This is a genomic window from Comamonas testosteroni (assembly GCF_000761245.1).
In the GTDB taxonomy this organism is placed as follows: Bacteria; Pseudomonadota; Gammaproteobacteria; order Burkholderiales; family Burkholderiaceae_C; genus Comamonas; species Comamonas testosteroni_C.
This window is the reverse complement of record NZ_AWOR01000089.1, coordinates 172339-259131: the sequence shown is the minus strand read 5'-3', so window position 1 is coordinate 259131 and position 86793 is coordinate 172339. Positions and strand designations below refer to the sequence as shown.

Annotated in this window: 76 protein-coding genes and 2 tRNA genes (1 of these 78 only partly in view); 34 read left to right on the top strand and 44 right to left on the bottom strand. The window is 61.3% G+C overall.

What is annotated here, in order from left to right; genetic code table 11:
* Positions 1–94: 94 nt before the first annotated feature.
* The 6 genes from gltX to folC all read right to left on the bottom strand — a co-directional run bounded on the left by gltX (position 95) and on the right by folC (position 7743).
* Positions 95–1504, bottom strand: a complete 1410-nt coding sequence (gene gltX, locus P353_RS25260; protein WP_034375750.1) for a glutamate--tRNA ligase — start codon at positions 1502–1504, stop codon at positions 95–97.
* Between the two features lie 150 nt (positions 1505–1654).
* Positions 1655–2866 carry an O-succinylhomoserine sulfhydrylase gene (locus tag P353_RS25255; protein WP_034375790.1) on the bottom strand — a complete coding sequence of 404 codons (1212 nt, stop codon included), beginning with the start codon at positions 2864–2866 and terminating at the stop codon, positions 1655–1657.
* Between the two features lie 300 nt (positions 2867–3166).
* A complete protein-coding gene (gene purF / locus P353_RS25250; RefSeq protein WP_003061095.1) occupies positions 3167–4675 on the bottom strand; it encodes an amidophosphoribosyltransferase in 1509 nt (502 codons plus the stop codon).
* Positions 4676–4871: 196 nt separating this feature from the next.
* The gene (locus P353_RS25245; RefSeq protein WP_034375749.1) at positions 4872–5369 is read right to left on the bottom strand and encodes a CvpA family protein; all 498 of its coding nucleotides are present in this window, start codon (positions 5367–5369) and stop codon (positions 4872–4874) included.
* Between the two features lie 27 nt (positions 5370–5396).
* Entirely contained in the window at positions 5397–6359 is a 963-nt protein-coding gene (locus P353_RS25240; RefSeq protein ID WP_034375748.1) for an SPOR domain-containing protein, read from the bottom strand.
* A 58-nt stretch (positions 6360–6417) separates the two neighbouring features.
* Complete coding sequence (gene folC / locus P353_RS25235; protein WP_034375746.1) at positions 6418–7743, bottom strand: bifunctional tetrahydrofolate synthase/dihydrofolate synthase; 1326 nt, start codon at positions 7741–7743, stop codon at positions 6418–6420.
* Positions 7744–7843: 100 nt separating this feature from the next.
* On the opposite strand from folC, the gene P353_RS25230 reads away from it, so the two are divergent.
* The 4 genes from P353_RS25230 to argG all read left to right on the top strand — a co-directional run bounded on the left by P353_RS25230 (position 7844) and on the right by argG (position 10998).
* A complete protein-coding gene (locus P353_RS25230; RefSeq protein ID WP_034375744.1) occupies positions 7844–8206 on the top strand; it encodes an ArsC family reductase in 363 nt (120 codons plus the stop codon).
* Positions 8207–8331: 125 nt separating this feature from the next.
* Positions 8332–9087: a glycine zipper 2TM domain-containing protein gene (locus P353_RS25225; protein WP_034375742.1), complete on the top strand. Its 756-nt coding sequence runs from the start codon at positions 8332–8334 to the stop codon at positions 9085–9087.
* A 149-nt stretch (positions 9088–9236) separates the two neighbouring features.
* The gene (locus P353_RS25220) at positions 9237–9554 is read left to right on the top strand and encodes a pyrimidine/purine nucleoside phosphorylase (protein WP_003057202.1); all 318 of its coding nucleotides are present in this window, start codon (positions 9237–9239) and stop codon (positions 9552–9554) included.
* 106 nt (positions 9555–9660) lie between these two features.
* Complete coding sequence (argG, locus tag P353_RS25215) at positions 9661–10998, top strand: argininosuccinate synthase (RefSeq protein WP_034375741.1); 1338 nt, start codon at positions 9661–9663, stop codon at positions 10996–10998.
* Between the two features lie 106 nt (positions 10999–11104).
* Here the strand turns inward: argG and P353_RS25210 are convergent, their stop codons facing one another.
* Positions 11105–11560 (bottom strand): hypothetical protein, encoded by a 456-nt coding sequence (locus P353_RS25210; protein WP_034375740.1) that lies wholly within the window; start codon positions 11558–11560, stop codon positions 11105–11107.
* Between the two features lie 141 nt (positions 11561–11701).
* Positions 11702–13696, bottom strand: coding sequence for an acetate--CoA ligase (gene acs, locus P353_RS25205; RefSeq protein ID WP_034375739.1), 1995 nt, complete (start codon positions 13694–13696; stop codon positions 11702–11704).
* 358 nt (positions 13697–14054) lie between these two features.
* On the opposite strand from acs, the gene P353_RS25200 reads away from it, so the two are divergent.
* The 6 genes from P353_RS25200 to proX (P353_RS25175) all read left to right on the top strand — a co-directional run bounded on the left by P353_RS25200 (position 14055) and on the right by proX (P353_RS25175) (position 21460).
* On the top strand, positions 14055–14693 hold the full coding sequence (locus P353_RS25200) for a YqhA family protein (protein ID WP_034375737.1): 639 nt from the start codon (positions 14055–14057) through the stop codon (positions 14691–14693).
* Between the two features lie 716 nt (positions 14694–15409).
* On the top strand, positions 15410–16705 hold the full coding sequence (gene proV / locus P353_RS25195) for a glycine betaine/L-proline ABC transporter ATP-binding protein ProV (RefSeq protein ID WP_155500106.1): 1296 nt from the start codon (positions 15410–15412) through the stop codon (positions 16703–16705).
* Between the two features lie 15 nt (positions 16706–16720).
* Positions 16721–17983, top strand: a complete 1263-nt coding sequence (gene proW, locus P353_RS25190) for a glycine betaine/L-proline ABC transporter permease ProW (RefSeq protein WP_080750679.1) — start codon at positions 16721–16723, stop codon at positions 17981–17983.
* Between the two features lie 20 nt (positions 17984–18003).
* A complete protein-coding gene (proX, locus tag P353_RS25185) occupies positions 18004–19059 on the top strand; it encodes a glycine betaine/L-proline ABC transporter substrate-binding protein ProX (RefSeq protein WP_034375735.1) in 1056 nt (351 codons plus the stop codon).
* Between the two features lie 175 nt (positions 19060–19234).
* A complete protein-coding gene (gene proX / locus P353_RS25180; protein ID WP_034375734.1) occupies positions 19235–20305 on the top strand; it encodes a glycine betaine/L-proline ABC transporter substrate-binding protein ProX in 1071 nt (356 codons plus the stop codon).
* Between the two features lie 108 nt (positions 20306–20413).
* On the top strand, positions 20414–21460 hold the full coding sequence (proX, locus tag P353_RS25175) for a glycine betaine/L-proline ABC transporter substrate-binding protein ProX (protein WP_080750678.1): 1047 nt from the start codon (positions 20414–20416) through the stop codon (positions 21458–21460).
* A 76-nt stretch (positions 21461–21536) separates the two neighbouring features.
* On the opposite strand, the gene P353_RS25170 is transcribed toward proX (P353_RS25175), so the two are convergent.
* Positions 21537–22049, bottom strand: a complete 513-nt coding sequence (locus tag P353_RS25170; RefSeq protein WP_034375733.1) for a hypothetical protein — start codon at positions 22047–22049, stop codon at positions 21537–21539.
* Between the two features lie 126 nt (positions 22050–22175).
* On the opposite strand from P353_RS25170, the gene P353_RS25165 reads away from it, so the two are divergent.
* The 5 genes from P353_RS25165 to P353_RS25145 all read left to right on the top strand — a co-directional run bounded on the left by P353_RS25165 (position 22176) and on the right by P353_RS25145 (position 26096).
* Entirely contained in the window at positions 22176–22862 is a 687-nt protein-coding gene (locus P353_RS25165) for a DUF3334 family protein (RefSeq protein ID WP_034375732.1), read from the top strand.
* Between the two features lie 62 nt (positions 22863–22924).
* Complete coding sequence (locus P353_RS30095; protein WP_232776902.1) at positions 22925–23263, top strand: hypothetical protein; 339 nt, start codon at positions 22925–22927, stop codon at positions 23261–23263.
* A 457-nt stretch (positions 23264–23720) separates the two neighbouring features.
* Positions 23721–24203 (top strand): MarR family winged helix-turn-helix transcriptional regulator, encoded by a 483-nt coding sequence (locus P353_RS25155; RefSeq protein WP_034375731.1) that lies wholly within the window; start codon positions 23721–23723, stop codon positions 24201–24203.
* Between the two features lie 52 nt (positions 24204–24255).
* The gene (locus P353_RS25150) at positions 24256–25464 is read left to right on the top strand and encodes a multidrug effflux MFS transporter (RefSeq protein WP_034375730.1); all 1209 of its coding nucleotides are present in this window, start codon (positions 24256–24258) and stop codon (positions 25462–25464) included.
* Positions 25465–25517: 53 nt separating this feature from the next.
* Positions 25518–26096, top strand: a complete 579-nt coding sequence (locus P353_RS25145) for an SMI1/KNR4 family protein (RefSeq protein ID WP_034375729.1) — start codon at positions 25518–25520, stop codon at positions 26094–26096.
* On the opposite strand, the gene P353_RS25140 is transcribed toward P353_RS25145, so the two are convergent.
* The 3 genes from P353_RS25140 to fumC all read right to left on the bottom strand — a co-directional run bounded on the left by P353_RS25140 (position 26051) and on the right by fumC (position 29856).
* Complete coding sequence (locus P353_RS25140) at positions 26051–27718, bottom strand: SulP family inorganic anion transporter (RefSeq protein ID WP_034375728.1); 1668 nt, start codon at positions 27716–27718, stop codon at positions 26051–26053. The two genes, P353_RS25145 and P353_RS25140, sit on opposite strands and share 46 nt — an antisense overlap.
* A complete protein-coding gene (locus tag P353_RS25135) occupies positions 27715–28359 on the bottom strand; it encodes a ParB-like protein (protein WP_034375726.1) in 645 nt (214 codons plus the stop codon). The genes P353_RS25140 and P353_RS25135 overlap by 4 nt, the downstream gene beginning before the upstream one ends.
* A gap of 105 nt (positions 28360–28464) precedes the next feature.
* Positions 28465–29856 carry a class II fumarate hydratase gene (gene fumC, locus P353_RS25130; protein ID WP_034375724.1) on the bottom strand — a complete coding sequence of 464 codons (1392 nt, stop codon included), beginning with the start codon at positions 29854–29856 and terminating at the stop codon, positions 28465–28467.
* A 245-nt stretch (positions 29857–30101) separates the two neighbouring features.
* Between fumC and P353_RS25125 the strand changes: the two genes are divergently transcribed.
* The 7 genes from P353_RS25125 (at position 30102) to P353_RS25095 (ending at position 37654) form a co-directional block, all read left to right on the top strand.
* Positions 30102–32288 carry a putative bifunctional diguanylate cyclase/phosphodiesterase gene (locus P353_RS25125; RefSeq protein WP_230847663.1) on the top strand — a complete coding sequence of 729 codons (2187 nt, stop codon included), beginning with the start codon at positions 30102–30104 and terminating at the stop codon, positions 32286–32288.
* Positions 32289–32423: 135 nt separating this feature from the next.
* On the top strand, positions 32424–33977 hold the full coding sequence (locus P353_RS25120; RefSeq protein ID WP_034375722.1) for a fumarate hydratase: 1554 nt from the start codon (positions 32424–32426) through the stop codon (positions 33975–33977).
* 135 nt (positions 33978–34112) lie between these two features.
* Positions 34113–34613, top strand: a complete 501-nt coding sequence (locus P353_RS25115; RefSeq protein ID WP_034375720.1) for a GNAT family N-acetyltransferase — start codon at positions 34113–34115, stop codon at positions 34611–34613.
* A gap of 301 nt (positions 34614–34914) precedes the next feature.
* A complete protein-coding gene (locus P353_RS25110; RefSeq protein WP_034375782.1) occupies positions 34915–35634 on the top strand; it encodes a hypothetical protein in 720 nt (239 codons plus the stop codon).
* 190 nt (positions 35635–35824) lie between these two features.
* On the top strand, positions 35825–36409 hold the full coding sequence (locus tag P353_RS25105) for a hypothetical protein (RefSeq protein ID WP_034375718.1): 585 nt from the start codon (positions 35825–35827) through the stop codon (positions 36407–36409).
* A gap of 79 nt (positions 36410–36488) precedes the next feature.
* A complete protein-coding gene (locus P353_RS25100; RefSeq protein WP_034375716.1) occupies positions 36489–37121 on the top strand; it encodes a DUF938 domain-containing protein in 633 nt (210 codons plus the stop codon).
* Positions 37122–37132: 11 nt separating this feature from the next.
* Positions 37133–37654 carry a DUF2199 domain-containing protein gene (locus P353_RS25095; protein WP_034375714.1) on the top strand — a complete coding sequence of 174 codons (522 nt, stop codon included), beginning with the start codon at positions 37133–37135 and terminating at the stop codon, positions 37652–37654.
* 122 nt (positions 37655–37776) lie between these two features.
* Here the strand turns inward: P353_RS25095 and P353_RS25090 are convergent, their stop codons facing one another.
* The 8 genes from P353_RS25090 to P353_RS25055 all read right to left on the bottom strand — a co-directional run bounded on the left by P353_RS25090 (position 37777) and on the right by P353_RS25055 (position 45670).
* Positions 37777–38655, bottom strand: coding sequence for a TIGR00730 family Rossman fold protein (locus P353_RS25090; protein ID WP_003078213.1), 879 nt, complete (start codon positions 38653–38655; stop codon positions 37777–37779).
* Positions 38656–38872: 217 nt separating this feature from the next.
* Complete coding sequence (gene crcB, locus P353_RS25085; RefSeq protein WP_034375712.1) at positions 38873–39250, bottom strand: fluoride efflux transporter CrcB; 378 nt, start codon at positions 39248–39250, stop codon at positions 38873–38875.
* A 53-nt stretch (positions 39251–39303) separates the two neighbouring features.
* On the bottom strand, positions 39304–39732 hold the full coding sequence (gene mnhG / locus P353_RS25080) for a monovalent cation/H(+) antiporter subunit G (protein WP_034360435.1): 429 nt from the start codon (positions 39730–39732) through the stop codon (positions 39304–39306).
* Complete coding sequence (locus P353_RS25075) at positions 39729–40007, bottom strand: K+/H+ antiporter subunit F (protein WP_003057255.1); 279 nt, start codon at positions 40005–40007, stop codon at positions 39729–39731. The genes mnhG and P353_RS25075 overlap by 4 nt, the downstream gene beginning before the upstream one ends.
* Positions 40004–40504, bottom strand: a complete 501-nt coding sequence (locus P353_RS25070) for a Na+/H+ antiporter subunit E (RefSeq protein ID WP_034375710.1) — start codon at positions 40502–40504, stop codon at positions 40004–40006. Before P353_RS25070 ends, P353_RS25075 begins: the two co-directional genes overlap by 4 nt.
* Complete coding sequence (locus P353_RS25065; protein WP_034375709.1) at positions 40501–42333, bottom strand: monovalent cation/H+ antiporter subunit D; 1833 nt, start codon at positions 42331–42333, stop codon at positions 40501–40503. Before P353_RS25065 ends, P353_RS25070 begins: the two co-directional genes overlap by 4 nt.
* Entirely contained in the window at positions 42330–42695 is a 366-nt protein-coding gene (locus P353_RS25060; RefSeq protein ID WP_003057261.1) for a Na+/H+ antiporter subunit C, read from the bottom strand. Before P353_RS25060 ends, P353_RS25065 begins: the two co-directional genes overlap by 4 nt.
* A complete protein-coding gene (locus P353_RS25055) occupies positions 42695–45670 on the bottom strand; it encodes a monovalent cation/H+ antiporter subunit A (RefSeq protein ID WP_034375707.1) in 2976 nt (991 codons plus the stop codon). Before P353_RS25055 ends, P353_RS25060 begins: the two co-directional genes overlap by 1 nt.
* 224 nt (positions 45671–45894) lie before the next feature.
* Between P353_RS25055 and P353_RS25050 the strand changes: the two genes are divergently transcribed.
* The 4 genes from P353_RS25050 (at position 45895) to murI (ending at position 48614) form a co-directional block, all read left to right on the top strand.
* Positions 45895–46359 (top strand): GNAT family N-acetyltransferase, encoded by a 465-nt coding sequence (locus P353_RS25050; protein WP_034375705.1) that lies wholly within the window; start codon positions 45895–45897, stop codon positions 46357–46359.
* Between the two features lie 50 nt (positions 46360–46409).
* Positions 46410–47000, top strand: a complete 591-nt coding sequence (locus tag P353_RS25045) for a hypothetical protein (RefSeq protein ID WP_034375703.1) — start codon at positions 46410–46412, stop codon at positions 46998–47000.
* 239 nt (positions 47001–47239) lie between these two features.
* Complete coding sequence (locus P353_RS25040; protein ID WP_232776899.1) at positions 47240–47632, top strand: hypothetical protein; 393 nt, start codon at positions 47240–47242, stop codon at positions 47630–47632.
* 85 nt (positions 47633–47717) lie between these two features.
* Positions 47718–48614, top strand: a complete 897-nt coding sequence (gene murI, locus P353_RS25035; protein ID WP_034375700.1) for a glutamate racemase — start codon at positions 47718–47720, stop codon at positions 48612–48614.
* A gap of 9 nt (positions 48615–48623) precedes the next feature.
* On the opposite strand, the gene P353_RS25030 is transcribed toward murI, so the two are convergent.
* The 9 genes from P353_RS25030 to P353_RS24990 all read right to left on the bottom strand — a co-directional run bounded on the left by P353_RS25030 (position 48624) and on the right by P353_RS24990 (position 58085).
* On the bottom strand, positions 48624–49241 hold the full coding sequence (locus P353_RS25030; protein WP_034375781.1) for a M48 family metallopeptidase: 618 nt from the start codon (positions 49239–49241) through the stop codon (positions 48624–48626).
* Positions 49242–49314: 73 nt separating this feature from the next.
* Entirely contained in the window at positions 49315–49944 is a 630-nt protein-coding gene (locus P353_RS25025; protein ID WP_003057277.1) for a DUF6806 family protein, read from the bottom strand.
* Between the two features lie 226 nt (positions 49945–50170).
* Positions 50171–50259, bottom strand: a tRNA-Leu gene (locus tag P353_RS25020).
* Between the two features lie 99 nt (positions 50260–50358).
* Positions 50359–50434, bottom strand: a tRNA-Gly gene (locus P353_RS25015).
* Positions 50435–50533: 99 nt separating this feature from the next.
* Positions 50534–52156 (bottom strand): FadD3 family acyl-CoA ligase, encoded by a 1623-nt coding sequence (locus P353_RS25010; RefSeq protein WP_034375698.1) that lies wholly within the window; start codon positions 52154–52156, stop codon positions 50534–50536.
* A gap of 3 nt (positions 52157–52159) precedes the next feature.
* A complete protein-coding gene (locus P353_RS25005) occupies positions 52160–53227 on the bottom strand; it encodes a ferredoxin--NADP reductase (RefSeq protein WP_034375696.1) in 1068 nt (355 codons plus the stop codon).
* Between the two features lie 83 nt (positions 53228–53310).
* Positions 53311–55047 (bottom strand): FAD-binding protein, encoded by a 1737-nt coding sequence (locus tag P353_RS25000; protein WP_034375695.1) that lies wholly within the window; start codon positions 55045–55047, stop codon positions 53311–53313.
* A 15-nt stretch (positions 55048–55062) separates the two neighbouring features.
* A complete protein-coding gene (locus P353_RS24995; protein WP_034375693.1) occupies positions 55063–56793 on the bottom strand; it encodes an FAD-dependent oxidoreductase in 1731 nt (576 codons plus the stop codon).
* Positions 56794–56897: 104 nt separating this feature from the next.
* Positions 56898–58085 carry an acyl-CoA dehydrogenase family protein gene (locus tag P353_RS24990; protein ID WP_052085014.1) on the bottom strand — a complete coding sequence of 396 codons (1188 nt, stop codon included), beginning with the start codon at positions 58083–58085 and terminating at the stop codon, positions 56898–56900.
* 288 nt (positions 58086–58373) lie between these two features.
* On the opposite strand from P353_RS24990, the gene P353_RS24985 reads away from it, so the two are divergent.
* The 5 genes from P353_RS24985 to tesG all read left to right on the top strand — a co-directional run bounded on the left by P353_RS24985 (position 58374) and on the right by tesG (position 63051).
* Positions 58374–59351 carry a flavin reductase gene (locus P353_RS24985; protein ID WP_034375689.1) on the top strand — a complete coding sequence of 326 codons (978 nt, stop codon included), beginning with the start codon at positions 58374–58376 and terminating at the stop codon, positions 59349–59351.
* 79 nt (positions 59352–59430) lie between these two features.
* A complete protein-coding gene (locus P353_RS24980) occupies positions 59431–60270 on the top strand; it encodes an alpha/beta fold hydrolase (RefSeq protein WP_034375688.1) in 840 nt (279 codons plus the stop codon).
* 4 nt (positions 60271–60274) lie between these two features.
* Complete coding sequence (gene tesE / locus P353_RS24975; RefSeq protein WP_034375686.1) at positions 60275–61069, top strand: 2-hydroxyhexa-2,4-dienoate hydratase TesE; 795 nt, start codon at positions 60275–60277, stop codon at positions 61067–61069.
* Positions 61070–61075: 6 nt separating this feature from the next.
* On the top strand, positions 61076–61999 hold the full coding sequence (gene tesF, locus P353_RS24970; RefSeq protein WP_034375685.1) for an acetaldehyde dehydrogenase TesF: 924 nt from the start codon (positions 61076–61078) through the stop codon (positions 61997–61999).
* Between the two features lie 14 nt (positions 62000–62013).
* A complete protein-coding gene (tesG, locus tag P353_RS24965; protein WP_034375683.1) occupies positions 62014–63051 on the top strand; it encodes a 4-hydroxy-2-oxovalerate aldolase TesG in 1038 nt (345 codons plus the stop codon).
* A gap of 178 nt (positions 63052–63229) precedes the next feature.
* Here tesG and P353_RS24960 read toward each other — a convergent pair whose 3' ends face one another.
* From P353_RS24960 to P353_RS24945, 4 genes are all read right to left on the bottom strand, one after another.
* On the bottom strand, positions 63230–65317 hold the full coding sequence (locus P353_RS24960) for a TonB-dependent receptor (protein ID WP_034375682.1): 2088 nt from the start codon (positions 65315–65317) through the stop codon (positions 63230–63232).
* 213 nt (positions 65318–65530) lie between these two features.
* The gene (locus P353_RS24955; protein WP_034375779.1) at positions 65531–65734 is read right to left on the bottom strand and encodes a hypothetical protein; all 204 of its coding nucleotides are present in this window, start codon (positions 65732–65734) and stop codon (positions 65531–65533) included.
* Between the two features lie 352 nt (positions 65735–66086).
* Complete coding sequence (locus P353_RS24950; RefSeq protein WP_034375680.1) at positions 66087–67025, bottom strand: OB-fold domain-containing protein; 939 nt, start codon at positions 67023–67025, stop codon at positions 66087–66089.
* A gap of 4 nt (positions 67026–67029) precedes the next feature.
* Positions 67030–68244, bottom strand: a complete 1215-nt coding sequence (locus tag P353_RS24945) for a thiolase family protein (protein WP_034360356.1) — start codon at positions 68242–68244, stop codon at positions 67030–67032.
* Positions 68245–68454: 210 nt separating this feature from the next.
* Here P353_RS24945 and P353_RS24940 point away from each other — a divergent pair, with 210 nt between their 5' ends.
* Genes P353_RS24940 through P353_RS24930 form a run of 3 tightly spaced genes read left to right on the top strand, consistent with a single transcriptional unit; the run spans position 68455 to position 72400 of the window.
* Positions 68455–69462, top strand: a complete 1008-nt coding sequence (locus P353_RS24940; protein ID WP_034375679.1) for a WD40/YVTN/BNR-like repeat-containing protein — start codon at positions 68455–68457, stop codon at positions 69460–69462.
* Positions 69459–71942, top strand: coding sequence for an efflux RND transporter permease subunit (locus P353_RS24935; protein ID WP_034375677.1), 2484 nt, complete (start codon positions 69459–69461; stop codon positions 71940–71942). Before P353_RS24940 ends, P353_RS24935 begins: the two co-directional genes overlap by 4 nt.
* Positions 71942–72400 carry a nuclear transport factor 2 family protein gene (locus tag P353_RS24930; RefSeq protein ID WP_034375676.1) on the top strand — a complete coding sequence of 153 codons (459 nt, stop codon included), beginning with the start codon at positions 71942–71944 and terminating at the stop codon, positions 72398–72400. The genes P353_RS24935 and P353_RS24930 overlap by 1 nt, the downstream gene beginning before the upstream one ends.
* Positions 72401–72568: 168 nt before the next feature.
* Here the strand turns inward: P353_RS24930 and P353_RS24925 are convergent, their stop codons facing one another.
* The 11 genes from P353_RS24925 to P353_RS24875 form a co-directional block, all read right to left on the bottom strand.
* Positions 72569–73672 (bottom strand): dienelactone hydrolase family protein, encoded by a 1104-nt coding sequence (locus P353_RS24925; protein ID WP_052085013.1) that lies wholly within the window; start codon positions 73670–73672, stop codon positions 72569–72571.
* 71 nt (positions 73673–73743) lie between these two features.
* Positions 73744–75255 carry a DUF1302 domain-containing protein gene (locus P353_RS24920; RefSeq protein WP_232776896.1) on the bottom strand — a complete coding sequence of 504 codons (1512 nt, stop codon included), beginning with the start codon at positions 75253–75255 and terminating at the stop codon, positions 73744–73746.
* A gap of 35 nt (positions 75256–75290) precedes the next feature.
* Complete coding sequence (locus P353_RS24915; protein WP_034375674.1) at positions 75291–76670, bottom strand: DUF1329 domain-containing protein; 1380 nt, start codon at positions 76668–76670, stop codon at positions 75291–75293.
* A 395-nt stretch (positions 76671–77065) separates the two neighbouring features.
* Positions 77066–77629 (bottom strand): nuclear transport factor 2 family protein, encoded by a 564-nt coding sequence (locus tag P353_RS24910; protein WP_034375673.1) that lies wholly within the window; start codon positions 77627–77629, stop codon positions 77066–77068.
* 223 nt (positions 77630–77852) lie between these two features.
* Positions 77853–79580, bottom strand: coding sequence for an N-acyl-D-amino-acid deacylase family protein (locus P353_RS24905; RefSeq protein ID WP_034375672.1), 1728 nt, complete (start codon positions 79578–79580; stop codon positions 77853–77855).
* Positions 79581–79595: 15 nt separating this feature from the next.
* Positions 79596–80975, bottom strand: coding sequence for a DUF1329 domain-containing protein (locus P353_RS24900; RefSeq protein ID WP_034375670.1), 1380 nt, complete (start codon positions 80973–80975; stop codon positions 79596–79598).
* Between the two features lie 395 nt (positions 80976–81370).
* A complete protein-coding gene (locus P353_RS24895; RefSeq protein ID WP_034375668.1) occupies positions 81371–83077 on the bottom strand; it encodes a class I adenylate-forming enzyme family protein in 1707 nt (568 codons plus the stop codon).
* 1 nt (position 83078) lies between these two features.
* Positions 83079–84206, bottom strand: coding sequence for an acyl-CoA dehydrogenase family protein (locus P353_RS24890; protein WP_034375666.1), 1128 nt, complete (start codon positions 84204–84206; stop codon positions 83079–83081).
* A 157-nt stretch (positions 84207–84363) separates the two neighbouring features.
* On the bottom strand, positions 84364–85560 hold the full coding sequence (locus P353_RS24885; RefSeq protein ID WP_034375665.1) for an acyl-CoA dehydrogenase family protein: 1197 nt from the start codon (positions 85558–85560) through the stop codon (positions 84364–84366).
* Positions 85561–85572: 12 nt separating this feature from the next.
* Positions 85573–86640: an MBL fold metallo-hydrolase gene (locus P353_RS24880; protein ID WP_034375664.1), complete on the bottom strand. Its 1068-nt coding sequence runs from the start codon at positions 86638–86640 to the stop codon at positions 85573–85575.
* Positions 86633–86793: the 3' portion of a long-chain-acyl-CoA synthetase gene (locus tag P353_RS24875; RefSeq protein ID WP_034375663.1), read on the bottom strand. The gene runs 1651 nt beyond the window's last position; the window shows 161 of its 1812 coding nt (coding positions 1652–1812); the start codon falls outside the window, past its right edge; the stop codon is at positions 86633–86635. Before P353_RS24875 ends, P353_RS24880 begins: the two co-directional genes overlap by 8 nt.

Here is an 86793-nt window from a genome sequence, read left to right as displayed (position 1 = left end):
GCGCTCTCCCAGCTGAGCTATACCCCCAAAACTCCCTGCAAGACAACCTTTTAATCAGTCGCGTTTTGCAGAGACTCGAATTATAGACAGGTTTTTAGCGATTTTTCAAACGCGCGATAACTTTTTCACGTCCAAGCAATTCCAGCACCGCGTCGACCGAGGGCGTATGGGCTGTGCCCACCGTCAGAACACGTACTGGCATGGCCAGCACAGGCATCTTCACGCCCTGCGCCTTGAGCAACTCCTTGATCGCAGCCGCAATGGCTTCCTTGGTCCATTCCACGCTTTCCACCACGGCCGCAAATGCATCCAGCACGGGGTTGGCCGCCTCGCTCACATGCTTGGCGTAGTCTTCTGCATTGCGCTCCACGCTGTCCACATAGAAGACCTTTGCCCAGTTGGCCAGATCCACCAAGGTCTCGCAACGATCCTTGAACAAGGCCGCAATGCGCACCAGACGGTCGTCGGCATCGATCAGGTTCTCGGCCACACCCGCCTTGATGACAAAGGGCTTGACCAGTTGGGCCAGAACGGCGTCATCCATGGCCTTCAGGTGCTGGGCATTGACCCAGCGCAGCTTGGCTTCGTCAAACTGACCGGCGCTGCGACCCAGATGATCCAGGTTGAACCATTCCAGGAACTGGGCACGACTGAAGATTTCGTCGTCACCGTGGCTCCAGCCCAGGCGGGCCAGATAGTTCACCATGGCATCGGGCAGATAGCCCTCATCACGGTACTGGGTCACGGCCTTGGCACCGTTGCGCTTGCTCATCTTTTCGCCTTGCTCGTTGAGCACGGTGGGCAGGTGAGCAAAGGTAGGCACGACAGCACCCAGCGCTTCAAAAATGTGGATCTGACGCGGTGTGTTGTTCACATGGTCGTCGCCACGAATGACATGGGTGATGTTCATGTCCATGTCGTCCACGCAGACGCAGAAGTTGTAGGTGGGCGTGCCGTCGGGGCGGGCAATCACCAGATCGTCGAGCTCGGAGTTCTGGAACTCGATACGCCCCTTGCACTTGTCGTCCCAGCCCACCACGCCGGTTTGCGGAGTCTTGAAGCGCAGCACGGGCTTCACGCCTTCGGGAATGTGGGGCAGGACCTTGCCTTCCTCGGGGCGCCATGTGCCGTCATAGCGGGGCTTTTCCTTGGCCGCCATCTGCTTTTCACGCAGTGCGTCCAGTTCCTCCATGCTCATGTAGCAGGGGTAGACATAGCCCTTTTCCTGCAGCGTGGCCAGCACCTGCTTGTAGCGATCCATGCGCTGCATCTGGTAGAAAGGACCTTCGTCGTGGTCAAGCTGCAGCCATTCCATGCCTTCCAGGATCACATCCACAGACGCCTGGGTGGAACGCTCCAGATCGGTGTCTTCAATGCGCAGCACGAAGTCGCCGCCATTGGCGCGCGCAAAAGCCCAAGGGTAGAGGGCCGAACGAATATTGCCCAGATGGATGAAGCCTGTGGGCGAAGGGGCAAAGCGGGTGCGAATTTTGTTGGTTGTCATATCAAAAATCCTTGTACGACATTCCCCGTGTCAAGGCTGCGGCGCTTGATACGCACGCAGTCTCGGCCAGAGATGCCGAGCAAGAGCCGCCTCGCAGCGCAGGCATCGTCCTCCTTGAGGGGGAAGGCGCGAAGCGACTCAGGGGGTGTTTCACAGCGTATCCAGCCCGCGAGCCAGATCGACCTTGAGATCCTCCAGATGCTCAAGACCCACGGAAATACGAATCAGACCCTGGCCCACGCCGGCAGCCTGACGCTGGTCTTCGGTCAGACGACCATGCGAGGTGCTGGCCGGATGAGTGATGGTGGTCTTCACATCACCGAGGTTGGCCGTAATCGAGCACAGACGCGTGCTGTCCACCACATGGAAGGCATTGGTACGCAGTTGCTCCGCACCCTCACCCACCACGTCGAACGCCAGCACGGCGCCGCCCATGCCGTTTTGCTGACGCATGGCCAGCTCGTGCTGAGGATGGCTCTTGAGGCCCGGGTAGTAGACACGCGCCACCTTGGGATGGGCTTGCAGCCAGGTGGCAAACTCCAGCGCCGCAGCGCTTTGCGCCTTGACGCGCAAAGCCAGGGTTTCCAGGCCCTTCATCACCGTCCAGGCGTTGTAGGGAGCGATGTTCAGGCCACCGCTGCGCAAGAAAGTGCCCATGACCTTGTCTACGAGGGCAATGGTGCCGCAAACCGCACCGGCCATGACACGGCCCTGGCCGTCGAGGAACTTGGTGCCCGAATGCACGACGAGGTCGGCGCCGAACTTCACGGGCTGCTGCAGCACCGGAGTGGCGAAGCTGTTGTCCACGGCCAGCAACGCGTTGTGAGCGTGCGCCAGCTCGGCCAGTGCGGCGATATCGCAGAGATCGGTCAGCGGGTTGGTGGGCGTCTCGGCAAACAGCATGCGCGTGTTGGGCTTGATGGCCGCCCTCCAGGCTTCAATATCGGTCTGCGAGACAAATGTGGTTTCCACGCCGAAACGTGCCATCTCGGTGCCCAGCAGCTTGATGGTGGAGCCGAACATGGACTGCGAGCAGATCACATGATCGCCTGTCTTGAGCGCCGTCAGCGCCACCAGCAAGATGGCCGACATGCCGGTGGAAGTCGCGACCGCACACTCCGTACCTTCCATGGCCGCCAGACGCTTTTCAAAGCTGGTGACCGTGGGGTTGCCGGTGCGGCTATAGGTGAAGCCCGGCTCTTCATTGGCAAAGCGTCGCGCTGCGGTCGCTGCATCGGGCTGCACAAAGCTGCTGGTCATGTACAGGGCTTCGCAATGCTCGCCCCACTGGCTGCGCTCGACCGCTTCGCGCACGGCCAGAGTTTCAGGATGCAAACCTTCGGGTAATGTCTTGTTGGTCACAATCGTCAAATCCAGATGGTTGGTACTGGTCACGAGTTCACTGCAGACCGCCAATCAGGCCTGCAGGCTTGCTGCTCCACCAGCTCGACCGGCGCGGCACACGCCATGCCGGTCTTTGAATATGCTTTGCTCGCACATCATGGAATTCGAGTCAAATCAACCTCAATCCCTTGATGCGCATATGTCACTAGCTCACTTTTAAAGAGCATACCGACCGCACAGCTCTGCCATTGTCCTCCCGAATGAAAAGGGTTGCCTAAGCAACCCTTTCCGACTCGGTCATTCGCTGCGCTTTAACGCTCAGCTTTCCTGAGCATTCGGCAGGGACAGGCGCGAAGTGTCTTCGCTCTCCTCTTCGCTGCCGCGGTTGCGCCCCTCGTTGAGCGCCGTCACCTCTTCATCGGAAATGTCGCCGGTGATATAGATGCCGTCGAAACAGGAAGCCTCGAAGCCGCTCACTTGGGCATTGATCTTGCCCACGGCCTGCTTCATGGCTTCCACGTCCTGGTAGATCAGCGCGTCGCAGCCGATGACCTGGCGAATTTCCTCGACCGTGCGGCCGTGAGCCACCAGCTCGGAGCGCGTGGGCATGTCAATGCCATACACGTTGGGGTGACGCACTGGGGGCGCAGCGGACGCCAGATACACCTTGTTGGCACCGGCATCGCGCGCCATCTGCACGATTTCCTTGGAGGTGGTTCCGCGCACGATGGAGTCATCGACCAGCAGCACATTGCGGCCCTTGAACTCGCTGCTGATGGCGTTGAGCTTCTGGCGCACCGACTTCTTGCGCGCCCCTTGGCCGGGCATGATGAAGGTACGGCCCACATAGCGGTTCTTCACAAAACCTTCGCGATAGGGCTTGCCCAGCAACTGTGCCAGTTGCATGGCACTGGGGCGGCTCGACTCGGGGATGGGAATCACCGCATCGATTTCATTGGGCGGCACCATGGAGATCACGCGCTTGGCCAGCGTTTCACCCATGTTCAGGCGAGCCTGATAGACCGAGATGCCGTCCATGGTGGAGTCGGGACGTGCCAGATACACATACTCGAACACGCAGGGATTGAGCTGGGTCTTTTCAGCGCATTGCTGGCTTTCGACGCGGCCGTCGTTGTGCACAAAGATCGCTTCGCCGGGAGCGATGTCGCGCTCGAACTGATGGGTCGTACCTTCCAGCGCCACGGACTCGCTGGCCAGCATGATGGTGCCATCATTGCCGCGCCCCATGCACAGCGGACGAATACCGAAGGGATCGCGGAAGGCCAGCAGGCCGTAGCCAGCGATCAGCGCGATCACGGCATAAGAGCCCTTGATACGCTTGTGCACCGCACGCACGGCCTTGAAGATTTCCTCGCTCTGAAGCGGCGCGCCGCTGGAGGCGCGACCGATCTCGTGCGCCAGCACGTTGAGCAGGACTTCGGAGTCGCTTTCGGTGTTGGTGTGGCGATGATCGGTATCCGCCAGTTCGCGGCGCAACTGCTTGGCATTGGTGAGATTGCCGTTGTGCACCATGACGATACCGAAGGGCGCATTCACGTAGAAGGGCTGAGCCTCTTCCTCGCTGGAAGCATTGCCCGCCGTAGGATAACGCACCTGACCCAGGCCCACATCACCGGGCAGAGCACGCATATTGCGGGTGCGGAACACATCCTTCACCATGCCCTTGGCCTTGTGCATGAAGAACTTGCGTTCTTGCTGGGTCACGATGCCGGCTGCATCCTGCCCACGGTGCTGCAACAGCAGCAAAGCGTCATAAATCAGCTGATTCACGGGTGTGGTGCTCACCACACCAACGATTCCACACATAGTTGCGTTCCATCTGTTCGCGAAAGTCGCCCTTCGCCACACTCGCCTGCTTCGCCACCCATTGGCTAGCCTGCGCTTTGATATCCGGCATGGCGGATCACGCCAACACCAAACTCTCGTCGACACTCACTGCGTTTTACAGCAAGCGCCTTAGCCACTTTCAACCCTGAGGTAAATCGCGGCAAAAAACTTCGCGTCAAGAGGCGGCCTTGGGCAGATACTGCCCCCACTCCTGAGGCAGTGCCGGCAGCGCCCAGCCCAGCACCTCGCTCAACCAGGGCGCCAGAGCCGAGTCCTGCCACCACAAGGCCTTGTGCAGCGGCGTGTACTGGATCACCAGAGCCAGCACCAGCAGCAGCAGGCCGCCGCGCAGGACACCGAACAAGGCACCCAAGGTGCGATCCACAGGCCTCAGCCCCACGGCTTCAATCAACTGCTTGGACAGCCAGGAGATCACTCCCCAGGCAAACATGGCCCCCACCAGCAGCAGCACAAAGCCCGCCGCATAACGCAGCTGCATGTCCCAGCCGTCCAGCGGCAGCCATACCGCCACTTCTTGCGCCCAGCTGCGTGCGACCACAAAGCCCACCACCCAGCCCAGCAGAGACAGGACTTCGTAGACCAGACCGCGCCAGGCCCCAAGCAACAAGGAGCCCAGCACAACGGCCACAAACATCCAGTCCAGCGTGCTCATCAATCCAACTGTTGCCAAAACCCTGGATCAAGCCTTGAACACCGATGCCGGCAGGCCCAGGGCCTTGGCCCTGGCAGCGGCCTTGTCGGCTTCTTCGCGGCTCTTGAAAGGCCCCATGCGAACCCGTGTGCGCTTGCCGTCCTTGGTATCCACGGTCTGGGTAAAGGCTCCGGCACCCAGCTTGCCCTTGATTTCATTGGCCTTGCCGACTTCGGCAAAGGCACCGATCTGAACGATGAAGCGCTCGTTGGAGGCTGCAGCCTCCTTGGGCGCGGCAGGCTCCGAGGTGCTACGCCCCTCCAGCAGTGCACGGGCACGAGCGGCCTCGTCCACTTTGGGCGCCTCCGGCTTGTGCTTGGGCTCGGGTTTGGCTTCCGGCTTCTTAACCTCGGGTTTGGGCTCGGGCTTGGCTTCCGCCTTGGGCTTTTCGGGCTTGGGCTCCGGCTTGCGCTCAGGCTTTACCTCGGGCTTGGGCTCAGGTTTGGGTTGAGGTTTGACTTCTGGTTTGGGCTCGGCCTTGACCTGAGACGCCACTGCAGCGGCTGTGCCGACGGCAGCCGCAGTGACCGCAGCCCCGACCACAGGAGCAGCAGGTGCCACAGTCGCCGTCGCTGGAGTTGCAGGCCTGGCCGAGGGCGCAAGCACTTCCTCGCCATCATCCAAAGAAGCATTGGCAGCAACACGCCCTGACGGCGCGGCCGTCTGGCTCGCCACATGGGTGCCAGGCACGACCTCGGGAGCCGAATTGGCCTGATCGGGAATTTCAATCGGGATATTGACCGGAATGGGACGTGGCTGCGTATCGAACAGCAGCGGGAAGCCCACCACACCGATCAGCACCAGCACGGCCGCCCCGATGAGGCGATGACGTGCGCGGCGGCGCATGGCTTCCACGCTTTCGCCCTGGGCCAGGCGACTGGGGCGCTTGGCTCCGGCCACGGACTCGGCTTCGTCTTTTTTGCCAGGCCAACGGAAATTGAAAAATGCCATGAGTGAGGACTTGTTGAGGCCTGCCACCCGGCAAAAGCCGGAGCGACAGGCCGCTGACTCAGTGAGTCAGGTGTTTGGCGTTCAGACGAGGCGTGCCGTTTTGCAACACTCCGCCCACAGTGAAGAACGATCCAAAGACCACGATTCTATCAGCCGCCTCCGAGGCCGCGACTGCGGCATCCAGAGCCTGCTGGGGATTGGCAAAGGTCTGCATGCTCACATCTTTGCGGATCACGCCCTGGGCCTGCAACTGCTGAAGCTTGGCCTTGAGGTTTTCTGCAGAATCCGCACGCGGCGTGGGCAGATCGGTGAAATACCAGCGATCGACCAGCGGCCCCACCCTGGTGAGCATGGGCTCCCAGTCCTTGTCTGCCATGGCACCGAATATGGCATGCGTGGTCGGGAAGTAGCCCATGGCATCGAGGTTCGCGGTGAGCGCAGCCACCGAATGCGGGTTGTGCGCCACATCCAGCACCAGCGTGGGCTGGCCGGGAACGATCTGGAAGCGGCCGGGAAGCTCCACCATGGACAAGCCCGTGCGCACGGCCTGCGCCGTCACCGGCAGCTTGGCCCGTATGGCCTCATACGCGGCCAGCACGCCGGAGGCGTTCATCAGCTGATTGGCACCGCGCAGCGCCGGATAGGCCAGTCCCGCATAGCGGCGGCCACGGCCGGCCCAGCCCCATTGCTGCTTGTCGCCGTCGTAATTGAAGTCCTTGCCGAAGCGCCAGAGGTCTGCACCGATTTCGGCCGCATGATCGATCACGCTTTGCGGCGGCACCGGGTCGCTGACGATGACGGGACGACCAGCGCGCATGATGCCGGCTTTTTCGCGGCCAATGCTTTCGCGGTCCGGACCCAGCAGCTCCATGTGATCGAGATCGATGCTGGTGATGATGGCGCAGTCGGCATCGATGATGTTGGTGGCATCGAGCCGGCCTCCCAGACCCACCTCCAGAATCGCCACATCCAGTCTGGACAGACTCATGAGGCGCAATATCGCCAGCGTGGTGAACTCGAAGTAAGTGAGTGCAACCTCTTTGCCGTCCTTGACCCTGGCCTGCTCCACTGCCTCGAAATGCGGGATCAGTTCCTCGGCCTTGACGATCTCGCCGCCCACACGGCAGCGCTCTTCAAAGTGAACCAGATGCGGCGAGGTATAGACACCGGGGCGAAAGCCGGACTGCAATGCCACGGCTTCCAGCATGGCGCAGGTCGAACCCTTGCCATTGGTGCCGGCCACTGTGATGACGGGGCAGTCGAATTGCAGGCCCATGCGCTGTGCGACTTCACGCACGCGATCCAGACCCAGGGCAATGTTCTGGGGATGCAGGCGCTCGCAATAAGCCAGCCAAGCATCCAAGGTGGGAAATATGGTGTGCATACTGGGCGCTATTGTCGCCCACTGTCAGAGGCCCTATGGCTGCCGGCACTTGGCAAATGCGTTACATCTGACTCCAACCGTTTCACCGCTAGCGAACACCATGAGCAAGACCACCACCGTCTACGGCATCCCCAATTGCGACACCGTCAAGAAAGCACGCAGCTGGCTCAGTGAGCAAGGCATTACTTACGAATTTCACGACTTCAAGAAGCAAGGCGTTCCCGCCGAGCGCCTGCCACAGTGGATGCAGGCCGTGGGCTGGGAAAAGCTGCTCAACCGCCAGGGAACGACCTGGCGCAAGCTCGATGACGCGACCAAGGCCTCTGCCGTGGATGCGCCCAGTGCCGCCGCCGTGATGCAGGAGCACGCCAGCACCATCAAGCGACCCGTGGTGGAATGGGCCGACGGGAAAATCACCGTCGGCTTCAAGGCCGATGAATGGGATACGATGCAAAATACATAAGCAACCACTCACATTTACACATGGCTTTACCTAGTTTTACGGAGCCGAGCGCTGGTATTTACGCAGATCCCCTAAACTTTTTGGTGATCTGATGCGTTAAAGCTTCAGAGACAGGAGAGATGTAGATGAAAACTCTGGCAGTTTTGACTTTGACCGCCGTGGCAGCCACCGGGGCCTATGCCCAGGAGCGTGGCCGCGTGCTGTCCTCGACCCCCATCACCCAGCAAGTCGCCGTGCCGCAGCAGGTCTGCAGCGACCAGCCGGTGGCGGTCGCTCCTCGCCCCACCGGTGCAGGTGCCGTGGTCGGAGCCATTGCCGGCGGCCTGATCGGCAATGCCATCGGTGGCGGCGGCGGCCGTGCAGCAGCCACGGCCGCCGGCCTGGTCGGCGGTGCCATGCTGGGCAATCAGGCCGAGGCCTCGGGCCCCGTGCAGTACCAGAACATGCGCCAGTGCAGCACGCAGACCTTCTATCAAAACCGTACCGTGGGCTACAACGTGACCTATGAGTACAACGGTCGCAGCTACACCACACAGACCGCCAACCCGCCCGGCCAATGGATTGCGCTGAATGTGCAGCCCGTGGCCAACGACCCGGTCTACAGCAACGACGGCTACTACAGCACCCAGACGCCTCCTCAGGGTGCCTACAGCACCAGCTACCCACAGAACTACGACAGCGGCTATTACGCCCCTCAGCCCGTGGCGCCCACCTACTCGGTAGGCTCGACCTATTCGGCGTCTGACTATGTGGCACCGCTGCTGATCGGCGCCGCCATCGGTGCAGGCGCCTACTACGCCACCCGCCCCAGCCACTACTACCGACCCGGCTACCGTCCGGGCTGGCACGGCGGTCATGGCGGCCACGGCTGGCGCCGCTGATCCGAGTCCATCCGGCCTTGCAGGCCGCCCAGGAGCCCCGTCACGGGGCTCTTGTTTTTCCTGCCTTTGCCAAGCATTCGCGCAGGTGCAAATCCCGTGGCCTAAAATCAATGCTTTTGATCTTCGACCACGCACAGCGTACTTCTTCCATGACCACCGAAACCATCGCAGGCGTCAGCCTCACCACCAAGGCCAATGTTTACTTTGACGGCAAGTGCGTCAGCCACAGTTTCACCCTGGCCGACGGCACCAAGAAGTCGGTGGGCGTGGTGCTGCCTGCAACGCTGACCTTTGGCACCGCAGCCGCAGAAATCATGGAATGCGTGGGCGGCTCCTGCGAATACAAACTCGACGGTAGCGACGAGTGGAAGAAGTCCTCGGCCGGAGAGAGCTTTCAGATCCCCGCGAACTCCAAGTTCGACATTCGCGTGACAGAGGCTTATCACTACATCTGCCATTACGCCTGATCCGCGCCTGGCCCGGCTCCGGGTCAGACCCGAGAATTTCAAGCCTTTTCAGCCCCAATCGCTTACCCATAAAGCGCTTGCAGCTATCATTTTTAAGAGAAATCTCATGGAAACCATTCTGCAACATGTTCCCGTCGGCCAAAAGGTCGGCATCGCCTTCTCCGGCGGCCTGGACACCTCTGCCGCTCTGCGCTGGATGAAGAACAAGGGTGCCCTGCCCTACGCCTACACGGCCAACCTGGGCCAGCCCGACGAAGCCGATTACGACGAAATTCCCCGCAAGGCGATGGAATATGGCGCAGAAAAGGCCCGCCTGATCGACTGCCGCCCCCAGCTGGCCAACGAAGGCATTGCCGCTATCCAGTCCGGCGCCTTCCACATTTCCACCGGCGGCATCACCTACTTCAACACCACCCCCCTGGGCCGTGCCGTGACCGGCACCATGCTGGTGGCGGCCATGAAGGAAGACGACGTCAACATCTGGGGCGACGGTTCGACCTTCAAGGGCAACGACATCGAGCGCTTCTACCGCTACGGCCTGCTCACCAATCCGGCGCTCAAGATCTACAAGCCCTGGCTGGACAGCAACTTCATCGACGAGCTGGGCGGCCGCGCAGAAATGTCGGCCTTCATGACCAAGGAAGGTTTCGGCTACAAGATGTCGGCCGAGAAGGCCTACTCCACCGACTCCAACATGCTGGGCGCCACCCACGAAGCCAAGGATCTGGAATTCCTGAACTCCGGCATCCGCATCGTGAACCCCATCATGGGCGTGGCTTTCTGGAAGCCCGAAGTCGAAGTCAAGGCGGAGGAAGTCTCCATCACCTTCGAAGAAGGCCGCCCCGTGGCCATCAACGGCAAGGAATACACCGATGCCGTGGAAGTCTTCCTGGAGCTGAACCGCATCGGCGGCCGCCACGGCCTGGGCATGAGCGACCAGATCGAAAACCGCATCATCGAAGCCAAGAGCCGCGGCATCTACGAAGCCCCCGGCATGGCCCTGCTGCACATTGCCTATGAGCGCCTGGTGACCGGCATCCACAACGAAGACACCATCGAGCAGTACCGCATCAACGGCCTGCGCCTGGGCCGTCTGCTGTACCAGGGCCGCTGGTTCGACCCCCAGGCCATCATGCTGCGCGAAGCCTCGCAGCGCTGGGTGGCCCGTGCCGTGACCGGCACCGTGACGCTGGAACTGCGCCGCGGCAACGACTACTCCATCCTGAACACCGAGTCGCCCAACCTGACCTACGCTCCCGAGCGCCTGTCCATGGAAAAGGTCGAAGACGCGCCTTTCAGCCCCATCGACCGCATCGGTCAGCTGACCATGCGCAACCTGGACCTGATCGACACCCGCGCCAAGCTGGCCATCTACTCGCAAGCCGGCCTGCTGAGCGTGAGCAGCGCCAACGCTCTGCCACAGCTGGGCAACGACAAGAAGTAATTCGGTCCGCTTGCGCGAAAAGCCGCTGCAGTGCAGCGGCTTTTTTCATACTGTATATGCCTTAATCTCTTTTATATAAAGCGATTGCAGCTATCAATATTTCATTTCAGCGATTGATCTGATGCACTTGCTGCTCCAGTTGCCCCACATAGGCGGCCGTGCTGTTGTCCGACTCCTGGGCGCGCTGCACCAGATGAGCCTCCAGCACATCGAGCCGGGCCATCACCTCTTCCTTGTCCCTGGCGTGCAAGGCTTCCAGCACGCTGCGCAGCTCGGTAAAGCGCGAAGCCTCGGCCTTGTCGGCCAGATCGCGCTGAGCCTGCATCTCCTTGGCGTGGCGACGCGCCTCCAGCAGCACCGAGCCCTGCATCCACAGCACATAGGCGATGAAGAACACGCTCAGCAAGATCGTCAGTGCCAGCATGAGCACGCCCAGCGGCGCCTGGATTTCGGTCACGCCCAGCGAAACTGCAGCAGGCGTGGACAGCGCTGTCCAGTTGAAGGCGGCCAACACGGCAATCAGGGCCACGATGATGGCAATGCAGATGGTGCGAAAGTTCATGCTCTTCTCCTTGTACTCCGAAATGCCTTGTTTTAACCCAAGATCGCATCGGCTTGCGTCAGCAAGCGCCAGAAATGACAAGGCCGCTGTTTCCAGCGGCCTTGTCATCATCATGCGGTCAGATCAGCGGCATTCGCCGGCTCAATTGGTCTCCGACAATTGCTCCAGGATCGCGGGATTCTCCAGGGTGCTGGTGTCCTGGGTAATCGCCTCGCCCTTTGCCAGCGAGCGCAGCAGGCGGCGCATGATCTTGCCGCTGCGGGTCTTGGGCAGGTTGTCGCCGAAGCGAATGTCCTTGGGCTTGGCAATCGGGCCGATCTCCTTGGCCACCCAGTTGCGCAGCTCGGCCGCAATCTGCCTGGCTTCTTCGCCCGTAGGCTTGCCGCGCTTGAGCACCACGAAGGCGCAGATGGCTTCGCCGGTCAGGTCGTCGGGACGGCCGACCACGGCGGCTTCGGCCACCAGATCGGTCTTGGACACCAGGGCTGACTCGATTTCCATGGTGCCCATGCGGTGGCCCGAGACATTGAGCACATCGTCGATACGGCCCGTGATGCGGAAGTAGCCCCGGTCCTCGCTGCGCACGGCTCCGTCGCCGGCCAGGTAGTAGCCCTTGAGCTCGTCGGGGAAGTAGCTCTTCTTGAAGCGCTCGGGGTCGCCCCAGATGGTGCGAATCATCGAAGGCCAGGGCTTTTTCACCACCAGGATGCCGCCTGCGCCATTGGGGATCTCATTGCCGGCCTCGTCGACGATGGCCGCCGTGATTCCGGGCAAAGGCAGGGTGCAGGAGCCGGGCACCAGGGGCGTGGCACCGGGCAGCGGCGTGATCATGTGGCCGCCGTTCTCGGTCTGCCAGAAGGTGTCCACGATGGGGCAGCGCTCGCCGCCCACATGCTTGTGATACCACATCCAGGCCTCGGGGTTGATGGGCTCGCCCACCGAGCCCAGCAGACGCAGGCTGGACAGATTCCAGTTCTTCGGGTGGACGGTGGGGTCGGAGTCCGCGGCCTTGATCAGCGAGCGGATGGCAGTGGGCGCCGTGTAGAAGATGCTGCACTGGTGACGTTCGATCATCTGCCAGAAGCGGCCAGCATTGGGGAAGGTCGGCACGCCTTCGAACACGATCTGCGTGGCACCGGCCGCCAGCGGACCATAGGCCACATAGCTGTGTCCGGTGATCCAGCCGATATCGGCCGTGCACCAGAAGACATCGCTGTCCCTGACATCAAAGGTCCACTCGAAAGTCTGCTTGGCCCACAGCACATAGCCGCCGGTGGCATGCTGCACGCCCTTGGGCTTGCCGGTGGAGCCGCTGGTGTAGAGGATGAAGAGCGGATGCTCGGCATTGACGGGCACGGCCTCGCACTCGGTGGACTGGCCAGCCAGCGCATCGGTAAAGCTGATATCGCGGCCAGCGACCATATTGCAGGCGGTGGCCGTGCGCTCGTAGACCAGCACGCTCTTGACGGCTTCGCAGCCGCCCAGTGCAATCGCGTCATCGACGATGGCCTTGAGCGGCAGCTCCTTGCCTCCGCGCATCTGGTAGTTGGAGGTGACGACCAGGCTGGCACCCACGTCCACAATGCGCTCCTGCACGGCCTTGGCCGAGAAGCCGCCGAACACCACGGAATGCGTGGCGCCGATACGTGCGCAGGCCTGCATGGCCACCACGCCCTCTATGGTCATGGGCATGTAGATCAGCACGCGATCGCCCTTTTGCACGCCACGCGACTTCAGCGCATTGGCGAACTGGCTGACGCGGGCGAGCAACTCTTTGTAAGTGACCTTGGTGACCTCGCCGCCGTCGGCTTCAAAGATGATGGCCGTCTTGTTCTCCACGGGCGTGCCCATGTGCTTGTCCAGGCAGTTGGCGCTGGCGTTGAGTTCGCCATCTGCAAACCACTTGTAGAAAGGCGGGTTGCTCTGATCCAGCACCTGGGTGAAGGGCTTGGTCCACTTCACGTTCTCGCGCGCCAGACGCGCCCAATAGCCTTCATAGTCGCGTTCGGCTTCGTCGCACAAGGCCTGGTACTGCGCCATGCCCGAGATGCGGGCCTTGGCGGCGAAATCCGCTGGGGGCGGGAACACACGGTTTTCCACCAGCACGGATTCGATGGTTGATGTCGAGGCGCTCATCGTTTTGTCTCCTGATGCATAAGCAATGAAATAATTGTGGGTGTACTGTCAAGGCTCGGTCTTACACCCCACTGACTGAAATTGAGAAGCGGCTTTTGCACGCCGTCAAGCCCGTCATTCGCTCCCATTTTTGCAGCAGAAGGCGCCTGCTTGGTGTTGATTTGCTTGCACTTTTCTCAAAACACCTCGGAACAAACCCTTAGAATCGCGCACCTGCTGCTGCAGAGGCCGGGGCCCACGTGGCGGCCTGCTCTCGAAGGCGCAGGCAGTCCGGGATGCGGCCCCAGCAAAACCAGTCTTACAAGATGGCGGCATCCCGTTGCCCACCATCGCATCCAGTCCGCCCCGCATACACATCATGAGCCGCATCCCTTCCGACGAAGCAGGCAACTCCACCCACCACACGCCGCATGGCGGCTACCAGCCCTCTGGCGCATTGCGCCCCTTGCCCTCGCTGATCTTTGCCAGCCGCTGGCTGCAGTTGCCGCTGTACTTAGGTCTGATTGCCGCCCAGGGTGTCTATGTCTGGCACTTTCTGCTGGAACTCTGGCATCTGGTGGAGGCGGTCTTCGGCAATCAGGAAGCCCTGCATGCCCTGATCACCAATATTGGCTACAAAAGCGATGTCCAGATCACCCATCTGAACGAAACCATCATCATGCTGGTGGTACTGGCCCTGATCGATGTGGTCATGATCTCCAACCTGCTGATCATGGTCATCGTGGGCGGCTACGAAACCTTTGTCAGCCGTATGGGTCTGGAATCCCACCCCGACCAGCCCGAGTGGCTGAGCCATGTGAATGCCTCGGTGCTCAAGGTCAAGCTGGCGCTGTCCATCATCGGCATCAGCTCCATCCACCTGCTCAAGAGCTTCATCAATGCCGGCAGCTATGAAGTCCAGGTGCTGATGTGGCAAACCATCATCCATGTGGTCTTCCTGCTCAGCGCCCTGGCCATCGCGCTGACGGACAAGCTCACCCAAAGCGCTCACCACTGAAGCCGCAATCCCCCAAAAAAGCCCCGCATGGTCATCCATGAAGGGGCTTTTTTCATGCCTGCAACGCGCGCAAAGCTCGTCAAAAGCTGACAACCGCCAAAAACAATTCGCCAATCCGGCTTAAGTCCTTATCTATCAAGGACTTGTGCCAACTATTTTTACGTATGCGAATGTTTCAGACGCGCCATTTCCGGCGGATGCGGGCGGCAAAGCTTACAGCTCGATTTGACGCATAAAACCCAATTCGATATATTAAAAAGTCATTTACAACCTGCCGCGCAGGTCGTCACCGCATTGTTGAGATGCGGTTGACTCACTTCCCGGCGGATCGTTGTGTCAATTCAAGAGCGCTTGCCGCTCTTTGGCGCAGCCCCGTCAACCGGGCCGAAACACGGCCCTGATGTAGGGGGCTCTCCCCGGCCGATGTGCCGGGGTTGGCCTGACAAGAAGCCGTGCAGATGCGTGCCAGTCGGTACCTGCTCTGCCAGCCAGCTGCTTCTTCCAATTTGCCAGCTCTTGCGCACACCTGGCTGTGCCATCCGGGCTGAAAACTCGGCGCCATCGCTGCGTCATCTGCATTGCACAGTCCTGTTCACCAGACCGGGCTGGGCTGCGGCATCAGGGCTTTTATTTTGGCTTGTGCGCCAGCGCCCACCGGCATTACCGGTCGTGGGCGCTGGACTGTGTTCCATCCCATCAAAAAGGAGAACGCCACAGTGGCCAAGCAAATCGCTATCGATCATGTCTTCAAGGTCTTCGGCAACGATCCGAAAACCGCGCTCAACCTTGTGAAACAGGGCCGGAGCAAGCAGGAGATCCTCGCCCAGACCGGGCAATCCATCGGCGTGTTCGACGCCGACTTCACCATCGAAGCCGGAGAAATCTTCGTGGTCATGGGCCTGTCGGGCTCGGGCAAGTCCACCCTGGTGCGCATGCTCAATCGCCTGATTGAGCCCACCAGCGGCCGCATTCTGGTCGACGGCCAGGACATCAATGCGCTCAATGACAAGGAACTGCGCGCACTGCGCCGCAAGGACATCTCCATGGTGTTCCAGTCCTTTGCCCTCATGCCCCACCTCACGGTGCTGGACAACACGGCTTTTGGTCTGGAGCTGGCGGGCGTGGACCGCGCCACGCGCCAGCAACAGGCGCAGGATGCCCTGGAGCAGGTGGGCCTGGGTGCCTGGGGCGCCAGCTACCCGGACGAGCTCTCCGGCGGCATGCAGCAGCGCGTAGGCTTGGCCCGCGCGCTGGCGTCCGACCCCTCCATCCTGCTGATGGACGAGGCCTTCTCGGCGCTGGACCCCATCATCCGCACCGAAATGCAGTCCGAGCTCCTGCGCCTGCAGGAAATCAAGCGCCGCACCATCGTCTTCATCTCCCACGATCTGGACGAAGCCATGCGCATTGGCGACCGCATCGCCATCATGAAGGACGGCATGGTCCAGCAGGTCGGCACGCCCGACGAGATTCTGCGCAACCCGGCCAACGACTATGTGCGCACCTTCATTCAGGGCGTGGATGCGGCAGCCGTGTTCAAGGCCTCCGACATCGCCCGGCAGGCGCTGACCGTGATTTCAGAGCACAGCGACCGCGGCTGCCGCGCCGCGCTTCGCCTGCTGGAGGACTCCGACCGCGATTACGCCTATGTGCTCAATGCACGCAAACGCTTTCTGGGCGTGGTCTCGTCGCAGTCGCTGCGCGATGCGCTGCACGGCCACGAGGGAATGCTGGGCCTCAAGCACGCCTTCATCTCCGATGTGCAGCCTATCGCCAGCAGCACGCCGGTGGCCGAGCTGTTCGGCACCGTGGCCACTCCGGCTTACCCGCTGCCTGTAGTGGATGAAGAAGGCAAATACCTGGGCGTTATCAGTCGCACCACCATGCTCAAGTTCCTGGATCGCGCCACCCCACCGGTGCCGCCACCCCAGAAGGAAATTCCGCCCATCAAGCTGGATCAGCACTTCCAGCCCAAGCCCAATACGCAAGCTGCCCAGCACGCAGCGCATTAAAAGAAGGGAGCCGATTTGAACGATAACGCACTGAACAATCCCAACACAGAAACCACCAGCGCGGCTTTTGACGACCCGTGGGCCGCAGCCTCTGCGCCCGCCACCGAGCCGGCCAGCGCCAATGTCACTAGCTCGGCGGCAGATGCCGATCCCTGGGCTGCCTCCTATGCCGATGCGGATGCCGGCTCAAGTACCGATGCCTGGAGCAGCGGAGATGCTGCTAGCCAGGCCAGCAGCACCGACTGGCTCAGCGCCCCCTCGCCCACCGATGTGCCCGAGCATGACGGCGGCATAGGCCAGCTCTGGCACCAGATCACCACCGAAGGCCTGCCCGTGCAGGACTCGATCAACAACGGCCTGACCTGGGTGGTCGATCATTTCCGCCCCTTCTTCCAGGCCGTGCGCACGCCTATCGACGCCACGCTCAACGGCGTGACCGATGTGCTGCAGACCATTCCCATGCCAGCGCTGGTGCTGCTCATCGCCCTGCTGGCCTGGCAGTTTGCTGGCCGCAAGCTGGCCATTGGCTCGGCAGTTTCGCTGCTGATTGTGGCCCTGCTGGGCATCTGGTCCGAAGCCATGGTCACGCTGGCCCTGGTTCTGACCTCGCTGTTCTTCTGCATCGTGATCGGCCTGCCCGTCGGCATCTTGCTGGCCAGCAGCGACCGAGCCCAGCGCTGGACGCGCCCGCTGCTGGACGCCATGCAGACCACGCCGGCCTTCGTCTATCTGGTGCCTGTGGTCATGCTGTTCGGTATCGGCAACGTGCCCGGAGTGATCGTGACGATTGTGTTTGCGCTGCCGCCGCTGATCCGACTGACCAATCTGGGCATCCGCCAGGTACGCCCCGACCTGATCGAGGCCAGCCGTGCCTACGGTGCATCGCCCGCCCAACTGCTGTGGAAGGTGCAGCTGCCGCTGTCCATGCCTTCCATCATGGCGGGCATCAACCAGGCGCTGATGCTGTCGCTGTCCATGGTGGTGATCGCTTCCATGATCGCCGTGGGCGGTCTGGGCCAGATGGTGCTGCGGGGTATCGGCCGTCTGGACATGGGTCTGGCCACCGTCGGCGGCCTGGGCATTGTGCTGTTGGCCATCGTGCTGGACCGCATCACCCAAGCCATGGGCGAGCCCAAGCGCGGCAGTGCCCGCGGGTGGGCCACGGGCCCGGCCGGTCTGGTCATGCGCATGCTGGACAGCAAACGCATTGCGCCGTCCCCCAAGCCTGCGCCGGCCCCCAAGCCCGGCAACGAGGCCGCCAAGCCCGCGACGATCTGAATCAAGAACAAGGAGAACGCATGAATACAGTCAACCACACTGTCAGCATCCGCCATGGACTGGGCCACTGGCTGCTTGCCAGCACGGCGGCAGCCTCCATGGCCTTGTCCATGGTCAGCACCGGCGCCTTTGCCGCCGACGAACTGCCGGGCAAGGGCGTCAAGGTACAGCCGCTCAAGAGCTCAATTGCCGAGGAAAGCTTCCAGACCCAGCTCGTCATGAAGGCTCTGGAAAAGCTGGGCTACGAGGTCCAGCCCATGAAGGAAGTGGAATATCCCACGGCCCATATTGCCCTGGCCAACGGCGACGCCACCTTCATGGCCAATCACTGGAACCCGCTGCACGCGGACTACTACAAGAATGCAGGCGGCGACGCCAAGCTCTACCGCAAGGGCGTGTTCTCGGCCAATGCCGCTCAGGGCTATCTGATCGACAAGAAGACGGCCGATGCGCACAAGATCACGAATCTGGGCCAGCTCAAGAACCCCGAGATCGCCAAGCTCTTCGACACCGACGGTGATGGCAAGGCCGACCTGACGGGCTGCACGCCCGGCTGGGGCTGCGAGGCCATGATCGAGCACCAGCTCGGTGCCTATAAGCTGCGCGACACGGTCACCCACAAGCAGGGCACCTATTCGGCGCTGATGGCCGACACCATCACACGCTACAAGGCGGGCAAGCCGATTCTCTACTACACCTGGACGCCCTACTGGGTGAGCAATGTGCTCAAGCCCGGCAAGGATGTGGTGTGGCTGGAGGTTCCGTTCTCCGCGCTGCCCGGCGAGCAGTCCGGCACTGACACCAAGCTGGCCAACGGCAAGAACTACGGCTTCATTGCCAACAACCAGCAAATCGTGGCCAACAAGGCCTGGGCCGAGCACAACCCTGCGGCAGCCAAGCTGTTTGAAATCATCAAGCTGCCCGTGGGCGACATCAACGCCCAGAACTACATGATGAGCCAGGGCCAGAACAAGGCCTCCGACATCGAGCGTCACACCGACGGCTGGATCAAGGCCCATCAGAAGACTTTCGACAGCTGGATCAGCCAGGCGCTGGCGGCTGCCAAGAAGTCCTGATCCCCATCCCCGAATCACGGCGACCGCTTGCGCGGCCGCCGTTTTTTTATCACCGGGCCACCCCAGGATAAAAACGCCCCTCCTGGAGGGGCAGCGAACCACACGCAGTGGGAAGCGTGGGGTGTCAATTTCAATCGGGCCGCAAGCCCACCCACACCAAGGAGAGACAAGAACAATGAGCAAGTCTGTGCAAACGCCGACCACAACCCGACACACCAGGCGCCAGTTGCTGCTGGGCACGGCCGGCGCCGCAGCGCTGAGTCTGGGTCATACATCGAGCTGGGCGGGCGGGCAGAATGTGCCTGGCGATGCGCTTCCGGGCAAAGGTATCACCGTGCTGCCTGTCAAAAGCGCTCTGGCCGAGGAGAACTTCCAAACGCTGCTGGTGATGAAGGCGCTGCAGCAACTGGGCTACACCGTCAAGCCTTGGGAAGAGCTGGACTACCCGCTGATCCACGTGGCCGTGGCCAATGGCGATGCCAGCTTCATGGCCAACCACTGGAACCCCCACCACGCCGAGTTCTATCAGCAGGCCGGCGGCGACGCCAAGCTCTCGCGCAAGGGCGTGTATGCAGCCGGTGCCGCGCAGGGCTACATGATCGACAAGAAGACGGCCGACAAACACAAGATCACCCATCTCGACCAACTCAAAGATCCCGCACTGGCGGCCCTGTTCGATATCGACGGCGACGGCAAGGCCAATCTGATCGGCCCCAACGCCGGCTGGGGTGGCGAGGCCGTGGTGGCTCACCAGATCAAGGCTTTTGGTCTGGAAAACACCGTCAGCTACACCCAGGGCAACTATCCGGCCCTGATTGCCGACACGCTGGCGCGCTTCAAGGCCGGCAAGCCCGTGCTGTACTACGCGTGGACGCCCTACTGGCTCAGCAATGTGCTGCGCCCCGGCCAGGAAGTGGTGTGGCTGCAGGTGTCGCGCTCCTCCATGCCGGGCGTGCAGGCCGGCACCGACACCAAGCTGCCCAATGGCCGCAACTACGGCTTTCCGCTCAACAACGAGTACATCGTGGCCAACAAGCTCTGGGTCGAGCAGAACCCGGCTGCCGGCAAGCTGTTCGAGATCATGCAGATTCCCATCAACGACATCAGCCGCCAGAACCAGCTGCTGCGCGAAGGGGAGAGCAAGCCCGCCGATATCCACCGTCATGTGGACGCGTGGATCAAGGCCCACCAGAAGACTTTTGGCGCCTGGATTGTCCAGGCCAAGGCTGCGGCCCTGAAATCCTGATTCGACAACGGCGCGCCGAACCGGCTTCGGGCGCCGTTTCCTTCATCAACCCTCTCGCTTTTTTTCATGCCGATTTCGGGGTAGGCACCCAGCACCCAAGGAGTATTCATGCACAGCAAAACGCCCGCACATTCCCCTCTCCCCCCCCTACAGCACCAATACCGCTGTCTGGCTGTCATCGCCTTGCTGAGCTTTGGCGCCGCTGCCGTACAAGCGCAAACGAACTCTCGCGAACTGCCCGGCAAAGGCGTCTCGGTGCAACCGCTCAAGGGTACGGTGGATGAGGAAATGTTCCAGACCCTGCTGGTTGCGCGCGCTCTGGAGAAGCTGGGCTACCGGGTACAGCCCGTCAAGAGTCTGGAAAACGGCACCCAGCATGTGGCCGTGGCCCAGGGCGACGCCACCTTTACCGCCACTCACTGGATGCCACTGCACCGCGCCTTTTATGAGAACAATGGCGCAGACAAGGCCTTCTATCGCGCCGGCACCTATTCGCGCAATGCGGTGCAAGGCTATCTGATCGACAAGGCCACGGCCGAGAAGTACCAAATCACCAGCATCACACAGCTCAAGGACCCCAAGCTGGCAGCGCTGTTCGACACCGATGGCGACGGCAAGGCCGACCTGACGGGCTGCAACCCTGGCTGGGGCTGCGAGCTGGCCATCAACAAACATCTCAAGGGACTGGATCTGGAGTCCAGCATCACCCACAGGCAAGGCAACTACCAGGCCTTGATTGCCGACACCATCACCCGCTACAAAAGCGGCAAGCCCATTCTGTATTACGTCTGGACCCCGTTCTGGGTGAACACCGTGCTGCGCCCGGGCAAGGAGGTCAGCTGGCTGGAGGTACCCAATGTCCCCGGTGCCCAGGGCGAAGACCAGACCCAGCTGCCCAATGGCAAGAACTACGGCTTCAAGCTCAATCAGCAATACATCCTGGCCAACAAGGCCTGGGCCGAGAAAAATCCGGCCGCTGCCAAGCTCTTCGCCGTGATGCAGCTGCCCATCGAGGACATCAACGCCCAGAACATGCGCATGCGCCAGGGCGAGAGCAGCGAGGCCGATGTCGGCCGCCATGTGGACGGCTGGATCAAGGCCCATCAACAGATTTTTGACGGCTGGCTGGAGCAGGCGCTCGCCGCTGCCAAATAAGTATCAAAAACGGCTCCAGCGCTTGATGGCAAAGCGCTGGAAGCTATCAAAAGTTCTTTGAACAGCGGGCCGCTGCCTACCAGTTGGCCTTGGCATTGCGGCAAGCCGCCTGGCTGGACAGGGCGACAAAGCGCTCCACACTCAGCGCCAGCATCTTGCGCCCCTGCCGGGCCAGCACCGGATCGGCCACGGCTCGCTCCACCACCCTGCCCTGCACCTCGGCCAGCATGGCGATGGTGGCGCTGCTGCGAGTGTTCAGATAAGCCTGCTCCAGCAGCACGCTGTCGCCCTCGGGCAGCACGCTGATGATCTGGCCGCTTTCGCACTCCTGAAACCGGGCCGTCTCGCCGTCCAGGCTGTACAGGCCCTGCCAGCGCCCGCTTTCCTGGCTGGGCTTGAGGCCCTCGGATACCGGGCCGGCCTGCTTGACCGCGGTCTGGGTCTGGACCTGCTTCTTGCCCGTGAGACCGGTCCAGGTCTTGTCCCAGGTCTGGGAAACCTTGTCCGTCATGCCGGACAAGCTCGAACAGGCGGTCAAACCCGTCACCACAATGACACTGGCCGCCAGGCGCCACAGCTTGCTCTGCATGAATACCTCTGATTTTCCAAAAGCAGGCACGTTAACAGACAGCGGCATCCTGCAATTGCTGCGGATATCTCGATGCAACAAAGTGTTGCATACATAATCTCGACCATCTCTTGAACCAATGCAGCCATGAGCCAACCCAACGCCCCCATCGTCCACGGCACCGAAGATGTGCTGATTGCCCTGTGCAACTCCGTCTCGCGCGTGCTGCAAGTGGCCACCCAGTGCCCGATCCAGTACTCGGGCATGGTGCAACGCATCACCAAGACCAGTCTCAAACCCGATATCGGCTGCTTTGTGTTGATCGATGGCAGCTTTTCTGCGCTCATCATCATCAACTTCTCGGCCGATGCGGCCATGGAGCTCTACCGCAGCTATCTGCTGTCCATGGGCATGGCCGAGAGCGATCTGGCCAGCTCCTATACCTCGGACGATGTGAGCAACGTCATGGGCGAACTGATGAACCAGGTCGTTGGCGACTTCACCAGCAAAGTGCAGCGCGAGCTGCAGACCCATATCGCGCAAAGCCAGCCCAAGATGATCCGCCTGAACAAGCAAGTCAATCTGAGCGTGGATGCCAACCTCGATGCCCCCGAAGCCCGCCGCGTGACCTTCTACACGGGCAACAACAACATCTTCTATCTGGAAATGGCGGTGGATCACATGGAATTCATCAAGATCAAGGACTTCGAAGCCCAGGAGAAGCCGGACCCCGATCTGGTCATGGCCCAGACCCGTGAAGCCCAGTCGGTTCAGCAGCCGGCGGCCCCAGCCTCCAGCGACACCGACGATCTGCTCAAGTCCCTGGGACTGTAATACAGCGGAGTACCGCGTAGGGCACCATGGCCCAGCATGCTGCCTCCGCCAGAAGAAACACCATGCGCACTTTCGCCTCTGCATTCATGTTCTGCAGTCTGCTGCTGACTGCGCAGGCAACGCTCGCTCAAAAAGCCCGCTGCGTCGATGCCAACGGCACAGGCTATGCCTGCAAAGGCAATGAAGCCATCATGCATGGCCAAAGCATGCACTCCGGCCAGCAGCCGAAGCGCCAGAAGCTCAATCTCGATTCCGCCAGCCCCGGCGAAGAAGGGCGCCATATGTTTGCGCGGCCTTCACGCGGCGGCAGCACGCATGAAAGCATGCAGCAGCGCCTGGAGCAGATGGACGCCGCAGCAGCCGCCGCCCGCTCGGGCCCCGGAGCTGGACCGCGTCCCTAGGCTTTCCATCCGCTTGCAGCAAGCCTGCAGCCTGCGCATCGGCCAACGCGCAGGCTGTCGCCGGCTGACCACAGCCCGGCGAGATCAGCCCTCGCCGGCCTTGGCATCGGCGTCGGGACCCGCCCCCTCCTGCCCCGCCTGCCCTCTCAAAGCCGGTACGACCGGGGCCGCCAGGCACACCAGCACCACTTGCCGCGATCGAATGTCCGCAAGACCGGGCCGAAGCGGCGAGCCTGTCCAGTCTCAGCCGGCTGCCTGCCGACCCCATGCGGGTCGCCCCCTTCCCGGGCCTGGCCGGGCCGAGCCAGGCCGCAACCTATAGGGCAATGCCCTGCGCAACAGGCAAGCAAGCCTCTTCGCCAACCAAAGGCGGCAGCGTGAAGTAAGAAAACCCTGTTCACAGGATAAATACTGTTTGCGCAATAATTTGAATACCAACTATTTGAATGCATCCGCAATGTCCAGCACCGCCTCAGTGTCCAGCCGCCAGCGTCAGCTCATCTTCGTCATGGCCCAGGTCAACAAGCAATGGAGGCGCACGCTGGACAAGGTCCTGGCTCCGCTGGGTCTGACCCAGGCGCTGTGGCTGCCTCTGGTCCATCTGGAGCGCAGCGCGGGAGCCATGCGACAAAAGGATCTGGCCCAGGCGCTGGCGCTGGACAGCTCTTCTGTCGTGCGCCTAATCGACGGTCTGGAGGCCCAGGGCTGGGTGGAGCGCATCGATGATGCAGATCGGCGCGTCAAGCGCATACAGCTCACAGCGGCCGGGCTACTTCAGGTCGAGACCGTCAAAACCATCGTGGCGGATGTCCGCAGCGAAGTCATGCAGGAGCTGGCCCCCGATCTGCTGGATGCCACACTGGATGCACTGGAAACCATGCTGGAAAAGATGGCTGCTCTGGAAGCAAGCGCCAGTGCGGGCTCCCAGCCCGAGAGCTGAACTAGCGCCACACGCAACAGAACCCTCACAGCTAGTTTCGGATTTCACTTGTATGCAAAGTCCCGTCACCCCTGTACGTAAAGCGCCGCTCTGGTTGCTGGTAATGGTCACCATTGCTGGCACCATGGCCATGCATATGTTCATCCCGGCTCTGCCCGATGCAGCTCGCCACTTCGGCGCCAGCAGCGGACAGATGCAGCAAACCATCACCGTCTACATCCTCGGCCTGGCACTGGGTCAGCTGATCTACGGCCCCATGTCGGATGCACTGGGCCGCCGGCCCCTGTTGCTTGTCGGCCTGTGTCTCTACACCGTCGCCAGCCTTGCGGCCTTTCTGGCCCCCAGCGCGAATATGCTGATTGGCGCGCGCCTGATTCAGGCTCTGGGCGGCTGCGCCGGCCTGGCACTGGGCCGCGCCATTGCCCGCGACACTGCGACACCCGAAACCGCCGTAGGCAGTCTGGCCTTGCTCAATCTCATGATGATGATTGGCCCGGGCATCGCCCCCTCCATAGGCTCAGGGCTGGATGCACTGTTCGGCTGGCGCATCATTTTTGCGGTGCTGGCGCTCATGGGGGCGTTAACGGCCATCGGAGTCTGGCGCCTGCTTCCTGAGACCGGTCACCCCACTGGCAAGCTGAACTGGCGCACCGTGCGCAATGACTATAGAACCTTGCTGGGTTCACCCCAGTTTCTGGGCTTCGCCATAGGCGGCGGTAGCGCCACCACATCCATGTACGCCTTTATTGCTGCAGCGCCGTTCATCTTCATCGAGCAGTTGCACACCAGCAAGGCACAGCTTGGCATCTACCTGGGAGTGCTGATGGCCGGCATGGCAGCAGGCAATGCGCTGGCACGCCAACTCATCAAACGCTGGCCCCTGGAGCGACTGATACTGGGCGGTAATATGCTGAGCCTGGGCAGCGCGGCGGCCCTGGTAGTCCTGACACTGCTGCAGCTGATCAACGTACCTGCTGTAGTGACATTGATGCTGCTGTTTACCTTGGGCTCAGGCATGACCAGCCCCGCCGCACTCTCCAAGGCTTTGGGCGTACACAGCGATTTGACGGGGTCAGCCGCCGGAGTCTATGGCTTCACGCAAATGGCCGTGGGCGGTCTGTGCACCTTTGGCGCCAGCCTGGGCGCCAGCCTGGGCGGCAGCCCGGCTCTATCGGCTTTTACAGTGCTGCTGATTGCCTGCATCGTGGGTCAGCTGGGCTTTCGCAGCGCGCTCAAGATGAAACCGGCCTCTAGCGCCTGATGGAGAATCGTAAACAGCTATATATTCAGTAGCAAACAGATTCAAGGAGCACCATGTCATCCATCGCCCAAAGCTGGCAGCGCATCAGCGCCTGGTATGCCCAGAACACACCCAAAGACACTCTGGTCTTGGCCGATGGCGCCAGCGAGGCAGAAATTGCCGAGCTGGAAGCCGCCCTGGGTCAGCGGCTACCGGACGATGTGCGTGAGTCACTGGCCCTGCACAACGGCGCGGCCAATGAGGCCTATCTGCTGTACTTTGGCGAGCTGCTGTCCACACAGCGCATGCTGGAGGTCTGGCAGATGTATGCGGACATGCAAAAGAGCGAAGGCTGGGGGCTTGGCCCGGACTACAACCCTGACTATCTGCAAGGCCCCCTGCGCGCCGTGTACTGGGATGCACTGCGTATTCCACTGACCGACAACTGCGGCGATGGCGCCATGCTGGACCTTGCGCCAGCGGCTGGTGGCCATGCGGGCCAGATCATCGAGTTTGATCACGAGGCAGGCCCCAAGGGCGTGTTTGCACCCAGCTTCTCGGCCTGGCTGGCGCTGCTGGCCGACGAGCTGGAGCAAGGCAAGCATGTCTATATCGAAGACGCAGGCTGCGTGGCACCGCCGGGCACCTGGTGAAAATCGGCGGTCAAGGCCTGCACGGCATCGTCCACGCTCCAGGCTGAATAGCAGTCGGGGTTGAGCCCCGGCATCTGCACGCGCTGCAGCAGCTCGCGCAGACTGTCCTTGACGCGGGCCAGCCGCAGCAGCACCCCGGCTTGCTGCAGCTGACGCGCCAGCTCGCCCAGTGCCTCAATGCCGGTGCTGTCCAGATCAGGGCTTTCCTCCAGACTCAGCACCACGGCATGCACATCTGCAGCTTGCGCCACGCGCGCGCGGATATCGCTCATCACGGCCTCGGCATTGCCAAAGAACAGGCTTTCCTCGGGCCGCAGAATCAGCAGACCCGGCACAGGTTGCGCTTCTGGGTGGCGCTGGCGGTCCACAAAATCATGGCTGCCCACCAGCCGCCCCAGCTCGCTGACATGGGACTGGGCCATGCGCTTGAGCAGCATCACAATGCTGACCACCATAGCCAGCAGCAGGCCATCAAGCACACCCAGCACAATCACGGCAGCAAAAGCTGTGAGCGCCACGGCGCGATCACGCTGCCAGATGAAATAAGGCTGCAGCGTGCGCCAGTTGAGCGAATGCGCCACCGCATGAATGACGATGGCGGCCAGCAAGGGCTCAGGGATTCGCTCCATCCAGGGCAGCAACTGCCACACCAGCACGGCCACCACGGCGCAGGCAATCAGGCCTGCGGCCTTGGTCTGCGCCCCAGCCACCTCATTGGCCGAGCTGGCCGAAAACCCCGCACCCACAGGCAGGCCCTGAAGCAGGGCTGAGGCCATATTGGCGCCACCCAGCGCCAGTAGATCGCGGTTGCTGTTCACCCCATCGCCATGGTGCAGCGCCAGCGAGCGGATGGAGCTGTATGACTCGGCATACAGAATCAAGGCCAGCGCCACAGCCAGCTGCCCCACGCGCAGCCAGTCGGCCCAGTCCAGCTCAGGCAGGGCCAGATGCGCAGCACCCAGTTGCAGCGAACCCACAGGCGCTATGCCCCAGCTCCTGCAAAAGCCCAGTGCATCGAGCGCAATGCCCGCCGCAATCACCAGCAAAGCACCGGGCACGGCCTTCCACCGCGCCAGAAGCCGCAGCGCCAGCAAGGCCACAAGCAGCATGGTCAGGCCATACCAGTTCCAGCGCGGTAGCAGCGCGATCAAGTCCTGGCTGAAATGCAGAAAGTCGCTGTGCGCGGGATGCACGCCCACAGCCAGTGGCAGTTGCTTGACCACAATGGTCAGCGCCAGACCAATGGCAAAGCCGCGCAGCACGGGCTTGGCAATGAATTGCGAGATGCCGCCCAGCCGCAGCAGGCCCGCCAGCACAAACATCACCCCAGCCACCAGCACCATGGCCACACCCATGAGCGCGCGATGATCGGCCGAGACATGCAGCACCGAGCCCGTGGCCGCCAGCAGCACAGCCGCTGAGGATGAGGTCGACGACACAATCGCAAAGCGGCTGGTACCGAGCAGCCCATAGACCAGCAAGCCCGCAAACAGCGCAATCACCCCGGCCTGGGGAGGCGCACCGGCAATGCCAGAATAGGCCACGGCCTCGGGCAGCAGCAGCCCCGCGATAGACAGGCCCGCAATCCAGTCCGCGCCGGCAAGCATCCAGCGCGCAGTCATATAGGCTTGTGCAGATTGCTGGTCACACCTGACCAGCCGGGCAAAAACTGCGCCTTGGGGTTGCGCGCCAGTGCCACAGCCTCGGTCACCAGCGATTCAGGCAGGCCTTGCCCGCCGCTGCTGCGCAGATCGCTTTTGCGAAACAGCGGGCGAAAGAAATCGGCCCAGAGAAATTCGGCATAGGGCGCGGCCTCTTTGGCATAACCACCGGCCTTGCGCACCTCTCCGGCCAGGCTGCGATAGGGGTCGTCCTTGAGTCGTTCAAGCTGCTTGGGAATGGCCGAGAACTCGCAGCGCTCGCCCTTGTAGTTGTACGGATGGGCCCACTGGTGAAACTCCATGAGCCGCCAGAACATACCCATCTCCATGGCGCTGAAGTCCGCCAGCTGCATGACCCAGACCGATGTCACCTGCTCCTGCCACAACGCTTGCCCCAGATGGTGGTGGTCGACGATGTAGTGCAGCCCCTTGGGGCCTTTGACCGCCGGAAACCAGTGGCTGAGCAGCAGCTTGCCCCGCGCCTTGGATTTGAGCCTGGCCCACTCGGCGCGCTTGAGCGCCACCTCCGCCGCGCCCACCGTCATCTGCGTAGGGCGCAGATCGGAAAGCGAAACCTGCTCCAGGTGCTGCTGTGCGCTCATGCCGACTCCCTTGATTGAGATCAGCCATTGTGGGCAGACGCATGGCAAAAGAAAAGAGCCCGGCTTGCGGGCTCTTTTTCAACAACAGTCAGCACTCACCAAACTTCAGAGATTACCCACCATATTCGCAGGCACCACCCACTGGTCAAACTGCTCTGCCGTCACATGGCCGCTGGCAATGGCCGCGTCACGCAGGCTGCTGCCCTCCTTGTGCGCCTTCTTGGCGATATAGGCAGCCTTGTCGTAGCCGATATGTGTGTTGAGCGCCGTCACCAGCATCAGCGAACGACCCACCAGCTCTTCGATGCGCGTGCGGTTGGGCTCAATGCCCACGGCACAGTGATCGTTGAAACTGACCATGCCATCGGCCAGCAGGCGCACGCTTTGCAGAAAGTTGTGCGCCACCATTGGGCGAAACACGTTCAGCTCGAAATTGCCCGAGGCTCCGCCGAAATTGATGGCCACATCGTTGCCGAACACCTGGGCGCAAAGCATGGTCACGGCTTCGGACTGCGTGGGGTTGACCTTGCCCGGCATGATGGACGAACCCGGCTCGTTCTCCGGGATCGAAATTTCGCCCAGGCCGCTGCGTGGCCCGGATGCCAGCCAGCGCACGTCGTTGGCGATTTTCATCAGGCTTGCAGCCAGCGTCTTGAGAGCACCATGCGCATAAACCAAGCCGTCGCAGCTCGCCAGAGACTCGAACTTGTTGGGCGAGGTGACGAACGGGGAGCCCGTCAGTCTGGCCAGTTCCGCCGCCACGCCTTCGGCGTAGCCCTTGGGGGCATTCAGCCCCGTACCCACGGCCGTCCCCCCCAGGGCCAGCTCATACAGATGCGGCAATGCGGCGCGCACATGGGCTTCGCCATGGGCCAGCTGGGCCACCCAGCCGGATATTTCCTGGCCCAGCGTCAGCGGCGTGGCATCCTGCAAATGCGTGCGACCGATCTTGACGATGTCGGCAAAGGCTTCGCTCTTGGCCAGCAGCGTGACACGCAGCTTGGCGATGGCAGGCAGCAGCTTGCGCTCGATGGACGTCACCGCCGCCACATGCATGGCCGTGGGATAGACATCGTTGCTGGACTGGCTTTTGTTCACATCGTCATTCGGGTGCACCAGACGGGCTTCACCGCGCTCGCCGCCCATCAGCTCGCTGGCCCGGTTGGCCAGCACCTCGTTGACGTTCATATTGGTCTGCGTGCCGGAGCCGGTCTGCCAGACCACCAGGGGGAACTCATCGGTGTGCTTGCCCGCGAGCACCTCATCGGCGGCCGAATTGATGGCTCTGGATTTTCTCTCGTCCAGCAGACCCAGCGCCTGGTTGACGCTGGCAGAGGCCTTTTTGACCTGCGCCAGCGCAGCAATGATTTCACGCGGTTGCTGCTCGCCGCTGATGTCAAAATTCTGCAGCGAGCGCTGCGTCTGCGCCCCCCAGAGCTTGTCGGCGGGTACATCGATCAGGCCAAAAGTGTCTTTTTCCTGGCGGGTGACTGTCATGGAATCGCTCCTTGCAATACAACTCGGCGCAGCTGGCTGAAGAAATCTGGCTGCCGTTGGCCGCAAACGGAAGTCGACCCACCGCCAGGCAGGCCACTTCCACAACCGGTCCATGCTAGCTCAGCCCGGCAGGCGGCAAGCACAATCGAGGCAACACCCCTGCGCCGGCAAGGCCAGAAATACATAGTTACATTAAATCAATGTCGGACAAAGAATCCGACCGGCCCTGCAGGCCCGCCACATCAATGTTCACTGATCTTTCCACCCCCATCGCCACCACCGTCATGACATCGAGTTACAGCACGATGATGGTGTGTGTCTCCATCGTCATCGCGGTATTTGCCTCTTTTGTGACGCTGGGTCTGGCCCGTCGCATGCGCATGGCCTCAGGCAGAATCGGACGCATCTGGTGGGCCATCGGCGCCATGGTGATGGGCACGGGGGTCTGGGCCATGCACTTCATCGGCATGCAGGCGTTTGAGCTGCCCATCACCCTGGGCTACAGCGGTGCTCTGACGCTGGCCTCCTGGGTCGCGGCAGTCGCGGCATCGGCACTGGCCTTTGGAGTGGCAACCAGGGTCGAATACCGCTGGCCTCATTTCCTGGGCGCCTCGCTGCTCATGGGCGGCGGCATCTGCGCCATGCACTACCTGGGCATGCTCGCCATCGAGATGTCCATCCCGATTGCCTGGGACTGGCCGCTGGTGGCGACCTCCGCCCTGATCGCAGTACTGGCCTCGGCCACGGCGCTGAATCTGTTTCGCGCGCTGTTTTCGCTCTCCGGCAAGCGGCTGTGGCTGTTCCAGACATTGGCGGCACTGATCATGGGCTTTGCCATCTGCGGCATGCACTACACCGGGATGTCGGCGGCCAGCTTTGCCAGTGGCTCGGTCTGCCTGAGTGCGGAAGCCCTGAGCGGTCCCGAGCTCACCACCATCATCATCATCACCACGGTCATGCTGCTGATCGCGGCGATGTTCAGCACCTTGCTCGATGCGCGCCTGCAAAGCACTGCCTTCAAGCTCAATCAATCGCTGCAGGAAACCAATGCCAAGCTACAGCTGGCCAATACCGAGTTGCGCCAGCGCGCCTTTGCCGACCCGCTGACCAACCTGCCCAACCGCCTGCTGTTTGAAGATCGTCTCATCCACGCCCTGCTGCGCCTGGAGCGCGCCAACCGCTCACGAATCAAGGAGCGGCTGGGAATCTTGTTTGTGGATCTGGACGGATTCAAGCCCATCAATGACTCCTTTGGCCACGCCGCAGGCGATCAGATCCTCATCAGCGCCGCCGAGCGGCTGACTGCGGAAGCCCGCAGCAGCGATACCGTGGCCCGCGTGGGCGGGGATGAATTCCTGGTGCTGCTGGAAGACACCCAGGACGTGGCCGCCTGCATGGCGGTGGCCAACCGAATTCTCAAGGCGCTTAGCCAGCCCTTTCGGCTAGGCAACAAGGAGCTGCAGATCACCTGCTCCATCGGCATCGTGGCATTTCCCGACCATGGTGACCGCGACCACCTGATCGCCAACGCCGATGCCGCCATGTACGCAGCCAAACGCAATGGCGGCAACGGTTTTGCAGTGTTCGAGCCGCATATGGGCAGCGATGCATCCGAGCAACTGGAACTTCAAAACGACCTGCGCCACGCCATTCAGCGCGGTCAGATGGAGCTGCATTACCAGCCCAAGATCGACAGCGAGCGCGGCAACATCATCGGGGTAGAGGCACTGCTGCGCTGGGCCCACCCGGAGCGCGGCATGATTGCGCCCGATATCTTCATCCCCCTGGCCGAGCGCTTCGGCATCATCAACAGCCTGGGCAACTGGGTGATCGAAGAAGCCTGCCGCCAGCTGGCCCTGTGGCGCAACATGGGACTGCAGATGCGGGTGGCGATCAATCTCTCCGTGCACCAGCTGCGCGAAAGCGGCCTGGCAGATCGCATCACCCAGACGCTGCTGCGCCACGATGTACAGGCCAGCCAGCTGCTGTGCGAGATCACCGAATCCGTGGCCATGGAAGACACCCAGGCCACGCAGCGCGCAATCGAGGAATTGCGCGACATCGGCATCTTTCTCTCGATCGACGACTTCGGCACTGGCTACTCCAGCCTCAACTATCTGCGTCAGCTTCCCGCCCAGCAGTTGAAGATCGACCGCAGCTTCATCCGCGACCTGGAAACCGAGGAAGATGCCCGCGCCGTGGTCCACGCCGTCGTGCGCCTAGCCCATGCCCTGGGCCTGCGCGTGGTGGCCGAGGGTGTGGAAACTGCGGGTCAGCGGGACATTCTGATCGACATGCAATGTGACGAGCTTCAGGGCTACTTCTACGCGCGCCCCATGCCGGCGGACAGCCTTCTGGCCTGGGCCAGAGACGATCGCCGAGGCGGCCAGGCCGATTTCTCGGCCTCCATCCTCGGCGCACTGACCGGCTGAACGCCGCACAGCACCCACCAGTCATATATAAGACTGGTGGGTTATGGCTGCAAGAATTGTCGTCTGGGCCGATAATCGATGGGTTTACCGTGCGCGCCCCACGCGTACAGATTGCAACCCCCGAGAAGCTTCACGATGACCACCTCCATCCGCCAGCAGGACCTGATCGATTCGATCGCAGGCGCCCTCCAGTACATCAGTTACTACCACACGCCGGATTTCATCCAGCATCTGGCCCGCGCCTATGAGCGCGAGCAAAGCCCTGCGGCCAAGGATGCGATGGCGCAGATCCTCACAAACTCCAAGATGGCGGCCACCGGCCAGCGCCCCATCTGCCAGGACACCGGCATCGTCAACGTGTTCCTGAAAGTGGGCATGGACGTCAAGTGGGAAGGCTTCACCATGGGGCTGGAAGACGCCATCAACGAAGGCGTACGCCGTGGCTACAACCACCCCGACAACACGCTGCGCGCCTCGGTCGTGGCCGACCCCCACTTCAAGCGCAAGAACACCAAGGACAACACCCCCGCCGTGATCAATGTGCAGATCGTGCCCGGCGACAAGGTGGACGTGACCGTGGCTGCTAAGGGCGGCGGCTCCGAGAACAAGTCCAAGATGATCATGATGAACCCCAGCGACGACCTGGTGGACTGGGTTCTGAAGACCGTCCCCACCATGGGCGCAGGCTGGTGCCCTCCCGGCATGCTGGGCATCGGTATCGGCGGCACGGCTGAAAAGGCTGTTCTGCTGGCCAAGGAAAGCCTGATGGAAGACCTCAACATGTACGAGCTGCAGCAAAAAGCTGCCAGCGGTGCAGAGCTCGACGACGTGGAAAAGCTGCGTCTGGAGCTGTTCGAGAAGATCAATGCCCTGGGCATCGGCGCCCAGGGCCTGGGCGGCCTGACCACGGTGCTGGACGTCAAGATCAACATGTACCCCACGCATGCGGCCTCCAAGCCCGTGGCCATGATTCCCAACTGCGCCGCCACCCGCCACGCCCACTTCGTGATGGACGGCTCCGGCCCCGTGCACCTGGATGCCCCTTCTCTGGACACCTGGCCCAAGATCGACTGGCACCCCGACTACAACAAGTCCAAGAAGGTCGATTTGAACAATCTGACCAAGGAAGAAGTGGCCAGCTGGAAGCCCGGCGACACCCTGCTGCTCAACGGCAAGATGCTGACCGGCCGTGATGCTGCCCACAAGCGCATCCAGGACATGCTGGCCAAGGGCGAAAAGCTGCCCGTGGACTTCACCAACCGCGTGATCTACTACGTCGGCCCCGTGGACCCCGTTCGCGATGAAGTGGTTGGCCCTGCAGGCCCCACCACGGCCACCCGCATGGACAAGTTCACCGACATGATGCTGTCGCAGACCGGCCTGATCTCCATGATCGGCAAGTCCGAGCGCGGCCCTGTCGCCATCGAGGCCATCAAGAAGCACAAGAGCGCTTACCTGATGGCCGTGGGCGGCGCCGCCTACCTGGTCTCCAAGGCCATCAAGCAAGCCAAGGTGGTGGGCTTTGAAGACCTGGGCATGGAAGCCATCTATGAATTCGACGTGGTCGACATGCCTGTCACGGTGGCAGTGGATGCCGGGGGCACCAGCGCCCATATCACCGGCCCCGCCGTCTGGAAGGAAAAGATCGCGACCGGGGAATTCAAGGGCATTGAAGTGGCTGGTGTGTAATCACCCAGCAGGCCCCGCCATAAAAAACCGCCTTCGGGCGGTTTTTTTGTTCCGCAGCTTCGAGAATGAAGTTGCAGTAGGCTGATGGGCCGAATTGGCCTTTTCCCGGGATTTTTCTAGAACCCAATCCAACCCATGCATATCCGAGCAGAACTGCCCACCGATGCCAAGGCCATCGAGCAGGTGACGATCCAGGCCTTCAAGGACGCACCGCATACCGATCACACCGAGCAATTCATCGTGCGCGAGTTGCGCGCAGCCGGGGCTCTTGCCCTGTCCCTTGTCGCAGAGATTGACGAGCAAATCGTCGGGCATGTCGCCATCTCACCCGTCACCATCAGCGACGGCAGCCAGCACTGGTTTGGCCTGGGCCCCATCTCCGTCATTCCCCAAAAACAGCGACAGGGTATTGGCAGTGCGCTAATGCAGGCAGCCATCAGCGCTCTGCAAGCCCAGTCTGCGCAGGGGTGCGTGCTGCTTGGCGAGCCTGACTACTACCGGCGCTTTGGTTTCCGCGCGGTACAGGGCCTGGTGCTGCCCGGAGTGCCTGCCGAGTACTTTCAAGCCCTGTCTTTCGAAGGCCCGCCGCCACAAGGCGAGGTGAGTTACCACAGGGCATTCAACGCCCGGGACTGAGCCTGCCGCAGTTTGACAGTCTGTCGGCTCGGCGGCGAGGCTGCATCGGCTCCCTGCCATTGGCGCAGCAGCGATGGCAAAGCCGATGCGCCGGCTAGAGCGGCCTTGGACATATCGCCCCCATCAGCAAGCACAGCTTTTGGGCTTTACGGCAACGCGATACCTCGTCTTCATTGAAATCAGGGCTTCTTGGTAAATACGAGACACAGATACCAAGCATGCTATTTAAGATATGCGACAGAGTGGGTATTCGTCTGACACCGTCCAGAATGATTTGCATCGCAAGCACAAGGAGTTCAGCATGAGCCATGTCGCAGCAAAGATGGTGACCGGTGCGCTGGTGGCGCTCTGGGGCTTTGCTTCCGCACAGACTCAGCAGCCACCGGCTGCGCCCAAGCCACTGACTTCCCCTGCGACTCAGGTATTGATCCCCCAGGGAGTCTATGCGCAGATCGACACCAGACTGGGGCAGGAAGCTCTTCGCTTGCTGTCGCAGGGTACGCCTCAGCAGCAGCAAGCTGTGCTCGAGCGCGTACGTGCCGCGCCCGAGCGCTTTCAACCGCCCGTGTTCTATGTGCTGTCGCAAACACTGTTCAAGGCAGGTCTGCGGGACGAGGCCGCCTTCTGGTTCTACGCCGGCCAGCTGCGTGCCCGCTTCGACGCCAATCGCTGTGCCGACGTCACTGCCAGGCAAGCGGTCGATGTGATGAATCAGAGTTATGGAGCCCCCATCAATCGCCATCTGTTCCAGGATCTGGACAAGGCTCAGGAGTTGATCGCCAGGGTCGTGGACTGGGATCGCCGCACGCCCCACGCCTACGACCCGCACTGGATCAATCTCCACGGCATGCAGGCGGTTCAGGCCTCCCGGGACCCGCAACTGGCCGCCAGGCTGACGATGGAATCGCTGAGCCTGCCAGCCGCGCAATGGCCTACCCTGGCCGAGCAGACTCGCACCAAGTATCTACAGGGCTTTCAGGAAGCCATCAGCCAGCTCAAAGCCGAGTCAAAATCCAAGTGAAAGATCGCTACCGCCCCTGGTCTCTGTGCCTTATGTAGAAACCGCTTTCGTTTACTCTTTTTGAATACTCTTTCGGCAAGACTCCGCGCAGCCTTGATGGCAGCCCCTATTGGCACATGCCCTGTTTGCTCTACGATGACTCAGACCTCTGCACCCTGAGCCACTGCAATGCCACTCAAAAGGAGTCCTCATGCACAAGCTCTTTGCGCTGTTGACGACCACTGCCCTCGTCGCCTTGCTGACCGCCTGCCTGGTACCCGAGCGCTTCTCCGCCAGCGTGGAAGTGCAAGCCGATGGCAGCTACAGCTACCACTTTGATGGCACGGTGGTCAATGCCATGGCAGTGATGAAGCTCAGAAAACAAGGCGTGCTGAGCGAGAAAGACCATCAGGAGCTGGCGGCGCAAGCGCAGCAACTGAGCCGCGAACCCGAGGTCAGGAAAGCCGTCTACAAAGGCAATGCGCGCTATGCGCTGGAAATTGCCGGCCAGCGAAAGCCCGGTGAAGGCCTGCGATTGCTGGACATGTTCACCGTGCAGACGGACAGAAACGGCGTGATGACGATTGCCGCCAAACCGCTCAAGGACAAGGAAAAGAGAGACTTCGCGCAACTGGGCATCACCATGAACGGCAGCCTGAAGGTCAGCCTGCCCGGCAATGCCGAGGTTCTCTCGCAAAACGCCAGCTCCACGCCCACGCTGGGCCTGGGCGCGTACAGCTGGAAAATCGGCAGCCTGAACGTGCGACCCGAGATCAGGCTGCGCTTCAAGCCATGAAGGCCGTCGCAGTGCTCGGACTTGGCATTTCGGGCGAAGATGCCTGCACAATTTTCTGCGTCTGCCCGCCAAGTCCCTTATGAGCCCAAACCTTCCATCGACAGCCCCGCAACTGCCTTTCTCCCAGGCCTGCGAAAACAACCAGGCCGCTATTTTCGAGGTGCTGAAGTCTGCTTTTCAGCACAGCCGGCATGTGCTGGAGATAGGCTCCGGCACCGGCCAGCACAGCGTGTACTTCGCACCGCGCCTGCCGCAGCTGATCTGGCAGACCAGCGACTTGGCCGGCAGTCATGCAGGTATCCAGGCTTGGCAGGCCGCCCACGAAGCGCCCAATCTGCGTGCTCCGCTGGAGTTCGATCTGGCGACCGATGCCTGGCCCTCAACTACGGATCCATCAGGCTTTGATGCCGTTTTTACCAGCAATACCTGTCATATCGTGGCCTGGCCGCTGGTGCAGCGCATGTTCGAGCTGGTGGGCTCGCACTTGCCCGAAGGCGGCGTGTTTGCCATCTATGGCCCGTTCAACTATGGCGGCCATTTCACCAGCGACAGCAACCGCGCCTTCGACGCCTGGCTGCGCCAGCGTGATGCGCGCAGCGGCCTGCGCGACTTTGAAGCCATCGTGGCCCTGGCCGGTCAGCACGGCCTGCAGCTTGAACTCGATCAGGCCATGCCGGCCAATAACCGCACGCTGGTATTTCACAAACGCTGAACTCTTACACCATGGCCGCCATCTTTGCCTACCAATGCAGCAAATGCGATGAGATTCACGAAGGATCGCCAAGCTTTGCTTTCGATGCCCCTGCCCCCTACAGACGCCTGAGCGAGCAAGAACGCGAGGCATGGGCCGAGCTGAGCGACGAGCTCTGCGTCATCGCCCATCCCGAAGGCACGCAATACTATGTGCGCGCCATTCTGGAAGTGCCGATCCATGGCCTGGACGAGCCCTTTCTCTGGGGCATCTGGGTGTCGGCCAGCGAAGCCAGTTTTCAGCGCTATCTGGACTCCTTCGACAAACCGCCCGAAGACCCTATCTTCTTTGGCTGGCTGTCCAATCTGATTGCGGTCTACCCCACGCAGAAGTCACGCCCGGCCGATGTGCATATCCAGACCGACGGCACACGCCCTCGCGTGGTGCTGCACCGCAGCGATGAGCAAAGCGATGCGCTGGTCGTCGATCAGCATGAAGGCATTTCAATCGCGCGTGCCCAGCAACTGGCCGAGCAATCGCTGCATGGCATTTAAGCCAAGCTAGGCCCAGGCACTGGCTCATCAAGAGCTATCGCTATGCATTGATGAGCAACAAAAAACCGCCAGAGGAAAATCTTCTGGCGGCTTCTGGTCTTTTTTGGATCAGGCGTGAGCGCTTATCCGTTATTCCAGCCGGTCTGGTAGAACTGCTGAATGAAGGACCAGGCCTCGGCCGGATCGTCGGTGTAGCGGAACAGGTTCAGATCCTTGGCTGAAATGGTGCCCTCTTCCACCAGCACATCGAAGTTCAGCACTCGCTTCCAGAACTCCGTGCCGAACAGGATCACGGGCACGGGCTTGCTCTTGTGGGTCTGCACCAGCGTCAGCACCTCAAACAGCTCGTCCATGGTGCCGAAGCCGCCCGGGAAGGCTACCAGCGCCTTGGCACGCATCATGAAATGCATTTTGCGCAGCGCGAAATAGTGGAACTTGAAGCTCAGCCCCGGCGTGATGTAAGGGTTGCCATGCTGTTCATGCGGCAGATAGATGTTCAGCCCCACATTGGGAGCACCTGCATCATGCGCGCCGCGGTTGGCCGCCTCCATGATGCCGGGACCACCGCCCGTGCAGATGTAGAAGCGCTCGCTGGGCGCCTGCTTCATGCCTTCGGTCGCCACGATGCGCGCAAAAGCGCGTGCCGCCTCATAGCGCTCGGCATTGCGCATGCCCCGCTCGGCCAGCGCCATGCGCTGGGTATCGCCGCTGGCCTTGGCTTGCGCAAGCTGCTCGCGCGCCTGCTCCATATCCACAAAGCGTGCGCTGCCGTAGACAACCACCGTGTGCTCGATGCCGCGCTCGATCTGGGTCAGATCTGGCTTGAGCATTTCCAGCTGCATGCGGATGCCACGGGTTTCGCGGCGGAACATGAACTCCGGATCGGCGAATGCAAGGCGGTTGGATTGAGGCTCCAGCTCTTTGCCGTTATGGGCCTGGTTGTGCAGCTCGGCCCAGGCATTGGCCAGATCGGTATCGGACAGGGGTGAAGAAATTTGCATGGACCCTCGGTTCTTAGAATGCTGAGCAGCACGGACTACAGCCATCTCTAAAGATTTCGTAGCGCTGACCGCCCATCCGTCAAGTACTTCAAGCTCAAATGCACCTGTAGTGCAGATGATGCTTGCACTATACGCTCACAAAGCTATAGCCCATGAGAGTATTTCGCCTCTAAACGCTGAAGCAGTTTGCATCAATAGTGGCAAATGGTCTGCCAGCTTAACGGCTGAACCCGATGCTCCAGCTGAGCATACCCATGTAGGTCATGAACAGAGAGCCGACCAGGTGCACGCAGGTCCAGCCCATGGCTGCGATCAGACGCTGCTGCTGCAGCAGGCCGATGACCTCGGCCGAGTAGCTGGAAAACGTGGTCAGAGCACCAAGAAAGCCAGTGATGATGGCCAGTTTCCAGGCCGGATCCAGCTGGGGCATGGCCTGAAACAGCGCGATGAAGACGCCGATCAGATAGCCGCCGATCAGATTGGCGGCAAGAGTGCCCCAGGGCATGCTGGCTCCGGCGCTCAGCCACAGTCCCAACCCCCAGCGCGACAGGGCGCCCAGGCAGGCACCGATGCAGATGGCAACAATATTGAGCATGGCTGCCAATCTAGCGCAAGACGGCGGCCCTGAAAGGCTTGGGCGGCAGGATTTCAGGCTTTATGCGCCACAGGCTTCTCATCGGCCTCGGCGGCCTCTTCTTCGTCCAGGGGTTCGTTGCGCACCAGGTTGCTGAGCGTGGGCGGCACGCTCTCTCCTGCTCGGCGCGAGCGAAACAGCGCCGCGCGCATGAGGAAGATGGTGGTGATGGGCACGGTCACGGCAATGAAGATGGCAATCAGCACCGAGTGCATGACAAAGCCCTGGCCGCTGACGGAAAAGTAGATCCAGGTGGCATGCATGATGAGCCAGCAGCCCATGGTGGCGATGATGGAGGGCGCGTGCACGCGCTCGAAATAGCTTTTGAGCCGCAGCAAGCCCACGGAGCCCATGAGAGCAATCAACGAGCCGCCGAACACCAGGGCCGCCACCAGAATCTGGGCCCACAGCGGCAGATCCACGCCAATGACCTCGGTACTCATTCGATCACCTCGCCGCGCAGCAGGAACTTGGCCATGGCCGTGGAGCCGACGCAGCCGAATAGGGCCACCAGCAAGGCTGCCTCGAAATAGTTGGTGCTGTCATACAGAATGCCCATGACCAGCATGGCCAGCATGCCGTTGAGGTACATGCAGTCCAGCGCCAGCACGCGGTCTTGCGCATGCGGCCCCTTGAGCAGGCGCAACACCGAGCAGCCCATGGCCGCCAGCAGCATGACCAGAGATGCCATCAGCACCCAATAAAACCAGGGGTTCATTCAAAAATCTCCATCAGCAGGCTTTCGTAGCGGGACTTCACAAAGTCGGCCAGCTTCTTGGCATCCTCCACCTCCAGCGCATGCAGCAGCAGCATGGAGCGGTCACGCGAAATCTCGGCCCAGGAAGTGCCAGGCGTCAGGCAGACAATCATGGCCAGCACCGCCAGCCCGTTGGGGTCGCGCAGATCGAGCGGAATATGGACAAAGGCCGCCGGATGCTTGCGCATGCGCGGCAACAACAGAAAACGCACCACGTTGAAGTTGGAGACCGAGGTATCGCAGACCACTCGGAATGCCAGCTTGAGAATGCTCAGCGGATGGCTGACTCGCACCGGCAAGGGGCGCAGGCCGCGCAGCAGCACGGGAATCAACAGGCCCAGGATCAGGCCCAGCAAGATCTGGCCGGCACTGACCGATCGGTTGAGCAGCAGCCACAGCACCAGCAGCGCTATCGACAGCAGCGGTGCCGGGAAGATGGATTTCATGACGGTCTTCATGGGCGGCCCTCCTCTTTCTGAGCCGAGGCTGCGGTCTGAGTAGCGGCATCCTGCGCAGCTTCGCTTTCATCACCAATACCGGGGACGGGCTCTGCCTGCATTTCCAGTGCTGCAGCACGTGCCGCCGCCTCGGGACTCGCGGCCTCCTGAGCCTTCTTTTCCTTGGGCGCAGGTACCGGGGCAAGACCCAAGACGGTACGCACATAGACATCGGGCGAATGCAGTGCATTGGCCGCTCGCTGGGTATAGCGCATCACGTCATCGGCTTTGACCGTCAGCACCATGCAGCACAGCAGCAGCGCAGCGATGGGCAGGCCTTCCGCCACCTTCAGTGATGGCGCGCTTTGCTCCGGATTGGCCCAGAAATGTCGGATGCCGGCGCGCGTGAGAGCCACCAACGCCATCAAGCCGGTGATGATGAGCAAGGCCACCATGCTCCAGCCCAGCGCACCGGCCTCCACGCCACTGGATGTACCCATGCCCAGCGGATTGAGCAAACTGGTCAGCATGGCGAATTTGCCGAGAAAGCCGGACAGTGGCGGCAGGCCCGAGATCAGCAAGGTGCAGGCCATGAAGCTCAGGCCCAGAAAAGCCGCCGCAGCCGGGAAAGCCCGGCCGGTCATGAGCTCTTCATCATCGTCGAGATTGAAGCCTTCGGTGGGCAACAGCTCTGCATTGAGGAACGGCGCTTCATCGTCCTCATAGGGCTCGCCCGCATCGTCATCCACACGCCAGCGGTCCACCACATCGGCAATCAGGAACAGCGCCGCCACGGCCAGCGTGGAGCCCGGCAGGTAATACAGCAGCCCGGCCGTCAGCAGGTTCTGCCCGAAGCCCGTTGCGGCCAGCAGGGTGCCGGACGAAAGAATGGCGGCGAAGCCCGCCAGATGGGTCAGCCGTTGCGAGCCCAGCATGCCTATCGCACCAAAGGCCATGGTCAGCATGCCGCCCACGATCAGCCAGGTGCTTCCAAACAGGGCCGATGCCCCGGCTTCCGAGCTGAACAGCAAGGTCCACAGGCGCAAGATGACATAGACCCCCACCTTGGTCATGAGCGCAAACAAGGCTCCCACCGGCGCAGTCGCCGCGCTGTAGCCTGGCACCAGCCAGAAGTTCAGCGGCCATAGCGCCGCCTTGATCAGAAAGGCCGTTCCCAGCACGCCCGCTGCCGCATGCAGCAGGCCGCGGTCGGCGTCCTGCACCTGCGGAATGGCGCGGGCCAGATCGGCCATATTGAGCGTTCCGGTAATGCCGTAGAGCATGGACACGCCGATCAGGAACAGCGAAGACGCTGCCAGATTGATGGCGATATAGTGAAGACCGGCCTGAATGCGCGTGCTGCCGGAGCCATGCAGCAGCAAACCGTAAGAGGCTGCCAGCATGATCTCGAAGAACACAAACAGATTGAACAGGTCTGCCGTGATGAAGGCACCGCTGAGCCCCATCAACTGCAGCTGGAACAAGGGGTGGAAGTGCACTCCGGCCTTGTGCCAGCGCGCAGCGGAAAACACCAGCGCGGCCAGTGCCACCACATAGGTGACCAGCAGCATCAGGGCAGTCAGCCTGTCCAGCGCCAGCGCGATGCCAAAGGGCGCCGGCCAGTTGCCGGGCATATAGACCGACATGGTGACGGCAGAGCCCGCCTGGTTGGTCCAGCCCAGCAGCAGGACCACGATCACCAGGCTGATCGTGGTGGACAGGATGTTCATGCCCAGCTTCAGGCGCTGGCGCTCCTCGCGCAAAAACAGCATCAGCGCTGCCGTCAGCATGGGCAGCATGATGGGGGCCAGCATCAGGTGCGGCATCAGACGCTCAATCCACCCGCTCATAGCATTTCCTGTTCGGTTCGCGAGTGCGCGCCATCTACATGGTCATTGCCGGAAGCGCCGCGCGATGCCAGCAGCACGACCAGGAACAGCGCCGTCATGGCAAAGCCGATGACGATGGCGGTCAGCACCAGGGCCTGCGGCATGGGGTCTGCATAGTGCGACAAATCGGTGGGCACACCGTTTTGCAGCACCGGCACCTTGTTGATCGACAGGCCCTGACGCCCCATCGAGAAGATGAACAAATTGACGGCATAGGACAGCAGCGCCAGCCCCATGATGACCTGGTAGCTACGCGGGCGCAGCAGCAGCCAGACGCCCGAGCCGGTGAGCACACCGATGGCAATGGCCAGAACGATTTCCATTACATACCTCCCCTTGCCAGTGCTGCAGCTGTGGCAGCCTGCACCTCAGCCTCGGCCTTCTTGGCCTCTTGTTCCTGCTCTTCCAGCAAGCGCGCATGGAAGCGATGTCCGCGCACCGATTGGTGAGCGATCGCTGTCAGGATCAGCATGGTGGATCCCACCACCAGCGCAAACACGCCAATATCGAAGAAGGTGGCACTGGCTAAATGCACATGCCCCACCAACGGCAGCGAAAAGTCAAAGCTGTGGCTGGTCAGGAAAGGGTAGCCAACGGCCACCGAGCCCAGGCCCGTGCCCAGCGCAAACAGCAGACCCGCGGCAATCCAGCGACGTGGATACAGCGGCAGATGCGCCTCCACCCAATGCGTGCCCGAGATGATGTATTGCATCAGCAAGGCGACCGAAAACACCAGCCCCGCCACAAACCCGCCGCCAGGCTGGTTATGGCCGCGCACAAAGATATAGGCAGCCACCAGCGTCGCAAACGGCAGCAGCAGCCGCACCAGCACGGCCGGCACCATCAGGTAGCCCACGGCTGTATCGCTGGCATTGCGCGGGTTGAGCAGGTCGGTCTGCAAATCGCCAGGCACATAACGCTGCTGCTCCGGGATGTCCATGGCCTCACGTGCGGGACGGAAGCGGCGCAGCAACGCATAGATGACGATGGCCACAATGCCCAGCACCACGATTTCGCCAAAGGTGTCAAAGCCGCGGAAGTCCACCAGCATCACATTGACCACATTGGTGCCGCCACCGCCGCCCAGCGCGTTTTCGAGGAAAAAGGTGGAGGTGCTTTCATAGAAAGGCCGGCTCATCATGGCAAACGCCAGCCAGGCCATGCCACCGCCGGCAATCAGCGACAGCACCAGATCGCGCAGGCGGCGTGCCTTGGCCCTGGCATCGGCGCTATCGGCCGTACGCATATTCTTGTCCCGTTTGGGCAGCCAGCGCAGCCCCAGCAGGATCAGCACCGTGGTGGCGACTTCGACCACCAGTTGGGTCAAAGCCAGGTCGGGAGCCGAGAACCAGAGGAAGGTCAGCACCGTGCACAGGCCCGTGCCGCCGAGCATGATCAATGCGGTCATCCGGTGGTACTTGGCTTTCCAGGCCGTGCCCAGCGCACACAGGCAGCCGATTGCCCAGAGCAGGACAAAAGCCGAAGACACGGGCAAAGTGCCGCGATTGCCCAGCTTCATGCCCCATAGCCACATCGGCAATGCTGCAGCCACCAAAGCAACGCAGACCAGCCACAGCATCTGCCACTGCAGGCGGCGCGTGGACAGACTGCGGCGCCCAGCCCGGCCCAGCCAGGTGATGCGGGCCAGTAAATTCTCGAAGATCCTGCGACCGCTGACACGGCCCAGCACGGGCGTGGTGTCGAAGTGCCCGACCGTGCGCTGCCAGCGCAGCATGGTGTAGAGCACGATACCGCCGGCCAGTGCCACCAGGCTCATGATGAGCGGCATATTCCAGCCATGCCAGATGGCCAGACTGTACTGCGGCAAGTCGCCGCCCACGACTGGAGTTGCAGCGACAGCGAGAAAACCGCCCACCGCCCAGGCCGGGAAGATGCCGACGATCAGGCAGGCCAGCACAAGCAATTCCACCGGTACACGCATCCAGTGCGGCGGCTCGTGCGGCTCGTGAGGGAGATCGTTTGCCTTGGGCCCAAAGAAGACATCGAACGTAAAGCGCAGCGAATAGGCCACGCTGAACATTCCCGCCACGGTCGCAACCACGGGCAGCACAGTCTTGACCCAGGGCGCTGCATCCAGGTAGACGGTCTCGGCAAAGAACATTTCCTTGGAAATGAATCCATTGAGCAGCGGCACACCAGCCATGGCAGCACTGGCCACACAGGCCAGCGTGGCCGTGATCGGCATCATGAAGCGCAGACCCGACAGGCGCCGGATGTCACGCGTGCCGCTTTCGTGGTCCACAATGCCCGCCGCCATGAACAGCGAAGCCTTGAAGGTCGCATGGTTCATGATGTGAAAAACTGCGGCCACGGCGGCCAGCTTGCTGTTCAGGCCCAGCAGCAAGGTAATCAGACCCAGGTGCGAGATCGTCGAATACGCGAGCAAACCCTTGAGATCATGCTGGAACATCGCGCAATAGCCGCCAATCAGCAGCGTCATGGCACCGGCGCCGCCGACCATCCAAAACCAGGCATCCGTGTCTGCCAGCACCGGCCACAGCCGCGCCAGCAGAAACACGCCGGCCTTGACCATGGTGGCCGAGTGCAGATAGGCCGACACGGGCGTAGGCGCTGCCATGGCATTGGGCAGCCAGAACTGGAAGGGAAATTGAGCGCTTTTTGTGAGTGCGCCAAGCAAGATCAGCACCAATGCCAGCAGATAAAGGTGGCTGTCGCGAATCTGCTGCCCTGCAGCCAGCACATTGTCGAGGTCATAGCTGCCCACGATATGACCCAGCACCAGCATGCCCACCAGCATGGCCAGCCCGCCCGTGCCCGTGACCGTCAACGCCATGCGCGCGCCCCGGCGTGCATCCTTGCGGTGATACCAGTAGCCGATCAGCAGGAATGAGAAAAGACTGGTGAGCTCCCAGAAAAACACCAGCTGAATGATGTTTCCCGAGAGCACAACCCCCGCCATCGCCCCCATAAAGGCCAGAAAAAACGAGAAAAAGCGCGGTACAGGATCAGTGGGCGACATGTAGTAGCGCGCGTACAGCACCACCAGCGCACCAATGCCGAAAACCAGCATGGAGAACAGCCAGGCAAACCCGTCCATGCGGATCACCAGATTCAGCCCCAGCGCCGGTAGCCAGGAAATCTCCTGCCTGAGCACCGCTCCATCGGCCATTTCCGGGAACAGCATCCCTACCTGAATTGCGCATATCAGCGCAATGACACCCGCGAGTGTTGATTCCGTATTGCGCGCATTCGCAGGCAATAAAGCAGCCAAAAGGCTGCCTGCAAAAGGTAGGAGGATGAGGTATATCAAGGGCATGGGCGGATCATTCTAGAGGTTGGCGTTATTTTTTCCGCTATAAAAACCTGAGCATTTCACAGACTTTAGACCACCGTTCACCTTCAGTTGATGACAGAAAATTCATCAAAACAGCGGGTTGCATGCAGATAAAGAAGTGCTTCCACAACCGCCCTTGCGCGCTGCATCGATGTCATACATCTGCTGCAAACCATTTTTGCCAAACTCAATCAATCTGCCAACCCATGCATGTACGCAGCTATCGTCCCGGAGATGAAATCGCGTTGTGGCAAGTGTTCCACGATGCGGTGCACCAGCTGGCTGCGAACCACTACAGCCAGGAGCAACTGGACGCCTGGGCGCCGCAGCGACCGGACTGGACACAGTGGCGTCAGCGCATTCAGGCGCTCCAGCCCTTTGTCGCCGTTTGCGACAATGATCAAGCCATGGCCTATGCAGATCTGCAAGCCAATGGCTATATCGATCACTTTTTTGTGGCCCCGCAACATGCTCGCCAGGGCGTGGGCCGACGGCTGCTCGCGCATATCGAGCAGACGGCGCGGCAAAACGGCCTGCATGAGCTGAGCGCAGATGTCAGTCTCAATGCCCAGGCTTTCTTCGCACATTTCGGCTTTGAGCTACAGCGCCGGCAAACCCCCGTCATACGTGGCATTGCCCTCAAAAACGCGCGTATGCGAAAAACTCTTTGAACCTGGGCTCAGATCAAACTACCGGCACCTCCCCAACCGATGCAACAAGCATGAACTGGCTCTGGAAACCTGAAACCTCCAATCCGCAGAAATGGCTGATCGTCGTTTTCATGGCGGTGATGATGGGCGCACTCGCCCCCATTTTCTGGCGCAGCTTCATACCCGATGCGCATTGGCAGCTGATCGCGCTGTATCTGGCGCTGGCACTTACGGCAGCCGCCGGCATCTGGCTGCTGCGACTCCATAGGCTCGGACTTTGGCAACCGGCAGGCCCCTGGCTCAGCTACGGCCCCATCAAGCGCTGGCTGATGGCCCTGCTATGCACCGCCTTTATGGCTTTCATGCTCTGGCTCAACCTGGCGGCCACCCTGCCCATGGCCTATACGGCGGTCCTGGGAAGCAATACCAGCATGCAGACCATTGCCGAGAAAAAACGGGGCTCGGGCCGCCACGCCTGCCGCCATCAGCTCAAGCTGCCCGAAGTTGACTACCTGTTTTTCGAGTTCTGCATTGATGAAGATGGCTACGACAGCCTGCCATCTGCCCCATTGCCTGCCTCGCTGTCCATGCGCGAAAGCTACTTTGGCAGGCTTGTGGACAGCATTCGCCTAGCGACCTCACAGCAAAAAGATGAGCACTGACCGCTGTGCCAGAATAAAAAAACATCTGATTGACTATTGAAACCACCCGTAGACAATCGCTTTAAGCTCCTTTTTTTTATTTTCAAGCCGCCATGCAAATTCTTCTGCCGCCACTGATGCTGATTTCCGCAATGGGCTTTGTGCTCAGTGCAATCACACATTTGGCTGCATTTGCAGGGCAGATCGATACGCTTGAAGCACACTTGCCTCAAGATGTCTTGGAGATATTCACAAGCGTCATGACCATCGGGATTTTTGCCGTCTGGCTTCCTGCGGTACTGATTGCTCAGCGCATCAACAACGGCAATCGCCTGCAGTTTTCCTGGAAGAAGGTGCTCGCAGGCTGCCCCGCCTGGATGCGCAACACTGCCTATGCGGTCTTCATTTACGCATTTGCCAACTTTTTTCTCGGCGTTCTGGGCGGCATGGCCGAGCAGCAGCACGGCTTGCGTGTGTTCTCGGGCCACTGGATGATCTTCTACGGCATGGCGTTCTGCATCTTCTTCTCAAGCTGGAACCTGCCTTCCATGCTCAGAACCCGCCACTGCCCGGCCGGGCATGAAGTCGGTCATGGTGATAATTTCTGTCCGGTCTGCGGCTTGCCTGCAGCCCAGGACAGCACGAATTCTTGATAGACCATAGCCCTGGAGGCGCCGCCGGCACGCAAAGCGGCGCATACTGACGACCGCACCATCGCCTCCACCTACCTCTTGCACCATGCCCACTCCTCACTCCCCCATCGGTATTTTTGATAGCGGTGTGGGCGGCCTCAGTGTGCTGCAGGCACTGCGCCATGAGTTGCCGCACGAGCAGTTTGTCTATCTGGCCGACAGCGGCAATGCGCCCTATGGCGATGCACGCGGCGATGCATTTGTGCAGGAGCGCAGTTTGGCCATTGCGAAATACCTGCTGGAGCAGCACGACATCAAGATTCTCGTGGTTGCCTGCAATACCGCCACCGCTGCAGCCGTGGAACTGTTGCGCGAGCGCCTTCCGCAACTGCCCGTCATTGGCGTGGAGCCGGCCATCAAACCAGCCTCTTTTTCCAGTCAGACCCATCATGTGGGCGTGATGGCCACCCGGGGCACCATCTCCAGCCAGCGCGTGGCGCGCCTGGTGTCGGAGCATGGCCAGCGCGCCCAGTTTCACCTCCACGCCTGCGACGGCCTGGCCAGGGCGATCGAGCAAAGCACGGAGCAAGCATTGCCCGAGGATGCAAGCGCCACGGAGATCAGAGCGCTGTGCGCAAAGTACACAAGCGCTTTAGGGAGTTTCGGCCTTAAGACAGGGCAGATGGATACGCTGGTGCTGGGCTGTACCCACTATGTGTTTGTCAAGGACGATTTGCGTGCCCTGCTGGGGCCCGATATTCAGTTCCTGGACACGGGCGCCCCCGTGGCACGCCAGACCCGACGCATGCTGGAGCAGCGCAATCTGCTGGGAGCCGAGACCGATGGATCGCTGCAGCTGGCCCAGGCCGATCAGATTCAGCTCATGACAACCGGCCGCCTGACGGCCATGCAAGCTGCGGCCCAGCGTTGGCTGGATCTGCCCGTCGACTGCAGCCAGGCCGTCAACGTGTGCTCGCCAAGCGCCTTGCCCACCCCTGCCTGATCTGCGCCATCAGTTCCAGAGCAGCTGGCCACCCTGGTCCAGATAGCTGAGGTAAAAGCGCACATCGAACTCCAACTGATGGTAATCAGGCTCCATATGCGCGCATAACTGATAGAAAGCCTTGTCGTGATCCATGATGCGGATATGCGCCAGCTCATGCACGCAGATCATGCGCAAAAAGGCATCTGGCGCCTGCTTGAACATGGCCGCCACATGGATCTCGTGCCGGGCATTGAGCCTGCCGCCGTGCGCAATCGCACGCCGCGTATGCAGACCCAGAGCATTGCGCACCACATGAATCCTGCTGTCGTAGGCCACCTTGTGCAATTGGCCGGCATTGCGCAGATACTGGGCCTTGAGCACATCGACATAGTCATAGAGCGCCCTGTCCGTGCGAACCGCGTGGGCCTGCGGATATTTGCGCAGCAGCCATTCACCGGCCTTGCCCGCGAGCAGCCAGTCGCGCACCTGATTCTGCAGCGATGGCGCGTAGCCCGCGAGATAGGGCAATGCCAGCGGCACAGATGCATTCGCCCCTTCTTCGCCCATGCTGGCGCGCGCAGCCCTGTGCTTGCGCAGCTGCTCGGTCACGGCTCCTGAATACTTGGGTGTAGGAATGGGCTTCATGACAAAAGACAAGCCCTCCGCCACAGTCTCGGGACTGCAGCACAGAGGGCTTTGACGGCGAATGACCGAAGAATCAATGCAGATGGCGCGGGCGACGATTGCCGCCATGACCGGAGGCCGAGCCCCCCGATCCACCACGTGGCGGCTTGCCCAGCTCCAGCGAGCTGACCAGGGCTTCGAAGCGCTGCGAGAACAGCTTGTCGATCTCCTGCACCACGCCGCCGAGTTCGGCGCCATCGAAGTGGCGCTCCATCATGTTGATGACGTCCTGCACCAGCAGATCGCGCTGCACCTGCATGATGGCTGCGGGATTGGGACCGACAAACAGCATCAGGAAGTCATCGCGGCTTTGCGCCTCGGCAGGCGCCTCTTCCTCGTCGAACTCGGTGTCGTAGAAGGTCACCTCGATGGGCGAGCCCTGCTCGGCCAGCTCGTTGAGCCCCATGCACATATCGTCAAGGGCCTGGCGGAAGTCATCATCGCCGCGCACGGTCCAGCACATCTGCAGCAGATGCTCCTTGGCCTCGAACTGGATGCCGGGCTCTTCTTCGTAAAGACTTCCTTCGCCATCCGTCAATGAGCGTGCGCCGGCATAGGCCCACAAGGGACGCAATGCATCTTGCAGCTGCTCATACGTAACGTCAGCACGGAGCAGAACCTGACCGTGGACATGAATTTCAAAAGCAGCGTTGTAACTAGACATCTTTTCTCTCTAGGAGTGCAGACCCCGTCAGCATGACAGAACTGCAAGCCATATTGCATCGAAGCCAGGACTTTTCCAAGCGCCTTGGCCAAGCCTTGACGCCCACAGCCCTACGGCATCGCAGTGGCTGAATTTTCCCACCTTCAGCAAGACTGCGGGCAGCAACGGCTACTCAAGTCACAAATAAAAAAGCCCGCTACACAAGATATAGCAGGCTTTTCAATTCTGGTGCCCCGAACCGGAATCGAACCGGTACGCTTCGTTAAAAGCGGCAGATTTTAAGTCTGCAGTGTCTACCAATTTCACCATCGGGGCCCACTTCACAACCGGCGCCGGGCGCCAGCGAGAAGTATTGCATCAGCCATGCGACCAACGCAATAAAAAAGGGAAGCTTTTGCTTCCCTTTTCAAAATCTGGAGCGGGAAAACGGGTTCGAACCGTCGACCTATACCTTGGCAAGGTATCGCTCTACCAACTGAGCTATTCCCGCATTTCTGAAAAGCTGTTCGCCTTTCAGAGAAGACTCGAATTATAGCCACGATTTTCAGCCTGTTTTCGAAAACCGCGTGGCTTTTTCAGATAGTCCTGCTCAGGCCGGCTGTAAAACAGGTGCGAGCCGGCTCTTGACGATCTGCAGCAGATCGCGCTTTTGCACCTTGTTGGAGGCATTGACGGGCAGGCCCTCGAGCTGCAGGACAAAGCGCGGCACCTTGTAGTTGGCCATATTGGCGCGGCACCAGGCAATGAAGGCCTCCTGGTCCAGTGCCACGCCGTTGCGTGTCACCACGCAGGCACAGCCCACCTCGCCCATGCGCTCGTCGGCCACGCCAACCACGGCAACCTGCGCCACCTCGGGGTGGTTGGACAGCATGCGCTCGATTTCTGCGGGGTAGCAGTTGAAGCCGCCCACGATGAACATATCCTTGAGGCGGTCGGTAATACGCAGATAGCCGCGCTCGTCAAGCACGCCCACATCGCCGGTATGCAACCAGCCATCGGCATCAATGGTTTCTGCCGTGGCCTTTTCATCTTCGAAGTAGCCCTGCATGATGTGATAGCCGCGCAGCAGCACCTCCCCTGCTTCGCCTGGGGCAACGGGCTGTCCTTGCTCGTCCACACAGCGCACCTCGGTCCCCGGCAGGGCCTTGCCACAGGTGTTGGCCACGGTTTCCACATTGTCGGAGGGCTCGCAGAGCGTGGCACAACCACCGCACTCCGTCAGGCCGTAGGCCGTGGTGACATTCATGATGCCCAGCTCCTCACGCATGCGCTTGATGAGAATGGGAGGTACTGTGGAAGCACCGGTCACGGAGGACTTCAGCGAACTCAGATCGAAATTCTTGAGCCCCGGATGCGCCAGCATGGACAGGAACAAGGTAGGGGGTCCGGGCAGGAAGCTGATACGGTCGCTCTCGATGCGATGCAAGATGGCCTGCGCATCAAATACCTGCTCGGGATAAACGGTAGAGCCCTGCAGCAAGGCTGCCACCCAACCAGCCTTGTAGCCAAAGGTGTGAAAGAACGGATTGACGATCAGGTATCGGCTGCCTTCGGTCAAACCCACCACATCCGACCAGGCCTTGAAAGCCAGGATCGTCGGGCGGTGCGCGCACATCACGCCCTTGGGGCGCCCCGTGGTGCCCGAGGTGAACATCAGATCGGCCGTATCGTCGGGCTTGATCCGGGCTTCGCGCTGCTGCTGGGCTTCGGCAGTCGTGCCTTCGGCCCTGGCCATGAACTGCGCCCAGCTCAGGTCTGCACTGGGCAGCACCTTGTCACCGAGCACCACCACCTGCTGCAGTGTGACAGGACGCAGGCCGTTCAGCAGATCCGGGTAGTAGTTGTTCAGGAAGTCGCCCACGCACACCAGTACCCTGGCACGGCTGCGCTCCAGAATATCGGCAGCCTCGGCGCCCTTCATGCGGGTGTTCAGGGGCACCAGCACGCCGCCAGCAGCATGCACACCGCAGGCGGCAACGATCCACTCGCTGAGATTCGGTGCCCACAGAGCCACACGGTCGCCAGCCTGCACACCCAGACTCATCAAGGCACGTGCGGCCAGGCGGCTCAGCTGCTGCAGCTGGGCATAGCTGATGGACTTGCCGTTTTCGACAATCGCCGCGCGACCGGCAAAGCGGCTGACCACGTCAGCGAGCATGCCAGGCAAGGTCAGCGAGGACTCGGGCATCGCGTTCTGGTTGGTATTCGACATAAATTACTCCGGGAATTTGACGCGCAGCTTTTCGCTGGTGGGCACGGATTGACAGGCAAGCGTCCACTTCTTGGACAGGTCCTTGGCATCCAGCACTTCGTTGTGTCGCAGATGTACGCTGCCGTCCTGCACCTGGCACATGCAGGATGCGCACATGCCGGCCTGGCAGGAGTAGGGCACATTGATGCCGGCGCGCAGTCCGGCCTCCAGAATGGTCTCCGTGCCACTGCAGTTGAATTCATATTCCTGGCCGTCCAGACGCAGCTGCACCAGGGCTTGGTCGACAGCGGCCTCCACGGGAGCCGCTGCCTCTTGCATCAGCTGCAGAGTCTCCTCGTCAGGCAGAGAGACAAAGCGCTCCACATGTACCTGCTCGGCAGGCATGCCGGCCTCGATCATCGCGGCCTGTGCGGCATCCATGAAGGGGCCCGGCCCGCAGATAAAGGCCTGGCCTGCATCGGCCACCCAGGGCGTGGCCCAGGCTGCGAGCTGATTCTGCGAAGGCGCGCCTTGCACAGAGTCCAGCCAGTGAATGACCTGCAGGCGATCTGGATACTCGGCCGCCAGCTGCTGCAGGTCCTTCTTGAAGATGACCGAGCGCTCGTCGCGGTTGGCATAGAACAGCACCACGTTGCCCTGATGCTGCTTGAGTACGGTGCGCAGGATGGAGAACACCGGTGTGATTCCGCTGCCACCGGCCAGCAGCAAAAAGTTCTGAGACAGATTCCGGGGCGAGAACAGGCCCGAGGGAGGCATCAGCTCGATGGAATCACCCACCTGAACCCTGTCGCAAACCCAGTTGGAGCCTCGCCCCTTGTCGACGCGCTTGACAGTCACCCGCAAGGCATCGTCGAGCATCGGGGCACTGGACATGGAGTAGCAGCGAGGCACATAACGGCCCTCGATAGGCAGTCGCAGAGTCAGAAACTGGCCGGGACGATAGCTGAATTGCTCAGCCAGATCCTCAGGCACCTCGAACACAATTGACTTGGTATCGTGCGTCTCGTCAATCACCGCGCGCACGCGCAGCGGGTGATACCGCGATGCGGTTGTTGTGGCTTCACTGCTCATTTCTTCTTACCCCTTACTCACTCACTCTTTTTGTGCAACCTTGCACTGGCGCCCCGGCACAAGATCGTCCCCAATCCACGGGGTCAGGAACTGACGCTCTCCACAGCGCTTGCCCGCGGGCACACGGCCTGGGCAGCAGGGGACTCGCCCCCTTGCAGTGCAGCCGCCTTGCCCGCTCGGCGGCCCGAGAACACGCAGTCGGCCAGAGACAGGCCGCTCACATAACGCGAGGAAGCCACACCAATGGCGGTGCGCCCCGCGGCATACAAGCCGGGAATGTCATAGCCGGCGCCGTCAATCACTGCACCGTTGTCCTCGTTGACCTTGAGCCCCCCCAGGCTCAGCACGGCCAGCGGAAACATCTTCTGGCTGATGGAGATATCGATGGCAAACAGCGAGCCTCCCTTGAACTCATGGCGCATGTCCTTGGACTTGCCCAACGGGTCTTCGATCTCACCGCGTGCAGCAGCATTGGCGCGATCGAACTGGTGTTGCAGCACTGCTGCATCCATGCGAAGCTTTTTGGCCAGGTCGGCGACGGATTTGCCCTTGATCGCGACCTTGTACATCAGCGCCAGCGCGGGCATGGACTGGAAGGCCCACAAACCGCCAAACAGGCACTGCCACGCTGCCTGCCTGCGCAGCTTGCCATCAATGATGAGCCAAGCCTCTCCCCCCTGCTTTTCCATCATCTCGTAGCCGAGCTTGGCGCCGTAGACCTGCTCATTGCAAAAGCGCTCGCCTTTGGTGTTGACCACCAGCCCCCTGGGCCAGGCCGAGGGCGGCGTGATGAAGCGCCAGGCCGAGATATTGTTCAGGTCCTGAGCAATCCCTCCCACGGATTGCCCCAGCCGCAGACCAGAGCCATCGCAGCCCGCAGCACCGGTCAGCCAGCCGGGCCTGTAAGCCGGCGCATGCCGCTCCAGCAACTCCGAATTGAAGATATAGCCGCCAGTGGACAGCACCACACCTTTGCGGGCACGGATGTAGCGCTTCTCGCCGATCTCGCTCTCGATCTGCGCAGCTTCACGACGACCCGCCTGGGCACGTGGCGCCTGATACAGACGCCACTTGGCCACCAGCTCATCGAGCTTCTTGTGGCGTTCGGTACGTGGATCGCCTTCGGGCAACACCATCACCTCCACGCCCAATACACGGCCACTGTCCTTCTCGCGCACCAGGCGCTGGACGCGTGCCTGCGTCAATGTGCGGGCTCCGTGTGCCAATGTGGATTTTTGCAGCGCGGCAAAGAAAGTCGCTCCCGACTGCCCCTTGGCCACCACGCGATGACCGCGCGGTGCAGGCTTCTTGAGCAGTTGCGGATTGCCGTAGGCAGGCACCGCTTCGTTGCCCGAGTAGTACAGATACATGCCATCGGCCGGATAGGACGTCTTGTACGCAGGCATGGTCGACGCAAAGGTAGCGCCCTGCTTTTCCAGCCAATTCAGGTTGGCCACGCTGTCGCGGCTGAAGCGCGCCAGAGTCTCGTCACTGACCACACCATTGACCTCATGCCTGAGGTAGGCAGTCATGGCTTCGGGTGAATCCTCGAAGCCGGCTTCCTTCTGGTACCGGGTACCGCCACCGGCATAGACCACACCACCCGACAGCACACTGGCACCGCCGCCGCTGAAGCGTTCGATCACCAGAACTTCGGCCCCCTGCTCGCGCGCCTCAATCGCTGCACTGGCACCGGCCCCCCCCCAGCCGACCACCACCACATCGCTGGCATCGGACCACTGAACCTCATCGGCCGACCCCACATCCAAGACTGCCCCCACAGGATTGATGGTGCTGACATGCTTTTTGAAATTGGACATCTCTGCGCCTCCTGATCAAACCGTCTTGCCCAGCAGATGCGGGTTCTCGAGAGGCAAGGGTTTACCGACCATGTCGGCCACGGCGCGGAAGGCAAAAGTCATGGCCGGCCCCAGGGTGGAGCCAGCGCCGGCGTAGGCCGGCCCCATGACGGAGGCGGAGTTGTTACCCACGCAATACAGCCCCTCGATAATCGTGCCTTGCGTGTCGAGCACACGCCCCTCTCTATCGGTGAGCAGTCCCCCTTTGGTGCCGATCTCTCCGGGCCACAGGCGCATGGCGTAGAACGGACCTTTCTCGATGGGGCCCAGGTTGGGATTCTTGAGACGCGGATCGCCGTAGTAGCGGTCAAACACATTGCCGCCCCGGTCAAATTCCAGGTCCTTGCCAGCTCTGGCGTATTCGGTCATGCGACGCGCACTGTCCTGCAGCCCCGCGGCGTCCACGCCGATCTGGCGCGCTAGATCTTCCAGCGTCTCGCCCTTCCAGTAGACATTGTTCAGCCAGCTCTTGCGCACCTTGCTGTCCGGCACGGCAGAGCCCGGCATCAGCGGCCCCATGGGGTTTTGCGCGCGGAAGCTGGCGTCGAACACAATCCATGCAGGCACGCCGCCATTGCCCTTGGCATGTTCGGCCAGCATGGCCTGCTGGAATTCCGGATAAGGGCCGGACTCGTTGAGGAAGCGCTGCCCCTTGCTGTTGACCACCATGCACCCCGGCAGCGAGCGCTCCACGAAAATGCCGCGAAAGGCCGGCTCCTTGGGAACATCCATGGTGGGCACGCCCCAGGACCAGTCCATCAGCGCCAGCTGTGCGCCCACGGCCTGACCGGCCCGGTGAGCATCACCGGTATTGCCTCCCACTGGGGTTGCCGTCCACTCTGCCTTGGAAGGCTTGCTCAGATACTGGTCACGCATCTCCTGATTGCGCTCAAAACCGCCAGCACCCAACAACACGCCACATCTGGCGTTGATCTGCTGGCGCTGACCATTCCTCTCAACGATGACACCCGTCACGCGGCCCGATGCATCCTGCACCAGCTCCTTGAGGGGAGAGTTGCGCCACATCTCGACGCCGGCCTTGTTGGCCGCAGTCAGCAGGCCTGCCACCAGCGCCTGGCCGCCCGTCATGCGACGATCGCGCCTGGTCTTGTTGCGCCAGGGGTAGTCCAGAAAATACTTGAGCATGATGCCCAGGATGGTGAAGCGCGACTTGAGCTCGCGCGAGAGCATGGAATGCGCCTCGAAGGCACTGATGCTCATGCGACCGAACAACTGATTGCCGGGAGGGCCGGGGCGCATGGTTTCCAGCGCCGCCAGGCCCAGTTTGGCGGCATTGAAGTCCACCGGGTCCATGGTGCGGCCACCGGGCCTGGAGCCTTCGATATGGGGGTAGTAATCCGCATACTTGGCCATGGCGCGATAAGGAATGCCGATCTGGCGCAGATACTCGGCCATCTTGCTCGCGGTTTCCACATAGGCCAGTACGCGGTCGTCCGTCGCCATGCCGCGCACACAGCGCTTCATATAGCCAAATGCGGTCTCCAGATCGTCCTTGATGCCCGCAGGCTTCTGGTCGTAATTGAGTGGAATCCAGATGCCGCCCCCCGACAGGGCCGAAGTACCGCCGAACAGCTCGGTCTTCTCCACCACCAGAGTCTTGAGGCCCTGCTCCTGCGCGCGAATGGCGCCCAACATGGCACCTGCCCCCGACCCCACGACGATCAGGTCATATTCGTGTTCTGCCATACCTTGTCTCCGTCAATCTTTTGTTTTATGGATGGACTGTCGCAAATACACGCTGGCGGCAGCCTCCTATGTGAGAGCGCTGCCCCAGCTTGGCCTGAATTCAATCAGACAAAGGGTTCCTGGTTGGGAATGCCCAGCACATGCGAGCCATAGGCGCGCACATAGGCATCCGTATTGTTCGCAATGTGGGTACGTCCCTGATGGATGTCGCGGAAGATGCGCTCGATGGGGTTGTTCTTGAAGGTACCGCTGGCTGCGCAGGCACGCATCAATTCATTGGCATGAAAGCCCGTCAGCTTGGGAACGTATGACGCCTGAGCACGCTGCAGCAGACGCTCTTCCAGCGTCAGCTGAATACCAGTCTTGGCCGCATCCACAATGCGTGCGTAATTGCGAAACAGAACCACCTTGAGCTGGTCCAGCGCAATCGTGGCTTCGGTCACGGCCGTCTGGGCGTTCACGTCCTCGGCCATCCTGTTGCCATGCTTTCCAACGTGCGACGTCGCACGCTCGGTGAACGACGCGATGGCGCTTTCCAGCGCGCCAAGGCAGGCAGTGGACACCGCACGCTGGAACACATGGGTAAAGGGGATGCGGAACAGCCAGCTGGTGTTCTCCGTGCGACCGGGGCAGCCCACATCGCTGTGGTCGTTGGTGTACTGGATGCGATGTGCCGGGACAAACGCGTTTTCCACCACGATGTCATGACTGCCTGTGCCGCGCAGGCCCAGCACATCCCAGTTGTCCTCAATGCGGTAGTCCGCCTTGGGCACCAGAAAAGTCACATGCTCCAGGCCAGGCGTGCCATCCCGCTTGGGCAGCAGACCGCCGAGAAACAACCAGTCGCAATGCTTGGAGCCGGTGGAAAAGCTCCAGCGGCCGTTGAACCTGAAGCCGCCTTCCACGGGCTCGGCCTTGCCAGTAGGCATATAGGTCGAGGCGATGCGCACGCCATGATCCTTGCCCCACACATCTTGTTGGGCCTGGTCGGGGAAAAGCGCCAACTGCCAGGGGTGAACGCCGACCACCCCGTAAATCCAGGCCGTGGACATGCAGCCCTTGGCCAGCTCCATCTGCACGCTGTAGAACACACGGGGATCCATTTCATAACCACCCCAGCGCCTGGGCTGCAGCACACGGAACAGACCCGCCTCAGCCATCTCCTGAACGGTTTCGTCACTGATCTTTCCTTCGCGATCCGCCTGCTGCGCACGTGCCGCCAGCTTGGGCGCCAGGGCCTTGGCACGCTCGATCACGGCCAGCGCATCAAGGGTGAGGTAGTTATCTGTCATTGTGTTCATTCAGCTCTCCAGTTGCCGCTCCACCGGACGGCTTGTGGTGTGGTGGGCAAGGCTTTTTCGCCTATGACAGAAATGCTCTCACCATGCAATTTTCCGTTCATCGTCCGATCAGACTAACGATGAAGCAGGCGTTTCCGGACTTCCTCAAAGCCTGCTCCCGCACAGCAAAAACACTGGGCCTAGGACAAACACCAAGCCCTGCTTTGCGCTGCTAGTCCATGTGAAGGATTCATAAAAGCCCTGTTCGCAGCACTCTTGCACCAAGGAGACATTCACCCCATGCAAAGCACTGCAGCAACCTTCGACCCCAAAGACTTCCGCCGCGCCCTGGGCACGTTCGGCACCGGGGTCACCATCGTCACCACCCGTGCAGAGAATGGCGAGCCTGTAGGAATCACGGCCAACAGCTTCAACTCGGTTTCGCTGGAGCCGCCCATGGTTCTGTGGAGCCTGGCCAAGAACGCCCGCAGCCTGGCTGTGTTCCAGAACGCTGACACCTGGAATGTGCACATCCTCTCCAATGAGCAAGAAGCCCTGTCGAACCGCTTTGCCCGTGCTGGCGAAGACAAGTTCTCCGGCCTGCCGCTGGACTCCGAGGCAGCTCATGCCCCGCTGCTGCAGGACTGCAGCGCGCGCTTTAGGTGCAAGACCGCTTTTCAGTACGACGGCGGCGACCATGTCATCTTTGTGGGCGAGGTGACCGACTACGACGCCAACCCGCACCCTCCCCTGCTTTACGTGACCGGCGGTTACGCCCTGGCTTCACGCAAGGCCAACGCCGTGGCCAGCGAGCCGGCAGCCGATACCAACACCGCGTATTCCGAGAACCTCATCGGCTATCTGATGGGCCGTGCGCACTTTCAATTCCTGAGCGGCTTGCGCAAGCCCATGGCGGCTTACGGCATGACCGATGCCGATTTCTATGTGCTCTCGCTGCTGAGCATCCAGCAGCCTCAGTCGCCTGCCGAAATTGCGTCTCACATGGCCTACACCGGCACCGACATCGGAGCCGTGGCCCTGCAGTCGCTAATCAGCAAAGACTGGGTGGAAGAAAGCCGCGAGCGAGCCGAGTCGCTGCAGCTCACGCCCCTGGGCAACGAAGCCATCTTGCGTGTGCTGGCCGCAGCCAAAGCCGTGGAAACCGATTTGATAGCGAGCCTTGGCGAGATGGAAGCAGCCACGCTGCGCAATCTGCTCAAGAAAGCCATTGCTGCCACGGACCCCGGCCTGCCCAAGCTCTGGCAAGCCAAGGCCTGAGAGCTCGCGCCATCCCCGTTTCCTCACCCGAAGGCAGGAGACAGCCTTCGCCTACCCACTCCAACCATAAAGAACAGAGATGAGCACTTTTTCCATTCCCGAAGGCAAATATGTGGACATCGGCAATGTGGCCGGCCATCCCCAGCGCGTGCACTTCCACGAACAGGGCTCGGGCGACCCCGTGATCTTTCTGCACGGTGCAGGCACCGGCGCCAGCGGCTACAGCAACTTCAAGGGCAACTACCCCGAGTTTGCGGCGGCCGGCTTTCGCTCCATCGTTCCCGACCTGCTCGGTTATGGCCTCTCGTCCAAGACCGAGGAGCCCAAGCAGTACGACATGGATTTCTTCATCGCCGGCGTCAAAGGTCTGGTGGAGCGGCTAGGCCTGAAAAACATCACCCTGCTGGGCAACTCGCTGGGCGGTGCCGTGGCGCTGGGCTATGCGCTCAAGTACCCCGAGGACGTCAAGAGCCTGATCCTCATGGCACCCGGTGGTGTGGAAGAGTTTGAAGCCTATATGGCCATGCCCGGCATTGCCAATATGTTCAATATCTACAAGTCGGGCAAGACCGGCCCCGAAGCCATGCGCGCCGTGATGAGCATGCAGGTGGTGGACCAGGCCCTGCTGACCGACGAGATCATCAACGAGCGCGCGCCCATTGCCCTGACCCAGACCGAAGCCTCGCGCCAGCGACTGTATATCCCCAATATGACAGAGCAACTGCCCGATCTGAAGTGCAATGTGCTGGGCTTCTGGGGCATGCAGGACGCCTTCAATCCCGTGGGCGGTGCCGACAAGCTGGCCAAGGGCATCAAGAACTGCCGCGTGGTGCTGGTCAACCAGTGCGGCCACTGGGTGCAGGTCGAGCATCGCGAGATGTTCAACCGCACTTGCATCGACTTCATGAAAAACGGTTGAAGCCATGAGTGACAAGCAATTCATCGAACAGCAAGGCCGGCGCCTGTATGACGCGCTGCGCACCGCCAGGACACTGGCACCGCTGACCGACAGCCACCCCGAGATGACGGTGGAGGACGCCTATCACATCTCCCTGCACATGCTGCGCCTGCGCGAAGCATCGGGCGAGCGCGTGATTGGCAAGAAGATCGGCGTGACCTCCAAGCCCGTGCAGGACATGCTGAATGTGCACCAGCCTGACTTCGGTTTTCTGACCGACAGCATGGAGTATGAAGACGGCGCTGCCGTCTCGCTCAAGGCATCCGGCCTGATACAGCCTCGCGCCGAAGGCGAAATTGCCTTCATGCTCAAGAAGGATCTGCAAGGCCCGGGCGTTACCAAGGCAGATGTGCTTGCCGCTACCGAATGGGTCGCGCCCTGCTTCGAGATTGTCGATTCGCGCATCAACGACTGGAAGATCAAGATCCAGGACACCGTGGCTGACAACGCCTCCTGCGGCGTCTTTGTCATCGGCAAACAGCACACAAATCCAGCCTCGCTGGATCTGGCTGCCGCATCCATGCAAATGACCAAGAACGGCCAGCCCGCAGGTTCTGGACTGGGAAGCGCCGTGCAAGGTCACCCGGCCGAAGCCGTGGCCTGGCTGGCCAACACGCTTGGCGCTTTCGGCATTCCCTTCAAGGCCGGCGAGGTGATTCTCTCGGGCTCCCTCGCCCCCTTGGTGCCCGCCGTTGCCGGTGACCACTTCGAGATGGTCATTGAGGGCATGGGCCACTGTTCCATTCAATTCACGGAGTAAGACACCATGACGCAAAAGAAAATCAAGTGCGCACTGATCGGGCCCGGAAATATCGGCACCGACCTGCTCATGAAACTGCAGCGCTCTCCCATTCTGGAGCCTGTGTGGATGGTCGGTATTGACCCTGAATCCGACGGCCTCAAGCGCGCCCGTGAAATGGGCATCAAGACCACGGCCGAGGGCGTGGACGGCCTGCTGCCCTTCGTCAAGGAAGACGGCATCCAGATCGCCTTCGACGCCACCAGCGCCTATGTCCACGCCGAAAACAGCCGCAAGCTCAATGAGCTGGGCGTGCTGATGATCGACCTGACGCCCGCTGCCATCGGCCCCTACTGCGTGCCCAGCGTGAATCTGGCCGAGAAGGTGGCCGAAAAGGCCATGAACGTGAACATGGTCACCTGCGGCGGCCAGGCCACCATCCCCATGGTGGCTGCGGTATCGCGCGTGCAGGCCGTGAGCTACGGAGAGATCGTGGCCACGGTCTCGAGCCGCTCGGTCGGCCCCGGCACGCGAAAGAACATCGACGAGTTCACACGCACCACCTCGGGCGCGGTCGAAAAAATTGGCGGCGCGCAAAAGGGCAAGGCCATCATCGTCATCAACCCCGCCGAGCCGCCGCTGATCATGCGCGACACCATCCACTGCCTGACAGTAGATACGCCCAAGCCTGCCGAGATCGAAGCCTCGGTACACGCCATGATCAAGGAAGTGCAGAAATACGTGCCCGGCTACAAGCTGGTCAACGGCCCCGTGATCGACGGCAACCGCGTCTCCATCTATATGGAAGTCGAAGGTCTGGGCGACTACCTGCCCAAGTACGCGGGCAATCTGGACATCATGACCGCCGCTGCGGCGCGCACGGCCGAGATGTTTGCCGAAGAAATCCTCGCCGGCCGTTTCGAGTTGGCCGAAGCCGCTGTTGCTGTCTGATCCAGGAGAAGAACATGTCCCTCAAAGGTAAGAAGATCACCGTTCACGACATGACACTGCGTGACGGCATGCATCCCAAGCGCCACCAGATGACGCTGGAGCAGATGAAGTCCGTGGCCTGCGGTCTGGACGCCGCCGGCGTTCCGCTGATCGAAGTGACCCACGGCGACGGCCTGGGCGGCAGCTCGGTCAACTACGGCTTCCCCGCCCACACGGACGAGGAATACCTGTCCACCGTCATCCCGCTGATGAAGCAGGCCAAGGTCTCAGCCCTGCTGCTGCCCGGCATCGGCACCGTCGACCACCTGAAGATGGCCCATGAGCTGGGCGTCTCCACCATCCGCGTGGCCACCCATTGCACCGAGGCCGATGTCTCCGAGCAGCACATCGCCATGGCCCGCAAGATGGGCATGGACACCGTGGGCTTTTTGATGATGGCGCATATGAACAGCGCCGAAGGCCTGGTCAAGCAAGCCAAGCTGATGGAAAGCTACGGAGCCAACTGCATCTACATCACCGACTCGGCCGGCTATATGCTGCCCGATGACGTGAAGGAACGCCTGTCCGCCGTGCGCCAGGCCCTGAAGCCCGAGACCGAGCTGGGCTTTCATGGCCACCACAACCTGGCCATGGGCATCGCCAACTCGCTGGCCGCCATCGAAGTCGGAGCCAACCGCATCGATGCCGCTGCCGCGGGTCTGGGCGCCGGTGCCGGCAACACGCCCATGGAAGTGCTGGTCGCCGTTTGTGCGCGCATGGGCATTGAAACCGGCGTGGACGTGTTCAAGATCCAGGATGTGGCCGAAGATCTGGTCGTGCCGCTGATGGACTTTCCCATCCGCATCGACCGCGACGCGCTGACCCTGGGCTATGCCGGCGTGTACGGCAGCTTCCTGCTGTTTGCCAAGCGTGCTGAAGCCAAGTACGGCATCCCGGCACGCGAGCTGCTGCTGGAGCTGGGCCGCCGCGGCATGGTGGGTGGCCAGGAAGACATGATCGAGGATACGGCCCTGACCATGGTGCGTAACCGCAAGCAGGCTGTTGCGGCCTGATACGTCTGACTTCAGGCTCTCTTTGCCACTTTGATCGGGTTCAGCGGCTGCTTGGGGCAGCCGTTGAACCCTTTTTTTGCGGCATCGGCCTGAGCATCAGGCCTCTATCCAGCCAGGCTATCCCCCTGGCAGCAGCTGGGTCCAGGCCAGTCGGCCCGTGCCACATGGAACACCTTTTTCAGAAGCGATAGCGCGCCACGACCTGAGCCGAGCGCGGAGCACCGGGCAGGTTGAGGTTGGGCGAGCTGCCATGACCGGCAACGATATAGCGACGATCCAGCAGATTGTTGAGCTTGAGCTGCACATCCCAGGCACCCATGCGGTAGTAGGCCATGGCGTCCACCGTGGTATAGCCGGGCAGCGTCACGGTGTTCAACGGATCGGCATCGCGTGCGCCCACGTAGTTCAGACCGCCACCCAGACCAAAGCCATGACCCAGAGACTTGGTCAGCCACAGGTTGGCGCTATGGCGCGGAGTCAGCGTGGGACGCTTGCCTTGAATGCCTGGGGTGGGCGAGGCGGTCATTTCACCGTCGAGGAAGGCATAGCCGGCCCAGACCTGCCAGCTAGGCGCAATCTCGCCCGCAAAGGTCAGCTCCAGTCCATTGGTACGCTGCACACCCAGAGGCACCACGGTATTGCTTGTGGGGTCGACGCTCTTGATATTGGTGCGCTCCAGCTTGAACAGCGAAGCCGTGACCGAAGCCTTGCCATCCGGCCGATCCCATTTGACGCCGACTTCCTGGCTGGTCGTTTTCTCCGGTGCCAGTTGCGCATTGTTTGCAGCCAGCGCAAAGGTTTCCCCCGAGGGCTGGAAGGACTTGCTCCAGGAAGCGTAGTAAGACCATACAGACGAGGGCTGATAGACCAGGCCGACGCGCGGACTCCAGGCTGTGTCCGTGCGGCTCAAGTCAGGCTTGCCCGGCTGTCGCTCATGTGTGTCCTGCTGGAAGCGGTCATAGCGCACCCCCGCCAGAGCCTTCCACTGCGGAGTAATGGTGACCATATCCTGCAGATACAAGCTGGCCACCTTGAAGACGCTGTGATTGTCCGCCGCAGGCTTGCCATCGATGCGCGAAGGCAGGATTGGCAGCACCGGATTCAAGAGTGAGACCGTTGCCACATTGGCACGGCTGTAGGACAGCAGATCCTTGCTCTGGCGGCCGAATTCAAAGCCGTACAGCAACTGGTGCTTCATGCCCGCCAGCTCCAGCTTCTGGGTCAGCTCGGTCTGATTGAAAAAGCCGCTTTCGTCGCGCTGCACATTGCCGCGCGTCAGCGATGCCGTCATCGCCTTCTCATTGACCGAGCCCACAAGCGTGTTGCTTCTATCGAGCGAGTAGTCGTAGTAGCGGAAAGCATTTCGCAGCGACAAGCTCTCGCTGATGCGGTGATTCAGAGTCGCACCCAGCGATGCAACCTCGGCACTGCTTACATCGACATCCCTGGCATTGGCTGCGCCGTAATAAGTGCTGGGCGGCACATTGACGGGCCTGCCCTGATATGCGGGAATGCCGAAGTCCGTCAGGCGGCTGTCCTTGAGGTAGTCGGCCTGCAGCAGCACACTGGTGTCGGCACTGGGTTTGATCAGCACCGATGCGGCCAATGCCTTGCGGTCCAGAAACTGCTGGTCGCGATAGCTGTCGGCGCGCTCCACGGCTCCAGTCAGGCGATAAGACACCACACCGTCTTGGGGCGCGCGGGCCAAGTCGAACTCGCCCCGGCGCTGGTTCCAGCGCCCCAGCGTCAGCCCTACTTCGCTGAGATTGACGCCCGGCTTCTTGGTGATGCGATTGATCAGGCCGCCCGACGAACCGCGCCCATAAAGCACTGAGGCCGGGCCCTTGAGCACTTCGATCTGCTCGATATTGGAAAGGTCACGGAAGTACAGCGCGTCATCGCGCAAGCCGTCCACAAACTGATCGGCAATCGCCGAGAAGCCGCGAATGGTGACCTGATCACGCTGACCATCGCCATGAGAGAAGCCCACGCCGGGCACGGCTTTGAGGGCGTCCTGCATGGACTGCGCAACCTGATCGCGCAACAGGCTCTGAGGCACCACATTCACGGTCTGGGGAATATCGCGCAGCGGTGCCTCGATCTTGGTGGCGCTCGTTGCCGTGGGCGGGTTATAGCTGGGGTCAAGCTGGTGGTCGCTGCGAACCTGCACTTCGTCCAGCACCACTTCCGAAGCTTGCTGCGCCCAGGCTGCGCCAGAAAAAGCCAGCCCCAATGCCGCTGCCAGCGGCGAATACCTCAATGCCATAAATGCCTTGTTATACGGAGTTGTAATTCGGCTTGGCGGGTATCGTCCGCAGGGACTACGGCATCAATTGGCTACAACCTGTGTGCTGTGCAAAAGCGTGCGCATGATAATCGAGAATCAGTCTCATTTACCTGTACTTTACAGTACAGAAATCGCCCAGAGATCAAAGTCGGCTAGGCAGCAAGAAGCCGCAGGATTCTAGGTCTGCAGGACTCAATAGCCCGATGCAAAAACCGCGCTCCAGGAGGTCTGGGCACTGGCGAGCACGATGCCGGCGGGCAGCTTGAGCGCAGAGTCCGCCTGCGCCGCCGCCGCGGCACTCTGTGGCAGATTCATGGCGGGTAGGTATAGCGCCAGTGCCGCAGCGGCCAGCGACACTGCGCGAAGTGCATTCATCCAGCGAAAAGAGGTTTTCATGCTTGTCTCCTGTTCAGGCTCTATGGCCTTTCTGGTTTGCAGTATGGCCAGCACGGAAAACGCAACATCGTCCATTTTGATGAGCAGGTATTTACTTAGGTGGCAACCCCAGATCGACGCCCCGTTGGCGCCATCGCATGGCTTTGACTCCTGCCAAGCAGAGTTTCAATAATTTGATAGCTTCCAGCGCTCTTCAGACATAGGTATAAAGCCAATTTGGCTGATATTTCTTGCATTCCTACAGAGCCAGAGACCCATCTGTGAATGGCCGCAAAAAAAGGGCTTTGCCTGCGCAAAGCCCCAACCCTTGAAGAAACTGAAACACCCGCTCTCTGAGGGCGGGCTGCGGCTATTACATGTAGAGAATCACCAGGTCGTTGATGACTGCAGGACGATCCTGGCCGACCACATGGATGTTGAGCTCCATCGTGGTCTGAACACCGCTCTTGACCTGCTCCACCGCCTTGATGCGAGCCCGCGCACGGATCTTGCAACCTGAGGGCACAGGGCTCGGGAAGCGCAGACGATCCGAGCCATAGTTGACCATGTTGTTGAAGTCCACCACCTCGTAGTCCAGCGGAATCCTGAGCTGGCTGGCCAGCACCTGCACCAGGGCGCCATGGGCGATGGTGGTGCCGAACGGGCTTTTCTCGCGCGCCTGCGCGGGATCGGTGTGGATCCAGTAGTCATCGCCCGAGAGCCTGGCGAACTCGTTGATGACTTCCTGGCTCACGGTGAACTCATTGGACCAGGGGCTGTACTCCTCGGACACCAGCGACTTCATGGCCTCGATGTCCTTGACGGAGATCTTGCGCTTGGCAGCGACAGAGTGCTCCACCACGGCAGCCTCGGTCACGGCGTCGGCCTTGATGACGCTCGGGTGGCTGCCCCCATGGGCGGTAAAGCGCAGCAGGGTGACCTCGCCCGGGCGTTCGTCAAACACGGGGCGCACCTCCATGCCCACCTTCAGTGCCTCGGGAGCCACGCCAACCATGGTGGTATTGATGCGCACGCCTTCACGAAGTTCGACCACGGCCAGGGCCTGAGGCATCTCGTCCGTGAACTCGGGCATGGTGGGAATGCGCGCGACGGTGAAGCTGTAGAGCGTGCCCTCGCCCGACACCTTGCTCCACTTCAGGGAGCGCGATCCGCAAGTGGGGCAATGGGTGCGCGGAAAAAACAGCGAATGTCCACGATCGCATTGCTGGATGCGCACTTCGTGGGCCTTGAGACCTTCCCAGTACGGCGCAGAAATTTCCGTGGGATGGGGCAGAGGTTTGTTCCAAGCCATGTTCTTATGCTCCCCGCAGGATCAAGGCGCCCTGCTCGCTCATCACGCCACCGGTTCCGGACACATAGGCCAGATCGTTGCGACCCAGCTGCCTGTCGCCGGCACGCCCCTGAATCTGGTGCACCGCTTCGATCACCTGTGACATACCGCCCGCCGTGCCGGACTGGCCGAAGCTCAGCTGGCCACCATGGGTGTTCATGGGGAAGTTGCCCTTGAAGGTGAAATCGTTGTTGCGCAGAAAGTCCATGCCCTTGCCCTTCTCGCAAAAGCCCGCGTCTTCCAGCGTCAGCATCACGGTGATCGTGTAGCAGTCATAGATCTGCGCCATATGCATGTCTGAGGGACGCATGCCCGCCATCTCGAAAGCCTTGGCAGAGGCCGGACCAATGGGGGTCTGCAGCATGTCGGCCATATAGGTGGGCGACTTGCTGCTCACATGCTCGCCGCAGCCGACGATGCTGACTGGGCGGTGCCTGGTGGTTTTGGCGCGGTCGGCACGGGTGACGATCATGGCGCCGCCGCCTGCAGCCGGCAGCACGATTTCCAGCACATGCAAAGGGTCGGCCACCATGCGCGAATTCAGCACGTCATCGACGGTGATGGGCTGACCATAGAACATGGCGTCGGGGTTGTGGCAGGCGTTGAAGCGCTGGTCCACGCTGATACGCGCCAGAGCGGCCGCATCGTAACCATGGACCGCGCCGTAGCGCTGGGCAATCATGGCATAGCCGGTGTTCTGCGCCATATGGCCATAGGGCAGGTCCATCTCGGCCTCGGGTGCGCCAAAGCGGGTGCTGTGGCCGCCGAAGCGGCTGGCCTTCATGACTTCCTTGATGTGGTCGTCATGTTCGGAGATCGGTGCCATGCGCGACGGCAGCACGCAGACCACGGTGTTGCACAGCCCCAGCTCGATCGCAGCCGCCGCGCGCCAGACCATGGCCACGGAGCTCGCTCCCCCCAGGTCCACGACCTCGGCAAAGTTCAGGCGCACGCCCAGGTACTCGCCGGCCATGGCCGGCACAAAACAGCTGGCTTCATGAAAGTGCGGGGCGCTGGTGATCAGGCCGTCCACCTCGGACAGCTCCATGCCGGCGTCCTCCAGAGCCTGCAGCGTCAGGTCGGCAACCTGCTCCAGATGGAACATGCGCGGCGCCGTTGCGTATTTCTGCGGCTTGTACTGCGCGACGCCAACCAGCGCCGCTTTTCCTTGCAAACCCATATGTCTCCCTTACCAAGAAAGTGTGCATTCATTGTGTAAATGAAGCAGACCGAATCCATCGTCTGTAGAGACTAAAAAGCCGGCCCCGTACATACCCCTAATTCTCCGGGCAAACGTCCATTCGGACGATGTTGCTGAGGCTCCAAATCAAGAACCTGCACCCGTGTTTGCAATACATGCACAGCGTGTACGAATCAACAAGGAGACAACGTGAAAACAGCCGTCGGTATAGGCGCAGCAGCATTGGTGGCCTTTGCCTCAGCGCTTGCCTTTGCGCCCCGCACACCGCCCCCGCTGGCGCCAACCACCATGGGCGTCGAGCGCAGCCATTTCAACACCATCACGCAGGTGGGCGATCGTCTGCTGACAGCCGGTGCACTCGGTGAAATCCTGTACTCGGACGACAAGGGTGCTCACTGGCAGCAGGCACAGCTCAAGGAGCAGCGTCAGGCGCTCATCGTCAGCATGGCTTTTTCTCCCGACAAGAAAACCGGCTTTGCCGTTGGCCACGAAGGCTGGATTCTGCGTACCAAGGACGGCGGCAGCACCTGGGAGGAGGTTGCCTTCTCCAAGGAGAACGGAGAGCCTCTGATGTCGATCGCGCGCCTTCCTTCGGGCGACTGGATCAGCGTCGGTGCCTTCGGTCGTGCCATCGCCTCAAAAGATAACGGTAAGACCTGGGAGCAGTTGCCCCTGCCCTCAGAGGTGGAGGACAAGCACATGAACCGCATTGCCAGCTCCGAAGATGGCAAGCACTGGCTGATCGTGGGCGAGCGCGGTCTGGTCATCAAGTCCGAGGACTCCGGTGCAAGCTGGCAGATCGAGCCCGGGTTCTACAACGGATCTTTCTACAACGCCATGGCTACACGCGACGGCGGCTGGCTGATCTATGGCATGCGCGGCAACGCCTTTGTGCAGGCCGCACCGGGCGCGCAATGGGTCAAGTCGACGATTCAGGCTCCGGTCTCCTTCTTTGGCCATGCCCAGGAAAAGGATGGAACCATCATCCTGGTAGGACAAGGCAGCATGCTCGGCCTGAGCAAGGACGGCGGCAAGAGCTTCAGCCTGCAACGCGCCAAGGGCCGCGCCACCCTGACCGACATTGTGCTTACCGGCGCCGACAGCGGCTGGATGTCCAGCGACGCAGGCCTGCAACCCTTTCCCCCTCCACAACAAGCCAAGGCAGCCGCTCAGGCTGACCCAGGAGCGACAAAATGACTCTGAGCGAACCCACCAGCCGGCTGGACCGGTTTATTGCATCCACGGCGCGCTGGCTGATCTCGTGGAGCAAGTCCATAGTCGTGCTGACGCTGATTGCCACGGCACTGCTGGCTGTCTCGGCCATGCGCACCCACCTGGATCCGGGCTTCAACAAGTTGATTCCCATGCGTCATGAGTACATGACGGCATTTCTCAAGCATGCAGCCACTTTCTCGGGCGCCAACCGCATTCTGGTGAGCGTGGAGTGGAAGGGCCAGCAAGGCGATATCTACAACAAGGAATTCCTCGAAGCACTGCGTGGCGTGACGGATGAGGTCTTCTTCACCCCCGGCGTCAACCGTGGTCAGGTGTATTCGCTGTACACCCCGAATGTGAAGTACATCGAGATCACCGAAGACGGCTATGTGGGCGAGGTGCTGATTCCTTCGCGCTTCGAGGCCAACGAACAAGGCCTGGCCCAGGTACGCTCCAACGTGGCCAAGTCCGGTCAGATCGGCTCTTTGGTCAGTAACGATCTGAAATCCGCCATGGTCCGTGCCGACCTGCTCGAGGTCGACCCAAAGACCGGAGAAAAACTCGACTACCACAAGGTGGCGCAGCGCCTGGAAGAGATCCGCAGCAAGTTCGAAAGCAAGGACATCTCCATCCACATCATTGGTTTTTCCAAGGTGCTGGGTGATGTGATGGACGGCCTGACCACCGTGATGACCTTCTTCGCCATTGCGTTCGTCATCACCGCCATCATGCTGCGCGTGTATACCAAGTCCACCAACCTCACGGTGGTGGGCCTGGCCGTGGCACTGCTGCCCGTGATCTGGCTGCTGGGCATTTTGCCGCTGATCGGCTACGGCATCGACCCCATGTCGATCCTGGTTCCCTTTCTCATCTTCTCCATCGGTGTATCCCATGCCGTGCAGATGACGGGAGCCTGGAAGCATGATGTGCGCGCCGGCCTAAGCTCCAGGCTGGCCGCCGAGAATGCGATTCGCAAGCTGGCCGTTCCCGGAGCTCTGGCGCTGCTGACCAATGCCCTGGGCTTCATGGTCATCATGCTGATCGACATCCCCATCGTGCACGAGTTGGGCTTGACCGCCTGCATGGGCGTGCTGCTGATGATCATCACCAACAAGGTGTTCCTGCCCGCGGTGCTGGCCAATCTGCGCCTGGAAAAAAAGGCCATGCAAGCCCCCTCCACCTCCGCAAACGGCCGTAACCCCATCTGGTGGAAACTGTCGGCACTGGCCGAATCCCGTCCCGCCATGCTGACTCTGGTGGTGTCGCTGCTGCTGCTGGCCGCGGGCACCTACGAGTCGCGCAAGCTGCTGACGGGTGACGTTGGCACGGGCGCTCCCGAGTTGCGCGCCGAGTCGCGCTACAACCGTGATAACGACACCATCATCGGCAGCTATTCCATAGGCATGGACGTTCTGTCCGTCTTCGTCGAAACCTCCAACCTCGACGAAGGCTGCCTTAACTGGCAGGTGATGAACGCCGTGGAGCGCTTTGAATCGCGCATGCGCCGGGTTGACGGCGTGCAATCTGTCTCCACCGTCTCCGGTCTGGCCAAGATCGCGGCCTCCAGCAACAACGAGGGCAACCCTCGCTGGGCGGCGCTGCAGCGCACCGAAGCCGCATTGCGCTCGGGCGCCAAGGCGCTGTCTCCCGATCTGGGCCTGAATACCGAGGGCTGCAAGGTCATCAATCTGCAGGTCTTCCTCAAGGATCACGAAGGCGCCACGCTGACCCATGTCGTCAATGAAGTGCATGATTTCATCGCTGCGGACAAGACACCCAACGTCAAGTTCCTGCTGGCTGGCGGCAACGCCGGCGTGGCGGTCGCGACCAACGAGGCCGTGGAACATGCCGAAGTGCAGATGCTGGGCTCCATCTTCGGCGCCATCACGCTGCTGTGCTGGCTGACCTTCCGCAGCTGGCGTGCCGTGCTGTGCATCGTCGTGCCCCTGGCCATCGTCTCCATACTCTGCAATGCCTTGATGGCCATGCTGGGCATTGGCCTGAAGGTCCCCACGCTGCCCGTAGTGGCCCTGGGCGTGGGTGTGGGCGTGGACTACGGCATCTACCTGTTCGAGAGCATGCAACATGAGCTGCGCGAGCGAGACATCACGCTGCGCGAGGCCTTCTATGAAGCCATGCGCCAGCGTGGCAACGCCGCTATCTTCACGGCGCTGACCATGTCCATAGGTGTGGGAACCTGGGCGTTCTCGGCACTGAAGTTCCAGGCTGACATGGGAATTTTGCTGGCCTTCATGTTCCTGGTGAACATGCTGGGCGCGATCTTCCTGCTGCCTGCCATGGCCTACTGGCTGAATGTGGGTGCGGCGGAAGCCAGGGCGCGCGTCAAGCGCCTGCACCGGCAGCCCAGACCGGCCCATGCGGCGGGCAGCGCAGGCGGCATCAGCCACGCGGGCGGCATTCTCAAACCCGAACCCCAGTCATCCGTGAGCGGCAAAGTGTGATGCAGACTGCAGCAAGCACGCTGGAGCAGGTTCTTCTTGAACATGCTCTGGCCCAGACCCTGACCCGCTACGCCACGGCCTGCGACACACGCAACTGGGACTTGCTGCAGCAGGTGTTCGCACCTGACTGCACCACGGTCTACGGAGGCAGCTACATCTGCGAAGGGGTTGCCAAGGTCCGCCGCATGATCAGCACCCACCTTGACGGCTGCGGCCCCACCCAGCATCTGCTGGGCAATCTGGAAGTCGATGCCGGCGACCCGCAGCGCCCGCTCAGCAGGATTCAGGTGCGAGCCGCGCATCAAGGACTGGGCGAGCGCAGTCATCTGCGCTACGACGCCATCGGTTTCTATGAAGACGAATGGGTAAGGCTGCCCGAAGGCTGGCGCATCCAGAAGCGCAGCATGACCATGCTGCTTGAGATCGGTGAGCGCTCCGTGCTGCAGCCCGCAAGCTGAGCGGCCACACTCCATCAATCAAGCCGCGCGGCCATGCTGCACGGCTTTTTTGTTTCCGGACGACTCAATTGACAGAAGCCCACGTTTCATGGAAATGAACTTCGGGCAAAGTTGACACTTGAAAAAGGCCAGCATCTGCTGGCCTTTTTCATTCCCGCCTAGTCCTATCTACTGCTCGAACTTTACCTTGAGAAACTGCAGCAACTGCTTGCCGGCCAGACTGCGTGCGGTTTCATCGCGTCCGGCGATATAGCCCACCTTGACGCAGTCCCCCAGCGCTTTGCCGCTTTGCACCCGAATCCTGTAGCGCGTCTGGCGATCGGACTGAGCCCCGGCTGGAATCAGCGCCTGGCCGTTGAGGACGGGGAAGTCCTTGTCATTGAACTCTATCGTGCAGCCGGACAGGTAGGGCAGATTCGTCATCTCTCGTGGCTTGTCGCTTTCCCAATCATGGCCGGCCCTGGCATAGACCACAGTACTGACTTCGGAGCCCGCCTCACGCAGGATTTTTTCCTGCTGCGCACAGGCCACCAGATCATTCGATGCATCCTCCCCAGCTCTGAAGCTGAGCAAGGGCGAACCCGTGGTTTTGCGCGACTGCAGCAGCGCATAGCAAGGCCCGTAAAAATCCACATGCAAGGCAAAGGGCTGAATGAAAGGCGCCAGCTTGTCACGAATGCGTGCATCCAGGCTCATGCGTGCCGCAATTCCGCCTTTGGAAAATCCCATCACCCCGATACGCCAGCCATCGATGGCCGGGTGCTTGTTCAAAGCCTTGAGTGCGGCATAGGCATCGGCCACGGCATCGAACTCGGAGGTCCCCATGATCTTGAGCGCATAAGGCATGTCTTCGCTGATGCCACGTGGCTTGAAGTTATCGACCAACAGCGCAGCTATGCCGTTGTCGGCCAGCATCTGGGCCGTTTCGCTCTCGCGCCCGGGAATGGCCCCCGCGCCACCCGGCAGGACAACCATGGCCGGCACCTGCTTCTTCTCGCTGGCCCCCTTGGGCAGGAACAGCTTTCCCATACCCATGGTTGCCTCTGCCTTGGCAGGCTGACTGAGCAGCACATCGAGGTCATACGGGCTGCTGGACTTGAAGCGGATATCACCCTGTGTATCACCATGCAGCTCCGTGGGGGCCATCAAGGGGGCCACCCTGGGCAAAGGAGGCAAAGCATCGAACAGATGCTGTCCTGATGCCGCACTGCTCATCAGGCTCAAGGCTGCTGCTCCCAAAGGAGCTACCCATTTTCCGGTCAGTATTTGCATTCGCTTGCGCCTCTTTCAAACACAAAAGCCCGGAGAGCCGGGCTTTTGTGGTGTTGGCTCGTTGGTGTGGTTCAGAACGAGTACTTGGCGGTAACGGACAGTTGGTCGCGGTCGGCCAGCGGGCGTGCACGCAGGGAATCGGCAGAAGGATTGCCCAGGTAGTTGATGTAGGCCACGTTGATCGAGAAATTGCTCTTGCGAACAAAAGTCGCGCCAATGCTCAACCGGCTGTCGCTCTGGCCGCCGCCGAAGGTGCCGACCAGAGAACGGCCACGCAGTTGCGACTGGTAGCTGATGGGAACGCTCAGATCCCAGCCTTCGAAGATGCCGGGATAGCCCAGCGTCAGGGTCGCACCGGCCACCAGGGAGTTGCGGGTCTTGAAGCTCAGGTTATCGGTAGAGCTGCCATCGGCCACATTGATCACGCGAGAGCCGGAAATTTCGGCAGCCAGGGACATGTCGTCCGCGATACCGGTGCGGCCGATATTGAAGATACCGCCAACGTTGCCCTGCACCACATCGCCACGCACCGCCACACCATTGCCGTTGAGCACAGGCGTACCCTTGCGATAGCTGGCTTCACCAAATGCAGAGAACTTTCCGAAGGTCGTGCTGACCGTCGTTCCCAGCATCTTGATGTCGTCGAAATAGCGGACCTGATAGCCCGTAGGTACGGCACCATTCATGTTCACGACCAGCGAAGGGTTACGGTCGTTGTAGTTCAGGTAGTACAAGCCAACTTCAGTCTCGTCGGTCACGCGATAGCGGCCACCGATACCCCACTGACCCGAGCTGCTGGGACGGATGTCGTTGCCGCGTCGCAGGCCGCGGCAAGTCGCACCGTTGTAGACACCCAGGCAGGAGGCGCCAGGGCCAAGGGCATTGCTGGTGCTGGTGTACATGCCGGGAGCCGGCAGCAATGTTTCATGGAAGCCAAACTGGTAGTGGCCCAGCAGCGAGAGCTTGGGACTGACTTCCAGCGAAGCCGAGATCTGATCTTCCGGCAGAAGGATTTCCTTGACCTCTGCGCCAGGCGAAGCTGCCTTTGCCGCATCACTGGGGCCCTGGGCCGCAGCGATATTGGCAAAGTACATGGACTCGCCCCAGTTCACCACCTGCTTGCCCAGACGCACCGTGGCACGGGTCTCCCCCATGTTGAAGCTGGTGTAGGCGTAGGTATCCAGAAGGCGCGAATAACCGCCACCATAGCGCTTGGCAGCAGAGTTGAACTCGTCCACGGGGCCGGCCGTGCTGATCGGGCCCTTGTTGTCGTTACGCTGGTGGTAAACGTCGTCGTAGAAAGTACTGGCATTGAGCACAAAGCCGCTGTCGCCCTTGGACAGCTTGCTCTCCCAGACTGCGCCCAGACGGTTGGCGGTCAACGCCCCTTTCTTGAAATTGTTGTTGCCATCCGTGCTCAGGACGGGCGACGGGTTGTCCAGTCGCACACCCAGGCCATAGCTCAAGTTCAGACGCCAGTCGAACTTGACGCCATTGCCCAGCTCGACAGTCTCCCCCGCGTGAACAGCCCCCATACCCAGGGACAGCAGCGCCGCCACTGCGATGGGAGTGAGTTTCTTCATATAGTTTTTCATAATGAGTCGCTCGTTGATAAAACTTAGTTGCCCACGTTGCGTGCGGCTTCGGGCGTGAACATGGCAGGGGTCAGATCACCCTTGTTCAGAATGGGTCCCTTGGGACGTTCCTGGAACAAGTTGTAGCCCATGTACCCACCGGAATTGAGGTCGTGATAGAAGGACGTTCCTGCGTGCCAGGCCTTGATATCGGGCGAGTAGTAATAGTTGATGAACGCGTGCTGCCACAGCTGGCCACGTGTGTCATACATATCGGATGCCACGGCCTGACCGGTGTCTTCATCGACAAACAGAACACGCTTGCCATAGACATGGCGGAAGCCTTCCTTGAGCGTGCCTTCCACGGCCCAGACTCTGCGCAGCTCATAGCGCATGAAGTCGGGGTTGGCATGCCCCTGCTTGAGCAGATCGGCGTACTTCACCGTTGGCTGATGGATCTTGTAGTTGTTGGCGGGGATGTACATCTCCTTCTTGCCAACCAGCTTCCAGTTGTAGCGCTCGGGCGAGCCATTGGCCAGGCGATCGGAGTCAATCGTCAGCTTGCCGCCGGTGCCAGGCATGGGCTGGTCAAAGCCGTATTCGGGAACCTGACGCACGCGACGTGTGCCGGGGTCGTAAGACCATGCCAGACGCTTGTCCTTGGCAAAGTTCACAGGTTCAACCGTGTGGGTCACACCACCTTTTTCGCGCTCTGGAGCCAGCACACGAGTGCGGCTATAGGCCATCACACCTTCCACGGGCTTGCCAAGGCTGGAGGGCAGGTTGTCCAAGCTCAGATTGATGTTCTCCTGGCGACCCCAGGCAATGGAGCCATCGGACATCACGTTCGCCATATCGCGAACAATGTTCTCGTTGTAGGCACGTGTGGGCAGCAGGTTGTTCCAGACCACTTCCAGACCGGTCTTGGGAATCGGAAAGTTGATGGCTCCCAGGCTGCCCTTGATGCTGTTGCCGTCGGGATTTACCTCGGATTCCAGCGCGTTCTTCTTGGCAATCGCACAGACTTCATCGGTGTAGCGGAAGTCACGATGACCCTTGTAGACCTGAATCTGCATGGTCTTGGGGTACTTCTTGAACATGGCTTTCTGGCCGTCGCTGAGCTTGTCTCCGTACTTGTCAACGTTCTCAGCAGTGATCACCGCAATCGGCTTCTCATCGGCATAGATGTCCACGGGGTGCTTGCCGCTGGCTTGCACATGAGATACACCAGCGGGGGCGCCTACCCACTTGCCGGTGAACTCAGGGATCGTGCCTTCCTTGTTGCCGGCCTTGATGGCACCCACGCATGTCAATTCCTTGCCCAGCTGTTCTGCCTCGTTCGCCGGCACCTTCGCCCATACCGACGTCGCCACCATCAAACCCACTGCCGCTGCGAGTGGAGTCTTGGCTGTCACAAACTTCATCTCTGTCTCCTAGGTTCTAGAACTTATTTTTGGCGGGTGCTACAAACGAGTTGCATTGCCTCGCATCGCCCCATTGGTTTTGCCGTTTGCAGGCAGTTGCATATTGCGTCAGCAGGTCTGTTCAACCATCGTCTGAGTCGACTACTGACAGACCCTAGCGACCTAGTCCACATGGGTCACATGAAGTGCTTGCTCGAATGAAAAAAACCTGCTGGTGCACGAAGCAGCAGCAGGCCTTGCGATGCCCGGTTTTTTGCGCCATGTGCTGGCATGCGGATACTGGGCTGATGAGATTTTTCCCATCACCCGATGGGACTAGTGGCAAGCCCTGAAAACCCACCTAGAACCCGCGCACGCCCCGCAAGACCCCGCGGGAAGCGGCGGCCTACCTGGACCTACCACTGGCCGGCCACCGGCGTGAAGATGTCCTGCTGGCTGAGCGCCCGCGCGGCGATGCCGGCGAAGCCGTCGCCCGCGATGTAGGAGTCCTCACAGCGCACCAAGCTGTGCTCATCGAAGCCCCAGACGATCAGCAGGCGCGCCTCGAACAGGTAGTACGGGGCGTCGTCGCCCACCGCGTGGCCCATGGCGCGCAGCACCTGCCCGGGGTAGGCGATGCGCAGCGGGCCTTCGGCCGTCACATGGTCGCGGTCGGCGACGAGACGGTCGATGGCGTGCTCGATCTGGTGGCAGTTGGCCGCCACCATGCCGCCGTAGTACCGGGCAATGGCCTCCTTGGAGCGCGGGCTGTCGGGCGCGTCGGGGCCGGAGCTGAAGCTCATGTAGGCCGCATCGGGCGAGACAGTGGCCATCAGCGTCTCGAAGTCACCCAGCGCCTCGGCGCGCATGTGCTCGAGCATCTTGCGTAGGTTGCGCACGGTCTTGGCGTCGTCGCCGGGTTGGGCCAGGCGGGCCTCGATGGCTCGCAGTTGCTTGCGGGGATCGATCTGGTAGGTCATGCGTGGATTCATTGTCGGTAGTGGAAAGAATGGCCGGCGCGCAGGGCGCGGCGCCGCCTACTGGCCCGTGGCCGGCTCTCGGGTTTGATTCAAATAAAGGAGCTGCTTGCGCAAAATACGTATGTATTTCAAATACATTTCGATTTAGATGTCTTGCGCACCAAGCGCAAGCAGCTATGGATATTGATATCCCCCCCTGCGATTGGCAGGGTCTGGAGCACCATCAGGCAGGGGCAGCGGCGCGCGGGCTCACGAACTCTCCAGGCATGGCGCCGGTAAAGCGCCCCTCGAAGAAGGTCGGCAGGCCGTTGACCATGGTCAGTCGCATGGGCGCGGCATCGCGCGTGTAGCGCCAGGTCACGCCGAAGTCGCCGTTGGGCACGTCGAAGCGCTTGTACTCCTCGCGACGCTGGATCTCGGCTAGGTCGAAGACCACGATGTCGGCGCGCAGGCCGGGCCGGATCACGCCGCGGTCGTTCAGGTTGAAGTGCCGGGCGAGCTTGCCGGTCATCACGTGGATGGCCTCCTCAATCGTCACCCGGCCCTCGTCGCGGCAGAACCGGGTCAGCAGCAGGATGTTCTCGCCGCCGCCGCAGAACATCTGGCCGTGGGCCGGCGCGTCCGAGATGTTGCCCACGGTCTGCGGGTGCTTGAGCAGCTCGATGGTCAGGTCCTCCAGCATGGGGAACGGCGCCATGTGCACGGTGGAGCGCACGCCGTTGGCGACGATCCATTCGGCCATGGCATCCGAGGCGTGCAGGCCGCGCTGGTCGGCATAGTCCTGCAGCGTGAGATTGATGGGTCCCATGCCGTTGTCCGAGTTGCGCAGGTGCAGGCGCTGCGGATTGGCCATGGGCGCGTGCGGCCAGACCTTGGTGTCCCAGCTCTCGCGCGCCCGCGCCCGCCAGCGCGGGTCGTTCAGCAGCGCGAGCTTGGCCTCCTCGGTCTCGGCCAACACCACCTCGTGCCAGACGTAGTCGTTGGACTGGGCGAAGATCAGCGAGCGCGTGAGCGACAGGGTGTTGGTCGGCGAGACATGGGCAAAGCCTGGCCAGATGTCGTGACCATCGGCCTGTGCGCGCTCGATCAACGGCTTGAGGATGTCCAGCGCCGGCTTCTGGAACTCCAGCGTGGGAATGCCGCCGGCGATCTGCACGCGCAGCTTCTTGCCCTGCAGCAAACGCGTGATGCGCTCCACGCTGGCCGGCGCCGACATGCGCATGAAGGTATCGACGATAACCTGCAGCGTGCAGCCCGGATGGCGCGCCAGCACGGCCATCAGCGCGTCGAACTCGGCGTCGTCGGCCAGCAGCGTGGGAATCGGCCGGTCCTGCCCGTCATGGTCGAGCAGGTTGGATGACATGCCCAGCGCGCCGGCCTGCATGGCGTCCTCCAGCAGCTCGGCCATGCGCTCTATCTCGACCGGCGTGGCCGCGCGGCTCCAGGCGTCCATGCCCATGGCGGCCAGGCGGATGGCGATGTGGCCGACGAAGGAGCCGTAGTTGGCCGGCATCTTCAGCCGCGTGGTCATGGAGCGCTGGTACTCGGACCACGTGCGCCAGTCCCAGGGCAGGTTCTTCTTGAATGGCCCTTCGGGAATGTCCTCGAAGAAGGAGAAGATCTTGATCATCTCGTGGGCCACCGCGGGGTCATCCGAGATGGGCGCGGCCGAGAAGCCGCAGTTGCCCATCACCACCGTGGTGGCGCCGTAGCCCGGCAGCGGGTCCAGATCCGCCTGCCACCACATGGTGGCGTCGAAGTGGGTGTGGCTCTCGATGAAGCCCGGCGTGACATAGCAGCCCTTGGCGTCGATAACTCGCTCGTCCTCGCGCGACGTCAGCCCGGGCGCCACCTCGACGATGGTCTTGCCCTGCACCCGCACATCGGCCGCAAAGGCGGGCGCGCCGCTGCCGTCCACCACCGTGCCGCCCCGGATCAGAATCGTGTTCATGTGTTCTCCTTGGAATCAATTGCCTGCGTTGCGCGCGGCTTCGGGTGTGTACATGGCCGGCGTCAGCCCCCCGCGGTTCAGCACCGGGCCCTTGGCGCGCTCGTTGACCAGCGCATAGCCCAGATACGAGCCCGCATTGAGGTCGTGGTAGAAGGACGCGCCGGCATGCCAGGCCTTCAGGTCGAAGTCGTAGTAGTAGTTGATGAAGGCGTATTGCCAGAGCTGGCCGCGCATGTCGTACAGGTCGCTGGTCACGGCCTGGCCCGTGTCCTCGTCGGCATACATCACGCGCTTGCCATAGACGTGGCGATAGCCTTCCTTGAGCGTTCCCTCGATCACCCAGACCCGGCGCAACTCGTAGCGCAGGTACTTGGGGTTGGCGTGCCCCGGTGTGAGCAGGTCCTTGTAGGCGATGGCCGGCTGCATCACGCGGTAGGCGTTGGCGGGAATGTACATTTCCTTCTTGCCCAGCAGCTTCCAGTGGTAGCGGTCGGGCGGGCCGTTGAAGAGGCGGTCGGAGTCGGTGGTGAGCTTGCCGCCGGTGCCGGGGGTGGGCATGTCGTAGCCGAAGTCCGGCAGCTGGCGCACGCGGCGCGTGCCGGGGTCGTACATCCAGCCCAAGCGCTTGTTGATGCCGTAGTTGGCAGGCTCCACGGCGATGACGACGCTACCTTTCTCGCGGTCGGGAAGGTGCGTCTTGGTGAAGGCATAGGACGTCACTTCCGGCATGGGCAGGCCCATGTTGGCCGGATCGTTGTATGGCGAGAGGTAGCGCGACTCGTTGCGGCCGTAGACGATGGAGCCGTTGGACAGCACATTGACCACGTCGGCGCTGTTCTCCTCGGTGTAGGCGCGCGTGGGCAGCAAGGTGTTCCACAGCGCCTCCAGGCCCGACTTGGGAAACGGGAAGTTGATCGCGCCCATGCGCCCCTTCACGCCCATCTGGTTGTCGGCCAGCTCGGACTCCAGCGCATTCTTGCGGATGGTGGCGCAGACCTCGTCCGGGTAGCGGAAATCGCGATGCCCCGGGTAGACCGGCATCTGCATGGTCTTGGGGTAGCTCTGGAACATGGCCTGCTGACCCGGGCTGAGCTTGTCGGCGTACTTGTCGACGTTGGCAGCGGTGATGATGAACAGCGGCTTCTCGTCGGCGTAGAGGTCTGCCGGGTGCTCGCCGCTGTGGGGGTTGTGCCGCACGCCGGGTGGCGCGCCCTGCCACTTGCCGGTGAACTGGGGGATCGTGCCCTGCTTGTTGCCGGCCCTGATCGCGCCCACGCAGGTCAGCTCCTTGCCCAGTTGCTCCACTTCGCTCGCCGTGGCCTTGGCATGGGCCGATGCGGACAGCACCAGGCTCGCGGCCACAGCCAGAGAAGTCTTGGTCATCACACGATTCATCTTCTCGCCCTCCTTGGTTCTGGTTTTCCACCATGCCGCACGTTGCCAGCGCGTAGTGCTGCCCGGCTGCCTGCGCCGTCCGCAGACAAGGACATGCTGGAATCAGCACACCCTTTCCCCATCGTCCGAGACGACTAAGGCCTATCCCTGCGTGGCCTATGGCGGCCGAATACGGCGCCTTTTTTTAAGCAAACCCAGGCGTTCGGCCCATGCAGTAGGAGCTGGATCTAGGTTCAACCATCGTCTGAGTCGACTACTGACAGAACCTCGCAACCTAGTCCACATGGGTCACTTGAAGCCGCTTCCCCGAATGAAAAAAACCTGCTGGTGCACGAGGCAGCAGCAGGCTTTCGGAGCGTGATCGGGAAAGTCCTAGGACCACCCAATTCCGTACATCAGGTCAGCAGGTGAGCGCACTCCTTGCGAATCGATGCCTTGAGCATCTTGCCTGCAGGATTACGCGGCAACGGTTCATGCCGCACAACAATCTGATTGGGCACCTTGTAGCCTGCCAGACGCTGAGCCACAAAGTCACGCAAGGCCTCGGGCGTCACCTGACTTCGAGGTTTCTCTACCACCACGGCAACCACCTGCTCGCCCGTTACTTCATGCGGCATGGAGAACACAGCGGCCTCCTCCAATGCCTCATGCTGCAGCAAGCAGGCCTCGACCTCCGCCGCAGCAATCTTTTCACCGCTGCGGTTGATCACGTCCTTGATGCGATCGACGATGGTCAGAAAGCCTTCATCGTCCAGAACGCCTATGTCTCCTGTGTGGAACCAGCCTCCCTGCATGGCTTTGGCGGTGGCCTCCGCATCACCGCAATAGCGCTCCATCAGGGTCACGCCGCGCAGCCAGATTTCGCCAGCTTCTCCGATGGGCAGAGCGCTTCCATCCAGGTCGGCAATACGCACTTCGATGATGGGCGACAGTACGCCGGCACTGCGGGGATGGGCCTCGAACATGAGGCCGGAACTGCCCGCGCAGACACCGTTCGACTCCGTCAGCCCAAAGCCTATGCCCGACATGCGGCCGCTGAACTTGCCCAGCACCTCATCAATAAGACGAGGATGTAAACCGCCGCCGCCAAAGCCCAAACCGGAGAGATTGCCGGAGTACTCGGGGTCTTGGAACAGAGGCAAGCTAATGAGCTGCTGCACCATGCTGGGTGCGCCGCTGAACTGGGTCACTTTTTCCTTGCGAATCAGTTCGACGGCCTTTTCAGGCTCCCAGCGATAAACAAAGATCAGACGGCGGCCATGGCGCAGGCTGACCAGCAGCTGAGCGTGCAGACCGCTGACATGGAACAGCGGCACCGCAGACAGCGTGGTCGGCTGCAGCTGTCGCGCCATGATGGCGGCGATGGCGTCCGGCGATGTCATGGCCGCCACTGCACCGATGAAGTCGATATTGAAGATGCCCTGGCAAACGGCGCGGTGGGTGGATTCCACGCCTTTGGCCCGGCTGGTGGCGCCCGAAGTGAACAGAATCAGCGCAGGCTCATCGGCACTGAGCTGCGGCGACACGAAGCCATCATGACCGCCTGCGGTCAATTCCGACCAGCTGATATCGCCCCCCTCGCCATCCACCACCACCGTCTTGATGGCCGTCTGCGCAATGGCCTGGCTGATGCGTGCATGGCGGTCCGCATCACAGATCAGCATCACCGGCCGGGTGTCCTCCAGATTGGCCATCAGCTCGCTGCTCAGGCCAAAGCTGTTCAAAGGCACCGGCACTGCGCCAAGCAAGGCCGTGGCGGCAAAAGCCACGGCCCATTCGGGACGGTTGCGCATGGCGATCGCCACCCGGTCGCCGGGCTTGATACCGCGCTGCTTTTGCAAACGACTGGCCAGTGCATCGGCTGCCGCAAAGAACCTGTCAAAGGTCCATCGATCCTCGCCATAGACCATGAACTCGGCCGCACCATGAACCCGGCCGGCATCAATTATCTGTGCCAGATTCTCAAAGGCATTGCGATAGGCAGCCACGCTGCGTCCGTCGGACAGCGTGACCTGCTGCACGTCAAAAGGTGCGCCCGGCGAAGTCAGCTGCGCACGAATGTTCCTGATCTTTTCACCCATGGAAACCAAGGCATCGCTCATCTCAGAAACCTTTCAGTTGTGCAAAGCGGTTGCGGTGATAGCTGCCGTCGCCCAGCAGGCGTTGCAAAACGCGTGCCCGCTTGAAGAACAGGCCAATATCCAGCTCATCGGTCACCCCGATGCCGCCATGCAGCTGGATCGCCTCGTTGCACAGCTTCTCGCACAGGTCGGATGCCTTGGCCTTGGCCGCGCTGACCAGCTCGGGCACCTTGGCTTCCAAACCTGAATCAATGGCTTCGAAAGCTGCCAGCACACAGCTCTCCAGCAGCTCAAGCTCCACATACAGACGTGCAGCACGGTGCTGCAATGCCTGGAATGAGCCGATCTGCACATCAAACTGAACGCGCTCCTTCAGATAGCCAACCGTACGATCGAACACCTCACGCAGCAGACCCAGGGACTCTGCGGCCAGGCAGGCCCTGGCTCGGTCCAGCACTTCATCCAGCACCTGAGCAGCAGGCCGGGCCACCAACGCCATATCAGCGCTCAGCTCCACCTTATCGAACTGCACGCAGGCCATGTTGCGGCTGTCAATCATGCTCATGGGTTTGATGCTGACGCCTTGTGCATCCGCTGGCACCAGCCACAAGCCGGGAGCACCTTCGCCGGATGCCGCCAGCACCACAAAGCCATTGGCGCCCACGCCATCCATCACAAAGGCTTTCTCACCGCTCAGGCGCCAGCCCGTGCTGGTCTGCTCGGCTACCGTGCTCAATCTGGCGGAAAGATGCTGGCCGGACTTTTCATCCAGAGCCAGTGCCAGCCTGGCCTGCCCGCTGGCCAGCGGGGGCAGCCACTGCAACTGCTGAGCTTCGGAGCCGACGCGAATCAGCAGCTCAGGTGCGATCACGGCCTGGCTCAGCAGCGGCTGTGCCGACAGGTTTCGGCCGATGGCTTCAAACACGGCGCCCATGCCCAGATAGCCCGCAGCCAACCCGTCATGTGACTCGGGCAGCACCGCCACGGGCCAGCCCATCTCCACCATCTGCTGCCACAGCAGCGTATCAAAGCCTTGTTGCACCTTGTCATCCCGCAGACGGCGCTGCTGGGCCACGGGTGCTTCCTGCGCGAGAAAGGCAACAGCACTGTCCTTGAGCAATTCCTGCTCTTGCGACAAAAGCATGGTCATATTCTTGTCTCCATTTCAATTCTTTATCCTCAGCCTGTACGACCAGCACCGCCCAGCTCAGAGACAGCGGGCAAGGGCCTGGGCAGCCCCGTCGCCCCGCAGCGGGGCTGTCGCCGCACAGCAGCTCAGGGGCTCAGGGGGTCAGGGGGTCAGGGGGTCAGGGCAATTCCAGCACTCGCTTGGCAATGATGTTCAGTTGCACTTCCGAACTTCCGCCTGCAATCGTGTAGCTCTTGGAGCGCAGCCATGCACGACCTATATCGATCTCATCGGCTGTGAAATCATCGCCTGCCTCCCAGCCCAGACCGCGCAGGCCCAGCACCTGCTCCAGCAGTTCGTACTTGGCGACTTCCTGCTCGGTCTGCACCAGCTTCATGATGCTGGAGGGACCAGCAACGTCCTGACGCGCCAGAGCCTTCTCGGTCACCCGACGATGGGTCAGGGCGAAAGACTGTGCATCCATCAGCAGTCCTGCCAGCTTCTCGCGCAGCGCACCATCGCTGATCTGCCCCTGTTCGTCCACCATGTAGGGCAAAGCGGTCCTGAGTGCATCGTGCGACGGCGCGCCACCTTCCGTGAACTTGGACATGGCTGCACGCTCATGCTGGAGCAGCTTTTTGGCCAACGACCAACCTTCGCCTTCCTTGCCCACAAGCTGTCGCACAGGCACCCGTACATCGTCGAAGAAGACCTGACAGAAACTGGACTTGCCGCTGATCAGCTCTATGGGCTTGACCGTGACGCCGGGACTCTTCATGTCGATCAGCAAAAAGCTGATGCCGTCTTGCTTCTTGCCTTCGCTGCTGGTGCGCACCAGCGCATACATCCAGTCGCCCTTGTCTCCGTCCGAGGTCCAGATCTTGCCCCCGTTGACGATATAGGCCTCGCCCTGCTCGTCCGTCACGCGCCTGGCCGAGGTCTTGAGGCTGGCCAGATCCGAGCCGGCATTGGGCTCCGAAAAGCCCTGACACCAGCGCTGCTCGCCGCGCATCATGGGAACCAGATGCTCGAGCTTTTGCTCATGTGTCCCCACCTCCACCAGGACCGGCCCCAGCATCCACACGCCCAGGTTGTACTGGGGCTGACGGCAGCCAAGACGAGCCATCTCCGTCTCCAGGATACGGGCTTGCCTGGGAGAGAGTCCACCGCCGCCGTATTCACACGGCCATGACGGTGCAAACCAGCCACGGTCGCGCATGCGCTCGAACCACAGCTTCTGATCCTCGTTCAGAAACTGCAGCCTGGAGCTGCCCCAGACCATCTCCTCTGAAACAATGGGCCGGCGCATGCTCGCAGGACAGTTCTCCTCCAGCCACTGCGCCACTTCTTGTTTGAATGTTTCCAGTTCCGTCATGGCTTCCTCACCTCAGGCCAACGAGAAATATGCAATCTTGCCTTCACCCGAGGCACGCAGCAGCGTTCCATCCTGGTGAAGCAGGTTCAAATGGGCTATCGTTTCCCCTAGGGCCATCAGGCGATCCACGGGGCTGCGCAGCCTGGGAAAGAGCACGGGCACCAGCTGCGCAGCCGTTGCCCGCCCCACCCGGCTCAGATGTCCGGTCAGCAGTGCAAACTGCTCGGCATGGTGCTCCAGCACCTGCACCAGGCGCTCATGCAGGCCGTAGAAAACGCCCTGGTGCGATGGAAGCACCAAGGTCCCGGCCGGCAGCTCATGCAAACGATGCAGCGAATCGATCCAGAGCTTGAGCGGATTGCCCTCGGGCTCGATGGGGCTGACCATCACATTCGAGGTGATGCGCGGCAGCACCTGATCACCAGCCAGCAAAATGCCGTCTTCCTCGCAATACAGACAGGCATGCTCGGGCGAGTGCCCCTCGCCAAGCACAATGCGCCACCGGCGCTCCCCGATCTGCAGCACCTCACCCGGGCGAATGCGCTGGTAATGGCTGGGTTGCCTCGGCATGAACGGATCCTTGCGCATGGCAGTCAGCATGTCGTGCAGCTCTTCGCTGCTCACCCCGGCCCGCGCATAGAACTCGCGATGCGCCTCGGGCAGAGGATCGGGCGGCGGCCCCATCAGCGAGCGCAGCATCATGAACTCGCCATAGCTCATGAGCAGCGGCACGCCAAAGCGCTCCTGCAACCACCATGCCGCACCCGCATGGTCATAGTGACAGTGGGTGCAGATCACACGGGTCAGCGGCTGGCCGGCCAATTTTTCCGTGAAGATTCTCTCCCACAGCTCGAAGGTGCGGGCAATTCCCAGCCCAGTATCTACCACCGCCCAGCCGTCGCCGTCCCTGAGCAGATAGACATTGATGTGGTCAAGAGCCATGGGCATGGGCATGCGCAGCCACAGCAGACCCGGGACGATCTCCACATGGCTGCCATCGGATGCCGGCGGCGCAAAGGGATAGCGCAGCACATCTGCGGGCTTGGCCCGTACGCGCTCCTGCGCGACGGCGCTATCCACGCAGTGCCTCTTCAAGCGTTGCAGCGGTCAGCGGCACATAGGTCTGCAGCTTGTCATTGCGCACAAACAGCGGGTCGCCAGTCTGAGCGCTGTCATAGCCTTGCTTTTGCAGATCCACCTTGCGCAGCTTGTAGTTGCCGGTCATGTCCGGCG

Bases quoted from the DNA above. Each gene is read 5' to 3' on its own strand.
- gltX (WP_034375750.1), bottom strand. From the start codon at position 1,504: ATGACAACCAACAAAATTCGCACCCGCTTTGCCCCTTCGCCCACAGGC.
- purF (WP_003061095.1), bottom strand. From the start codon at position 4,675: ATGTGTGGAATCGTTGGTGTGGTGAGCACCACACCCGTGAATCAGCTG.
- P353_RS25245 (WP_034375749.1), bottom strand. From the start codon at position 5,369: ATGAGCACGCTGGACTGGATGTTTGTGGCCGTTGTGCTGGGCTCCTTG.
- P353_RS25240 (WP_034375748.1), bottom strand. From the start codon at position 6,359: ATGGCATTTTTCAATTTCCGTTGGCCTGGCAAAAAAGACGAAGCCGAG.
- folC (WP_034375746.1), bottom strand. From the start codon at position 7,743: ATGCACACCATATTTCCCACCTTGGATGCTTGGCTGGCTTATTGCGAG.
- P353_RS25230 (WP_034375744.1), top strand. From the start codon at position 7,844: ATGAGCAAGACCACCACCGTCTACGGCATCCCCAATTGCGACACCGTC.
- P353_RS25225 (WP_034375742.1), top strand. From the start codon at position 8,332: ATGAAAACTCTGGCAGTTTTGACTTTGACCGCCGTGGCAGCCACCGGG.
- P353_RS25220 (WP_003057202.1), top strand. From the start codon at position 9,237: ATGACCACCGAAACCATCGCAGGCGTCAGCCTCACCACCAAGGCCAAT.
- argG (WP_034375741.1), top strand. From the start codon at position 9,661: ATGGAAACCATTCTGCAACATGTTCCCGTCGGCCAAAAGGTCGGCATC.
- P353_RS25210 (WP_034375740.1), bottom strand. From the start codon at position 11,560: ATGAACTTTCGCACCATCTGCATTGCCATCATCGTGGCCCTGATTGCC.
- acs (WP_034375739.1), bottom strand. From the start codon at position 13,696: ATGAGCGCCTCGACATCAACCATCGAATCCGTGCTGGTGGAAAACCGT.
- P353_RS25200 (WP_034375737.1), top strand. From the start codon at position 14,055: ATGAGCCGCATCCCTTCCGACGAAGCAGGCAACTCCACCCACCACACG.
- proX (WP_034375735.1), top strand. From the start codon at position 18,004: ATGAATACAGTCAACCACACTGTCAGCATCCGCCATGGACTGGGCCAC.
- proX (WP_034375734.1), top strand. From the start codon at position 19,235: ATGAGCAAGTCTGTGCAAACGCCGACCACAACCCGACACACCAGGCGC.
- proX (WP_080750678.1), top strand. From the start codon at position 20,414: ATGCACAGCAAAACGCCCGCACATTCCCCTCTCCCCCCCCTACAGCAC.
- P353_RS25170 (WP_034375733.1), bottom strand. From the start codon at position 22,049: ATGCAGAGCAAGCTGTGGCGCCTGGCGGCCAGTGTCATTGTGGTGACG.
- P353_RS25165 (WP_034375732.1), top strand. From the start codon at position 22,176: ATGAGCCAACCCAACGCCCCCATCGTCCACGGCACCGAAGATGTGCTG.
- P353_RS30095 (WP_232776902.1), top strand. From the start codon at position 22,925: ATGCGCACTTTCGCCTCTGCATTCATGTTCTGCAGTCTGCTGCTGACT.
- P353_RS25155 (WP_034375731.1), top strand. From the start codon at position 23,721: ATGTCCAGCACCGCCTCAGTGTCCAGCCGCCAGCGTCAGCTCATCTTC.
- P353_RS25150 (WP_034375730.1), top strand. From the start codon at position 24,256: ATGCAAAGTCCCGTCACCCCTGTACGTAAAGCGCCGCTCTGGTTGCTG.
- P353_RS25145 (WP_034375729.1), top strand. From the start codon at position 25,518: ATGTCATCCATCGCCCAAAGCTGGCAGCGCATCAGCGCCTGGTATGCC.
- P353_RS25140 (WP_034375728.1), bottom strand. From the start codon at position 27,718: ATGACTGCGCGCTGGATGCTTGCCGGCGCGGACTGGATTGCGGGCCTG.
- P353_RS25135 (WP_034375726.1), bottom strand. From the start codon at position 28,359: ATGAGCGCACAGCAGCACCTGGAGCAGGTTTCGCTTTCCGATCTGCGC.
- fumC (WP_034375724.1), bottom strand. From the start codon at position 29,856: ATGACAGTCACCCGCCAGGAAAAAGACACTTTTGGCCTGATCGATGTA.
- P353_RS25125 (WP_230847663.1), top strand. From the start codon at position 30,102: ATGTTCACTGATCTTTCCACCCCCATCGCCACCACCGTCATGACATCG.
- P353_RS25120 (WP_034375722.1), top strand. From the start codon at position 32,424: ATGACCACCTCCATCCGCCAGCAGGACCTGATCGATTCGATCGCAGGC.
- P353_RS25115 (WP_034375720.1), top strand. From the start codon at position 34,113: ATGCATATCCGAGCAGAACTGCCCACCGATGCCAAGGCCATCGAGCAG.
- P353_RS25110 (WP_034375782.1), top strand. From the start codon at position 34,915: ATGAGCCATGTCGCAGCAAAGATGGTGACCGGTGCGCTGGTGGCGCTC.
- P353_RS25105 (WP_034375718.1), top strand. From the start codon at position 35,825: ATGCACAAGCTCTTTGCGCTGTTGACGACCACTGCCCTCGTCGCCTTG.
- P353_RS25100 (WP_034375716.1), top strand. From the start codon at position 36,489: ATGAGCCCAAACCTTCCATCGACAGCCCCGCAACTGCCTTTCTCCCAG.
- P353_RS25095 (WP_034375714.1), top strand. From the start codon at position 37,133: ATGGCCGCCATCTTTGCCTACCAATGCAGCAAATGCGATGAGATTCAC.
- P353_RS25090 (WP_003078213.1), bottom strand. From the start codon at position 38,655: ATGCAAATTTCTTCACCCCTGTCCGATACCGATCTGGCCAATGCCTGG.
- crcB (WP_034375712.1), bottom strand. From the start codon at position 39,250: ATGCTCAATATTGTTGCCATCTGCATCGGTGCCTGCCTGGGCGCCCTG.
- mnhG (WP_034360435.1), bottom strand. From the start codon at position 39,732: ATGAGTACCGAGGTCATTGGCGTGGATCTGCCGCTGTGGGCCCAGATT.
- P353_RS25075 (WP_003057255.1), bottom strand. From the start codon at position 40,007: ATGAACCCCTGGTTTTATTGGGTGCTGATGGCATCTCTGGTCATGCTG.
- P353_RS25070 (WP_034375710.1), bottom strand. From the start codon at position 40,504: ATGAAGACCGTCATGAAATCCATCTTCCCGGCACCGCTGCTGTCGATA.
- P353_RS25065 (WP_034375709.1), bottom strand. From the start codon at position 42,333: ATGAGCGGGTGGATTGAGCGTCTGATGCCGCACCTGATGCTGGCCCCC.
- P353_RS25060 (WP_003057261.1), bottom strand. From the start codon at position 42,695: ATGGAAATCGTTCTGGCCATTGCCATCGGTGTGCTCACCGGCTCGGGC.
- P353_RS25055 (WP_034375707.1), bottom strand. From the start codon at position 45,670: ATGCCCTTGATATACCTCATCCTCCTACCTTTTGCAGGCAGCCTTTTG.
- P353_RS25050 (WP_034375705.1), top strand. From the start codon at position 45,895: ATGCATGTACGCAGCTATCGTCCCGGAGATGAAATCGCGTTGTGGCAA.
- P353_RS25045 (WP_034375703.1), top strand. From the start codon at position 46,410: ATGAACTGGCTCTGGAAACCTGAAACCTCCAATCCGCAGAAATGGCTG.
- P353_RS25040 (WP_232776899.1), top strand. From the start codon at position 47,240: ATGACCATCGGGATTTTTGCCGTCTGGCTTCCTGCGGTACTGATTGCT.
- murI (WP_034375700.1), top strand. From the start codon at position 47,718: ATGCCCACTCCTCACTCCCCCATCGGTATTTTTGATAGCGGTGTGGGC.
- P353_RS25030 (WP_034375781.1), bottom strand. From the start codon at position 49,241: ATGAAGCCCATTCCTACACCCAAGTATTCAGGAGCCGTGACCGAGCAG.
- P353_RS25025 (WP_003057277.1), bottom strand. From the start codon at position 49,944: ATGTCTAGTTACAACGCTGCTTTTGAAATTCATGTCCACGGTCAGGTT.
- P353_RS25010 (WP_034375698.1), bottom strand. From the start codon at position 52,156: ATGTCGAATACCAACCAGAACGCGATGCCCGAGTCCTCGCTGACCTTG.
- P353_RS25005 (WP_034375696.1), bottom strand. From the start codon at position 53,227: ATGAGCAGTGAAGCCACAACAACCGCATCGCGGTATCACCCGCTGCGC.
- P353_RS25000 (WP_034375695.1), bottom strand. From the start codon at position 55,047: ATGTCCAATTTCAAAAAGCATGTCAGCACCATCAATCCTGTGGGGGCA.
- P353_RS24995 (WP_034375693.1), bottom strand. From the start codon at position 56,793: ATGGCAGAACACGAATATGACCTGATCGTCGTGGGGTCGGGGGCAGGT.
- P353_RS24990 (WP_052085014.1), bottom strand. From the start codon at position 58,085: ATGACAGATAACTACCTCACCCTTGATGCGCTGGCCGTGATCGAGCGT.
- P353_RS24985 (WP_034375689.1), top strand. From the start codon at position 58,374: ATGCAAAGCACTGCAGCAACCTTCGACCCCAAAGACTTCCGCCGCGCC.
- P353_RS24980 (WP_034375688.1), top strand. From the start codon at position 59,431: ATGAGCACTTTTTCCATTCCCGAAGGCAAATATGTGGACATCGGCAAT.
- tesE (WP_034375686.1), top strand. From the start codon at position 60,275: ATGAGTGACAAGCAATTCATCGAACAGCAAGGCCGGCGCCTGTATGAC.
- tesF (WP_034375685.1), top strand. From the start codon at position 61,076: ATGACGCAAAAGAAAATCAAGTGCGCACTGATCGGGCCCGGAAATATC.
- tesG (WP_034375683.1), top strand. From the start codon at position 62,014: ATGTCCCTCAAAGGTAAGAAGATCACCGTTCACGACATGACACTGCGT.
- P353_RS24960 (WP_034375682.1), bottom strand. From the start codon at position 65,317: ATGGCATTGAGGTATTCGCCGCTGGCAGCGGCATTGGGGCTGGCTTTT.
- P353_RS24955 (WP_034375779.1), bottom strand. From the start codon at position 65,734: ATGAAAACCTCTTTTCGCTGGATGAATGCACTTCGCGCAGTGTCGCTG.
- P353_RS24950 (WP_034375680.1), bottom strand. From the start codon at position 67,025: ATGGCTTGGAACAAACCTCTGCCCCATCCCACGGAAATTTCTGCGCCG.
- P353_RS24945 (WP_034360356.1), bottom strand. From the start codon at position 68,244: ATGGGTTTGCAAGGAAAAGCGGCGCTGGTTGGCGTCGCGCAGTACAAG.
- P353_RS24935 (WP_034375677.1), top strand. From the start codon at position 69,459: ATGACTCTGAGCGAACCCACCAGCCGGCTGGACCGGTTTATTGCATCC.
- P353_RS24930 (WP_034375676.1), top strand. From the start codon at position 71,942: ATGCAGACTGCAGCAAGCACGCTGGAGCAGGTTCTTCTTGAACATGCT.
- P353_RS24925 (WP_052085013.1), bottom strand. From the start codon at position 73,672: ATGCAAATACTGACCGGAAAATGGGTAGCTCCTTTGGGAGCAGCAGCC.
- P353_RS24920 (WP_232776896.1), bottom strand. From the start codon at position 75,255: ATGAAGAAACTCACTCCCATCGCAGTGGCGGCGCTGCTGTCCCTGGGT.
- P353_RS24915 (WP_034375674.1), bottom strand. From the start codon at position 76,670: ATGAAGTTTGTGACAGCCAAGACTCCACTCGCAGCGGCAGTGGGTTTG.
- P353_RS24910 (WP_034375673.1), bottom strand. From the start codon at position 77,629: ATGACCTACCAGATCGATCCCCGCAAGCAACTGCGAGCCATCGAGGCC.
- P353_RS24905 (WP_034375672.1), bottom strand. From the start codon at position 79,580: ATGAACACGATTCTGATCCGGGGCGGCACGGTGGTGGACGGCAGCGGC.
- P353_RS24900 (WP_034375670.1), bottom strand. From the start codon at position 80,975: ATGAATCGTGTGATGACCAAGACTTCTCTGGCTGTGGCCGCGAGCCTG.
- P353_RS24895 (WP_034375668.1), bottom strand. From the start codon at position 83,077: ATGAGCGATGCCTTGGTTTCCATGGGTGAAAAGATCAGGAACATTCGT.
- P353_RS24890 (WP_034375666.1), bottom strand. From the start codon at position 84,206: ATGACCATGCTTTTGTCGCAAGAGCAGGAATTGCTCAAGGACAGTGCT.
- P353_RS24885 (WP_034375665.1), bottom strand. From the start codon at position 85,560: ATGACGGAACTGGAAACATTCAAACAAGAAGTGGCGCAGTGGCTGGAG.